This is a genomic window from Microbacterium sp. NPDC007973, assembly GCF_042958465.1.
GTDB lineage: Bacteria > Actinomycetota > Actinomycetes > Actinomycetales > Microbacteriaceae > Microbacterium > Microbacterium galbum.
In genome coordinates, this window is record NZ_JBIBJJ010000001.1 from 657084 (window position 1) to 771588 (window position 114505).

The window sequence follows — 114505 nt, forward strand, 5'->3', positions numbered from 1 at the left end:
TTCCTCGGTCGTGACGCCCGGTCAGGTCGTCGAGGTGCAGGTGGATGCCGGCTCCCTGACGACCGGCAGACTCCGCACGACGGTGGTCCAGGGCGACCAGCCCTTCGATCCCGCGATCGGATCCCTGCCGACGATCGACGAGACGCAGCGCATCGAGGCCTGGGGCTCGGCCGAAGCGGCCGCCACCGCTGCCTCGAGGACAGGCGATGTCACCGCAACAGGCGAGAACCCGACGGATGAGGCTGTTCCCGTCGCATCCCCTGTTCCGGTGACGGATGCCACGGCCCCGCGCCTCTCCCCCACGCTCCGCGACAAGCTCGAGCGCGTCCCGGTCGCCGCCCTCAGCGGTCAGCTCCGTAAGCGGGGCCTCAACGACGTCACGATCGACGGCGTCCACGCCCTCACCCCGGGCAGCCGTTTCGTCGGCACCGCCCGTACGCTGCGCTTCGTCCCCCACCGCGAAGACCTCTTCGCCTCCCACGGCGGCGGGCAGAACGCGCAGAAGCGGGCGTTCGACGCGGTCGGCGAGGGCGAGGTCATCGTCATCGAGGCCCGCGGCGAGACCGGTTCCGGCACGCTCGGCGACATCCTCGCCATCCGCGCCCACGCGCGGGGAGCCGCCGCGATCGTCACCGACGGCGGAGTGCGGGATGCCGAGGCCGTCGCCGCGGTCGGCATCCCCGTCTTCACCGCCGGCCCGCACCCGGCCGTCCTCGGGCGTCGCCACGTGCCGTGGGAGACCGACGTCGCCGTCGGCTGCGGCGGCACCACGGTCGAGCCGGGCGACATCCTCGTCGGCGACGGCGACGGCGTGATCGTGATCCCGCCCGCGATCGCCGAGGAGGTGGTCGACGCCGCGCTCGCGCAGGAGACCGAAGATGCGTGGATCGCCGAGCAGGTGGCATCCGGTCACCCGATCGAAGGACTGTTCCCGATGAACGCCGAATGGCGCGCCCGCTACGAGAGCGAGAGGAACGCGTGATGGCCCTTCGACAGGCTCAGGGACCTGACACCGAGCCCACGAAGAGCAAGTCGCAGCAGGCCTACCACTGGATCAAGCAGCGCATCGCCTCGCAGGAGTTCACGCCGGGCTACCGGCTCGTGCTCGGCACGATCGCGGGCGAACTCGACATGAGCGTGGTCCCGGTGCGCGAGGCGATCCGCCAGCTCGAGGCCGAGGGTCTGGTGATGTTCGAGCGCAACGTCGGCGCGCGCGTGTCGATGGTCGACGACACCGCCTACCGGTTCAGCATGCAGGCGCTCAGCCTGCTCGAGGGAGCCGCGACAGCCCTGTCGGCGCGCGCACTCACCGCCGACGACGTGCGGCGCGCGCGTTCGGTCAACGACCTCATGGTCGAGACGCTCGAGCACTTCGACCCGCGCGCGTTCACCGCGCTGAACCAGGAGTTCCACGCGATCCTCTTCGAGAAGTGCGCCAACCCCCGCATGCTCGAACTGGTCCAGGCCGAATGGGCCCGCCTCGGGCACCTGCGCGACTCGACGTTCAGCTTCGTCCCCGGCCGCGCCGCCGAGTCGGTGCGCGAGCACGAGAACATCCTCGTCCTCATCGAGAACGGCGCCCCGCTCGCCGAGATCGAGAAGGTCTCGCGCCGCCACCGCTCGGCCACCCTCGATGCCTACATGATCCACGAGCACCCCGACGAGGCGCTCGGCCTTCCCGCATTCTGACGATCCCGGATGCCGACACCCCGCGCCTCGAACGACGCCGACGTCGTGGATCGCGAGGTCCCCGGCATCCACCCCTCTTCACCGAAGGAGCCCGCATGACCACCCCGCTCACCACCTCCCGCCGGACCCCGGCCGACCTGCCCGAGCACATCCAGCACTACATCGGCGGATCGTTCGTCGACTCCGTCGACGGCGACACGTTCGACGTGCTCGACCCGGTGACGAACCAGACCTACCTGCGGGCGGCCGCGGGCAAGAAGGCCGATATCGACCTCGCGGTCGCCGCCGCCCGGAAGGCGTTCACCGAGGGCCCCTGGCCCCGGATGCTGCCGCGCGAGCGCTCGCGGGTGCTCCACCGCATCGCCGACATCGTCGAGTCGCGCGACGAGCGCCTCGCGGAGCTGGAGTCGTTCGACTCGGGGCTCCCGATCACGCAAGCCCTCGGTCAGGCCCGCCGCGCGGCCGAGAACTTCCGCTTCTTCGCCGACCTGATCGTGGCGCAGACCGACGACGCCTTCAAGGTGCCCGGACGTCAGCTCAACTACGTCAACCGCAAGCCGATCGGCGTCGCCGGCCTCATCACGCCGTGGAACACGCCGTTCATGCTCGAGTCCTGGAAGCTGGGACCGGCGCTCGCCACCGGCAACACGGTGGTGCTCAAGCCCGCGGAGTTCACGCCCCTCTCGGCATCCCTGTGGGCGGGCATCTTCGAGGAGGCGGGCCTGCCCGAGGGCGTGTTCAACCTCGTCAACGGCCTCGGCGAAGACGCCGGTGACGCGCTGGTGAAGCACCCCGACGTCCCGCTCATCTCCTTCACGGGCGAGAGCAGCACCGGGCAGCTCATCTTCGCCAATGCCGCCCCCTTCCTTAAGGGCCTGTCGATGGAGTTGGGCGGCAAGAGCCCCGCGATCGTCTTCGCGGATGCCGACCTGGACGCCGCGATCGACGCGACCATCTTCGGGGTGTTCTCCCTCAACGGCGAGCGCTGCACCGCGGGCAGCCGCATCCTCGTGCAGCGCGACGTGTACGACGCCTTCGTCGAGCGGTACGCGGCCCAGGCCGATCGCGTGAAGGTCGGGCCCCCCGACGACCCCGCGACCGAGGTCGGTGCGCTCGTGCACCCCGAGCACTACGCCAAGGTCATGTCGTACGTCGAGCTCGGCAAGACCGAAGGGCGCCTGGTCGCCGGTGGAGGCCGCCCCGAGGAGTTCCCGGAGGGGAACTTCGTGCGCCCGACCGTGTTCGCCGACGTCGCCCCCGATGCGCGGCTCTTCCAGGAGGAGATCTTCGGCCCCGTCGTGGCGATCACGCCGTTCGACACCGACGAAGAGGCCCTCGCGCTGGCCAACGACACCAAGTACGGCCTCGCCGCCTACGTGTGGACGAGCGATCTCAAGCGCGCCCATAACTTCGCGCAGAACGTCGAGGCGGGCATGGTGTGGCTCAACTCCAACAACGTCCGCGACCTGCGCACCCCCTTCGGCGGCGTGAAGGCTTCGGGCCTGGGGCACGAGGGCGGTTACCGCTCGATCGACTTCTACACCGACCAGCAGGCCGTGCACATCACGCTCGGCGGCGCCCACAACCCGACGTTCGGCAAGGCGCCGGCGCATTGATTCCGTGCCCGGGCGCCCCGCCGTCGCGCCGACCGGCGAGGTCACGCGATCCGCGCGAGACCACGCGATCCGCGCCCCTCACAGCGAGTCGCCTCGTCACGATCGCGTGATCTCACGGCGAGACCCGCCCTCCCGGCATCCGACACCCACCCCACGCAAGGACGCGACCCCATGACGAAGCACACCGAAGAACAGAAGACCTCCTCCGGGTTCTGGGTGACCCAGGAGGCCCCGATCGTCTCCGACGACCCGATCCCCACCCCGACGGCCCCCGCGCCCGACATCCTGCGCTGCGCGTACATGGAGCTCGTGGTCACCGACCTCGCGGCATCCCGTGTCTTCTACGTCGACATCCTCGGCCTGCACGTCACCGAAGAGGATGACGAGGCGATCTACCTCCGCTCGACCGAGGAGTTCATCCACCACAACCTGGTGCTCCGGAAGGGACCGGTCGCGGCCGTCGCGGCGTTCTCGTACCGCGTGCGCTCTGCGGAGGATCTCGACAAGGCCGTCGCTTTCTACACCGAGCTCGGCTGCGACGTCCGCCGCGAGCCGAACGGCTTCACGAAGGGCATCGGCGATTCGGTACGCGTGGTCGACCCCCTCGGCTTCCCGTACGAGTTCTTCTTCGACACCGAGCACCAGGAGCGTCTGTCGTGGCGCTACGACCTGCACTCCCCCGGCGAGTTGGTGCGCCTCGACCACTTCAACCAGATCACGCCCGACGTGCCGCGCGCGGTGAACTTCATGCAGGCGCTCGGCTTCCGCGTCACCGAGGACATCCAGGACGAAGAAGGCACCGTCTACGCCGCGTGGATGCGCCGCAAGCCCACCGTGCACGACACCGCCATGACCGGCGGCGACGGCCCCCGCATGCATCACGTGTGCTTCGCGACGCACGAGAAGCACAACATCCTCGCGATCTGCGACAAGCTCGGCGCCCTCCGCCGATCGGATGCCATCGAGCGCGGCCCCGGCCGCCACGGCGTCTCGAACGCGTTCTACCTGTACCTGCGCGACCCTGACGGGCACCGCGTCGAGGTGTACACGCAGGACTACTACACGGGCGACCCCGACAACCCCGTCATCACCTGGGACGTGCACGACAACCAGCGCCGCGACTGGTGGGGCAACCCGGTCGTGCCGTCCTGGTACACCGACGGCTCGCTCGTGCTCGACCTCGACGGCAACCCGCAGCCGGTGCGCTCCCGCACCGACGCGAGCGAGATGGCCGTGACCATCGGCGCCGACGGCTTCAGCTACACGCGCGCTCCCGAGGAGCGCGACGGGGAGTTCAAGCTGGGCAACCAGCTCTGAGCCGCAGCCGCAGCCGCAGCCGCGACCGCGCCCCAGCCCGCGCAACCGCCCCCATGTCCCAGTCGTGGCTGGTTAGGCACTCCTCAACCAGCTACATCCGGGACACGCTCCGCCAAAAGTGGGACATGCGCACAGCCGCAAGCCGTCCACCCACCCATGTCCCACTTATGGCGGGTTTGGCACCTCTCAATCAGCCATAAGTGGGACACGCTCCACCAGAAGTGGGACGAGGCTCGTGAAACCGACCAAGGAGACCCCATGCTCACCGACGCACAGATCGACGCCATCGCGGCCGAGCTCGCCGAGGCCGACCGCACCCACGCGGTGATCCCGCGGATCACGGCCCGGTATCCGGATGCCGTGGTGGAGGACTCCTACGCCATCCAGGGCCGCTGGCGCGATACGCAGATCGCCGCGGGCCGCACCCTCGTCGGGCGCAAGATCGGGCTGACGTCCAAGGCGATGCAGCAGGCGACGGGGATCACCGAGCCGGACTACGGCGTGATGTTCGACGACACCGTGTACCACTCGGGCGACGAGATCCCCGTCGCCCTGTTCTCGAACGTGCGCATCGAAGTGGAGCTCGCCTTCGTACTCAAGACCCCCCTCGAAGGCCCCGACTGCACGCTCGACGACGCCCTCGCCGCGATCAACTACGCCGTCCCGGCGCTCGAGGTGCTGAACTCGCACATCGAGCTCGAGGGCCGCACGATCGTCGACACGATCAGCGACAACGCCGCCTACGGCGCCATGGTGCTGGGTGACGTTCACAAGCGTCCCGAGGAGATCGACCTGCGGTGGGTCCCCGGGGTGCTGAGCCGCAACGGCGAGATCGAGGAGACCGGGGTCGCCGCGGGAGTCCTCGGCCACCCCGCGACCGGCGTTGCCTGGCTCGCCAACAAGTTCCACCAGCACGGCGCGCGCCTGGAGGCCGGCGAGATCATCCTGGCAGGATCGTTCACGCGCCCGATGTGGGTGTCGCAGGGCGACGACGTGCTGTGCGACTACGGACCGATGGGAACGATCTCGTGCCGCTTCGTCTGAGCCCCACCTTCCGGGCCGCCCTCGCGGCATCCGATCGTCCGCTCGCCGGCATGTGGGTGTGCTCCGGCAACGCCACCGTGACCGAGATCGCCGCGGGCTCGGGCCTCGATTGGTTGCTGCTCGACATGGAGCACTCCGCGATCTCGCTCGAGACCGTGCTCGTGCAGCTGCAGGTGGCCGCGGCCTACCCCGTGACCCCGGTGGTGCGCGTGCCGTGGAACGACCCCGTGCTCATCAAGCAGGTGCTCGACGCGGGCGCGCAGAACCTCATCGTGCCGATGATCTCGTCGGCCGACGAGGCCCGCGCCGCGGTCGCGGCCACGCGCTACCCGCCGCAGGGGATCCGCGGGGTCGGCAGCGCCCTCGCCCGCAGCGCCCGCTGGAACCGCGTCGACGGCTACCTCGCCACCGCCGCGCAGCACGTGTCGCTGACGGTGCAGATCGAGACGACCGCCGGTGTCGCCGCCGCGGCCGAGATCGCCGCCGTCGAGGGGGTGGATGCCGTCTTCGTCGGCCCCTCCGACCTGTCGGCCTCGATGGGACTCCTCGGGCAGCAGTCGCACCCCGACGTGGTCGCGGCGGTGCACGCGGTGTTCGCCGCCTGCCGGGATGCCGGAACCCCCGTCGGCGTCAACGCCTTCGACCCCGTCGTGGCCGAGGCGTATCTGGACGCGGGCGCGGATTTCGTCGCGGTCGGCGCCGACGTCGCCCTCCTCGCGCGGGCGTCGGAGGCGCTCGCGGCGCGGTTCGTCACCGAGCGGTCGACGCCGGGCCCGACGGGGCTGCGCGAGAGCTACTGAGGCGCGACCGGTCGCGCGCCGGAAACGTCAACGGGCCGGGCGATCGCTCGCCCGGCCCGTCGGAGTGTCGAGGGTCAGTCCTCGTCGTCGTCTTCCTCGTCGTCGTCATCGCCGATGATCTCGATGTCTTCCACCTCGAGGTCGGGCGTCAGCTGCACGTGCACCAGGGCATCGGGGAACGACGTCTGCCCGGCGAACACGACGATGATGGCATCGGCGAACACGCCTACGCCGATCGCCTCGAGATCGGTGCGGAGGTCGACGTCGGCGTCGAGCTCGCCGTCATCGAGCGCGTCTTCGATGTCGCTCGAGACCTCTTCGACGATCGCGCGCCAGCGCTCTTCGCCGACCGAGAGGATGTCCTTCAGACCGGTCATGATCGCGTCGAGGTCGGGCTCATCGTCCTCATCGAGCTCGGGATCGAGGTCGACCTCGACCTCGACGCCCGCGGCGTCGAGGTGACCCGCGCCGATGACGCTGTCTTCGTCGATCTGGGCGTCGTCGAGGAGGCCGCTCTCGGTGACGCGGCGGAGGAGGTCGTTCAGCACGGACTCAGTCATGTACAAACTCTGACACGTCCGGAGAGCTCTCGCCTCCCCCATTGCGGGCGCTGCTCCGTGTGTTCAACCGGCGGCAGGTCGTGGTTCACCGTTCGGCGGTGGTGAGGGGACGCCGGCGACACCGCCCGGGAGCACGTCGGGCGAGACCGTCAGGCCGACGCGCGCTCCGCCGCCTCGACGACGTTCGTCATGAGCAGGGCGACCGTCATCGGACCGACGCCCCCGGGGTTCGGCGAGACGAACCCGGCGACCTCGCTCACGTCGGGGTGCACGTCGCCGTAGACGCGGGACTTCCCCGTCTCGGGGTCGGTCTCGCGCGTGACGCCCACGTCGAGGACGGCAGCTCCCGGCTTGACGTCCTCCGCGCGCACGATGTGTTTCACGCCCGCCGCGGCGACGATTACGTCGGCCTGACGCAGGTGCGTGGCGAGGTCGGCGGTGCCGGTGTGCGTGAGGGTGACGGTCGCGTTGATCTCGCGCCGGGTCAGCAGCAGCCCGATCGAGCGGCCGATGGTCACGCCGCGGCCGACGACGACGACCTCCTTGCCCTTCAGGTCGTAGCCGCCTCGCAGCAGCAGCTCGATGACCCCGCGCGGCGTGCACGGCAGGGGCGTGTGGATCGGCGCGTTGACGTTGAGCACCAGACGACCGAGGTTCGTGGGGTGCAGGCCGTCGGCATCCTTCGCCGGATCGATGCGCTCGAGGATCGCGTCGGTGTCGATGTGCTTCGGCAACGGCAGCTGCACGATGTAGCCGTGGCAGGCGGGGTCGGCGTTGAGCCGGTCGATGACGGCCTCGACTTCCTCCTGCGTGGCCTCGGCGGGCAGCTCGACCTGGATCGAGTTCATGCCGATCGCCTCGGACTGCTTGTGCTTCATGCCGACGTACAGCTGCGAGGCCGGGTCGGCGCCCACGAGCACGGTCGCGATTCCCGGCACGATGCCCCGCTCGCGCAGAGCCGCGACGCGCTCGGTGAGCTCCGCCTTGATCGCCGCCGAGGCGGCCTTTCCGTCGAGAATCGTCGCCGTCATGGCATCCCTCGTTCTGTTCGTGTCGTTCGTGTGTGACGTGTCGCGGCGTTGTCGTCGTCCCGGGCCGCGCGCCTGTTTCCTGAGTGCCCGCCTCGCCCGCGATAAACGCGTGCAGCACCGGCAAACGCTCGCAGCGAGCGTTTCCGGGTGCAGCGGGCGTTTATCGGGGTGGCCGAGAGCGGACCGACGTGTCCGGGCCCGGGAGAACGCGTGCAGCGGGCTCCGCGCGCCGCACGCGACGGCGAGGGGCCGGATGCCGGGACGGGACCGCCGCGAAACGATCCCGCCCCGGCTGGGGCTCACTGCTGCAGGTCGGGGTACAGCGGGAAGGCCTCGGTCAGCGTCGCCACGCGCGCGCGGAGAGCCTCGACGTCGGCACCGGGGATCAGCGCGAGCGCAATGATGTCGGCCACCTCGGTGAACTCCGCGTCGCCGAAACCGCGGGTCGCGAGCGCCGGGGTGCCGATGCGCAGGCCCGAGGTCACCATCGGCGGACGCGGGTCGTTCGGCACGGCGTTACGGTTCACGGTGATGTGGATGTCGTGCAGGAGGTCTTCGGCCTGCTTGCCGTCGATCTCGGCCTCGCGGAGGTCCACGAGCACGAGGTGCACGTCGGTGCCGCCCGAGCGCACGGCGATGCCGGCGTTCTTGACGTCGTCCTGCGTGAGGCGGTCGGCAAGGATCGCCGCTCCGCGGAGCGTGCGCTCCTGACGTTCCTTGAACTCGGGCGTCATCGCGAGCTTGAAGGCCGTCGCCTTCGCCGCGATGACGTGCATGAGCGGGCCGCCCTGCTGCCCGGGGAAGACCGCGGTGTTGATCTTCTTCGCGATGTCGGCGTCGTTGGTGAGGATCAGGCCCGAGCGGGGGCCGCCGATCGTCTTGTGCACGGTGGTGGAGACGACGTGCGCGTGCGGGATCGGGCTCGGGTGCACGCCCGCGGCCACGAGACCGGCGAAGTGCGCCATGTCGACCCAGAGGAGGGCGCCCACCTCGTCGGCGATCGCGCGGAACGCTTCGAAATCGAGCTGACGCGGGTAGGCCGACCAGCCGGCGATGATGACCTTCGGCTTGTGCTCGACGGCGAGACGGCGCACCTCGTCCATGTCGATGACGCTGGTCTCGGGGTCGACGCCGTACGCGACGATGTCGTAGAGACGGCCCGAGAAGTTGATCTTCATGCCGTGCGTCAGGTGGCCGCCCTGGTCGAGGGCGAGACCGAGCAGCGTGTCGCCGGGGCGCGCGATCGCGTGCAGCACCGCAGCGTTGGCGGAGGCGCCGGAGTGCGGCTGGACGTTGGCGAACTCGGCGCCGAACAGCTGCTTGGCGCGCTCGATCGCGAGCGACTCGGCGACGTCGACCTCTTCGCAGCCGCCGTAGTAGCGGCGTCCGGGGTAGCCCTCGGCGTACTTGTTGGTCAGCACCGAGCCCTGCGACTGCAGCACCGAGACGGGCACGAAGTTCTCTGACGCGATCATCTCGAGGAACCCGCGCTGGCGGTTCAGCTCGCGCTCGAGGACCTCGGCGATCTCGGGGTCGACCTCCGAGAGAGGGGCGTTGAAGTACGGATCGGTCATGCGATCTCCTTGACGATGGTTCCGGATGCCGCGGGCTCGGGCGAGTCCGCGTGAATACCGCATCGACCCAGGCGTGCGGTCGAATACCGTCAAGCGGTCGCTCCCCGGTGGTGTCCCACCTCAACGCCAGTCGCGACGGTGCCACTGTATCGCGTATCACGTGCGCGTCCTCGCGTGACCCGGCATCCACCGTTGCTCCACAGGTTCCTCTCGACGCGGAGGGGGCTGAGCTCGTCGAAGCCGCCACGGCCCGCGTCAGCCCGATCCGCCGCAGAGGTGGCTGAGCTCGTCGGAGCCACCGGGGCCTCTACGGGTCCCGGTCACTTCGACAGGCTCAGGGACCTCGGTTGCGGCGCGATCGGCTCGACGGTGAGCGATCCCGGATGCCGAGCCCGCGGGCCCGCGTAAAATGGCGGGGTGACCGACTCCCCCAACGTCCGCGCGCAGGCGCCCCTCGCTCCCGGTATGCGCCCGCGGCCGACGGCGGTCGAGATCGGCAGCGTCGTCTGCGGCCTCTTCGCCTTCGTGACGCTCGCCATCTGGGGCTTCACCGCGTGGCCGCTGCCGTGGAACATCGTGGCCGGCATCGGCGCCCCGGCCCTGGCCGTGATCGTCTGGGCCCTGTTCGTCTCACCCCGCGCGGTGCTCGCCGTGCACCCCTTCGTGCGCGCCATCGTCGAGCTGTTCGTCTACGCCGCGGCCACTGTGGCCTGGTGGAGCATGGGCCAGGCCTGGATCGGCCTCGGTTTCGCCATCGTCGCCGTCGTCTTCGGCGCCCTGAACGGCCGCCGGCGCCTGGCATGACCGACGAGACGGCGCACCTCACGCCGTCGCAGCGCGCGGGTGACGACGTCCTCGCGCTGCTCCGGGCCGAACTCGGCGCGCGCGTCGACACCGCCCCCGCCGCCCTCGAGGCGGCTCGCGCCGACAAATCGGGCCACGCGGCCGAGGGCCTCCCCCTCGCGGTGGTGCACGCGGCATCCGTCGCCGACGTCCAGGCCGTCATGCGCATCGCCACCGCCACGCGCACGCCCGTCGTGCCGCGCGGAGCGGGGACGGGACTCGCGGGCGGCGCCAACACCGGCGGCGGTGAGATCAGCCTGTCGGTGCGCGCGATGGACCGCGTGCTCGAGGTGCGCCCCGACGATCTGCTGGCCGTCGTCGAACCCGGCATCCTGAACGCCGACCTCAACACCCACCTCGAATCTCACGGAGTCTGGTGGGCCCCCGACCCCGCGAGCCGGGCCATCTCCACCGTCGGCGGCAACATCGCCACCGGTGCCGGCGGCCTGCTGTGCGCGAAGTACGGCGTGGTGCGCGACGCGGTGCTCGGCGTCGACCTCGTGCTCGCCGACGGCCGCCTCCTCCACCTCGGCCACCGCAGCGTGAAGGGGGTGACCGGCCTCGACCTCACCTCGCTCGTGATCGGATCCGAGGGCACGCTCGGCGTGGTGGTGGGCGCGACCCTCAAGCTCCGCCGCCTCGTCGAGGGCGAGCGCGTGACCCTGACGGCCCTGTTCGACGGCGTGCGCCCCGCCGCCGTCGCCTGCGCCTCGGTAACGGCATCCGGGGTGCAGCCCGCGATCATGGAGCTGATGGATGCCACGAGCCTCGCCGCCGTGCACCGCCTGCTCTCACTGCCCACCCCTCCCGCGGGCGCGGCGCAGGTGACGATCCAGACCGACGGCCCCGTCGCGGTCGATGAAGCACGGGCCATCGCCGCGGTGCTGGAGGCCGCGGGAGGACGTGTGTCGGTCGCGGCCGACGCGGCCGAGGGCGAGGAGCTGCTCGCGGTGCGGCGGGCCATGCACCCGGCGATGGAGACGCTCGGCACCCCCCTCATCGAGGACGTGTCGGTCCCCCGCAGCGCGCTTCCCGACATGTTCGACGAGATCGCCCGCATCGAACGGCAGTACGGCCTCGTCATCCCCGCCGTCGCCCACGCGGGCGACGGCAACCTGCATCCGAATTTCGTCTTCGAGGGGCCCGAGGTCCCCCCGGTGGTGTGGGAGGCGGCGGAGGAGCTGTTCCGCGCGGCGCTCGCGCTCGGCGGCACGCTCACCGGTGAGCACGGCATCGGCGTGCTCAAGCGACGCTGGCTCGCCGAGGAGTTGGGCGACGATCAGTGGGCCCTGCAACGAGACATCGCCCGCGTCTTCGACCCCCTCGGCATCCTGAACCCCGGCAAGGTGTTCGCTCCCTGAGTCGCGCTTCCCGGCCGGCACGGCCGCGTCGCGCCACGGGCGTGATCAGACCGTGATATTGCTCAGGGCAGACGCGCAGTGTGCGCCTCTACCATGGGAAGACTGACTTCCGGGGGGTTTGACTATGACCGACGGCGCACCTGGCACCGACGGCGCGACGTACGCCTGGGCTCCCGCCGAGCCCCAGCCGCGCAAGAACCGCTCCGGCCTGTGGATCGGCATCCCCGCCGGTGCCACGGCCGTGGCCCTCATCGCCGCGTCGCTCGTGCTGATCGCCCCCGGGGCCTCGGTCGCCGGCGTGCAGATCGGCGGTCTCACGGCCGGCGCTGCGGCGCAGGCCATCGAGTCGCGCCTGGCGCAGACGGCCGTCACGGTCGAGAGCCCCGCGGGTGAGGTCGTCGTGACCGGTGCCGACCTCGGCGCGACCGTCGACGCGGCAGCCCTCGCCGACAAGGCCTTCGCCGACAACCCGATGTGGAAGCCCTCGTCGTGGTTCCCGCAGGGGACGGGCGTGTCCGTCCAGATCGACGAGGCCGAGGCCGCCGCAGCTCTCCGCGACAAGGCCCCCGGCGCGTACCGCGCTCCCGTCGACGCGACCGTCGCGTACGACGCCGGGTCGCAGGCCTACGTGACCACCCCCGCCGAGGCCGGCGAGGGCATCGATGTCACCGCCGTCACCGCGGCGCTGCAGTCGGCATTCGACGCCGGCACCGCCGCGACCACCGTCGAGGCCTCGCTCGTGCCCGTCGACGCCCCCGTCTCCACCGACGAGGCCGCAGCCGCGGTCGGCACGCTCAACGGCATCCTCGATTCGGCCGGCTTCTACGTCGGCGACGAGCGCACCGTCACCGTCGACCGCGCCACCGCCGCCTCGTGGCTCACCGTCACCCCCGACGGCAAGGGCGCGTTCGCGATCTCGGCCGACGAGGCCGCGATACAGGATGCGGTCGCCGGGCTCCCCGCCGCGGTCGATCGCGGGGCGATCAACGCCGACGTGATCGTCGACACCGGCGGCGAGGTCATCCACACCAACACCGAGGGCCAGACCGGACGCTCGCTCGGCGACACCGCCGGCATCGCCGCGGCCTTCGCCACGCAGCTCGCCGAGGGCAACGGGCGGTACGCCCTGACCGTGGCCGAGACGCCTTTCGAGACGACGAAGACCGAGCGCCGTATCGACGTCAACCTCAGCACGCAGACCACGACGCTCTGGCAGAACGGGCAGGTGTACCGCACTTACACGATCTCGTCGGGCGCGGGCGACCACGCCACCCACACCGGCGAGTTCCGCATCGGCTGGAAGACGGCCATGCAGGACATGGGCTGCGTCCCCGGCTACGACTACTGCACGAAGGACGTCCCCTGGGTCGCCTACTTCAACGGCGACGAGGGCTTCCACGGCACCTACTGGCACAACAACTTCGGTACGCCGATGAGCCACGGCTGCATCAACATGACCATCCCGCAGGCCAAGGAGCTCTACGACTGGGCCTACCGCGGCACCGAGGTGTCGGTCCACTACTGAGCCCGGATCCCGTTTCGAGGGGCGGGTGCCGGATGGCATCCGCCCCTCGTCCCGTTTCGGAGCCCCTCCCTCGAGTGGGCGTGCGACACCCCGTCCGCGCACGCGGGCGTGACATCGCGCGGGCCGTCCCCGTGGGCGCGACGCACCGCGGGAGTTCCCCTCCTCGGCCGGCCCTTCCGCCCCGGGATCGGGTCCCTCTCGCGCACAACTCCTGCGCTACGGCTCGGCCGAGTGTTCATCGACAGCGGAAGCGGCGGCTCTGCAGGAGCTGTGCACGCCGACCCGGACCGACGGATCGGCCCAGCGGACGATCTCGGGGCGGGGCGACGACGAAAGAGGGGCGGATGCCGATGGCATCCGCCCCTCTCGGGATCAGGCGATCAACGCAGCGCGTCGATGACCGCGTTCAGCGTGGCCGAGGGGCGCATGACCTTCTCGACGAGCGCGGTGTCGGGGCGGTAGTAGCCGCCGATCTCGGCGTGGTGGCCCTGGACCGCGTTGAGCTCGGACACGATGGTCTGCTCCTCCGCCTCCAGCTTCTCGGCGACCGGAGCGAAGACGGCGGCCAGGTCGGCATCCGTGGTCTGCTTCGCCAGCTCCTGCGCCCAGTACAGCGCGAGGTAGAAGTGGCTGCCGCGGTTGTCGATCGTGCCGAGCGCACGGCCCGGCGACTTGTCGTTCTCGAGGAACGTGCCGGTCGCGGCATCCAGCGTCTGTGCGAGCACGCGGGCGCGGTCGTTGCCCGTCGTGTCGGCGAGGTGCTCGAGCGAGGCCGCGAGGGCGAAGAACTCACCCAGCGAGTCCCATCGGAGGTAGTCCTCCTCGACGAGCTGCTGCACGTGCTTGGGGGCGGAGCCACCGGCACCGGTCTCGAACAGGCCACCGCCCGCGAGCAGCGGCACGATCGAGAGCATCTTGGCGCTCGTGCCCACCTCGAGGATCGGGAACAGGTCGGTGAGGTAGTCGCGCAGCACGTTGCCCGTGACCGAGATCGTGTCCTCACCGCGACGGATGCGCTCGAGCGAATACCGCGTGGCCTCGGCCGGAGCCAGGATCTCGATGGTGAGGCCCTCGGTGTCGTGGTCGGCGAGGTACTCGTGCACCTTGACGATGAGGTTGCGATCGTGCGCGCGGGTCTCGTCGAGCCAGAACACGGCCGGAACGCCGGTCGCGCGGGCGCGCGTGACGGCGAGCTTCACCCAGTCGCGGACGGCCACGTCTTTGGTCTGCGTCGCGCGCCAGATGTCGCCCGTGCTCACCTCGTGCTCGAGCAGCACGTCGCCGTTCGAGGCGACGACCTGCACGCGGCCCGGGGCCGGGATCTCGAAGGTCTTGTCGTGGCTGCCGTACTCCTCGGCGGCCTGCGCCATGAGACCGACGTTCGGTACCGAGCCGATGGTCGCCGGGTCGAGCGGACCGTTGGCGATGACGTCCTCGATGGTCGCCTGGTAGACACCGGCGTACGAGGAGTCCGGGATGACGGCGAGGGTGTCGTCTTCTCCCCCGTCGGCGCCCCACAGCTTGCCGCCGTTGCGGATGAGCGCGGGCATCGAGGCGTCGACGATGACGTCGGAGGGCACGTGCAGGTTGGTGATGCCCTTGTCGCTGTTCACGTAAGAGAGACGGGGGCCGTTCTCGAGACCGGCGCGGATCTCGGCCGTGATGGCCTCGCCGCCCTCGACGTTCGCCAGACCCGCGAGGATCGAGCCGAGGCCGTCGTTCGGGGTGAGCCCGGCGGCCGCGAGGGCGTCGCCGTGACGGTCGAAGACGCCGGCGAAGAAGGCCTTGACGACGTGACCGAAGATGATCGGGTCGCTGACCTTCATCATCGTGGCCTTGAGGTGCACCGAGTAGAGCACGTCGTCGGCCTTGGCCTCGGCCAGCGTGTCGGCGAGGAACGCGTCGAGGGCCGCGGCCGAGAGGAACGTGGCATCCACGATCTCGCCCTGGAGGACCTTGAGGCCGTCCTTGAGGGTCTTCGTGGTGCCGTCGGCCGAGACGTGCTGGATGGTGAGCACGTCGTCGTCGGCGATGACGACCGACTTCTCGTTCGAGCGGAAGTCGTCGTGGCCGAGGGTCGCGACGCGGGTCTTCGAGCCCTCGCCGAACGCCTTGTTGCGGTGCGGGTGCTTCTTGGCGTAGTTCTTCACCGCCAGGGGCGCGCGGCGGTCGCTGTTGCCCTCGCGCAGCACGGGGTTCACGGCCGAGCCCTTGATGCGGTCGTACCGGGCGCGGACGTCCTTCTCCTCGACGCTCGACGCCTCGTCGGGATAGTCGGGGATGTCGTAGCCCTGCGCCTGCAGCTCGGCGATCGCCGCCTTGAGCTGCGGGATGGATGCCGAGATGTTCGGCAGCTTGATGATGTTCGCCTCGGGCAGCGTGGCGAGACCGCCGAGCTCGGCGAGGGCGTCGCCCACCTGCTGCTCGGGGGTGAGGCGCTGCGGGAAGGCCGCGAGGATGCGGCCGGCGAGCGAGATGTCGCGGGTCTCGACGTCGACGCCCGCCTGCTTCGTGACGGCCTGCACGATGGGCAGGAACGACGCGGTGGCGAGAGCCGGCGCCTCGTCGGTGTACGTGTAGATGATGGTGGAATCGGGCACGTCAGATCTCTCCGTAGAGGCGGCCAGGGTTGCGAACCAGCCTATCGCACCAGGGCAAAGTCTCTTGATGTCGAGATAGTTCCGCTCGGCGCCCCTCCGTCTTGTCGACCCCGTTCAGGCGCGGATGCCGTGCTCCCGGGCCGTCTTCGGATGCGCCAGGGTGTCGCGAGGAAGGTCGGCGACGCGCATCCACCCCGGCCCCTCGATCCGGGTGCCGTTCGCGACGAGACCGTCGATCGCGGCATCCACCTCACGGGAGATCTCGTCGGCGAGCTGACTGCCGACCACCATCGACACGATGACACGGCACGTCTCCCCCTCGACACGCGCCGTCACGACGACCACGGCCTTCAGGGAGAACGGCCCGATGCGTGTCGTGAACAGCGACAACCCCGTGTTGTCGAGCAGCGCCTCGCTGACGATGTCGCCGCGTTCCCACACCCAGAGGCTCTCGCCCGTCGCCCCCGGATCGGCGGAGCTCGTGCGTTCCGGCGCCGGGCGCAGGTGCGTCCGCGCCAGAGCGGCCGACACCGCGTCGACCGTGGCGCCCTGCGCCTCTCGCGCCACCTGGAGGACGCACGCGCGGGCGATCCTCCACCGACCTGCCGGTCCGTCTTCGGCGCGGGGAGGGCGCGCGGGCGGCGGGGTGGCGGCATCCATCCATCCACCCTACGGCGGGTGTCCCGGGCGGGCCGGCGGGCGGGCGGGGGCGCGAAAGCCGTGACAGCGAACGCATGCGGTGGCATGCGATCTTTGGGCCGGGACGACGGTGCCGCTAGCCTGGGCGCATGGCTGACCTGCGTCTCGTCGAACTGTCCGCCGCCACGATCGTGGCCGTGAACAACCTCTCGCTCAAGCCCGGCCAAGAGCAGTTCCTGGCACCGGTCAGCTACGGCATCGCCGCGACCGTGATGAACCCGTCCACCTCATGGCAGCGCGTGGTGCTCGACGGCGACGAGGTCGTCGGATTCGTCAGCGCCAACTTCGACGGCGAGGCGCACGAGGAGCACTTCCGTTCCGTCCTATGGCGCATCAACGTCGACGCCGACGACCAGGGCCGCGGTGTGGGCAGCTACGCCCTCGGGCAGCTCCTCGAAGAGGCGCGCCGTCGCGGCATGGACCACGTCGACGTCATCTACGAACCCGGCGTCGGCGGCCCCGAGGCCTTCTTCCAGCGGGTGGGTTTCGAGCCCGTCGACGAGACGGAGTACGGCGAGGTCATCGCGCGCGTTCGCGTGTGAGGCGAACCACCTCTGCTTTCCGGGTGAGGTTCTAGCCTCCGGGCGCACGGAGGACCCGCTTCCTCATACCGTGTCCCCGTGTCGGAACCGTGGTTCTCCATCCCCTTCCGGGTCGCGCTCGCGGTCTACAGCCTCGTTCAGCTGGGCTCGACTCCGCACTGGTGGAAAATCGCCACAACGGCCATTCTGCTTTCCGCTACCGTGACGTCCGTCTCGCGGGGCGTCCTCGACACACGGGCTCGCCGCCGCGGGACGTCTGACTGACGACGGATGCCACGCGCCCCGCGTCAGGCGGGGGCGTGGCATCCGATGTTCTCGGCGCCCGGGGTCAGACGAGCGACTCCCGCCAGGCCGCGTGCAGCTGCGCGAACTTGCCCGTCCCGGCGATGAGGGCGGCGGGGGTGTCGTCCTCGATGATGCGACCGTGCTCCATCACCAGCACGCGGTCGGCGATCGCGACCGTCGACAGGCGGTGCGCGATGATGATCGCTGTGCGGTCGGCCAGCAACGTCTGCAGCGCATCCTGGATGAGACGCTCGCTCGGGATGTCGAGCGACGCCGTCGCCTCGTCGAGGATCAGCACCGCGGGGTCGGCGAGGAAGGCGCGCGCGAAGGAGATCAGCTGACGCTGGCCCGCAGAGACCCGACCGCCGCGCTTGTTCACGTCGGTGTCGTAGCCGTCGGGCAGCTTCGAGATGAAGCCGTCCGCGCCCACCGCACGGGCGGCGGCGCGGATCTCGTCCATCGTGGCGTCGGGCTTGCCGAGCGCGATGTTGTCGGCGACCGTTCCGCTGAAGAGGTACGCCTCCTGGGTGACCATGACGATCGCGCGGCGGAGATCCTTCGGGTGCAGGCGACGCAGATCGACCTCGTCGAGGGTGACGGCACCCTGCGTCGGATCGTAGAAGCGCGAGATGAGCTTCGCGAGCGTCGTCTTGCCGGCGCCGGTGGTGCCGACGAGGGCGATCGTCTGCCCCGCGGGGATGTCGAGCGTGAAGTTCGGCAGGATGACCCGGCCCTCGCTGTAGCCGAAGGTGACCTCGTCGAAGCGGACGTGCCCGCGGGCACTCCACAGGTCGACGGGGTCGGTCGGGTCGGGAACCGTCGGCTCCTCCTCGAGGACGCCCGACACCTTCTCCAGGGCCGCGGTGGCGGACTGGTAGGAGTTCAGGAAGAACGCGACCTCCTGCAGGGGGGAGAAGAAGTTGCGCACGTACAGCACGGCGGCCGTCAGTACGCCGATCTCGAGCGGACCGGCGATGACGCGACCGCCGCCCCACAACAGCACGACGGCCACCGAGACGGCGGCGACCGCCATGATCCCCGGCTCGAACGTTCCGAACAGGCGGATCGAGCGCATGTTGACGTCGCGGTAGTCCGCGGCGAGCGCGCCGAACTCGGCGTCGTTGCGAGGTTCCTTGCGGAACGCCTTCACGGCGCGGATACCCGTCATGGTCTCGACGAACTTGACGATGACCTGCGCACTGATGACGCGCGACTCGCGGTAGATGACCTGCGAGCGCGTGTAGAACCAGCGCATGAGCAGGTACATCGGGATGCCCATGACGGTGAGGATCAGCCCCGACTGCCAGTCGATGAGGAAGAGCGCGGCGAGGGTGAACAGGCCGTAGAGCACCCCTGACACGAGCTCGTTCAGGCCACCGTCGAGCAGCTCGCGGATGGTGTCGAGGTCGCTCGTCTGACGCGAGATGATGCGGCCGGAGGTGTACGACTCGTGGAACTCGAGGCTGAGCTTCTGCGTGTGCAGGAAGATGCGCTTGCGCAGGTCGAGCATGATCGCCTGCGTCAGACGCGCGGCGACGACCACGTACCAGCCGATCAGCACGGCACCGCCGATGCCCGCGAGCAGGTACACGCCGACCACGCCGTAGGTCGGCATCCAATCGCTGCGTTCGATGACGGCGGGCAGGGCATTGTCGATGCCGTAGGCGATCAGCGCGGGGCCCGCCACGCGCAGTGCCGTCGAGACGACGAGCACGGCCGCAGCCAGGACGAGCTGCCACCGCAACGGCGAGACGAGCGATCCGAGCAGGCGGAGGGAGCGCTGCCGGATGGCCTTGCTCTCGGCGCGCGTGTAGTCGGAGCGGTCTTCGCCGCTGGTCCCGGACACGGTCGCGGTGCTCATCGGGTCGTCTCCTTCTCGGTGAGGGCGTCGTCGGTGGGGGTGTCTCCGGATCCCGTGGCCCGGTGCCCGTCCGTGTGCGCGAAGTCGTCGGGGGCGAGGATCGAGATGGCTCCCGTCCGCGCCTCGCGCTCGGCTTCCTCGAGGCTCGAGATGACGTAGCGGTAGTGCTCGCTCTCGCGCAGCAGCTCGGAGTGGGTGCCGACCGCCGTGACGCGCCCGTTTTCGAGCAGCGCGACGCGGTCGGCCAGGGTGACCGTCGAGGGCCGGTGGGCGACGACCAGGGCCGTCGTCTCGCTGAGGACCTCGCGCAGGGCGTCTTCGACGAGGGCCTCTGTGTCGACGTCGAGCGCCGACAGCGGATCGTCGAGCACGAGGACGGCGGGGCGGGCGGCGACCGCTCGCGCAAGGGCGAGACGCTGACGCTGGCCGCCCGAGAGGCTGAGCCCCTCCTCGCCGATGACGGTGTCGACACCGTCGGGCAGGTCGTGCACGAACTGGGCCTGAGCCACCTGCAGGGCTTCGCGCAAGATCTCCTCCGCCTCGGGCGAGCCCGGGACGAGGTCTTCGCGCCCGAGGAGGACGTTATCGCGCACCGTCTGCGAGAACAGGGTCGCGTCTTCGAAGGCCATGCCGACATGGCGACGCAGCTCGGCGAGCGACAGCTCGCGCACGTCGACGCCGTCGAGCAGCACGCGTCCGCCCGTGACGTCGTAGAGCCGGCCCGGCAGGGTCGTGAGCGTGGTCTTGCCGGAGCCGGTCAGGCCCACGAGGGCCATCGTCTCGCCCGGGCGCAGCGTCAGATCGATCCCGTCGAGCAGATCGGGCTCGGTGCCGGCGGCATCCTGATAGCGGAAGTGGGCGCCCTCGAAGGTGAGCTCGCCGCGCGGTGCGGCGATCGAACGCGGGTTCTCGGGGTCGACGATCGTGTTCTGCTCGTCGAACACCTCGAAGATGCGGTCGGTCGCGGTGCGCGCGTCGAGCAGGAACGAGAAGAGGAAGCCGATCGACTCCATCGGCCAGCGCAGCACGGTCGCCATCGCGAAGAAGGCCACCAGCTCGGCGACCTGCAACTGCCCGAGCTGCGTCAGGACGATCCCCGCTCCGAGGCACACGGCGAAGGCGATGTCGGGCAGCAGCACGAGCCAGAACCAGATCCAGCCGACCGCGCGGGCCTTGTCGATCTCGGTCTCGCGCAGCGACTCGGCCTGCCGGGTGAACTTCTGCAGTGCGTGCTTTCCGCGGCCGAAGGCCTTGAGCACGCGGATGCCGTGGACGCTCTCTTCGACGGAGGTCGCGAGATCGCCCGCCTGATCCTGGCTCTGACGGGTGAGGGCGCCGTACCGCTTCTCGAAGCGGAAGCCGACGTAGATCACCGGGGCCGAGGTGACGAGGAACAGTGCTCCGAGCAGCCAGTGCCAGCGGAAGAGCAGGATCGCGCCGATCGCGATCGTGAGCATGTTGACGACGAGCAGGATGACACCGAAGGCGAGCCACCGGCGCAGCATGCTGATGTCCTGCATCATGCGCGAGAGGAGCTGCCCCGACTGCCACCGATCGTGGAAGGCGACGGGCAGGCGTTGCAGGCGCGAATAGAACGACTGGCGCAGGTCGTATTCGACCTTGGTCGCCGGCGCGAGCACGAACCACCGACGCAGCCACACCATCGCCGCCTCGGCGAGGCCGAGCGCGAGCACGGCGAGCGAGCCCCACACGAGCGCGGCGGGGTCGAGGGAGGCGATGGGGCCCGCGACGATCTGCTCGAGGACGAGCGGGATCGCGAGGGCGAGCAGGCTCGCGATGAGCGCCGTGACGGCGCCCGCGATGAGGCGCGGCAGCACCGGCCGCGCGATGGGCAGCAATCGCGCGAGCGCGCGCGGAGTGGAGAGACGTTTCGGAGTCGTCGAGGTGGTCATGATCCTCATGAGGTCGAAGCGGGCGCCGGGATCGGGCGCGGACAGGGGAGCCGAGGGCGCGACGGGTTTCGTCGAGCGGGGCGGAGCGCGAGCGCCGGAGCGCGGACGCGGGCCCTAGGAGCGTCGGCCGGGACGCGCGGCGACGGAGAACGCGGCGGCCGGGGCGACGGGGGCGTCGATCTGGTCCATGGCATCCTCCTTGATCTGGTGAAGCCATCGCCGGGGGAACGACAGCCCTCCAGAGTATCCCTGTGAGAACGCTGAAGGCAAGGGTGTCTTCGCCGCTCAGGCCGCCGCTTCGCGCGCGAGGAGGCTCTGCTTGACCGCGGTACCCCACGCGAACCCGCCCATCGTCCCGTCTCCCCGCAGAACGCGGTGGCACGGGACGAACAGGGCGACCGCATTGCGGGCGCAGACGGATGCCGCGGCCCGCACCGCGGTGGGCGAGCCCAGCGCCGCGGCGAACCCGGTGTAGGTCAACGGGGAACCGGGCGCGATCCGGCGCAGGCCCTGCCACCCGGCGAGCTGGAGGGCCGTACCGTGCTGCGCGACCTCGACGTCGTCGATCGCCGCGACATCGCCCGCGTAGTAGGCGCGGACCGCCTCGGCCGCGGCGGTCTCGCCCGGGGACACGAGGTCGGGACGACGGTCGGGCCGCAGGCGGGCGAGGACGGCGTCGCGGTCGTCGGTCCATCCCGACACGATCACGCGATCGGCGGTGTCGGCGAGGATCGCGAAGGGGCCGTCGGGGGTGTCGACGAACTGCAGGGTGGCCGTGGTCATGCGGGGGTCTCGCTTTCTGCGTCGGGGGCGGGGATCGGTGCGGGGCGGGATGCCGGGGTGGGCCCTGCCGCGGCCGAGGGGGCGGGTGCCGCTGGGGCGGCGGGTGCCGCGGGGGCGGCGTCGTCGACCGCCACGGCGAGACCGTTCGCGACGACGTCGACCCCCGCGCCGCGGCGCCGCGGCCGGTCGACCGCCGCCGCAGCCGCCGTCTCGGCCGGCGAGCGCCAGGCCTGGGTCACCGGGGCGGCGTACCAGTAGTGCGCCATCGCGTAGCTGCGCCACGGAGCCAGGCGCTGCGACCAGGCGGTGAACCCGGCGGGATCGGACGGCAGACCGAGCTGCGCGGCACCGGCGCGCGCTGCGACGTCTCCGGGGAGCAGCACGTCGGGGTCGCCGAGGACACGCATGCGCACGTAGTCGGCGGTCCACGGGCCGATCCCCCGCCGGGCGAGGAGCCGCTCCCGCTGCTCGGCGCCGTCGTCGCCGGGTCCGATCTCGAGCGAGCCGTCGGCCAAAGCTGCGGCGGCCTCGACGATCGCGCGCATGCGCGCGGCCGGCCCCCGCAGCACCTCGAGTCCGCGTTCGGCGATCACGGCCGGCGGGGGGAACAGCGTCATCGGCTCGGGCGCCACGCTCGCGGACTCACCCAGCTCGGCGGCGAGTCGCCCCTGCATGGTGCGGGCCGAGGCGACGCTGATCTGCTGGCCGATCATGGCGCGTAACAGCATCTCGTCGGCATCCATCGCCCCCGGCACCCGGACACCGGGGATCGCGGCGACGGCGGGAGCGAGTTCGGGATGCCGCGCGAGGGCGTCGTCGATCGCGCGCGGGTCGGCATCGAGATCGAACAGTCGCCTGACCCGTGCGATGAGGGTGCCGAGATCGGCGAGCGCGCTCAGCCGCGCGCGCAGGCGCAGCTTGTCGTCGGCGCGGCGCACCTCGAACCACGCGGGGCCACCGGGAAGGCGCACCACCCGTGCGAACGAGCGGTCGTCGCCGACCTCGACGCCCGGGATCGCGTGCGCCCGCATCCATCCGAAGAGCCCGACCGTGTCGATCGGCCCGCGCACCGGAAGCGCCAGATCGATCTCGCCCGCCGCCGCCTCGGCGCGCGCGGTCGCCGAGCGGCGCGCGCGCAGGGCGCTGGGCGTCATCCCGAACACCTCGCCGATGGTCTCGGTGAACTGACGGACGCTCGAGAATCCGGCCGAGAAGGCCACGTCGGCCGACGACAGGTCGGTGCCCACGAGGAGGGCCCGCGCGGTGTGGGCGCGATGGGCTCGCGCGAGGGCGAGCGGACCCGCACCGAGCTCGGCGGCAAGGAGTCGCGTGAGGTGACGCGACGAATACCCCAGGCGGCGGGCGAGGCCCGGGACGCCCTCGCGGTCGACCACTCCGTCGGCGATGAGGCGCATGGCGCGGGCCACGACGTCTCCGCGTACGTCCCACAGGGGCGAACCCGGGGCGGCTTCGGGCAGACACCTCTTGCACGCGCGATAGCCCGCCTCGTGCGCTGCAGCGGAGGTGGCGTAGAAGGTGACGTTCTCTTCGTTCGGGGTGCGCGCCGGACAGCTCGGGCGGCAGTAGATGCCCGTCGACCGCACGGCCGTGACGAACTGCCCGTCGAAGCGTCGGTCGCGCGACTGAATCACGCGGTAGCGCTCGGCGAAGCCCGGTGCGTCGGCGGTGGTGGGGGTCATGGCATCCACCTTGCCATCGACCTCCGACATCGGCTGGCGGAAATCGGACACGGCCGTGGGCGGCTACGAAAGCGCGGGCGGAGACGGAGTGGCGACAGGGGCGCAGGTGGCCCCGGGGCGACGGAGGTGGCCCCGGGGCCACCCTGCGCCCCGACTCGGCGCACCCGACTCCCCCGGGGCGACGGAAGTGGCCCCGGGGCCACCTCGCCGGCCCCGGGGCCATCCAGCGACGAGGCCATCGCCGCAACCCCTCCCCGATGTCGGTGCCCGTCGCTAGCGTGAGGGCATGAGCGAACGCGAATACGACCTGATCGTCATCGGCGCGGGCCCCGTGGGCGAGAACGTGGCCGACCGCGCCGTGCAGGCCGGTCTCACCGCCGCCATCGTGGAATCGGAGCTCGTCGGTGGCGAGTGCTCCTACTGGGCATGCATGCCGTCGAAGGCACTCCTGCGCAGCGGCGCGGCCCTCCGCGCCGCACGTGACGTCGACGGCGCGAAGCAGGCGGTCACGGGCGAGCTCGACGTGGCCGCTGTTCTGCGACGCCGCGACACGATGACGAGCAACTGGGACGACTCGGGTCAGGTGCAGTGGCTGCAGGGCGCCGGCATCGACCTCGTCCGCGGACACGGGCGGCTCACGGGCGAGAAGACGGTGCGCGTCACCGCCGCCGACGGCACCACGACCGATCTCGTCGCTCGGCACGCGGTCGCCGTGTGCACGGGTTCCGCCGCACTCCTCCCCGACATCCCGGGCCTCGCCGACGTGTCGCCCTGGACCAGCCGCGAGGCGACCGCCGTCGAACAGATCCCCGGCTCGCTCGCCATCATCGGCGGCGGCGTCGTCGGTGCCGAGATGGCCACCGCGTTCCAGAGCCTCGGCGCACAGGTCACCATCATCGCGCGCTCCGGACTGCTGGGCGGAAACGAGCCGTTCGCCGGCGAGCTCGTCGCATCCTCCCTCCGCGACCGCGGTGCGACCGTGAAGACGGGGGCGGATGCCGCGTCGGCGCGCCGCGATGACGACGGCCGCGTCGTGCTCGAGCTATCCGACGGCGCGACCGTCACCGCCGACGAGGTGCTCGTGGCGACCGGACGCGTCCCCCGCACCGACGACCTGGGGGTGGAGGCCGTCGGACTCGTCCCGGGCGAGTGGCTCGACGTCGACGACACGCTCCGCGTGCGGGGCTCGGACTGGCTGTACGCGGTCGGAGACGTCAACCACCGGGCGCTCCTCACCCACCAGGGCAAGTACCAGGCGCGGGCCGCGGGCGACGTCATCGCGGCTCGTGCGAAGGGCGACGAGGTCGACGACGCCCCGTGGGGCGCTCACGTCGCCACCGCTGATCACGACGCCGTGCCCCAGGTCACGTTCACCGATCCCGAGGTGGCATCCGTCGGTCTCACCGCCGCGAAGGCGGAGGACAAGGGCCTGAACGTCACGGTGCTGGACTACGACCTGGCCAGCGTCGCGGGCTCGAGCGAGCAGTCCGACGCCTACGTCGGCAAGGCCCGCGCGATCGTCGACACCGATCGCGGCGTGCTCGTGGGGGCGACCTTCGTCGGCCCCGACATCGCCGAGCTGCTGCACTCCGCGACGATCGCCGTGGTGGGCGAGGTCCCCGTGAAGCGCCTCTGGCACGCGGTGCCGTCGTACCCGACGGTGAGCGAGGTCTGGCTGCGCCTGCTCGAGACGTTGGGGCGCGACTCGGCGTGAGACACGGCGCGATGCTGTCGTCGGCCCTCTTCGAACCGACCGCTCGACGGAGGAGGGCCGCGCCATGTCGCGCGTCGTGGCGCTGATCCGCGGGGTCGGTGGCCCCACGGCTCTGAAGATGCCCGCTCTGCGGGAGGCGCTGGCATCCGCCGGCCTCGGAGAGGTCGACACGCTGCAGGTCGCCGGCAACATCGTGCTCGACGACGACGGCCGCGCCGCCGACGATCTCGCGGCGGTGATCCGCGCCACCGTCCGAGACGTCTTCGGCTTCGATCTGCCCGTCCTCGTGCGCACGCACCGCGAACTCGCCGACGCCCGGGCGCGCAACCCCTGGGCCGACGCGGCCGAGGGGCGGTGGGTTCAGACGGTGTTCCTCGACGGGGAGCCGACAACGCCGCTCGAGCTGCCGCCGGGCGTTCCCGAAGAGGCGGTGCTCGACGGCCGTGAGGTCTTCGTGCGCTACCCGCAGGGGATCGGCGGATCGAAGCTGCAGGCCGGGTGGTTCGAGAAACGTCTCGACGTCGTCGGCACCGCGCGCAACAACAACACCGTCGCGAAGCTCATCGAGATGAGCGGGTGAGCTCGGCGGCATCCGTCGCCCCCCGAGCCGGCGCGCTCGCGCGCGCCGTCGATCGCTGGCGGACCGTCACGGCGATCGCCGCGCACGCGATCACCGCGAGTCCCCCCACGACGGTGGGGGCGGTCAGCTGCTCCCCGAGCAGCAGAGCCGCCCACGCGAGGGAGAGCACCGGTTGAGCGAGCTGGAGTTGGCTGACGCGGGCCATCGGTCCGATGGCGAGCCCGCGGTACCAGGCGACGAATCCGAGGAACATGCTCACCACGGCGAGATAGGCGAACGAGCCCCACGCGGCCGGGTCCGCCGTGATCGGCGTGCGCATCGCGGAGACGGCGGTGAGGGCCACCATGACCGGGCTCGACAGCACCAGAGCCCACGAGATCGTCTGCCAGGCGCCGAGCTCGCGAGAGAGCACCCCACCCTCGGCGTAGCCGATGGCGGTGGCGACGACCGCTCCGAGCAGCAGCAGGTCGGAGGCGTGCACACCACCGGCGTCCCCGGCCAGGGCGAAGGTCACGGCGACGACGGCCCCGACCACCGCCGCGATCCAGAACGCCCGCCCCGGCGACTCCCGCGTGCGGATCACCGCGGCCACCGCGGTGGCGGCGGGGAGCACGGCGATCACGACGGCGCCGTGGCTCGCCGGTGCCGTGGTCAAGGCGAACGAGGTCAGCAGCGGAAACCCCAGCACCACTCCCCCGCCCACGATCGCGAGGCGCGCAGCCTGGCGGGGTGACGGGAGCCGCGACCGCGTCGCGACGAGCGCGATCCCCGCGACCGCCGCGGCCACCACGGCCCGCCCCGCGCCCACGAAGAGCGGATCGAGCTGCGCGACCGCGATGCGGGTGAAGATGACCGTGAACGAGAAGGCGAGCACGCCGAGGCCACCCCACACGAGCCCACCCCACACGAGCCCACCCCGCATGAGGCCACCCGTCACGGGGCCCCCGCGCACCACGGAACCAGACGCTCTCTGCATCCGCCCACTCTGCTGGCCGGGTGCCGCGCATCGCGCGGTCCACTCGCCGTCGCGTGGCATTCATCGCCTCCCGCCCCGACCTCGTGCCGCGCCCCGCCGAAGGCGACCGAGCCGGTTCGCGGCGCATACGCGCGTCCGCGGCGCACACGCCCCGCCGAGGGCGACCGGGCCGGTCCGACGCGCGCGCGGGCGTCCGGGGCGCATGCGCCGCGAAGGGCGGCCGAGCCGGTTCGGGGCGTCATCGCGCGTTCGGGGCGGGTACCTTCCGCTCCGAACGAAAGAACACGCCCCCCACCCAGCCCACACCCGCACCACCGCCGCCCGACGCTCACCGCCCGCCGCCACGCTGCCCGCATGCGCGCGCGGCCCCCGCCGGGCGTCCCGCGCGCGGTGCCGCGGTCCGCCCCGCACACGCGACGACGCCGCCGCAACCGGAGCTGCGACGGCGTCGGACGAGGCGCGGGTCAGTGGAAGAAGTGACGCTCCCCCGTGAAGAACATCGTCACGCCCGCGGCGCGCGCGGCGTCGATGACCTCGGCATCCCGCACCGATCCACCGGGCTGGATGATCGCCGAGATGCCCGCGTCGATCAGCACCTGCGGGCCGTCGGCGAAGGGGAAGAACGCATCGGATGCCGCGATCGAGCCGTGGGCGCGGTCACCGGCGCGCTCCACCGCCAGGCGGCACGAGTCGACGCGGTTGACCTGGCCCATGCCGATGCCGACCGTGGCCGAGGCCTGGGCGAGCACGATCGCGTTGGACTTCACCGCGCGGCACGACTTCCACGCGAAGATCAGGCTCTCCATGTCGGCCTCGGCGGGACGCTCGCCCGAGACGAGTTCCCAGTTCTTCGCGACCGACTCGATGTCGTCGGGGAAGCGGTCGGCATCCTGCAGCAGCAGTCCACCCGAGACCAGGCGCACATCCATGCGCTCCTGCTGCCAGTCGGTGGGCAGCTGCAGAACGCGCAGGTTCTTCTTCAGCTTGAACACCTCGAGCGCTTCGGGCTCGAAGTCGGGCGCGATGATGACCTCGGTGAAGATGTCGCGGAGATTCTCGGCCATCTTCAGCGTCACCGTGCGGTTCGCGGCGATCACGCCGCCGAACGCCGACACGGGGTCGCACTCGTGCGCGCGCAGGTGCGCCGACGCGATCGGGTCGAGGGCATTGGGCGCGGCGACCGCGATACCGCAGGGGTTGGCGTGCTTGATGATCGCGACCGCGGGCTTGACCATGTCGAAGGCCGCGCGAAGGGCCGCGTCGGCGTCGACGTAGTTGTTGTACGACATCTCCTTGCCCTGCAGCTGCGTGGCCTGGGCGATGCCGTGCCCGCCGACGCGCGTGTAGATCGCGGCGCGCTGGTGCGAGTTCTCGCCGTACCGCAGGGTCGACAGGCGCTCGGCCTGGATCGTGAGGTGCGCGGGCAGGTCGATGTCGTCGCCGAGGGTGCCCTCGGCGAACCAGGTCGACACCGCGGTGTCGTACGCGGCGGTGTGCGAGAAGGCCCGCGCGGCGAGCTCGCGGCGCTGCACGAGAGTGGTTCCGCCCTGCGCCTGCAGCGCGTCGATGATCGCGGGGTACGACTCGGGCGAGACGACGATGGCGACGTTGGCGTGGTTCTTCGCCGAGGCGCGCACCATGGCGGGGCCGCCGATGTCGATCTGCTCCACGACGTCGTCGCCCTCGGCACCGGATGCCACGGTCTCGACGAACGGGTAGAGGTTGACCACGACGAGCTCGAAGGGACGAATGCCGAGGTCCTCGAGCTGCGCCTCGTGCGACGCGAGACGCAGGTCGGCGAGCAGGCCTGCGTGGACGTTCGGGTGCAGCGTCTTCACCCGCCCGTCGAGCGACTCCGGGAAGCCGGTGACGGCCGACACGTCGGTGACGTCGTATCCGGCCTCGCGCAGCAGCGTGGCTGAGCCGCCGGTGGAGACGATCTCGACGCCGGCGGCGGCGAGGGCCTCGCCGAGGGCGAGCAGGCCGGTCTTGTCGCTCACCGACACCAGCGCGCGGCGGATCGGGACGACGTCGCGGGGACGGTAGTCGGCGGGGTCGTGTCGGGGTCCGGCCATGGCGTTCGGCTCCTGTGTCTCGAGTCGGGTTCGATCGCGGCGGGCGAGCACCCGCCGCACGGTCAGGCGGTTCGGGATGCCGAGTCGGCGAGGTCGAGCTCGCCCTCGGCGATGCGCCGCACCACGTCGATCAGCAGACGTCGTTCGACGGGCTTGATGCGCTCGTGCAGGGCGTGCTCGTCGTCGCCGGGGAGGACGGGGATGCGCTCCTGGGCGAGGATCGGACCGGTGTCGACACCCGAGTCGACGACGATGACGCTCGCCCCCGTCTGGTCGACGCCCGCGGCGAGCGCGTCGCGCACACCGTGCGCGCCCGGGAACTCGGGCAGATACGCGGGGTGGGTGTTGATGATGCGCGGCTCCCACGCGGCGACGAGATCGGCCGGCAGCAGGCGCATCATGCCGCTGAGCACGACGAGGTCGGGGTTCCACACCGACAGCTGCTCCCCGAGCTCCGCGCCCCACTGCTCGCGCGTGGCGAACGAGCGGAAGGGCACGAGGAAGGTGGGGATGCCGAAGTGGTCGGCGTGCGCGAAGCCCTCGGCCTCGCGATCGGCACCGACCGCGACCACGCGCGCCGGGAAGTCGGGGGCGGAGGCCGCCTCGAGCAGGGCGCGGAGGTTGGAGCCGGTGCCGGAGATGAGGACGGCGACCGTGAGCACGGAGGTCAGTCTACGCAGGTGCGCCGGAGCGCGCCGAGCGGGGCGGCGGGAGGCTCAGGAGCGCGGGCTGCGCTCCGGAAGCGGAGCCCACGCTCCTCCCCCGGAGCCGGATCGGCGCGCTCGCGCGCGGGGTCCGGCTCAGCGCCGGGGCTCGTCGTCGTTCGACTCGGCCCAGGCGGCACGGATGCGTGCCCGCACCTCGTCGTCGCCGGCGGTGGACGGGCCGGCGGCGGACGGGTCGGAGTCGTCGGGTCCGCGGTAGGAGCTCGGCCACACGTCGTGCGCGATGCCCGTCCCGGGAGCGGACACGGCCGGGGCGGGACCGGTGGCGTGCTCGTCGCGGTCGAAGGGCGTTCGATCGCGCGGCGCGAACGAGAACGCGGGGGCCTCGTCGCGGTGCGGGGCGAAGACTTCGGCGTCGTCGGGGCGGGCACCGAAGCGCGGGCTCAGCAGCAGGATGGCGAGGCCCACCAGCACCTCGATCCCGAGGGCGAGGGCGAGCGGCCCCGGCTGCGGTCCCGTGTCGGCGAGCCGACCGGGTCCGATGGCCCCGGCGGAGGCCAGAGCGGCGAGGGCACCGACCCCGCCGGTCAACGCGGCGACGGCGAGAGCGACGACGAGACGCGGCGCCAGCGGTTCGGGCTCGACGCTCGACGGCATCCGCGATCGCAGAATCCACCCGGTCAGCGCGCCGACCCCCACCGGCAGCAGCACGAGCAGCAGCAGCCACGACGACGTGGAGTCGGGCACCGCGCCCAGCACCGGGATGCCGGGGAGCGCGCCGACCTGCGTCGCGGCGGGCGTGACGGCGGTGTCGGTGCCCAGGGCGAACCCCGGTCCGGCGGTGAAGGCGACCGCCCACAGCAGGAGGGTCGGCAGGTACACGAGCTGGCCGAGCGCGATGACGGTCGCGCCGATGCCGTCGGCGTTGCTGGCCTGGTAGAGCCCGATCACCTGGGTCGAGCGCGCGATGAGACCCGCGACCACGACGACGCCGCCGACGGCGACAAGACCCAGCGTGGTGAGGGCGAGTCCGCGCAGCACGAGCCCGGGCACGGGCGCCCACGCGGCCGGCATCCGTTCGATCCGGTCGCGGACGGCGTCGACCGGACCGTCGTCGCCCACGCGCCACGCACCGACGACCGCGCCGATGAACGACGGGACGAGGAAGAGCAGCGCCGGCAGCAGGATCGCCAGCCACGTCTCGGATGCCACGAGGGCGGCGTTCGAGGTGAGGGCGACGAGGCTCGCCAGCCCGGCGAACACCAGGGAGCCCGACAACCAACCGGTGACGGCGGCGCCCGCCTCACCGGCGCGCACGCCCGAGCGGGCGGCGAAGAGGGCGGTGAAGGCGGCGAACGCCAACGGGGCGAGGGAGAGGGTGAAGGTCGCGAACGACGGATCGATGCCGGTGGCGGCCAGATACGCGTCGGGCAGCGTCACCGTCACCGGGACGAGGTGCCCGAGATGCCATACGGCCGCCGACGCCGGCCACAGCGCGCCCCAGTCGGGGGCGCCCAGTCCGAAGACCCACAGCAGGGTGAGCGGGGCGAGCACCACGGCGATGCCGCCCGCGGCGGCGAGGACGGCGTCGAGAGCGGCCAGGAGGGCGACGAGGAGGCGATGCATGGGCGAGTGGAACCCTACCCGCGCTGCCCTGGAGCGCCGCTCAGGCGCGGCGGCGAGCGCGCGAGAACAGCGCGAGCAGGCGTGCGCGCGCGCCGCGGGGCGTGCCAGCGGAGGACCCGACGCCCACCGAGGACCCTGAGCCCATCGAAGGGTCCGGGCCCACCGCACGATCGGAGGCTTCGACAGGCTCAGCCGCCTCCGCCCGTGACGCCACCGCACGACCGGCGGCTTCGACAGGCTGAGCCGCCTCCCCCACCGAGGACCCCGAGCCCGTCGAAGGGTCCGGACCCACCGCACCCCCGGCGGCGTCGGGCTCGCCCACCGCGCCGCGCGCGGCCGCCCACCGCTCCCACACGACCGTGGCCAGGCGCGGATCCGCGCCGATCGGCGCCGAGGTCAGGTCGGCCTCGGCCTTCTCGATCACGCGTGAGAAGTGCCCGGGCGCCAGCACGTAGCTCGCGGCCACCGTGCGCCGTCCTTCCGCGCGCGCCGCGTGCACGGCATCCGTGATCCGGGGCTCCGAGGCGGCGGCGTAGGCCGTCACGACGGGGCCGGCGATGCCGGCTGCGCTCATCAACCCGGCCATGCGCTCGACGTCGACGACCGCTCCGGGGCGCGTAGACCCCGCAGCGGCGAGCACGACGGTGTCGTCCGGTCCCGCGCCCGTCGCCTGGACGCGATCGACGAGGATCTCGGCCAGCACGGGGTGCGGCCCCAGCGCGGGAGCGACGGGGAGGCCGTCGGCGGCTTCCACGAGGTCGACCTCGGTGTGATACCCCGTCGACAGCAGCAGCGGCACGATGACGATGTCGTCGGTCCGCTCGCGCGCGGCGGCCACCACGTCCGTGACGTACGGTCCGTGTACATCGACGTAGGCCTCGTGCACCTCGACGCCGGCGGGGGCGGTCGCCTGCAGCACCTCGAGCAGTTCGCGCACGACGACGCGTCCCTCTTCGAACCTCGTGCCGTGTGCGCAGGCGATGAGCACCGCGGTCATGCGTCCTCCTCGTCGACGATGTCGAGCCGGTATCCGCGCTTGTACACGGTGCGGATGAGGTCGAGCCCCCCGAGCGCCTCGCGGGTGCGCGCCACGGCGACCTCGACGGCGTGTCCGCTCGCGTCGGCGGTCGGCAGCGCGGCGATCAGGTCGGCGCGCGAGACCACCGCTCCGGGGTGTCGGGCGAGCGCCCGCAGGATCTCGACGCCGGTCCGCGGCAGGGCGGTGAAGACGCCCTCGAGCACGATGCCCGTCGAGCGGATGCCGAGCCGCCCGGCGCTCGTGCGCAGCACGGCCGCGTCGGGGCCGCCGTAGTGCGTCACGACGGCCCGGACGAGAGCGCCCAGGCGCCCGCGATCGGGGACGAGGGGGGCGATGCCGACGTCGCGCAGCGGTCCGGCGGTGATCGGGCCGACCGCGGCGACGAGCACGCGACCGTCGGCGGCGCGGGCGGCGACCCCCGCCAGGGCGTCGGCGCGATCGGCGGCCAGGACCCACTCGCGGGCCGCGGGCGCCGAGGTGAACAGCACGGCGTCGATCTCGCCGCGGGCGACCTGACGGGTGGAGGCGGCGACGACCTCGGGGTCGGGGGGCGGCCCCCACCGGTAGATCGTCAGGCTCGTGACGCGGGCGCCGGCCGCCTCGAACGCCTCGTCGAGGCCGTCGGCTCCCGAGCCGTGGTGCTGCACGGCGACGTGCAGACCCTGTACGCCCTCGGCGACGAGGAAGTCCCGCAGCTCCGCCGAGGTCTCGCTCTCGGCGACCCAGTCGGCGTCGAAGCCCGCCTGCTGGATCGCCCCGCGTGCCTTCGGACCGCGGGCGACGATGCGCGCCCGGTCCATCACGGCGCTGAGCTCGTCGTGCAGGCCCGCTTCGTCGGCCGTCTCCATCCATCCGCGGAACCCGACCCCGGTCGTGGCGACGACCACGTCGGGCGGGTCGGTGACCAGGCGCCGCGTCTGGGCGATGAGGTGCTCGTCGTCGACGTGCGGCACGATCGTCAACGCCGGCGCGACGCGGACGCGCGCGCCGTGGCGCTCGAGCGCGGCCGACAGCTCCCCCGACCGGCGATCGACGGGAAGCAGCACGGTGCAGCCCTGGAGCACCGTGCTGATCGTACGCGCGGGTGTCGTCACCCGATGCCTTCCCCGCGCGCCCCGGCCGAAGCCGCAGCCGCAGCGGGCTCCACGGCCGGGAGCAGCAGGTCGGGCCGAGCGACCTCGCCGAACACGAGGATCGCGGGATTCGCGAGGCGGTGGGTCTCGGCATCCTGGATCGCCGTTGCGAGCGTCGTGCGGATCGTCCGCTGTGCGGGCGTGTGTCCGTTCTCGACGAAGGCGACGGGGCGGCTCTCGGGAGCCCCCGCGGCCCGGGCCGCCGCGACGAAGCGCGGCAGGGCGCTCACGCCCATCAGCGCGACGACCGTGGCCGAGTCGTCGCGGAGGGCCGCGAGGGTGGCCTCGCTCGGCGTCTCCTGACCGTTCACGACGTGCAGCGTACCGGCCACGCCGCGGTGCGTCACGGGGATCCCCGCGGCCGACGGCACCGCGATCGAGCTCGAGATGCCGGGGACGACCTCGACCGGGATGCCGGCCGCCCGGCACGCGATGACCTCTTCGCCGCCGCGTCCGTAGACGAACGGGTCGCCGCCCTTGAGGCGCACGACCCGCAGCCCCCGGGCGGCGCGGTCGACGAGGATCGCGTTGATCTCGTCCTGCGGCACGGGGTGGTGCTGCGGACGCTTGCCCACGTCGACGAGTTCGACGTCGTCGCCGAGCTCGGCGAGCACGCCGGTGGGGCCGAGGCGGTCGTGCACGACGACGTCGGCCTCGGCGAGCAGAGCGCGGGCGCGGACGGTCATCAGGTCGATCGGGCCGGGGCCGCCGCCGACGAGCGCCACGCTCCCCACGAGCGGGCGACGTCGACGGCGGAGCGGAAGGGCGCCTTCGGCGAGGCGCTGGGCGATGGCGTCGCGGACCGCGACGGTGCGGCGCGGGTCGGCGCCCGCGGTCGAGACGACGCCGACCATGACGTCGCCGCTCGTGGTCTCGGCGGCGAGGCGCGCGGTGCCCTTGCCCCCGTGCCCGGCGTTGACGCACCACACGCGGCGGGCCTCGGCGGCGGCGACGACGGACGCGTCGACGGATGCCGAGCCGGTGGCGGTGTGGCAGAACCAGGCGTCGTCGAGGTCGCGGGGTTCGAAGGGGCGCTCGTGCCACTCGATGGCGCCGGCGACGGCGAGCGCCGTGAGCTCCGCGGTCGCGACCGGGGCGATCAGGCGCACGCGGGCACCGGCGGCGCGGAGCCGCGCGATGCGCTTCTCGGCGACGGAGCCTGCGCCGACGCACACGACGAGACGGTCGGTGAGGTCGAGTCCGGCGAGAGCGATCATCGGGGGTCTCCTTGGATTCGGACGAACACGACGCCGTCGGTCACCGCGACCGGGTGGACCCGGACGCTCAGCGGCTCCTTGCCCTGCGTGTCGAGGCACTGGCCGGTGCGCAGGTCGAACACCTGCTTGTACATCGGGGATGCCACGGTGGGCACGCCCGCGCGATCGCCGACGATCCCCCGCGAGAGCACCGCCGCCCCGCTGAACGGGTCCATCTGGTCGGTCGCGTAGATGCGGCCGTCGTAGGTGCGGAACAGGGCGATCTGGCGCCCGTCGACGAGAGCGGCCGCCCCGCGCTCGACGAGGAGGTCGTCGACGCGGCAGATGCGGGACCACCCGTGCGGGGTGTCGGCCGCGGGCGTCGCGCTCGCGTCGTCGCCGGGCCCTGCGGTCGTTGCCGACGCGGCGGCGGGGGCCGTCACACCGGGGGCGACGGGCGCGGAGCTCGGCGTCGCGGCCGGGGTCTCGGCATCCATCGTCATCGCCTGCGACGTCGCCATGACCGCACCGCCAGCGTCGTTCCGCCGATGAACACGGCGCCGGACGTGCGCTCCTCGTCGGTGGCGGGGCGGGCCTGGCCGCGCTCGGCGACGTAGGCGAGCGAGGGGTCGGCGACCTCGGGCGCGTTCACGAAGCTCTGGAACCGCTTGAGCTTCTCGGGGTCGGCGAGGGTCGCAGCCCACTCGTCTTCGTAGGCGTCGATGTGGGAGGCCATGGCGCGGTCGAGATCCTCGGCGATGCCGAGGGAGTCGTCGAAGACGACGGCCTTGAGCGCGTCGAGGCCGCCCTCGTACTCCGCGGCCCAGGGCGCGGTGCGCTGCAGCCGGTCGGCGGTGCGGATGTAGAACATGAGGAACCGGTCGATCGCGCGCAGCAGTCCCTCGTCGTCGAGACCTTCGGCGAAGAGGACCGCGTGTCGGGGCGTGAAGCCGCCGTTGCCGCCGACGTACATGTTCCAGCCGGCCTCGGTCGCGATCACCCCGATGTCTTTGCCGCGGGCCTCGGCGCACTCGCGCGCGCAGCCCGAGACGCCGAACTTGAGCTTGTGCGGCGAGCGCAGGCCCCGGTAGCGCAGCTCGAGCTGCACGGCCATGCCGACCGAGTCTTGCACGCCGTAGCGGCACCAGGTCGAGCCGACGCACGACTTCACCGTGCGCAGCGACTTGCCGTAGGCGTGGCCCGACTCGAAACCGGCGTCGACGAGGCGCTTCCAGATGTCGGGCAACTGATCGAGGCGGGCGCCGAACAGGTCGATGCGCTGGCCGCCGGTGATCTTCGTGTAGAGCCCGAAGTCGCGCGCGACCTCGCCGATGACGACGAGACCCTCCGGCGTGATCTCGCCTCCCGGGATGCGCGGCACGACGCTGTAGCTGCCGTCGCGCTGGATGTTCGCCATGACGTGGTCGTTGGTGTCCTGCATCGTCGCGAGCTCGCCGGCGAGCACGTGTTCCGAGTAGAGGCTGGCGAGGATGCTCGCGAGCGCCGGCTTGCAGATGTCGCAGCCGCGACCGGTGCCGAAGCGCTCGACGATCGCGGTGAAGGTCTTCAGCCCCGAGACGCGGACGGCGTCGAAGAGCTGCGCCCGCGTGAACGAGAAGTGCTCGCACAGGCCGCTCGAGACCTCTTTTCCGGATGCCGCGAGCTCGGTCGCCACGAGCTTCTTCACCAGCGTGAAGCACGAACCGCACGCCGCCCCGGCCTTGGTGCAGGCCTTGACCTCGGCGGCATCCGCGCACTGGTGTTCGGTCACCGCGCCGCGGACGGTGCCGGCCGTGACGCCGTTACACGAGCAGACGATCGCGTCGTCGGGGAGATCGCCCTGCGGGGCCGGCGCGAGGTCGCTGGGCATGAGGTACGCGGCCGGGTCACCGCCCAGCGTGCGACCGACGAGCGGACGCAGCGAGGTGTAGGCCGAGGCGTCGCCGACGAGGATGCCACCGAGCAGCGTGTGCGCGTCGTCGCTCAGCACGAGCTTCTTGTACACGCCCGACACCGGGTCGGCGTAGGTGACGTCGAGGGCGTTCGGCGTCTCGGCGAACGCGTCGCCGAAGCTGGCGACCTCGACGCCCGAGAGCTTGAGCTTGGCGGAGGTGTCGAAGCCGTCGAACGCGGCCTCTCCCCCGAGCAGGCGGGTCGCGGCGACCTCGGCCATCGCGTAGCCCGGAGCGACGAGACCGATGCACTGGCCGTCGAAGCTCGCGACCTCGCCGATGGCCATGATCGCCGGGTCGGACGTGTCGCAGCCCGCGTCGATCACGACACCGCCGCGCGCGTCGACGGCGAGGTCCGCGGCGCGGGCGAGTTCGTCGCGGGGACGGACACCGACGGTGAAGACGACGATGTCGACGGCCTCCCACGTACCGTCGCGCAGCTCCAGGCCGCACACGGCGCCGGACCTGTCGGCATCCACCCGGGTCGTCACCGCCTGCGTGCGCACCTCGATACCGCGCGCCTCGATCAGTCGCTGCAGCGCCTTGGCGCCGCCGAGGTCGAGCTGTGCCGACATGAGCCGCTCGTTCGACTGGAGCACGAACGGCGAGACGCCCTCGGCCTGAAGCGCTCCCGCGGCCTCGAGTCCGAGGAGTCCCCCACCGACGACGGCGCCGCGCAGGGGCCGGCCGAGCTGCGCCGCGCGCTGAGCGACCCACGCGCGCATCCCGGCGACATCGTCGAGGGTGCGGTAGACGAAGCAGCCCCGGTGGTCGAAGCCGTCGAGCGCGAGACGCGCGGCGAAGGAGCCGGTGGCCAGCACGAGCCGGTCGTAGGCGTGGGTGGAGCCGCCCGCGGTGGTGACGGTGCGCGCCGCGCGGTCGATCCTGGTGACGCGGGCGTCGGTCTCGACGCGCACCCGCTCGTGAGCGAGCACCGCGGGATCGAGCGCGAGGTCATCGGGGGTCTTGCCGCTGAAGATGCCGGTCAGTCCGACCCGGTCGTAGGGCCCGCGGGCTTCGTCGCCGAGCACCGTGATCGACCAGCGGCCGTCGGTGTCGCGGCTGGTCAGGCTCTCGACGAAGCGGTGCGCCACCATCCCCGCACCCACGACCACGACGGATCCGGATGGAGCGGGGTGGAGCATGCCGTCACGGTACGCGGCGGACTTTGCCGACGCGTCAGCGCCGTGTTTCGTTCCGGTTGCGGGGTTCGAGCGGGCCATGCCCCGACGCTAAGCAGCCGAGATTTCCCCCGCCCTCGCCCGGGCGTTACCCCGGGCGAACGTTTCGCTCACGCGGCGGTGGCGCTCGTGTGAGGTTTGGCCGCCGGCATCCGTCCCGCTCTTCCGTGCCCGGCGCGCTCTCGCGCTTCCCACCCGTTGAGGGACACCGCGTCAGTCGACCGGCTCCAGCACGAACAGCTCGATGCGCCGCTCCGTCTTCTTCTGGTACTCGTCGTAGTCGGGCCAGACCTCCGTCGCGTAGCCCCACCACTCCTCGCGCTCGGCACCCTCGGCCTGGTGCGCGTCGTACTCCTTCTTCACGTCGCCGTCCTGGAGGGCGACGCGCGGGTTCTTCACGAGGTTGTAGAACCACGCGGGATGCTCGGGTGCCCCACCCTTGGACGCCACGACCGCGTACTTTCCGTCGTGCTCGACGCGCATGAGGGCGGTCTTGCGCAGGCCGCCCGTTTTGGCGCCGACGGTGGTGAGGACGATGATGGGTACGCCCCGCAGTTCGGCGGATTCCTGGCCTCCCGAGGCCTCGAACGTCTCGGCCTGCTGGCGGGCCCATTCGCTGGTGCTGGGCAGATACTCTCCTGAGAGCGACATGTCTCCCACGATACGTCGGCGTCTTCCCCTCCGGTCCTCACCCTCCCCTGTTTCTCTCCCGTTTCCTGGAGCCTTCATGAGCGCTTCCGCTCCCGAGACCACGGCCACCCCCGCACCGAAGAACGGCCTCGACCGCTTCTTCGAGATCACCGCCCGCGGCTCGACCGTGAGCGCGGAGGTGCGCGGTGGCGTCGTCACGTTCGTGACGATGGCGTACATCGTCATCCTGAACCCGATCATCCTGTCGGGCACCCCCGACGTCTCCGGCAACGCCCTCGGCTTCCCGCAGGTCGCCGCGGTCACCGCCCTCACCGCGGGCGTGATGACCATGCTCTTCGGGCTCGTCACCCGTCTGCCCTTCGCCTTCGCCGCGGGCCTCGGCATCAACTCGTTCCTCGCCGTCGGCATCGTCGGCGAGGTCACCTGGCCCGAGGCGATGGGCCTGGTCGTCATCAACGGCCTGATCATCGTGCTGCTGGCGGTCACGGGCCTCCGCCGCATGATCTTCGAGGCCGTCCCGCTGGCGCTGAAGACCGCGATCACCGTCGGCATCGGCCTCTTCATCGCCTTCATCGGCTTCGTCGACAGCGGCCTCGTCACCTCGACCGGGCTCGATTCTCCCCCGGTCGGCCTGGGCGTGGGCGGCTCGATCGCCACGATCCCGACGGCCCTGTTCGTGCTGACCCTCGTCATCACCGCCGTGCTGCTGGTGCGCAAGGTCAAGGCCGCGCTGCTGATCGGCCTGCTCTCGGGCACCGTCATCGCGGTGATCGTCGAGGCCGTCATGGGCCTCGGCGCGAAGGCCGACGGCAACCCCGGCGGCTGGGGTCTGAGCGTGCCGACGCTGCCCTCGCAGTGGGTGAGCCTGCCCGACCTGTCGCTCGTGGGACAGGTCGACCTCGCCGGATCCTTCGGCCGCATCGGCGCCCTCGCGGCCCTGATGCTCGTCTTCACCCTCGTTTTCACCAACTTCTTCGACGCCATGGGCACGATGACCGGCCTCTCGCGCGAGGCGGGCCTCGCGGCCCCCGACGGCACCTTCCCGCGCCTGCGCTCCGCGCTGGTGATCGAGGGCATCGGTGCCGTGGCGGGCGGGGCGACCTCCTCGTCGTCGAACACCGTCTTCATCGAGTCGGGCTCCGGCATCGGCGAGGGCGCCCGCACGGGCCTCGCCAACGTCGTCACGGGCGGGCTCTTCCTGCTCGCGATGTTCTTCACTCCGCTGACGAGCATCGTCCCCACCGAGATCGCCGCCGCAGCGCTGGTGATCGTCGGCGCGCTGATGATGGCGCAGATCCGCCACGTCGACCTCAGCGACATGTCGGTGCTCATCCCGGTCTTCCTGACCGTGACGGTCATGCCCCTGACCTACTCGATCGCCAACGGCATCGGTGCGGGCTTCGTCAGCTGGGTCCTCATCCAGGCACTTTCGGGCCGCGCCCGCCGCGTCAGCCCGCTGCTCTGGATCGTCGCCGCCGGCTTCGTGATCTTCTTCGCGCGCGGTCCGGTCGAGGCGCTCCTCGGCTGAGCGTGGTGGTTCGCAGGGGCCCGGATGCGACGGCATCCGGGCCCCTTTCCCGTGGCCGCCGCGACAGGCGCCTCCGCGGCGCCGAAACCGCACACGTTTCCCGAGGCCGCACCAGTTGGGCGTCAGTCCGATGCGCTTTCGGCAATCGGATGCGTTCTCGTGCCGCGGCGGCCGCCCCCGCGGCGGTTACGCCGCGTGGGCGGTGGGCAGGGTCGCGGCCGGTCGCGGCGGGGCTTCGTCGCCGAGGCCGCTCTCGTTCGCCGAAGACGTATCCGTTCGGCACGCATCCGATGCGTCCTCGGCAATCGGGTGCGGTCTCGCGCCGCGCCGCCGCCAGCCCCCGGGAACGCGAAGGGGCCCGGATGCCATGGCTTCCGGGCCCCAAAACCGAAACGTCAGAGCGCTTCGATGATCTCGCGCATCAGCGACGCGGTCTCGGACGGCGTCTTGCCGACCTTGACGCCGGCGGCCTCGAGGGCCTCCTTCTTCGCTTGAGCGGTGCCGGCCGAGCCGGAGACGATGGCGCCGGCGTGGCCCATGGTCTTGCCCTCGGGAGCAGTGAAGCCGGCGACGTAGCCGACGACCGGCTTGGTGACGTTGGCCTTGATGAAGTCGGCGGCGCGCTCTTCGGCGTCTCCACCGATCTCACCGATCATGACGATGGCCTTGGTCTCGGGGTCGGCCTCGAACGCCGCGAGGGCGTCGATGTGCGTCGTGCCGATGACCGGGTCGCCGCCGATGCCGATGGCGGTCGAGAAGCCGAGGTCGCGCAGCTCGAACATCATCTGGTAGGTCAGGGTGCCCGACTTCGACACGAGGCCGATGGGGCCCTTGCCGGTGATGTTCGCGGGCGTGATGCCCACGAGCGCCTCACCGGGGGTGATGATGCCGGGGCAGTTCGGGCCGATGATGCGGGTCTTCTCGCCCTTCGACTTCGCGTACGCCCAGGCCTCGGCGGTGTCGCCGACGGGCACGCCCTCGGTGATCACGACGAGGAGGGGCATCTCGGCGTCGATGGCCTCGACCATCGCATCCTTCGTGAAGGCCGGGGGCACGAACGCGATCGACACGTCGGCGCCGGTCTCGCGCATGGCCTCTTCGACCGAGGCGAAGACGGGGAGCTCGACGTCGTTGCCGGAGGCGTCCTTGTGCGAGACCGTGGTGCCGGCCTTGCGGGCGTTCACGCCACCGACGACCTGGGTGCCGGCCTTGAGCATGAGGGCGGTGTGCTTGGTGCCCTCACCGCCGGTGATGCCCTGGACGATGACCTTGGAGTCCTTGTTGAGGTAGATCGACATGTTTCTGTCCCTATCCCTTACGCGTTGGCCAGTTCGGCGGCCTTGTCGGCGCCCTCGTCCATACCGGCGGCGAGGGTGACGAGCGGGTGGTTGGCGGCGGCGAGGATCTCGCGGCCCTCTTCGACCTGGTTGCCGTCGAGACGGACGACGAGCGGCTTGGTCGCGGTGTCACCGAGGATCTCGAGGGCCTTCACGATGCCCTCGGCCACGGCGACGCACGAGGTGATGCCACCGAAGACGTTGACGAAGACGCTCTTGACCTGCTCGTCGCCGAGGATGACGTCGAGACCGGCGGCCATGACGGTCGCCGAGGCGCCGCCACCGATGTCGAGGAAGTTGGCGGGCTTGACGCCGCCGTGCTTCTCGCCGGCGTAGGCGACGACGTCGAGGGTCGACATGACCAGACCCGCGCCGTTGCCGATGATGCCGACCTGACCGTCGAGCTTGACGTAGTTGAGGTCGTGCTGCTTGGCCTTGGCCTCGAGCGGGTCAGCGGCGTCCTTGTCTTCGAGCTCTTCGTGCTCGGGGTGGCGGAAACCGGCGTTCTCGTCGAGCGAGACCTTGCCGTCGAGGGCGATGATGTCGCCGTCCTCGCTCTGGATGAGCGGGTTCACCTCGACGAGGGTGGCGTCCTCGCCCTTGTAGACGTTGAAGAGCTTGACGAAGACGTCGGCCACCTTGGGGGCCAGCTCGTCGTCGAACTTCGCGGCCTTCGCGATCTCGAGGGCCTTCTCGGGGGTGATGCCCTCGAGCGGGTCGACCTCGATGCGGGCGAGCGCCTCGGGACGCTCGACGGCGAGCTCCTCGATCTCCATGCCGCCCTCGACGCTGGACAGCGAGAGGTAGGAGCGGTTGGCGCGGTCGAGCAGCACCGAGAAGTAGAACTCCTTGGCGATGCGGGCGCCGGCGGCGACCATGACGCGCTTGACGACGTGACCCTTGATGTCGAGGCCGAGGATGGCCTGCGCCGCCTCGAACGCCTCATCGGGGTTCTTCGCGACCTTCACGCCGCCGGCCTTGCCGCGGCCTCCGGTCTTGACCTGAGCCTTGACGACGACGACACCGCCGAGCTTCTCCGCGGCCGCCTTCGCCTCCTCAGGGGTGTCGGCGATGATGCCGGCGAGTACCGGCACCTCGTACTTTTCGAACAGATCACGTGCCTGGTACTCGTAGAGATCCACGGACAATCCTTCGCTGGGCGATCGGTGGTGGGAGGAGGCGAGATCTCTTGATATCAAGAGATCTTCACCAGGGGTCAACCCTACTAGACGGGGCTGAATCGCCTCGACGCTCACCCCTTCGATCGGAGGGATGCCCTCGTCCCGGGGTCTCCGCACGATCGTCGGACGTGCGAGGCGCGCGATCCGCCGTCGTTCGATCGCGGTCGCGATGAGTGATCATCGAGGCCGGCGCACAGTCGGGCGCGAACGGTCGATGATGGGTCGGTGAACCGAACCGATCGTCTCTACGGCCTGGTCGAAGAGCTCCGGGCCGTCTCCCCTCGACCGCTGAGCGCCCGCCGCCTCGCAGAACGATTCGAGGTGTCGGTGCGGACGATCGAGCGCGACCTCGCTGCCCTTCAGCAGTCGGGGCTGCCGATCTGGGCGGAGCCCGGCCGGACCGGGGGGTACGTGATCGATGCGTCCGCGACGCTGGGCCCGGCCGGGTTCACCCTCGACGAGGCCCTCGCTGTGCTCATCGGGCTCGGTGCGCTCAGGCGCAGTCCGTTCCGTCATTCCGCCCGCACCGCGGCCCGGAAGGTGCTCGCGGTCATGCCGGACGACGAAGCGGCACGAGCCCGTGTGCTCGCGTCGCGAGTGCATCTCCTCGAGGGCGAGGATGACGGCGATGCTCCCGCGGCATTCGCAGCCGCCCTTCGCGCGGATCGCGTCGTGCGCCTCCGCTACCGCGATGCCGGCGGTGCGGAGTCCACCCGCGACGTCGAACCGCTGGGATCGATCGGCAAGGACGGGCACTGGTACCTCATCGCGTGGTGTCGGCAGCGCGACGGGGTCCGGGCGTTCCGGGGCGATCGGATGCTGTCGCTCGACGTGACGGACGAGCGGCCCCCGCACCGCGCTCTCCGCGCTGCCGACCTCACGATTCCGTACGGACGCCTGCGGTCCGTCATCGACGACTGATCCCCGACCGGGATTCCGTAAACGCCGACAGGACGGTGTCGCCACCGTCGGCGAGGGTGAAACCGTCCGCTATCCCGTCCCCGAAGGAATCCCATGTCATTCACCTCCATCCGAATCGTCACCGACGACGTCGACCGCCTCGTCGCGTTCTATGAGCGGGTCACCGGTCGGCGGGCCGAGCGTCCCTCTCCGGTCTTCGCGCAGTTCAGCGGCCCCGGCGCGAATCTCGCGATCGCGAGCGTCGAAACGGTCGCGATGCTCGACGGAGCCTTGACCGCCGCGGCGAATCGCTCCGTGATCGTCGAGTTCGACGTCGCCGACGTCGACGGTGCGTTCGCCGCGCTCGCACCCATCGGCGAGGATGTCGTCCTCGCACCGACCACCATGCCGTGGGGCAACCGGTCGGCACTGGTGCGCGACCCCGACGGCAACGTCGTCAACCTGTTCAGCACGCCCACCGCCCATTCGGCATGACCGACGCGCACCCCCGGTGACGCGCACGTCGCCGACGCGGACAGCGGCCGGAGCGATGACCCCGGCCGCTGCCCGGCTGCGACGTCGGAGGCGGGCGGGCCCCCGGTCAGCGCCGAGGAGCGGTGCGACCGCTCCGGCGGTTGATCGCGTAGATGATCGGGGTGAGCACGGCCAGGATGGCGAGGGCCCCGATCAGGATGAACGAGGTGTCGTGCTGCGTGATCAGCTCCGCGATGATGTAGCCGATCGCGGCGGCCAAAGCGCTGTAGAACGCCTTCAGCCACTGACGAGCGGGGGACGGGGCGGCGAGGTTGTCGGTCATCACGGACTCCTTCGGTAGGTGCTGCGAACCCTATGGGGGATCGGATCGATCGCACATAGTGCTTGCATAACTGTTCTTGGCTGAGGATAGGGACCGCCCCAGGCGCGGTGAGGGCGCGGCGCCTTGTCTGGAGCCATGCACCCCGCGAACCGCTCCCCCGAGACCGACCCGGCCGGCCCGGCACCCGAGGCCGGCGCGACGACCGCCCCGCCCGCTCGTCGTGTGGCCCGCCGCACGTTCCTCACGGCAGGGCTCGTCGTCGTCCTCGGTGCGGGCGGCGCCGCGTGGTGGGCCGCCGATCGCTTCCTCATCCCCCATGTCGAGGTGACCGACGTCGCGGCCTACGAGGCCGAGCACTCGAGCGTCACCACCACCGACGCGGCCGCCGGAAGCGCGGCCTCCCCCACCGTGACCGACTCCACCTTCGACGACGGATCCACCTCCGTGACGCTCGCCACGATGACGACGGGAACGGGTGCGAGCTCCGTCACGTCCTACGTGGCCGACGTCATCCTGAGCGATGCAACCGCCCTGCGCTCCGCGTTCGCGAACAACCAGTTCGGTGAGAACATCACGCAGACCACGAGCGAGATCGCCGCGGCCAATGACGCGATCTTCGCGATCAACGGCGACTACTACGGCTTCCGCTCCACGGGCATCGAGATCCGCAACGGCGTCGCGTATCGCGACGAGGGCGCACGCGAGGGTCTCGCCTTCTACACCGACGGGCACGTCGAGGTGTACGACGAGACCCAGACCTCGGCGGCCGAACTCGTGGCATCCGGGGTTTGGAACACCCTCAGCTTCGGCCCTGCGATCGTCGCGGACGGGCAGGTCGTCGACGGAATCGACGGCGTCGAGGTCGACACGAACGTCGGCAACCACTCCATCCAGGGCGATCAGCCCCGCACCGCGGTCGGCGTGATCGACGACAACCATCTCGTCTTCGTCGTCGTCGACGGCCGGCAGGAGGGGTACAGCGAGGGTGTGACGCTTCCCGAGCTCGCCGACATCATGTTGTCGCTGGGAGCGACCACCGCCTACAACCTCGACGGCGGCGGCTCCTCGACCATGTACTTCAACGGCCGGGTCGTGAACTCGCCCTCGAACGGCGGCGAGCGCGGCACGAGCGACATCCTCTACGTGGCGGGCTGAACGGTGTACGTGCTCATCCCGGCGTTCGAACCCGGACCCCGCCTCCCCGCCCTGGTGGCCGCGCTGCGACGTGCCGACCCCGATCTCGAGATCGTCGTGGTGGATGACGGCAGCGGCCCGGTCTTCGCCCCCGTCTTCGACGCGAGCGGCGACGCGGGCGCGCGCGTGGTGACCCACTCCGCGAACCGGGGCAAGGGGGCGGCGCTGAAGACCGGCCTCGCGCACATCCACACGCGGGACCCGGATGCCGACGTCGTCACCGCCGACGCCGACGGTCAGCACACGCCGAGCGACGTGGTCCGTATCGCCCATGCCCTCCGCACGGATGCCGCCTCCGCGCGCAGCGCGCTCGTCCTCGGGGTGCGCGCCTTCGACGGCACCGTCCCCCTGCGCAGCCGCCTGGGCAATGCGGCCGCTCGCGGCCTGTTCCGCCTCGCCACCGGACGACGACTCAGCGATACGCAGACGGGTCTGCGCGGCATCCCGTCGGACCGCATCCCGTGGGCGCTGCGCATCCCGGGCGAGGGCTTCGAGTACGAGCAGCGGATGCTGCTGCGCCTCGCTCCTGACCTCGTCGCGACGCACGAGGTGCCGATCGACACCGTCTACCTCGATCGCAACGCGTCGAGCCACTTCCGTCCCGTGCGCGACTCGCTGCGGGTGCTGCTGCCGGTGCTGCTGTTCGCGGCGTCGTCGCTCGCGGCGTTCGCGGTCGACACCGTGGCGCTGCTCGTGCTGCAGGCGCTCACCGGGTGGCTCGTACCCTCGATCATCGCCGCGCGCGTGCTGTCGGCGACGGCGAACTTCGTCGTCAACCGCCGCGTGGTCTTCCGCGCACGGGGCGGGCCGATGCGCGGGCAGGCCGTGCGCTACGGCGTGCTGGCGCTGGCGCTGCTGGCCTCCAACATTGCGTGGATGTCGTTCCTCACCGACAACGGCCTGGCTCTGCTGCCGGCGAAGGTCGTCACCGAGGCAGTGCTGTTCATCCTCAGCTACGGCGTGCAGCGTTCGCTCGTCTTCCCCCGGCCGGATGCCGGTTCCCCGGCCCCGCCGCCGCGGTCCGGAGGCGTCGACGAGCTCAGCCTCCTCCGCCCCGGGTCCCCCGGTTCCTCCCCCGTCACCCCCACAAGGAGTTCCTCATGACCGCCACCGCCCTGATCCTCGCCGCGGCAGATCTGTTCGCCGCCGTGCTGTTGAGCGCCGTGTACTTCCGGCGGCACCGGCGCCGCGACCTCGTCGTCGCCTTCCTCGGTGTGAACGTCGGCGTGCTGGCCGTCGCCTCGGTGCTCGGCACCGCCGAGGTGGCCCTGGGCCTCGGGCTCGGCCTGTTCGGCGTGTTGTCGATCATCCGCCTGCGCTCGAGCGAGATCACGCAGCGCGAGGTGGCGTACTACTTCGCGGCTCTCGCGATCGGCCTCATCTGCGGCCTGCCGCACACCGACCTCGCAACTCCGCTTCTGCTGGTCGGGCTGATCGTGGCCGTACTCGCCGTCGCCGATCACCCGCGCCTGCTCGCCCGCGCCCGGCACCAGACCGTGCACCTCGACCGAGCCATCGCCGACGAGAGCGAGCTGCGCGCCGAGCTCGAGCGTCTTCTGGGCGGCGAGGTCACCGCGCTCACCGTTCAGCAGCTGGATCTCGTCGATGACACCACGCTGGTCGATGTGCGCTACCGCGTCGGTGCCGTCACGCCTCGCGCGTCCCTCGACTCCGGCCTCGGCACGCGGCTCGAGGCGACGCCCGCCGCCGACCGCGACGCCACCTTCGCCGACCTCCTCGGGGGCACCCGATGACCCCCCGCGATCGCGCCGGCGCGGCCATCGCGGCCCTCCCCGCGATCGGGCTCGATGCGCTCACGGCCGACGCCGCCCTGCTCACCCGCGTCGACCGCAAGTACGTCGTTCCGATCGAGGCCACGGCATCCCTTCTGCACGATCTGCAGCGTTCCGCCGACGCCCCGGCCGCCCTCGAGATCGACGGCGAGCGCGAACTGGCGTACCGCTCGGTGTACTTCGACACCCCCGACCTGCTGAGCTTCCGTCTGGCCGCGCACGGGCGACGACGACGGTTCAAACTCCGCACGCGCACCTACGTCGACACCGGGGTGGCGTTCCTCGAGATGAAGACGCGCGGGGCGCGCGGTCTCACCCGCAAGGAGCGCGACGCCTACGCCCTCGACGCGGCCGACCGCCTCACGGTCCAGGCCCGCGGCGAGGTCGCCGAGGCCCTCGGAGCGATCGGCGTCGCACCGGCCCGCGCCGACGATCTCGACGCGCGGCTGCAGACGCTGTACCGCCGCACCACGCTGCTGCTCCCCGGCGCGACACCCTCTCGCGCCACGATCGACCTCGACCTGCGCTGGGTCGGCGCGGACGGCGCAGGCTTCACCCTTCCGCGCTTCGCGATCGTGGAGACCAAGTCGCCGGGCCGGGCGGGGGCTTTCGACCGCGCCCTTTGGCGCGCCGGACACCGTCCGCAGCGCGTGAGCAAGTACGCCACGGGCCTAGCCGCCCTCCGCTCCGATCTCCCCCGCAACCGCTGGACCCGCGTGCTGTCGGGTCCCTTCGCCTCCGCCCATCCGTCTCGAAAGGACACCTCATGCGCCGCCGTCTGATCCCCCTCGCCCTTCCCCTCGCCTTCGCCGGAGTCGTCCTCGCCGGCTGCGCCGTCACCGCGCAGCCCGCCGGAACCGCGCAGAGCGCGATCACCTCGAGCGTCGAGACCATCGGCGACGTCGATGCGACGATCCCCGCGGCTGCCGCCGAGCTGCTCGCGGCGAATGCCGACGGGACCGTCGTGCGCGACGACGAGTGGAGCCTGGCGGATGCCGCGACGGTGACGCTCGAAGGATCCACCGCCACCAGCGACTCGGCAGGGGTGAACGTCGACGGGTCGACCGTGACGATCACCGCGGCCGGCGTGTACCGCCTCACCGGCACCCTCGAGGGGCAGGTGGTGGTCGAGGCCCCCGACGATGCGCAGGTCGTCCTCGTGCTCGACGGCGCCGAGATCGAGAACGTCTCGGGCTCGGCGATCCAGGTGGTCACCGCCGACGACGTCGCGGTCGACCTGGCAGCGGGTTCCACCAACACCGTCACCGCGACCAGCTCGGCGGATGCCGACGCGAGCGCCGCGATCTACGCCGACAGCGACCTGACGGTGTCGGGCTCCGGATCGCTCACCGTGACCGACTCCGGCAATGACGGCATCTCCGCGACGGATGATCTCGCGATCATCGGCGGCACGATCACGGTGGATGCCGCCGACGACGCCCTACGCGGGAAGGACTCCCTCGTCGTGGAGGACGGAACGCTCACCCTCACCGCCGGAGGCGATGCCCTCAAGAGCGACCAGGAGGAGGATGCCGCGCAGGGCTACGTCTGGATCGCCGGCGGCACGATCGACGCCACCGCGGGCGATGACGGCATCGACGCGTGGACCGACGCCCTCGTCACGGGAGGCACGGTCTCCCTCGCGACCGACGACGACGGCATCCACTCCGAGACCTCCCTCGCGATCGCGGGAGGCGAGGTGACGATCAGCCGGTCGTACGAGGCGATCGAGTCAGCCGACATCCGCATCGCGGGCGGGGTGACCCGCCTGACCTCGTCCGACGATGGAGTGAACGCCTCCGGCAACGCGACCTCCGACGGCGGCATGGGCGGGGGCGGCATGCAGGACTCCGGCGAGACGCTGACCATCTCCGGCGGCACCCTCGTCGTCGACGCCGGCGGCGACGGTCTCGACTCCAACGGCACGATCGAGATGACCGGCGGGGAGGTCACCGTCTACGGCCCGACCGCGCAGAACAACGGCGCGCTCGACTCCAACGGCGGCATCACGGTGACGGGCGGCACCCTCGTCGCGATCGGCAGCACCGGTATGGCCGAGTCCCCCGAGGAGTCGTCGGCGCAGGGCTGGCTCGCCGCGACCGCGAGCGGTTCCGCCGGTTCGACGGTGCAGATCCAGGATGCCGACGGCACCGTCATCGCGCAGTACACCGCCACGAAGACCTTCGGATCGGTCGTGTTCTCGTCGTCGGCGATCACCGACGGCCAGTCGTACACGGTGACCGTCGACGGAACCTCGACCTCGGTGACCGCCGGGGTGGCGACCGCGGGCGGGATGGGAGGTGGCATGGGCGGACGACGCTGAGACATCACGGTCGACGGCCGCGCCCCGGGGTCTCCTCCCCTCGGGTCGCGGCCGTCGCGCGGGCGGCGAACGTCCGCTCATGAGTCGTCCCCTCTGCCGACGCCCTCGAAAGGGGACGACGGCGTCGACCGGACGGCTTCTCGCCGCGCAGCGGGTGGGGTGTTCGGGTCACGGAGCGGATGCGCACCAGAACCCGCGGTGCGGCTCCGCCGCCTCATCCTGGAGGTGAGGACCCGACACCGCGATCGCACGCCCGCCGTGCGCGAACACCTCGCGCGCGGGCAGGTCGAGGACGGCCCCGTCGTCCTCCCCTCCCGCGATCTCGATGAGACTCGTCCCCGACAGGGCATACACGACCCGCCCGATGCCGGCCCAGAAGATCGCCCCGCAGCACATCGCGCAGGGCTCGCAGGAGGTGAACAGAGTGGATGCCGGCAACTCCGCGGCATCCATCTGGTTCCACGCGCGGCGCACGAGGTTCGTCTCGGCGTGGGCGGTCACGTCGCGGTCGGTGAGCACGGTGTTCTCCGCCTCGACCACTCGGCCGTCACCGGTGACGAGCACGGCGCCGAAGGGGTGGTTGCCGTGCGCGCGCGCCGACGCCGAGAGATCGATCGCGCGGTGGAGATGAGCGAGGTCGGCGGCATCGAGGGTGTCATCCATGGTGTCGATGATCGCGGATGCCGCGCACGACATGGGAGGTCCGTGGCGGCGCGGCCGGCGCCCTGTCACCGACGGACGCGATCGTCAGCTCGAAGTGTCGGCCGACCCGTCGGTGCTCGTGCCGTCGTCGGTGCTCGAGCCACCCGGGCCGCCCTGGCCCATCTGGGGAGGCGTGCCGTCGCCGAAGTCGGGGCGTTCGCCGCCCATCTGCGGAGGGGTGCCCGTGCCGAAGCCGGGCATCTCCCCCGAGGTCGCGGCGCTCGCGCCGGAGGCGTTGCCGATCGCGAAACCCGCGCCCCCGCCGACGGCGAGGCCGACGACGAGCGCACCGGCACCGATGCCGGCGACGACACGACGAGTGAGCGGGAGGCGGCGCCTCTCCGGGGCGGGCGTCGAGGTGTGCGTCGGCGGCGGCGTCGATGCTCCACCGGTGGGCGGGGTGGTGGGGACGGGGTCGGTGGTGGTCATGCGGCCGAGTGTGGAGAGCGCACCCTCACGCCGCCCTATGCGCGGCTATCCGTTCGCTATGCCCGCGGATCGGGGCGACGGCAGCGCCCGGGCGGGGCCGGGCACGGACGCCTCACCGTCGTGCATTCGACGATCGCTCCCACCGCGAGACCGGCGAGGATGGGAGCGTGCCCTCCCGCTTCACGCTCGAAACGCACGTCGCCGCGAGACCCGACGCGGTGTTCGATCTCGCGCGCGACATCGGTGCACACGTCGCATCGATGCGAGACAGCGGGGAGCGAGCCATCGCCGGGACCACCGAGGGGCCGATGCGCCTCGGCGACACGGTGACGTTCCGCGCCCGCCATCTGGGCGTCTGGTTCACACTGACCGCCCGGATCTCGGAGATGCACGCGCCCTCACGGTTCGTCGACGAGCAGGTCCGGGGCCCCTTCCGCTCCTTCCGTCATGAGCACCGTTTCGAGGAGACGACGGGCGGGGAAACGAAGATGACCGACACCATCGAGCTCGCCTCGCCCGTCTTCGGGGTCATCGTCGAACGCCTGATCCTCGTGCCGTACCTGCGTCGCCTCATCGCGCGCCGGAACGCGCACCTGGCGGCATCCTTCCCGGAGGCGGGAACGCGGTAGGGCGGTGCGCGTCGACGGCGCCCGTCACCGAAACGGTGCGCGGAAGCGGGCGGCCGGTCGCGGGCTGACAACCGCGGCGGTCGGGGCGTCATCCCGCGAGGGGGCCTCGCGGGGTGAGACGCCTCTCGCGGCCCCCGAGTAGCCTGACTACCCAGGGAGGGCCACTTAGCGCTCTCGATTGACCCGATTTCCTTTCTCGGACTCAGATTCTGTAGTACAACTACCTCTATCGACCCTCAATGGAGATGGAGCCTTGATGAGACCCTCCCCCCGGCTGCGCCGATGCACAGCCCTCATGACCATCGGCGGGGTGATCGCCGCACTGGCCGTCGCCGGGTCGGCGGGCCCCGCCACGGCGGCGGACGCCGCGACCGTCTCGGTCGACACCGGCACCGTGGTGCAGGACGACTTCCTCGGCATCGGCGTGAACGTCATCCCCTCGGCCCTCATGGAGCGCTCACGGGATTTCGGGTACTCCGACGCCGACTGGGCGGTCGATGCGAAGCGCATCGCGACCATCCGACCGAAGGTCGCCCGCGTGTGGTTCCAGATCGACTGGATGGAGCCCGACAAGGGGGTCTACACGTGGGACAGCGATCGGATGAAGGCGTTCTACCGCTACCTCGACGCCTTCCAGGCCGCCGGCACCGACATCGAGCTGAACTTCGGGTGGAAGGTCGGCTCGACCGTGCACGACTGGTTCTCGATCCCCGGGGTCGACCCGTGGACCAGCGCGCCGGCCGACAACGCCGCGTACGCGGCATCCGCGTCCGCTCTGATCGACCAGCTCAAGAACGTGCGCGGCTACGACAACGTCAAGTACCTGACGTATTACAACGAGCCCAACGGCAGCTGGGACTTCGAGGCGCCGGGCGATCAGCAGGCCGCGTACGTGCAGATGGCCCAGGCCGTGCACCAGCGCCTGGTCGCCGACGGCCTGCGCGACGAGGTCGAGATCTGGGGCCCGGAGGAGACCGGCGCCCCCGCGTGGACCACCTACATGGCGCAGAACGGCGGTGATGCGTTCGACCAGTACAGCTTCCACACCTACGGCGACTCGTACGGCTCCGTGCCGGGGAGCATCAACGCCCGCAAGAACGTCGCGGGCGGCAAGCCCGTCAACATGTCGGAGTTCGGCTGGTCGGACGACAATGCGAGCGGGTGGAACTCCGGCTACGCGAACTACGTGATCGCCGGAGCGAACCTGGGCCTGCACTCGATGCTCGTCTGGCAGCTCAACGGCACCTGGACCGTCGACCCCGACGGCGACACCAACGGCACCTACAACATGTGGGACGCCCTCCCCCTCGGGCTCGAACCGCGAAAGACGTTCCTGTCGGCGGGTCTGCTGAACCGGTACATCCCGGCGCACAGCCAGGTGCTGGCATCCACGTCGTCGTCCTCCGACGTGCGGTCCGCGGCCTTCCGCGACGCGGCGGGCGACTACACCGTGCTGGTGGAGTCGAAGGGGGCGGCCCCGACCGATCTGACCGTCGACTTCGGCGGGACGACGGTGGACGCCGACTTCCACCGGGTCGTGTACTCCGATGATCTCGTTCCGGATGCCAATGCGCTCCTGCCCGCGGTCTCGGCCACCCTCCCCGCCGGTTCGAGCTTCTCGGACGACCTCGGGACCGGCTACTCGTTCGCGGTGTACACCACCGCCGACCCCGCGGTGCAGGTGCGGATGGGAGACGTCGAGCCGACCGTGGCGTCGGGCTCGACGGTGCAGCTGACGGCCGACGTGATCGACGGCGCTCCCGGCGTGACGTGGTCCGTCGAGGGTTCGGGCAACGGTTCCGTGTCGAGCTCGGGCGTCTACACGCCGCCCGCGGTCGATTCCGAGCGCAAGATCGCCGTGCGTGCGACCAGCACCGCCGACCCCACGTCGTCGGGCATCGCGCTCGTGACCGTCACGCCCCAGCTGACGTCTGCGCGGGTCGACCCCGTGCAGTTCGACCTCGACAGCGGGGTGTACGCCGGGTCCGAGGTGCTCACGCTCTCGACGGCGACCTCCGGCGCGCAGATCCGGTACACCACCGACGGTTCGGCACCGACCGCGAGCTCCACGCTGTACGAGCGACCGGTGATCCTGGCCGAGAGCTCCACGAAGCTGTACCGCGCGGCAGCCTTCGCGGCGAACAGGCAACCGTCCGGCGTCACGAGCCGGCTGTTCAAGGTCGGCGGGGTCTCGCAAGGCCCCGACGGCTACACCCTCTGCGCGAACGAGGGCGGGCAGTGCTTCTTCTCGGGACAGCAGAGCGTCGCGTTCGGCGGCGACGGGCTCTTCAGCTACCAGGCGAAGACGGGGCCGGTGTCGTGCGACGCCGCGACCCTCGGCGACCCGAACCCCTCGGGCACGCAGCGGTGCTACGTCAGCCCCGAACTGCCGTCGTCGTACCCGCTGGTCACCCTCACCAACGCCGGGTTCGAGAAGCCCGGTGGCACGAAGTCCAAGACCGGGCCGTTCACCAACGGCTGGACGTTCGACAGCCGCTCGGGCATCCAGAACGGTCAGGGGCCCCTCGGCCCGCCGACGCCGCCGGAGGGCCAGCAGGTGGCCTACCTCAAGACCGACGGCGGGGTGCAGGGCACCATCTCGCAGCAGGTGGCCTTCCCCGCGGGGGGCTACCAGGTCGTGTTCGCCCTGTCGGGCCGCTCGGGCTACCCCGCGCAGAGCTTCGACGTGCTCTACGACGACACGGTCATCGGGTCGTTCGCCGTGGGCTCGACGAGCTCGTACACGACGCAGCGCTCGAACGCGTTCACCTCGACCGGCGGGCGCCACACGATCACCTTCCGGGCCACCGCGCCCTCGGGCGATCGCACGGCGTTCCTCGACGCGGTGCGCATCGAGGCCCCCGTCGCCCCGGAGCCCGCGACGCTGTCGAACACGGGCTTCGAGGCGCCGTCCACGACGGGCGTCAAGTCGGCGCCGTTCACCGAGGGGTGGTCGTTCGTGGGCCGCTCGGGCATTCAGCGCAACGGCAGCGCCTTCGGCGCACCGACGGCCCCGGAGGGCACGCAGACCGCCCTGCTGCAGTCGCGCAACGGTGAGCACGGGTCGTTCACGCAGACCCTGAAGATGGATGCCGGTACCTACACGCTGAGCTATCAGGCGTCACGTCGACCCGGGTACAGCGCGGTGCAGACGATCCAGGTGGTGGTCGACGGGACGGTGGTCGACATCTTCGCCCCGCCGACGAACACGTTCACGGCGCACACCTCGCCGACGTTCACGGTGGCGGCGGGCGATCGGCAGATCACGTTCCGCGGCTCGGCCGCGACGGGAGACGCGACGGCGTTCGTCGACGCGGTCGTGCTGACGCCCGTCCCCTGAGGGACGACGAAGGCCCGGGCCTCTCGGTCCGGGCCTTCGTCGTGCAGGCGGCGCCGACACGAGTCGCGATCGCGGGCGGGATGCCGCGGGCGCACCGGCTCCGACGGGTCGGGTCGCTGCGTCGGCGACGCACGGACATCGGTTCAGAGGAGGCGGGTGGGCACCGGTTCGTCGGGCACGTGCGCATCGACGCGGTGCACGCGCCCGCCCGCGCGCTCGGTGACGAAGTCGACGGCCCGGTCTCCCTCGTACAGCACCGCGGTGCCCTCGTCGAGACCGAAGCCACCGGGAAGGATGCCCGCGTCGACCGCCCGCCGCAGGGCCGGCCGCCGCTCGGCCTGCGAGTCGTAGTGCACCCCGAGCGAGCCGGGGATGAACCCGAGGCCGTCGTCGATCGTCCGCACCTCGCCGAATCCGGAGGTGGGGCCGCCCTCGTGCCAGCACAGCGCGCCCGCGGACGTTCCCGCCAGCAGCACGCCGCTGCGCCACGCATCGCGCAGGGCGGTGTCGAGGCCATGCGCCCGCCAGAGCGCCAGGAGGTTGACGACGCTCCCCCCGCCCGTCCAGACGAGGTCGGCCGACTGCAGGACCTCGCGGAAGTCGACGACCGTGCGGCCGTAGAGCCGCAGGTGCACGGCATCCACCCCCGCCGCCATCGCCGCGGCGAGCTCGCGCCCCTCGTCGATCCGCTGGTCGCCGCCGGCCGTGTTGACGAAGACAACGCGGGGCCTGCCCTCGACGCCGGTGAGGTCGAGAGCGTGGTGCAGGAGGGGACCGAAGGCCACGTCACCCCACGACGTGTCGGCCCACCCGCCGCACGTGGCCAGAATCCGGGGGGTGCTCACGCGCTCACCTCCACGGCATCCGCGTTCCACGCGCGCACGCGCGCATCGGGCCAGGTGGCGCCGGCGAGGGCGAACGCGATCGCGCGCTCCTCCCCCGCCTCGAGCCCGAAGGCGTTGTCGTCGAGCCAGGCGCCGGACGCGGTGGGGAACCCGTCGACGAGGACGAGGGGCGCGGGCACGTCGCCGACGTTGCGCACGCGCAGAACGCCGTCTCCCCAGCGGGCCTCGAGCCGCGTGCGCGGCTGCTCCTTCAGCGGCGCCGGGCCGGTGGCGTAGGGCGCGAGGAGCTCCTCGATCGGCCGGTCGGCCAGCTCGTCGAGCGGCAGCGCCTCGATCGCGCTCGCCTCGGCGCTCTTCGGCTGCGCGTTCAGCGCGTACCAGGCCGACGAGATGCGGGCGCCGTCCGAGTCGTAGAGGTACACCGCCAGCACGAGGGGACCGTCGTCGGGAGCCTCGGCGTCGAGGGTGAACGCGCGCGCGTGGGCGTCGGCATCCAGATCCACGGATGCCGACCGCTCGGCGATCACGCCGAAGCGGGCGTCGTAGAGGCGGGCGCTCACCGTCGCCGTCAGGGGGTGAGGCGTGTCGTTGGACGCGTGCACCTCGGCCGAGAGCACCTCGCCCGCGGCGAGCGCGGTGCGGTCGTACACCGCGAACGCCGACTGCGCGGCCCCGAATTGGCGCGCGCGGTAGTACGACAGCTTCGCGCGGCCGTAGTAGTCGACGATCGCCCAGGATGCACCGGGGAAGACCTCGCCGACCTTGTAGAACCAGTACGCCGACGTGCGGGTACCCGCGTGCGCCCGCAGGCGCTCCGAGGCGAACCGCAGCGCGTCGCCCTGGGCGAGCTGGGAGTACTCCACGAACGTCGCCCAATCGGTGAGCGGTCCGTAATGGGCGTAGCGCGCCTGTTTGAACAGGTCGAACAGCGAGAACTGCGCCTGGTGCTGCAGGATCGCGCCGTGCGCGGGCGGCGGCCACTGTTCCAGCAGCGCCGGATCGAGGAAGCGCGCCATGCTGTCGAGGTCGCACTGGCTCGACAGCCCGTACTCTCCGAACACCGGCGGGACGTGCGTCGCGTACGCCTCGACGGGCTGACCCTCGTGGTAGACGCCGTAGTAGTGCTCGCTGCCGCCCCACGGATCGGTGCGGTGGAACGGGCGCGTCGGATCGTACTGCCGCACGCGGGTGCCGATGACGGTGAGCAGGTCATCGCCCGACACGGTGTCGGGGTTCTCGTTGCCTCCACCCCACATCACCAGCGACGGGTGCGAGCGCAGGCGGCGGACGATGCGCGACGCCTGCTCGTCGACGGTGGCGAGCGTGGCGCCCGTGGCATCCAGTCCGAAACTGAGGGGGAACTCCTGCAGGACCAGGATGCCGCGACGGTCGCACTCGTCGTAAAAGGCGTCGCTCTCGACGGTGCCGCCGCCCCACGCGCGGAGCATCTGCAGGTTCGCCCGCACGCACAGGTCGAGGATGTGCCGGTCGATCTCGAACCCCCGACGCGCCATCGGATCGGTGAAGCACCAGTTGGCGCCCTTGAGGAACATCGCGCGGCCGTTGACGACGAACCGCCAGTCGTACACGTCGTCGCCCGACACCTCGGGCAGCGCGCGCATCTCGACGGTGCGGATGCCGACCGTCGCCGCGCGCGAAGACCCGGCGACGCTCGCCTCGACGCGATACAACGGCTGCGCCCCGTACCCGAACGGCCACCACAGTCGCGCGTCCGGGACGTCGATCTCGACCGCGTGCCGGGACGTGCCGCGGGAGGCGACGACCTGCGCCGTGACGTCGGAGACCACCGTCCCGTCGGGGTCGAGCACGCGGATGCGGGTCGGGGCGGCACCGCCGTCGGTGTGAGCGGTCAGGTCCCACTGCACGCGGATCCGCGCCGCCCCCTCGGCGGCGTGCACGGTCGAGACGAACAGATCCTCGAGCTCGAGGTCGGGCACGCGCTCCAGGCGCACCCCGCGCCAGATCCCCATCGAGATGAGGTGTCCGTAGTGCCATCCCCACCCGGGTGAGGGCGTGAGCACCCCGTGCCAGTCGCGCGGGGGCGGGTCGACGCGCACGACGATCTCGTCGGTACCGTCCCCGCGCAGCAGGGCCGTCACGTCGATGTCGGGACCGCCGTACATGCCGGAGTGGCGGGCGATCGGTTCGCCGTTGAGCCAGAAGGATGCCGCGTCGTCGACGCCGTCGAACGACAGGCGCACGCGCTGCCCGAGCCACGACGCCGGCACGTCGAATCGGCGGGCGTACCACCACTGCTGCTCCTCGACGCGGGTGCGCCGGAAGTGCCACGGCCATTCGGCGGGCACGCCGTGCGCGACGAGCTCCGCGTGGGTGTGGTCGTGCAGCAGCGGGTCGGGGATCTCGCCCGCGGCGGTCAGGGCCGCCTGCACCGTTCCCGGGACGGCGGCAGGGATCCAGTCCGAGCGGTCGGTGTCGGGTCGGTGCCAGCCCACCGGCGCCGGCGGCCGCGGACCGGCGAACCACCGCTCGATCGCGAACTCCCGACCCGCGGGGGCTCCGGCAAGCAGCCACTCGCCGTCGAGCGAGACCGCCTCGCGGTCGACGGCGAGCGCACCGCCGCCCTGCGCCGAGACGACCGGCGAGGAGACGGGCAGGGTCGCGTGCTCCTGCACCCAGCGGTCGCCGTACAGCGGCGAGGCCAGCGACCGCGCCCTCTCCCGGTCGTCGAGCGAGGTCATGCCCTCACTTCACCGCCCCGGCGTACAGTCCGCTGACGAAGAAGCGCTGCGCGAAGACGAACAGCAGCAAGATCGGCAGGCTCATGATGAGCACGGCCGCCATGATGTTGCCCCAGTCGGCGAGGTACTGCGCCTTGAAGTAGAGCACGCCCGTCGTCAGGGTGCGCTTCGACGGGTCGGTGAGCAGCAGCTGCGGGACGAGGTAGTCGTTCCACACGCCCACGCCCTGCAGGACCCAGAACGTCGCGATCGCCGGGCGGGCGAGCGGGAGGAAGATCCGGCGGAAAAGGGTGAAGTAGCCCGCGCCGTCGATGACCGCGGCTTCGACGATCTCCTTGGGCACCTGGCGCATGAAGGCCGCCATGAGGAAGACGCCGAAAGGCAGCGCACCGGCGATGTAGATGAGGATGACGCCGGCGTAGTTGTTGATGAGGCCGAGGTCACGGACCACGCGAAACTGCGGCACGAGCGCGAGCTGCATCGGCAGGAAGATGCCCGCCGCGAGCAGCAGGTACACGCCCGAGCCGATGCGGGTCGCCTGGCGCACGATCGCATACGACGCCAGCGCCGCGACGAAGGTGGCGACGGTCATGCTGACGACCGTCAGCAGCACCGAGTTGAAGAAGAGGTTCGCGAACCCGGCATCCTGCCAGGAGGTGACGAAGTTGTCGAAGGTCGGCGCCTGGGGAAGGCCGGTCGGGTTCGTCAGCACCTCGAGGTTCGGCTTGAACGCCGTGATGACGATGATGACGATCGGGTAGATCATCGCGATGCTGAGCACGATCAGCAGCAGGTTGATCGGGAGGCGGCGGGCGAGGCGGAGCATCGACCGGGAATCGAAGCGTGAGCGCGTGGGCGCGTGCGTGGTCATCGGTTGCCCTCCTCGGCGGCGACGCGGTTGTTGAGTCTGTTCTGCACGGCGGCGATCGCGATCAGCACGATCAGCACGAGCACGGCCATCGCCGAGGCGTAGCCGAAGTTGTTGTTGACCAGGCCCTCCTGGAACACCTGCGTCATGAAAAGCTGCGTCGAGTTGCCCGGTCCCCCTCTCGTCATCAGGTAGACGGTGTCGAAGGCTCGCAGCGCGCCGTTGATCGAGAGGACGAGCACGAGGCCGATCGAGGGGATCATGAGCGGGATCGTGATGAAGCGCATCGCCTTCCAGCCCCGCGCGCCGTCGACCTTGGCCGCCTCGAGGATCTCGCCGGGGATGGTCGAGAGCCCCGCGAGGAAGATGACGACGTTGAAGCCCAGTCCGCTCCAGAGGTCGACGAGGATGACGCTGTACAGCGCCAGGTCGTAGTTGCCGAGCCAGTCCTGGGCGAGCCCGCCGAGCCCGATGCTGCGCAGCAGCGTGTTGAACGTGCCCGAGGTGGGGTCGTACATGAAGCTCCACGTGAACACGATCGCCACCGGGGAGATGACCATCGGCGCGAAGAAGATCGCGCGGTAGATGTTGCCGAGCCGGAGCTGGCGGTGCAGGAGCACCGCGATGAGGAACGCCAGGATCGTCTGCACGATGATCTTGAAGAACCCGTAGATCGCGGTGTTGCCGATCGCCTCCATGAGCACGGGGTCGCCCGAGAAGATGCGCACGAAGTTGTCCGCTCCTACGAACTCCCACGCGCGGTTGAACCCGCGGGCGTCGGTGAAGCTCGCGACGATGACCTGTCCCATCGGATACACCGTGAAGACGGTGTAGAGCACCAGCGCGGGGGCGACGGCGATCCAGAACTTGCCCGCGGTGGAACGCCCGGTCCACAGGCGCGTCTTCAGCGAGCGCGTGGTCACCGCCTGCGTCGCGGTGGGGTCGTCCAGGGCGAGGACCCGCGGGTCCTCGACGCGTGTGCTGCTCATAGCGTTCCAATCGAGTCGGAAGAAGGGATGACGACGGTCACGCCCCGGGCGGGCACATAGACGCGCCCGTCCGAGACCGGGGCGCGGCGCCCGTCGAGGTCGTCGGTCTCGGCCGCGCCGAGACCCGTCAGGTGGAGCGACAGGGGTTCGTCGTCGTAGGTGGCCACGACGACGGCGCGGGTGCCGCCGGCCCCTTCCCACACGGTGAGGAGGTCGTGGACCGTGCCGTCGGGGCGGTGGGCGACGACGTCGTGGTCGACGACGAGGCGCCCGTTCCAGAGCAGGTCGCGGTGGCGCTCGCGCAGCGCGTCGGCCGCGCGGGCGAGCGCCACGGTCGCGGGCATGTCGCCCGGTCGACCCTTGAAGTTGTACGGCTCGAGGCTCATCGCGTACCCGTAGAGAAGGCACTGCGCGACCATCGAGCGGTCGTCGAACCCGGTGAGCGCGGTCACGATGCGGGCATCGGGGCGCAGCTGACGGCCGAGCGGGCGGTGCGTCGGCGAGGCGCTGCGGAAGTACGACACGTCGTAGTGTGCGAACTGGTCGTCGTACGCGCCCTCGGCGGCGATGACGAAGGTGTCGGCGCGGTCGCCGAGCGCGGCGCGGATGTCCTCGACGAACTCGGCATCCCACGTGAACGCGCTCGCGCCCACCGGGTGCCCGTGGTCGTCGGCGAAGCACAGCAGCGCACGACCGTGATAGAGCGACTCATCCGCCAGAATGCCGTCGGCCCCCCACGCGGCCATCTCGGCCACCTCGTCGGCGAAGCGGCGGCGCAGCGCCTCGACGCCGAAGCACAGCGGCACGTACCAGGGGGTCGCGATGCCGTAGCGCTTGCGTGACGAGTGGTACACCGGACCGGGCTGCGCGTAGGGCTGCCCGTTGACGTCGCGCGAGACGAAGGGCTCGAGCTCGTCCCACAGCGGGCCGGGCTTCTCGACCCACACGTACTTCACGTACAGCACGGTGGCGACGTCGAGCTCGCGCGCGCGGTCGAGGGCGCGGCGCAGACCTTCCTCGCCGCCGAGCTTCGCGGCGGGCCGGTGCTGGGGCACGAGACCGTCCTGACCGCCTTCGTTCCAGCCGACGATCTGGATCGCGCCGATGCCCTCGCGCGCGCACTCCTCGATGATGTCGAGGAGTGCGTCGAAGTCGTAGCGGGGTTCGCCCTCGGTCGACATGAGCTGCACCTGCAGCCACGAGCGCGGCTCTCGGAGCCAGGATGCCGCGCTCTTCCGCGTCGGGTCTTGCGTGGGCAGGTAGGCCGCGAGGCCGTCCTGCCACTCCCCCGCGTACGGCGCGAGAGCCATTTCGGGAAGCGCGGCCTCGGCGCCATCACCCGCGGGGAAGTGGATGGCGTCGAGGGTCACGGCCGCGTCGTCGGCCGCGGTGCGGCGCAGGCTGTCGGCGAAGCCCGGGACGAGACTCGCCCGCCAGCCGATGAAGTCCAGGGTGCGGGCAGCGGGTTGCACCGTGAGCCCGCCCGTCTCGCTCGCGAGCACGACGAAGGGCGACGTCGGCGTCCCCACCAGCTCGGGGCGCAGGTTGCCACTGGCGTAGTCGGGGTACAGCGTTCCCCAGTAGGGGGCGTTGGAGTCGAACACCGGCAGCAGCGAGACGCGCGTCCCCGTGGAGTAGTCGACGCCGCGGAGTTCGAGTGCGCCCTCGACCGGACGGATGCCGCCGAGCGAGGGGAAGCGGACGGCCTCGACGCCGCCGGAGTCGAGGTGGAACGACAGCGACAGCCGCAGCACCCCGTCGCGCACGCGCGCCCCGACGACGATCTCACCCGTCAGCCGCTCGCCGGCGGAGGTCACGGGATCCCGCCACCTCAGGCGCAGCGCCGTGCCACCCTCCCGCTCGACGTGCGTCAGCGTCTGCGCGGCCGTCTCGACGACGACCGTGCGGTCGCCTCCCCGCGGGATCTCGATCACGAACAGCGACGGACGCCCGCCCGCGAGGGGCGCGAGACCGGTGTTCAGGCCGTCGAGAGCGCGCAATCCGCCCGTCTCGGGGTCGAACGTCGCGGTGATGCGATCGTCGGCGATCGTCAGCAGGGAGGTCACAAGCACATCCTCGTTCTCGTTGTGTAGCCATACTACATCTTCTGGTCGATACTGCCGCAGTGGATGCAAAATCCGTCGCCGACTTCGCTGTTTCGCGTAGCTGCGCTACCGCCCGAGCGGGTGGCATCCCCTCCCGCGCGGGTTTGGGGCGCGTTCTCCCGTTTGGGGCGGAGAATCACGCGCCCCGAACGGAGAAACACGCCCCAAACCCGGGAAGACGGGGAGGGATGCCACGGGGACCGGGGATCCGTCGCGTCTCAGTCGGCGTTCGCGCGGACCTCGACGAGCGCCGCATCGAGCTCGGCGATCACGGTGTCGACGTCCGCGCGGCCCGCGATGAGGTTCTGCATGCCCACGAGGAGCGTCTCCTGCAGCTGCGGGTGCGCGGGGATCACGACGGGGCGGAAGGTCTTCCCCTCCCACGCCGCCGTCATCGCGGGGAAGAGGGGGTCGTTCGCCGAGACGTCGATGCCCTCGGTCGTGGGGAACGCCTTCACCGAGGTGAGGAAGTCGGTGTACACGTCGTCCTGGAAGAAGAAGTCGATGAAGCTTTCGGCCGCCTCGACGCGATCGTTTTCGGGGTTGATCCCCCACGCGACGAGGTAGCTCCCCCACATGTCGGCGACATCGGCATCCAGCGTGGGGAAGTTCATGTAGCCGGGCTCCACCCCCGCCGCTCGCGCATCGGAGAGGATCCAGGTCGCGGGGAACATCGCCGCCTGACCGGTGAGGAAGGCGGACTTCGCCGCCGACTGGTTCGTCCCGAGCGGATCGGGCATGTACGCCGGGACGAGGTCCTTCACGACCTCGAGCGACGCGGCGTAGCCGGGGATGTCCGCGAAGGTCTTCTCCCCGGCGAGCAGCTCCTCGATCGCGCCGGGATCGTCGGGGAAGACGTGCTGCGCCATCGCGTAGTAGGCGACGAACTGCGGCCACCAGCTGTCCTGCGCGCTCATCGCGAGCGGCGTGATCCCCGCCGCCGAGAGCTTCTCGGCCGCGGCCTTCAGCTCCGTGTAGGTCTGCGGCACCTCGGTGATGCCCGCCTTCTCGAACAGGGCGGCGTTGTAGATGATGCCGTTGCCCGACTGCGAGATGGGCACGGAGTAGGCGGCATCCCCGTCCGCTCCCCGACGGGCTTCCTGCGCCGCCGCGTCGTCGAGCCGCGAGAAGAAGTCGGCGCCCGAGAGGTCGGCGGCGAAGCCGTCGCGCACGAAATCGGTGAGGTTCTTCGGGTCGAAGCCGTAGACGTCGGGGCCGGCACCGCCGGAGAGGCGCGTCTTGAGCACGTTGTCGTAGTCGTTCGTGTTGACGAACTCCGCGTTCACGGTGATGCCGGGGTTCGCGGCCTCGAACGCGTCGATGACCGTCTCGTACGCCTTCTGGGTGTCGCCCCCGTCGCCCCACATGAGGAAGCTCAGGGTGGTCTCGTCGCTCGAGGCGGACTGGCATCCGGCGAGGGATGCCACGGCGAGTCCGGCCAGGGCGGTGGCGGCCGCGGCGGTCAAGGGAAGGGAACGGGGCATGAGAGCGCCTTTCGAAAAGGGAACCGCCTCGCCCGGGATCTCCCGAGCGAGGCGGTTCGGATGTTCAGCGGTTGTTGGCGCGGTACTGCTCGAGCGCGAGGTCGAGGTCGCCCAGCACCTGTTCGGTGCTCTTCTGCCCACTGATGATGTTCTGCAGGCCCACCAGCAACGCGTCCTGGATGCTCGGATCGGTCGGCGAGAACGCCGCCACGAAGGTCTTGCCCTCCCACGCGGCCTGCATGTCGGGGAAGAGCGGGTCGACGTCGGCGCCGATCTCCACGCCCTCGGTGGTCGGGAAGAGCTTCACCTTGTCGAGGAACGTCTTGTAGGTGTCGTCCTGGAGGAAGAAGTCGAGGAACTTCTGCGACGCGGCGAGCTTGTCGTCGCCGTTGTTCGGGTTGAGGCCGAAGCGCACCTGGTAGGTGCCCCATAGGTCGTCGGAGGGCTGATCCACCGTCGGGAAGTTCATGTAGCCGAGGTCCAGGCCGGCCTCACGGGCGTCGGAGAGGATCCAGGTGGCGGGGAACATGGCCGCCTGCCCGCCCAGGAACGCCGATTGCGCGGCGGTCTGGCTCGTGCCGACCGGGTTGGGCATGTAGTAGGGCGTCAGGTCGCGCACCACGTCGAGCGACTCGGCCCAGGCGTCGCTCTGCGAGAACGTCGTCTCCCCCGCGGCCATCTGCTCGCCGAGCTCCTCGTTCGCCCCGTGCTCCGCGAGCGCGTAGTAGACGATGAACTGCGGCCACCAGTTGTCCTGCGCGCTCATCGCGAAGGGGATCACGCCGGCGTCGGAGAGCTTCTTCGAGTCGGCGAGGAGCTCGGAGTAGGTCGTGGGCGTCTCGGTGATGCCGGCCTGCGCGAAGAGCGCCTTGTTGTAGATGATGCCGTTGCCCGAGAGCGAGATCGGCAGGTTGTACGTGCCGCCCTCGCGCTGGCTGTCCTTCGCCGCCTCCGGGGTGAGCTTGGAGAGGTAGCTCTCTCCGCCGTCGGAGAGGTCGGCGGCGAAACCGTCGTCGACGAACGTCTTGATGTTGCCGAGATCGAAGCCGTAGATGTCGGGCCCCGCACCGCCGGAGAGGCGGGTCTTGAGGATGTTGTCGTAGTCGTTCGTGTTGAAGAACTCGGCGTTCACCGTGATGTCGGGGTTGGCCTCCTCGAACTTCGAGATGACGTCCTCGTAGGCGGTCTGGGTATCGCCCCCGTCGCCCCACATCAGGAAGCTGAGCTCGGTCGGGCCTCCGCTCGAACCCCCGGCGCACCCGCTGAGCGCGCCCACCGCCGTCAACGTCACGGCTGCGATCGCCGTGTGCTTCAGCCACTTCGTCATGGCTCGTCCCCTCATCTTCAGTGATCGCCGGTCACGCCACTGCGACCGGAGTACGTCGGTAGCGATACTACACAAAAGGGGAACGAATGCCACCTGATTCGAGAGAAATGGGTCGGATTATCGATCTATCGCTAGTCTGACTACGCAGACGACGCCTCTGACTAATAGGGTGTCGCCTCATGGACTTCCCCTCGACGCCGATCGGCCGCCGACTGACCATCAACACCATCGTGCGGCGACACCAGATCGAAGCGACGCGCGACCGCTCCCTGTGGGAGGACGAGACGCCCTTGCACTCCGCCGCCCTCGTCGAGCGCTTCTCCGACGCCGTGCGCAGCGCCGTGCCCGACGCGCGACTCACCTGGGCCCTGTCGTGGGGAGCGCTGACCGACGACTCCCCGCGCTACCGCGACATCCGGCGCACCCTCGCGCGGATCGCGACGGACCACGGCGACGACGTCACCTTCGTCCCGGGCGGCTTCTTCGCCAATCTCTACGGCTCGCGCGACGAGGTGGCCCGCGACATCTCGGATGCCGTGGACCTTCTGCACGCGTCCTTCGACCGGGCCACCACCTCTCTCGTCGCCGGGTTCCTCGCCGCCGAGAACATCTCCCGCGCCCGGGATCTCGGCATCCGCACCGTGCAGGGCAACATCTGGAGCCAGTTCGACATCGACCTCCAGGACGGCGACGGCTCGCTCGCCTACCCCTACTACCCCTCCCGGAACCACTTCCTCGTACCCGGCCGCGGCGATGACCGCATCGACGCGGTGCAGCTCGACGGCTGGACGGTCGACCTCGTCGCCGCCCGTACCGCGGGCATGTCGTCCGAGTACAACTCGCGGCTGGGGCTCGGCCCCATCGAGACGCTGCACCGCCTGCCGCGCGCGGACGCGCTGAGAGAACTGGATGCCACGAGCGAGGCGCACCTGAACGAGCGCAACGTCGCGCGCAACGGCCTCGGATGGCTGACGGTCAACTACGAAATCAGCGAGGTCGCGCGCGGGCTCGAGCACGATCCCACGACGCTCGACGCCTGGGCGGGCTGGCTCGGGGGCCTTCGGGAGCGGTGGAGCGACCTCGAGGTGACGACGATCGCCCGGTTCGGCGACGAGTGGCGCGCCCGGCACGCCGACAACGAGGACCTCGCCTACCTCCTGCAGCAGAGCGGCAGCGGCGTCCAGGCGTCGCGCGCGGGAGAGACGGTGACGTGGTTCATGTGCGCCGACTTCCGCCTCGGCGTCGTCCAGGTCGGCGACGTGGTCGAGGTGTTCGACTTCACCTCCTACGCCGGCGCTTTCGCCGAGCCCGCGGAGCGCGGGGACCGTCGGTGGAGCCTGCTGGGCGAGATCAACCAGAAGCAGACGCGTCCGCAGGACCGCCCCGTGGCTCTGGCCGCCTTCCTCGCGCAGCACCCCGACGTCGACGCCGCCCTCGACCGGCGGTGGGGCGATGCTCCCGAACTCCGCGCACTGCGGGAGGCCGCGTGATCGCCGTCACCGATCTCACCGTCGAGCACGCCGTCGACCCGGTCGGCGCGCCGGCCTCGCCGCGCTTCGGGTGGAGCCTGCGGTCCGACTCCGACGGCGTGCGGCAGCTCTCGTATCGCCTGAGCGTGCGGGCGGGCGGCAGAACGCTCTGGCAGAGCGGTCGCGTCGCGTCGGACCGCAGCGTCGACGTGGTCTACGACGGCCCGCCGCTGGCGTCGCTGCGTCGGTACGAGTGGAGCCTCGTGGTCACCACGACGATCGGCGACGCGGCCGCGACGGGGACCTTCGTCACCGCCGTCCTCGATGACCGGTGGCACGGTGCGTCCTTCATCGGCGCCGCCGACGAGGGCGCGGCCGCACCTCTGCTGCGCACCGAGTTCGAGGTGGATGCCGCCCCCGACGAGGCGTACCTCGTGGTCGGGGCCGGGGGCCTCGCCCACGTCGAGATCGACGGTGCGGTGCCCGACGCGAGCGTCCTCGGGCCCGGCTTCACCGACTACGAGGTGAGCGCGCAGTACACGGTGGTCGACGTGACCGCGCGGATGACCCCCGGTCGTCACGCGATCGGCGTCGAGCTCGGCCGCGGCTTCTTCGGCATGCGCGGGCGCAACACGTGGAATTGGGAGACCGCGCCCTGGCACGCCGATCCCTCCGCACGCCTGCTGCTCGTCCTGCGCGACGCCCGCGGCGAGCGCGTCATCGTGAGCGACGCCGCGTGGAGGACCGCCGCCGGCCCGACGCGCTTCGACGACCTCTACGCGGGTGAGGACTACGACGCCCGCCTCGAACAACCCGGGTGGAGCACCGCCGGGTTCGACGACGGCGCGTGGGCCGCGGCCCGCGAGGTCGAGGGGCCGCGCGGAGTCCCCATCCTCCAGCGGCAGCCGCCGATCGTCGAGGGCGAGCTGCTCGAGCCGACGCGGGTGACTCAGCTCGACGACGGACGCTGGGTCGTCCTCTTCCCCCGCGTGATCGCGGGGTGGGTCGAGGTGGACGCCGCCGCGGACCCCGGTGCCGAGATCGAGCTGCGGTTCGGCGAGAGCCTCCGCGCCGACGGGACGCCCAACTCCGACGACGAGAAGGGGTATTTCGACGGCCGTTTCCAGACCGATCGCGTGACGCTGGCGGATCGGCCGCTGCGGTGGCATCCGCGATTCACCTGGCACGGCTTCCAGCACGTCGAGGTGCGCGCGCGCCGCCTCCCGACCCTGCGCGCGCGCGTCGTGCACACGGAGGCCCCGCGTACGGGCCGCTTCGAGACGTCGTCGCCGATGCTGAACACCCTGCACGAGCTCACGGTGCGGACGATCCTCAACAACCTGCACGGCATCCCGACCGACACTCCGAAGTACGAGAAGAACGGGTGGACGGGCGACGGCATGGTCGGCGCCCGGATGATGCTGCTCAACCTCGACACGCACGAGCTGCTGGCGAAGTGGGTCGCCGACATCGCGGCATCCCGCCACGGCGAGGGTGCGCCCGAGGTGATCGCCCCCCACGGCGGCTGGAGCATGGACTGGACGCCCGCGCCGACGTGGCACTCGGCTCTGCTCCTCGTGCCGTGGGACATCTACGCGTTGCGGGGCGACGCGCGCGTGCTCGCGGACGTGTGGCCCGACGCGCGCGACTACCTGCGTTTCGAGCTCGCGCGCGGTGCCGACGGTCTCTTCGACACGACCCTCGGCGACTGGGTGAGCCCCGAGACCGATCCGGGCGGCGGGAACGCCCCCGAGGACACCCGGGTCGCGGCGACGGCGTTCGTCATCGCGATGTGCGACACCGCGGCCGCGATCGCGCGTGTGCTCGGCCACGATCCGGGCGAGTGGGAGCGGGCCGCCGCGGCCTCTCGCGCCGCGTTCGTCGCGGAATTCTGGGATGCCGAGACCGCCGAGCTGCGCGGCCGAGGAGACGCCGGATACCGCCAGGCGCACACCGCGTTGGCCCTGGCCTTCGACATCCTCCCCGCGGCCGACCGTCAGCGCGCAGCCGACCGGCTCGCCGCCGACGTGGTCGCGCGCGGACATCATCTGTCGACCGGGGCTCTCGCGACGAAGCACCTCCTCCCGCAGCTGACGCGTTTCGGTCACGCCGACGTCGCCGTGGCCCTGGCGCTGCAGACGACGTTCCCGAGTTGGGGTTTCTGGGTCGAGCGGGGCGCGACCTCGCTCTGGGAGCACTGGAAGGAGGAGTCGCGCTCGCGCGGGCACTACTTCCTCGGCACGATCGAGGACTGGTTCTTCGCGGACGTGGCCGGGCTGCAGGCGGTCTCACCGGGGTGGCGCGACGCGCGGATCGCCCCTCGGGTGATCGGCACCGCGCTGTCGTCGGCGTCGGCTGCCGTGCGGACCCCGTACGGCGAGCTGTCCGTGCGGTGGCGCGTCGAGGGCGGCGAGGTGACGCTGTCGTGCGAGGTGCCGATCGGCATCCGCGCCGAGATCGAGCTGCCGGGGTTCCACGGCCGGGTCGAGGCCGGGAGGCACGAGGTGCGGGTGGCGCTGGGCTGAGGGCGGGGCCAACCGGCAGACGAGGAGGTCCCGGCTCGGCCGCGAACGCGATCCGCGCGCAGGAACACGCGGTCGGGCGGCTGATCGCCGGCTCCGGTCCGCCGGTCGCCGCGCTTCCGGCGGCGGTCTGGAGTGCGGCGGCGGCGTCACCCACGCCGAACAACGCCGTCCACCACAGCGATAAACGCTCCCCGTGCTGAGAAACGGTCTCTCCGAGCGTTTCTCGACACGGGAAGCGTTTATCGGCAGCGGGCGGGTGGGCGCGCGGGCGGGGCGGGGCGGCGGCGCCTCACCAGGCGGAGTAACCGCCGTCGATCATCACCACCGAACCGGTCATGTACGACGCGGCATCGGATGCCAGGAACGCCACCAACGATCCGATCTCCTCGGGGGCCCCGAGCCGACCCATCGGCGTGCGCCGCACCCAGTCATCCCACCACTCGTCGGGGACGCCCTGCTTGGTCAGGTCGGTGCCGACATAGCCGGGGGCGACCGCGTTGACGCGGATGTTCTGCTCGGCGAACTCGATGGCCAGCGACTTCACCGCCAGGTGCACGGCGCCCTTCGACGCGTTGTACGCGGCCTGGCGCTGAGGCGCGTTCGCGAGCTCGCCCGACATCGAGCCGATCGCGACGATCGATCCGCCGCGATCCTGCATGTGGCGGGCGGCCTCGCGGGCGCACCAGAAGGTTCCCGTCGCGTTGACGGCGAGCACGCGGTCCCAGGTCTCGCGCTCCAGCTCGAGGGAGGGCTGATGGTTGGCGATCCCCGCCGAGGTCACCAGCACGTCGACGGACCCGAGGCGCTGCGCGACGTCCGCGAAGGCGGCCTCGACGGCGGCGGGGTCGGTCACATCGAGGTGCACGTACGACACCCGACCGTCGGGGAAGGAGGATGCCGCTTCCGTCCCGGCCTCGTCGAGGACGTCGGCGATCACGACGCGCGCACCGAACTCCACGAGGGCGGTCACGACCGCGAGGCCGATCCCCCGCGATCCTCCCGTGACCACCGCGACGCGATCCGTCAGCTCCAGCCGTTCCCGGTACATCATCGTCCCCCTTCGGCACTCCACCATGGAGCGCGAGTCCGCTAAGATGTAGCCATACTACATGGAAGGAGCTCGCGATGACCCTCGACGTCGAGCAGGCCAGCGAAGAGTCCACCGACACTCTCCTCGAGCGCATCACCCGGCAGGTGCCCCACCTGCGCCGTTCCGAGCAGCGGGTCGCCGCCATCGTCCTCGACGACCCCGTCAGCGCCGCGCAGTTCACGATGGCGGGCCTGGCCGAGGCCGCCGAAGTGAGCGAGCCCACGGTCATGCGCTTCTGCAGCTCCGTGGGGTGCGAAGGGTTCCAGGACTTCAAGATCCAGCTCGCGCAGACCCTCGCCCTCGGTCTCCCGGTGACGCACTCGTCGATCACCGCCGACGACTCCCCGGGCGATGTGGCGGAGAAGATCTTCGACCACACCATCTCGAGCCTCGACCGTGCCCGTCGCACCCTCGCACCGGCGGCCGTCGAGAAGGCGATCGCCGCGATCCTGGATGCCAGCGACATCCTCTTCGTCGGCTTCGGCGCGAGCGGCGTGATCGCTCAGGACGCGCAGCAGAAGTTCCCCCTGTTCGGCGTGCCCTGCCAGGCGCCCGAGGACTTCCACCAGCAGTTCATCGCCGCCACCATGTCGGGCCCGCGCAGTGTCACCGTGGCGATCTCGAACACGGGCCACACCGAGCAGACCCTCACCGTCGCGCGCGCCGCGCACAAGGCCGGCGGAACCGTCATCTCGCTCACCGGGCGCACGAGCCCCCTGTCGGAGATGGCCGACGTCCCCCTGATCGTGCGCACGTTCGAGGACACCGACGTCTACACGCCGTCGACGAGCCGCCTCGCCGGTCTCGTCGTCATCGACATCCTCGCCACGGGCGTCGCCCTGCGCCGCTCCCCCGAGCACACCGCGGCCGTGCGGCGCATGAAGAGCGAGCTGGCGGCGATGCGCCAGTCCGACGACACCGGCGAGGACCCGTCGTGACCGCCACGGTCCTGGTGACCTCGCGCTCGTTCGGCTCGGGGTCGTTCGACGCCGCGGGGGCGCTCGCCGACGCCGGGTACCGGCTCGTCCGCGCCGGCTCCGCGCACCGGCTCGACGAGCTCGCCCCCCTGCTGGCCGAGGCGGACGGGTGGATCGCCGGAACCGGGCCGGTCACGGCCGCGCACCTCGACCTCGCGCCGCGGCTGCGCGGCATCGCGCGCTACGGCGTGGGCGTCGACAACGTCGATCTGGTCGCCGCCGCCGCGCGCGGCATCCCCGTCACGAACACGCCGGGTGCGAACTCCGCCGCCGTGGCCGAGCACACCCTCGCCCTGCTGCTCACCGCTCTGCGCGGCATCCCGGCCGCCGACCGCCGGGTGCGGGCGGGCGACTGGTCGGGCCGTTCCGCGCGCGAGCTGTCGGCACTCACGGTGGGGGTCGTGGGTCTCGGGCGCATCGGCCGCCTCGTCATCGAACGACTTCGGGCGTTCGGAGCCACCGTCCTCGGCGCCGATCCCTGGGTCGATCCGTCCGACCCCCTGTTCGAGAGCGTGCAGCGCACCGACGTGGCGGAACTCGCGAGCCGCTGCGATGTCGTGACACTACACGCGCCCGGCGGGCAGACGGTGATCGACGAGCGCTGGCTCGCGACCGACGAGCGCCCCGTGCTGCTGGTCAACACCGCGCGCGCCGACCTCGTCGACGAGGAGGCCGTGGCGCGCGCCGCGCGTCGCGGGCGCGTGATCGCGTACGCCGCCGACACCCTCGCGACCGAGAACGTGGGCGAGACGGGGTCGCCCCTGCTGGCCGACGATCTCGCCGACCGCGTCGTGCTGACCGCGCACCTCGGGGCCCAGACGCGCGAGGGCGTCGACGGGATGGGGCGCATGGCGGTCGCCGACATGCTGGCCCTGCTGCGCGGGGCGACCCCCGCGCACCCCGTGCCCGCATGACTCCCTTCGTCCGGACGGCGACGGGCGACGTCGCCCCCGAGACCCTGGGGCGCGTCGACTACCACGAGCACCTGTTCCAGGTGTCGCCGCTCCTGCCCGGCGACGACCTCGACGACGAGGACGCCGCCCTCGAGGAGACGCGCCAGTTCGCGGCATCCGGATTCGAGACGATGGTGGATGCCACCCCCCTCGGCCTCGGGCGCCGTCCGGCGGCCACGCGGCGCATCGCCCGGGCGGCCGGGGTGACCGTGGTGCTGACGACCGGCCTGCACCGCCGCGAGCACTACCGCGACAGCGATCCCCTCCTCGACGCGGGGGTCGACGACCTCGCCGCCGCGTTCGAAGCCGATCTCGTGTCGGGGGCGGCCGAGCCGGGCGGCGAGCGCGACCCGGCGGTGCGCGCCGGCGTGCTGAAGGCGGGCCTCGGCTATTGGCGCATCGACCTGCACTCCGCCCGCACGATCGAGGCCGTCGGTCGCGCCCACGCCGCGACCGGCGCTCCCGTCATGGTGCACCTCGAGCACGGGACGGCGGCGTTCGAGGCCCTCGCGGCCCTCGATGCCGTGGGGGTCGCGGCCGACCGCGTGGCCCTGGCCCACATCGACCGCAATCCCGACCCCGTGCTCCACGCCGAACTCGCGGCCACGGGCGCCTACCTCGGCTACGACGGTCCCGCGCGCGCCCGGGAGCACCCCGACGCGGTGATCCTCGACTGCCTCGTGCGGGCGGCGGAAGCAGGGGCCGCCCGCCGCATCCTCCTCGGCGGCGACGTCGCCCGCCGCACGCGGTACGCCGCATACGGCGGCATCCCGGGCCTGCGCTACCTCGGCGAGCGCTTCGTGCCGCGCCTGCGTCGCGAGGGCGGGGGCGACCTCGCCGACGCGGTGCTCCGGCGCAATCCCGCGGCCTGGCTCACCTGGCGCTGACGGCCATGCACCCGGGCCGCGCTCCGTTGGGGGGAGCACGGCCCGGGACCGGCGTCACCGCAGCGCGGGCCGCGCGACGGGCACGAGGTCGTTGGCCGAGCGCAGCACGGGCGCGCGGCCGAAGGCCTCCGCGTCGAGGCCCGCGGGGGCGTCGATGCGGAAGACGGCCGACTCCCCCGGGAGCAGGGTGACGAGGGCGCGATCCACGCGCGCCGCGGGGTGCACCCGGTCGACCAGCAGGGTGACGTCTTTCGCGACCGCGCGCGCAACGGCGGTCGCTTCGTAGCCGCCGTCGACGGCCTGCACCGATACGGACACCGGTTCCGGGTCGAGAGCGAGGGCGGGGTCCTCGGCGAAGAACCAGAACGCCCGTTCACCGCCCGGCAGCTCCGCAACGAGCACCTCCTGTGCGGCGTCCTCGGTGGTGCGGAGCTCCTCGGGCACCGCCAGGAGTGCCGCCGAGCGGGCAGCGACGTGCACGGGTCGTTCGACGCGTGCCCTCTCCACGCCGTCGAGGGTCAGGCGCCGCAGCGCGACGGTCCCGGTCCACTCGTCGTCGTGGTCGTCGTGGAGCGCGAGCGCGAGACCCTCCTCGTGCGGCTGGAACGACGCGAACCGGTCGGCGAACACGGCGCGCAGGGCGTGCCACAGCGGCTTCCGGTGGCCGTGGGAGTCGACCGCCGCCCACGAGATGACCGGCCAGCAGTCGTTGAGCTGCCAGACGATCGCCCCCTGATTGAGGGGGTGCAGCGACCGGAAGTGCGCGATGCCGAACGCCACCGCGCGGGCCTGGTTGAGCTGCGTCGCCCAGTGCCAATCGTCGATCGTGCGGGGTGCGGCGATGTGGGCCCCGAGCCCGCGTTCGAGCTTGCCGTTGCCGTCCACGGCCTTCTGATGCACGAGCATCAGGGGACCGTAGGGGTCGGCGGGCTCGTCGTGCACGACCGAGAACAGCGTCGACCACGCCGGCGGGCCCTGGAACCCGAACTCCGACACGAAGCGCGGGCGGTAGTCGCGGTAGACGTCGTAGTCGACCTGGTTCCACACGTCCCAGATGTGCGTGGTGCCGTGAGCGGGGTCGTTCGGGTGCACGTACCTGCTGAACCCGTAGGGGCTCCCCGGCGAGTAGGGGGTCGCGGGCGCGAGGTCGGCGACGATCTCGGGGAACAGATCCTGGTAGTACCCCTCGCCCCACGTGGCACCGCGCAACCGCGGCCGCCACTTCCAGTCCACCCAGCCCCAGATGTTCTCGTTGCCCCCGTTCCACACCACGAGGCTCGCGTGCGGGGCCAGGCGCGTGACGTTGTCGCGCGCCTCGGCGGCGAACTCGTCCCACAGCTCGGCGTCCTCGCTGTACGCCGCGCACGCGAGGAGGAAGTCCTGCCAGACGAGGATGCCGTTCTCATCGGCGAGGTCGTAGAAGTCGTCGGACTCGTAGATGCCGCCGCCCCAGACGCGTAGGAGGTTCATGCCGGCGTCGGTCGTGTCGCGGAACCGCTCGGCGAGCCGTTCGCGGGTGATGCGGGAGAAGAAGGTGTCCTCGGGGATCCAATTGGCCCCGCGCACGTAGACGTCGCGGCCGTTCAGCCGCACGACGAACGGGGCGCCGTCATCGTCGGGGGTCGTGTCGATCTCGACGGCACGGAAGCCGATGCGCTTCTCCCAGCGGTCCGGCCCGGCCGTGACGACGAGCGACGACAGCGCGGGCGCGCCGTATCCGCGCGGCCACCACAGCTCGGCATCCGGGATCACCGCCTCCAGCACGGCGCTCGTCGCCTCCGCTTCGACGACCGCCTCGAGGACGCTCCCCGCGACCTCGGCGCGCACGGCCACCTCGCCCGCGGCCTCGCGCTGCACTTCGACCTCGACGCGCAGGCGGCGCGGGTCGCCGCCGACGCCGGTCTGGGGGCGGACGGCGGCCAGACGGCATCCGCTCCACGCGTCGATGCCGATCAGGCGCCAGATCCCGCTCGTCACCAGCGCGGGGCCCCAGTCCCACCCGAAGTTGCACGCCGACTTGCGGATCGCGTTGAAGGGATGCACGTACGAGTGCGGACGTTCCCCGAGCACGGCCTCGCGCTCGCGGGCGTACGCGATCGGCGAGGCGAACTCCACGCGCAAGCGGTTCTCACCCTCGCGCAGGATGCCGTCGACCCGCCAGCGGTACGTGCGGTGCTGATTGCGGGTCCGGGCGATCTCCACACCGTTCAGGGTCACGTGGGCGACGGTGTCGAGGCCCTCCGCGACGAGGTCGTGCACCGTCTCCCCGTCCGGGCTCCAGGTGAAGGTCGTCTCGTACGCCCAGGCGTTGTGCCCGATCCACGCCAGCAGCGCCTCGTTGTCGTCGACGTACGGGTCGGGGATGAGACCGGCGGCGAGGAGGTCGGTGTGCACGACGCCGGGCACGGTCGCGGGGATCGGATGCGCGGGGATCGCCGCGAACGACGCCGGGACGTCGCCGCCGGCGTGGTGGAGCATCCACCCGTCGGTGATTGCGGAAAAGCTCATCCTCCAGAAGTAGCACAACTACCTGTAGCAGCCCCATGTTGGTATCTCGAGACGAGGAATTGCCCCCTCATGCACCTTTCTTGTAGTCTCACTACTCAGCGACCGTCGCGGTCGCGCGTGAAGGAGATCCACTGATGTGCGCCGCTGCACGACCGGCCGAACCCGCCCGACTGTCGGTGGATGCCGCCCGCGGGCTGCTCGACGGACGGTCCGAGAGATACGAGAAACGTCTCGGCGACCTCGTCGGGGTCTACCGCGACGGGGCCGCGTTCGTCGAAGCGCTCGGCCGCGACACCGGCGAGCCCGTGTACTGGGTCGAGAGCAGTACGCCCGAGACCGGGCGGGGCGCTCTGACGATCGGGCTGAGCGTGCTGCGTCCCGGCCGCATCGGCGACGAGTTCGCGATGACGCGCGGGCACCTGCACGCGCAGTCCGAGTTCGCCGAGCTGTACTACGGCCTGTCCGGATCGGGCGTCATGCTGCTCGAGTCCGTCGACGGCGAGTCGCGCGCGCTGCCGATCGGCCCCGGGGTCGTCGTGCACGTTCCCGGCGGATGGGTGCACCGCAGCGTCAATGTCGGCGACGACACCCTCGTCACCCTCTTCGCCTACGCCACCGAAGCGGGTCAGGACTACGGGCTCATCTCCGACGCCGGCGGGATGCAGCAGCTCGTCGTCGCCGACGGCTCCGGGTGGACCACCCGCGCCAACCCCGACCACGGAGGCTACCGTGCCTGAGACAGACGCCGTCCTGGCCGACCTCGCCCGCCACATCGACATCAGCTGCGTCCAGGCGCAGCACGATCGCGACGACGTCGACGAGCTCGCGCGGCGCGCGGTGGCGGGCGGCTTCGTCAGCGCCCACGTCCTGCCGAACTGGCTGCCCCACCTCCGCGACCGCCTCGAAGGGAGCTCCGTGCTCGCCGGCTCGCCGGTCGCCTTCCCCAGCGGCGGCGCGACCACCGCGACCAAGGTCGCCGAAGCGACCGAACTGCTCGAGCTCGGCGCACAGGAGCTCGACGTCGTCGTCGCGATCGGGCGGCTGCGCTCCGGCGACGGCGCGTACGTGGAGCGCGAGCTCGCCGCGGTCGCCGAGGTCGTCGACGGCCGGGTCCCGCTGCGCGCGATCCTCGAGGTCGGACGCCTCGACGACGACGACATCCGCCGCGGCGTCGACGCCGCCGTGGCGGCCGGCATCCCGTGGATCAAGACGGGAACCGGGTGGTCGGGCGTGCCCACCTCGCTCGCCCACATCCGCCTGATCGCCGAGCGCGCCGCCGGCCGCGCCGCGCTGAAGGCGGCCGGAGGCATCCGCGACATCGACACCGTCCGCGAGATGGCCCGGCTCGGGGTCACCCGCTTCGGCATGAACGCCGACGCCGCCCTCATCGCCGTCTCGGCCTCGAAGGAGAAGCCATGACCTTTCCCACCCTCACCGCCGACACGCTGCGTCCGGCGACCGCGCCGACGCTCTACTTCATCGGCGTCACCACGGGTCGCTCGTCCATCCAGCACGTCTTCCCGCTGTGGGCAGAGCACCTCGGACTGACGGATGCCGTGCTGCAGGGCATCGACCTGCCACTGCACGCGCCCGCCGAGGACTACCGCCGCGTCGTGCGCTTCATCGCCGAGGATCCGCTGAGCCTCGGCGCTCTGGTGACCACGCACAAGATCGACCTGTACGCCGCGTGCCGCGATCTGTTCGACGAGATCGACCCGTTCGCCTCGCTCATGGGCGAGACGAGCTGCCTGTCCAAGCGCAACGGCCGGCTCGTGTGCCACGCCAAGGACCCCATCTCCAGCGGACTCGCGCTCGACGCCTTCCTGCCCGACGGGTTCTGGGCCGGCGGCCCGGCCGACGCGTTGCTGCTCGGGGCGGGCGGCTCCACCATCGCCATCAGCTGGTACCTGTCGCAGCGCGAACGCGGGCTCGATCGCCCGGCCCGCATCGTCGTCACCAACCGCTCGGCCGGTCGCCTCGATCACCTGCGCGAGATCCACGCCTCGCTGCCGACCGACACCCGGTTCGAGTACCACCTGACCCCCACGCCCGCCGACAACGCCCGCGTGCTGGCCGACCTCGCACCGCGATCGCTCGTCGTGAACGCGACGGGCCTCGGCAAGGACGCCCCGGGCTCGCCTCTGCCCGATGACGCGGTCTTCCCGCAAAACGGCGTAGCGTGGGACCTCAACTACCGCGGGGACCTGGTGTTCCTCGACCAGGCTCGCGCGCAGTCCGACGCCCGCGCCCTGCGCGTGGAGGATGGGTGGATCTACTTCGTGCACGGATGGACGCAGGTCATCGCCGAGGTGTTCGACATCGACATCCCCACCTCCGGGCCCGCTTTCGAGCGGCTGAGCGACCTCGCCCTGGCCACGCGCTGACCGATGGGGCCGCTCGCTCTCGCCCTCGACCTCGGCACCGGGGGCTGCAAGGCCTCGCTGTGGTCGGCGGACGGCCGGTCGCTATCGGAGACGGTGGTGACCTACGCCACCTCCCACCCCGCGCCGGGTCGCGCCGAACAGCGACCCGAGGACTGGTGGGATGCCGTGACCGCGGCCACGCGCACCGTGCTGGCGGAGGTACCCGGCGCTCGTGACGCCGTGATCGGCATCGCACTGTCGGGGCAGAGCCTGGGTGTCGTTCAGGTCGACGCGCGCGGCGGACTCGTCTCGCAGACGACCCCGATCTGGTCGGACACCCGCGGCCGCAGCGCCGACGTCTTCGAGCGCATCGACGAGGACGCCTGGTACCTGCGCACCGGCAACGGCTTCGGCCCCGCGCTGTACCCCGTGTTCAAGGCGCGGACCATGCAGCGTGAGGAGCCCGAGAAGTGGTCGCGCACCCGGTGGCTGCTCGGCTCGAAGGATTGGATCACGCTCCGCCTCACGGGTGAGATCGCCACCGATCACTCCATGGCATCCGGCACCGGCGCCTACGACCTCACCACCGGTACGTACGACGACGAGGTCCTCGACGCGACGGGCATCGACCGCTCGCTGTTCGCTGCCCCGCGCGAGGCGGCCGAGGTCGTCGGCACGCTCCGCCCGCAGGCCGCCGAGGCGCTCGGCCTTCCCGCGGAGGTCGCCGTGCACGCCGGCGCGGTCGACAACGCGGCGATGGCGCTCGGTTCCCGCGGGACGCGGGAGGGTCGCCTCTACGCGGCGCTCGGATCGTCGAGCTGGATGACGGTGACCTCCCGCGCGCCGGTGGTCGACGTCGTCACCCGCCCCTACGTCTTCCGCCATGCCGTTCCCGGCCTGCACGTCAGCGCGCTGTCGACCTTCAGCAGCGGGACGACTCTGACGTGGCTGCGCGACCTGCTCTCGCCGGGCAGCGACATCGGCGAGCTCATCGACACCGCCGAGGGCAGCCCGCGCGGCGCGCGCGGGGCGGTCCTCGTGCCGACGCTCGCGGGCGGCACGCCGCTCGAGGGCGGCAGCGAGGTGCGCGGCGCGCTCACCGGTCTCGAGCTGGGCACCGGCACCGCCGACCTCGTACGCGCGTGCCTCGAGGGCGTGGCCTTCGCCCTCGATCGGAGCCTGCGCCACATCCGCGCGCTCAGCGGTCTGCCCGGCGACGCCGATCTGCTGGTGTCGGGCGGCGGCAGCCGGTCGCCCCTGTGGAACCGCATCTATGCCGACGTGCTCGGCACCCCGCTGCTGCGCACCTCCGTCGACCAGCAAGCCGCGACGCTCGGCGCTGCAGCGCTCGTCTTCGTCGGTTCCGGCACGTGGAACTCGTTCGACGCTGTCGACGACGCGCACGAGGAGCTCGAGCGCATCGTCCCCGACCCCGCCGGCGTCGCCGCCTACGACGCGCTCCGCGAGCGCTTCGCCGCCGCGTCCGACGCCGCCGCCCTGTTCGCCCGAACCCTCCCCGCGAAAGAGACCCCATGACCTCCCTCCCCCTCGTCGTCATCACCGGCGCCAGCTCCGGGATCGGCGCCGCGACCGCGCGCGCCTTCTCGGCCGCCGGCCACCCCCTGCTGCTCATCGCCCGCCGCCTCGCGCCGATGGCCGCCCTCGAGCTGCCGGATGCCGAGCTCGCCGAGGCCGACGTGACCGACACCGCCGCCGTGTCCGCCGCCCTCGCCCGCGCCGAGGAGCGCTTCGGCCCGGTCGACCTGCTCGTGAACAACGCCGGCCTGATGGCGCTGTCCGCGGTGGCGGAGCAGGACCCGGCGCTCGTGCAGGAGCAGTTCGACGTCAACTGCGTGGCCCTGGTGAAGAACTCGCAGCTCGTTCTCCCCGGTATGCAGCAGCGCAGCCGCGGGACCATCGTCAACATCGGCTCGATCGCGGGCAAGCAGCTCTACGACAACCACGTCGTCTACAACGGCACCAAGTACGCCGTCCACGCCATGACCGAGGGCCTGCGTCGCGAGAACGCCGCCCACGGTGTGCGCGTCCTGCTCGTGGCGCCGGGCATGGTCGACACCGGCCTGCTCGGCAACACCGGCGAGGGAGACGTGCTCGACGGCTACAACGCGTACAAGAAGAGCATCGGCGGGGGTCTCGTGCCCGACGACATCGCCGCGGCGATCCTCACCGCCTACCAGCAGCCGCAGCACGTGAGCTTCCGCGAGATCGTCGTGGCGCCCACCTCGCAGGACGCGTGAGGTGACGACCATGCTGAACGGCAGTCGCATCGTGCCCGTCGTCGTGCTCGACGACGCCTCCTTCGCCCCCGACCTCGCCGACGCCCTGGCCGCGGGCGGCATCCCGTGCGCCGAGATCACCCTGCGCACCCCCGCCGCCCTCGACGCGATCCGCGCGATCGCCGGCCGCTCGGACTTCGCGGTCGGAGCCGGCACCGTCACCACCGTCGCCCAGGTCGACGCGGCGGTCGACGCCGGGGCGACGTATCTCGTCTCGCCCGGCTTCGACGACGCCGTCGCCGAGCGCGCCGCCGCGCGCGGGGTACCGCTCGTGCCCGGTATCGCGACGGCCACCGAGATCCAGCGGGCCGTGGCCGCGGGCCTGGACCACCTCAAGGTCTTCCCGGCCGCGGCCGTGGGCGGCCCCGCGGCCCTGAGGGCCTTCGCGGGTCCGTTCCCCGACGTGCGGTTCCTCCCCTCCGGCGGGGTGTCGGCGGCCAACGCGGGCGAGTACCTCGCGCTGCCGTCGGTGTTCGCCGTCAGCGGGTCGTGGATGGTTCCCTCGGCGGCCCTGTCTGCCCGGGATGCCGAGACCGTGCGCGCGCTCTCGGCGGAGGCCACCGCAGCGATCGGCGTCCCCGCGGCCTGAACGCGGTTCCGCGCCCTCTCTCGCGCCGATGCCCCGGCGCGCGAGAGGGCGCGTCCGTGCGCCCACACGCCCGCCGCGTCCCGTCAAATACGTAGCTTCACTACCTTCACTACCTCACGCAACGCGGCCTCCTCCGCGTAATTCCGCCACTTGCGTCTCCTGCAAGGAACGCATAGCCTCGCTCTCGTCACCCCCGGCGTAGCAGGACTACATTCTCACGTGGCTCCTCGCGCCATCCCCGCATCAATGGCGATAGGAGATCCCATGAGTCGACGGCGCACAGCCCTCGCCCTCACGGCGGCGACCAGTGTCGTCGCCAGCGCCCTGCTCCTCCCGACCGCGGCGTCCGCGGCCGACGAGCAGCGCACCGTCACCGTCCACCTCGATCAGACGGTGCAGGAGGACTACCTCGGCGTCGGCGTCAACGTCATCCCGTGGAGCCTGCTCGAGGGCACGACGAAGTACGGCTATGACGACGCCGACTGGGAGGTCGACGTCGAGCGCATTCAGACGCTGCGGCCGAAGGTCGCGCGCGTGTGGTTCCAGATCGACTGGATGGAGCTCGAGAAGGGGCAGTACGACTTCGAGAGCCCCGAGATGCAGGCGTTCTATCGCTATCTCGACGCGTTCAAGAACGCGGGCACCGAGATCGAGCTGAACTTCGGATGGAAGGTCGGCGAGCGCGTCCACGATTGGTTCACGATCCCGGGCGCCCCCGACCCCTACATCTCCGCCCCGGCCGACCTGCCCGCCTACGGCGCCTCGGCGTCCGCGCTGCTGCAGAACCTCTTCGACCGCGGCTACGACAACGTCGACTACCTGACGTTCTACAACGAGCCCAACGGCAGCTGGGACTTCTGGGCGCCCGGCGACGAGAAGGCCTACTACGCCGATATGGCGCGCGCCGTGAGCGACCGGCTGACGGCCGACGGCCTGCGCGACGACGTGCAGATCTGGGGCCCGGAGGAGGTCAACGCGGTCGCGTGGACCCAGTACATGGCCGAGAACGCGGGAGACGTGTTCGATCAGTACTCGTTCCACCTGTACGGCGAGTCGTACGACGCGATGGGGGATGCCATCGCCCAGCGTCGCGCGGTGATCGGCGACGCCCCGCTGAACCTTTCGGAGATGGGGTGGACCAACCCCGGCACGAGCGTGTGGGAGACCGGGTACGCCAACTACATCGTCCGCAGCGCCAATGACGGCGTGCACTCGAACCTCATCTGGCAACTCAACGGCGTCATGACCGGCGACCCCGCCGGCGACACGAACGGCTCCTACAACCTGTGGGACTCGCTCATCCTCGGCCTCGCGCCCACGGCCGCGTTCTACGAGGCCGGACCGTTGATGCGCTACGTCCCGGCGCACAGCACCGTGCTCGCCACCGAGGTGTCGGATGACGACGTGCGTGCCACGGCGTTCCGCGCACCGGACGGCGAGCTGACGGTGCTCGTCGAGACGCAGGAGGGTGCCTCGAAAAACGTGCGCGTGCAGTTCGAGGGCGGCGACGCCACCGACGACTTCACCCGCATCCCGTACACCGATGCGATCGCGCAGCCCGAAGACAACGCGCTGCTGCCGGCGTCGACCGGCACGCTCACGCCCGCGGGCAACGCCTTCACCGACGACACGGTCGGCGCCGAGCACAGCTACGCCATCTACACCACGGCGCCGGCGGCGACGCAGGTCGCGATGACCCCCGTGCGCTCCGAGGTCGCCGGCGGCGGCCAGGTGCAGCTCGAGGCGAGCGTGATCGACGGCGCCGGCACGCCCACCTGGTCGGTCGTGGGCGACGACAACGGCAGCGTGGATGCGAACGGCGTCTTCACCGCCCCCGCGGTCGAAACCGAGCGCAGCGTCGCGGTGCGCGCCACCCTCCCCGACGGGGAATACGGCGTCGCCCTGGTCGAGGTGACTCCGGCGAGCACGGCGGGCGTCACCGACGCCCCGGTGTTCAGTCTGCCGGGCGGCATGTACCCGTCCATCGAGGCCGTGACGATCACCAGCGGCACCCCGGGCGCGCAGATCCACTACACGACCGACGGCAGCGAGCCCACGGCATCCTCTCCCGCGTACACCGGGCAGATCTTCCTCGAACCGCTCAAGACGACCTATTTGCGGGCCGTCGCGATCGCCCCGGGCGACAGCGCCTCGGGCGTGACGTCGCGGCTGTACAAGGTGCTCGACGTGCAGAACGCACCCGACGGGTACGCGTTCTGCCAGTACGCCGACGGCGGCACGTGCGTCTTCGACGGCGAGGCGAACGTGGCCTTCGGCTCCGCGGGACAGTTCGTGTTCGGCACCTTCACCGACGGCGTCGACTGCACCGTCGCGTCGTTCGGCTCCGACCCGAACCCGGGCGGCGACAACCGGTGCTTCGTCAACCCCGACGTGTCGGAGGAGCCGCCGCTGGTCAGCATCCTCAACGCCGGGTTCGAGCGTCCCGCGACCGGCGGGACGGCGAACGGTCCGATGGTCAACGGCTGGACGTTCAGCGCTCGCGCCGGCATCCAGCACAACAACAGCGTGTTCGTCCCCGCCTCGCCCGCCCCGCAGGGCGAGCGCACCGCGTACCTGAAGAGCGACTCGGGGCTGGCGAGTCGCATCGACCAGACCGTGGTGTTCCCGGCCGGCACCTACGCGATCACGTTCGCCGCGGCGAACCGCGTCGGCTTCGGCGGGCAACAGGAGTTCGACGTGCAGGTCGACGGGCAGACGCTCGGTCACTACGTCCCGGTGGGCGGCGACTACCAGTACTACGAGACGGAGCCGTTCACCGTGACGCAGGGGGAGCACACGATCTCATTCGTGGCGACGACCACCGAGGGCGACAACACCGGGTTCGTCGACGACATCCGCGTGGTCGCCGCCGACGACACCCCGTCCGACACCACGGCCCCCACCGTGACGGTCAAGCAGGGTGCCGAGTTCACGCAGGGCACGGCCGAGGCTTATGACAAGGTGAGCTTCAAGCTGTACGACGCCGGCAAGATCGATCGCGCCACCATCAACGGTGTCGTGAAAGACCTCGTCGACAACGAGTGGTCCGACGTGAACTTCGTCGCACCGGGCGTCTTCGGCGCCGTCGCGGGCGACAACACGATGGTCGTGCAGGATGCCGCGGGCAACACCACCACGGTGGAGTTCCGCCTGCGCTGACCTGCGCTCGCTCGGGAGCCCGCTCGCGCCTCGGCGCGGGCGGGCTCTTGCGCGACGGCCCCTCGCCGGGGAGACCCGGAGGAACGCCGTCCGCCCCGCCGCTGTCAACGCCCGCGCGCCGACCGCCGATGTCGACCTACCGTGCCGCCATGGCAGTGAACCGACTCTGGCTCGTCCGACACGGTGAGAGCGACGGGAACGTCGCCGCGTCCCAGGCAGAACGCGACGGCTCCCCGGTGATCGCGCTCGACACCCGCGACGCCGATGTGCAGCTCTCCCCGGTCGGACGCGAACAGGCCGAGGCGCTCGGCACGTGGCTCCGCGGGGTCGAGTCGAGCATCGACGAGTACTGGTCGTCGCCCTACCGCCGCGCCCTGCAGACGCTGTCGATCGCGAGCGGATCCTCTTCGCCGCGCGTGCTCGTGGACGAGCGACTGCGCGACCGCGAACTCGGCATCCTCGACCTGCTCACCGCGAAGGGCGTCGAGCAGCTGCATCCGGAGGAGGCCGCGCGCAGACGGCACCTCGGCAAGTTCTTCCACCGGCCCCCGGGCGGGGAGTCATGGGCCGACGTCGCTCTGCGGCTGCGGTCCTTCCTCGCGGAGGCCCTCGATCGGCCCGGGCCGACCGTGCTCGTCGTCGCGCACGACGCGGTCATCATGCTGATGCTCTACGTGCTGCTCCCCCTCGACGAGGCGAAGCTCCTCGCTTTCGCCTCCACGCATACGGTTCGCAACGCGTCCGTGACCGAACTCGTGCGGGGCGACGACGGGTGGGAGCTCGTCACCTTCTCGGCCGTCGACCACCTCGAGAGCGAGGGCGCCGACGTCACCGTGCACTCCGGAGAAGACGATGCCTGACAAGACCGTGCCCGAGAAGACCACGCCGGAGCCCGTCACCCTGGCGTTCCTCCGCGAGTGGGGCGTGCCCGACCCGGGCGGCTCGAAGAAGTCGCGCGGTCAGCTCGTCGTGGTCGGCGGGTCCCGCCGCTCCCCCGGCGGCGTGCTGCTGTCGGCCGAGGCGGCGCTTCGCGTGGGAGCGGGTCGCGTCGGCATCGCGGCGCCCGCCGCCGTCGCCGCCGGCCTCGGCTCCACGATGCCCGAAGCCGGCGTCTACGAGCTGCCCACCGGTTCGGATCCCGTCGACGACGCCCTCGGCTCAGCGCTGGAGTCCGCGGATGCCGTGCTCCTGGGCCCCGGATTCGACGACCCGGATGCCACCCGCGCGGCGCTGCACGCCGTGGCCGAGGCCGAGGTGGCCCGGCTCGTGCTCGACGCGTTCGCGCTCGGCATCCTGCCCTCCTTCGATCGCGCCCTACTGCCGCCCGACCTGCTCATCAACGCGAACGAGGAGGAGGCCGAGCTGCTGCTCGATCGCAACCTCGGCCGCGACCGCGCCGCCGACATCTCCGAGATCGCCGAGCGCTACGACGCCGTCGTGCACTGCTTCGGGACGGTCGCGCATCCCGACGGGCGCTGCTGGCAGGCCGAGCCCGGCGGGTCGGGACTCGGCACGGCGGGCAGCGGCGACGTGCTGTCGGGCGCGATCGTGGGCCTCGCCGCGCAGGGAATGGATGCCGAGCGGGCGGCCGTGTGGGGCGGATGGACGCACGCGCGCGCCGGAGACCGGCTGACCGAGCGCATCGGCATCGGCTTCCTCGCGCGCGACCTGCTGCCCGAGCTCACGGCCGTGCTGCACGAGAGCTGAGGGCGGGGACCCGGGAGGACGGGCCGTCGTCGTCAGTGTCGACCGCTGTTGCGGTCCCACTCGAGCGAACGGTACTGCAGGTAGGTGCAGAGGTTGGAGGCGACGACGATCTCCGCCCCGAGCGCGCCCATCTCATAGGGCGGTGCCGTCAGGTCCTCCGGCCGGGCGGTGAGAGTCATCTCCCACGCCGGGTCGTCGAACCCGCGCGGCTCCATGTAGATGCTGGCGCGCGCCTTGCGCAGTCGCATGATGACGAGGCCCGTGTCATTGGTGCGTTCGCCGTCCTGCTGCGCGACCACGATGTCGGCGCCATTGCTGTTGCCCGCCTCGAGGAAATCGTCGACCCATTCCTGCAGAACGGCGGCGTCGCGTCGGGGCGGAAAAGGGATCTCCTCGGTCACGCATTCATCCTCTCATTGAAACCACTTCGCTGGTATTCGCGCGGGTCGGACCGAGGACCGCCGAACAATCTGCGGGGTCGCACTCCGCGTGCCGGTCCTGCCTCGACCATTCCCGCGGCCCGCTTCGGCCCCTCGGTCGTTACATGTATCGCCGCGATCATCGTCGGCGTCGCCGCCCTCCCCTCACTCCTGCGGCTTCGCATCTCGCTCATACCCTGCAAGGCTGCGGGGATGCGAGGTTCAGTGTGGGGGCTGCTCACGGCGGCGATCGGAATGACCATCATCGTGCTGCTGATCATCGACGGCACCGCGTACGGCATCTGGATCGACGAGATCGGTCCCTCCCTCGACATCGCCGAGCAAGCCGCTGCCCCTACGATCGTGCTCCCCGGACTGATCGGGCTCTTGGCGATCACGCTCATCGTCGGAGGCCTGGCCGTCGGGCTGACGATTCCCCGCGGCCAGAGGGATGACAGGGCTCGCTGAGTCGAGTCGGACCGGCACCGCGCGGGGCTCGCGGCCCGGGGCGGATGCGGTCACCCCGCGGATATCGACCTGCTGCCCGTAAGCGCGGCGATGGGCCGCCGAGCCCCGCACGCGAACGACGCGCATACGGAGCCGGCGGCAGACGGGTCAGAAGAGAAGCAGAGGGGCGATCTTCGTTGCGGTGGGCGCCACATCCTTCACGGCCGGGTGCTCCGTCGACGTCTGCCCCGCGACCGGTGAGATCGTTCCCGCTTCGTCCGTGATGGAGACGGCCGCTACGCCGCCCGGCACTGCGGGCACCGCGGCGCTCATCAGGGCGATGGAGAAAGATGCTGCGGCGACAAGAAGGACCGCTCGGGAACGATTGACCATGTGTGACTCCTATCGGGAGAGCGCCGTCCGCGGCGCCCGGCTCAGTATGGAGCGCCGCGGAGCGCCGACGTCGGCGCACGGGTCCCGGTTCACCTGATGAGGCGGGGCAGCCCACCCGCCACGCGCTCCGCCCATCGAAGCAGCGTGTCTGGGCGGCACATTGGCGCTTACACGGTCGGCACCACCGAGATTGTGCACTCCTGGTTCGACTGCGAACACGAACATCAGGACGGCGGCGCCGCACTTCTCCCTCATGAATGCGTCCGCTCGCCGGAGGCTGCGACGATGGGGTTCCCCGATACCAAGGAGCGCGCGAGCCATGACCGTCGTCGAACCCGGCATCTACGAACATTTCAAAGGGCAGCGGTACGAGGTATTCGGAATCACCCGGCATTCCGAGACCGAGGAGATCTTCGTCTCCTATCGAAAGCTCTACGACGACTATTCGTACTGGGTGCGCCCGGTCGAGATGTTCACCGGATCCGTCGAACGCGACGGCTATTCCGGTCCGCGATTCCGGCGCATCGCATAACGCGTCTCGGCGATATCCCGTGCGAGAGTGACGACGTGAAACTGTATTCCGACTTCGCGGCGCAGCGGGTGCGTCAGGTGACGGTCGACGTCGTCGCCCTCGTTCTCATCGCGCTGAGCGTCGCGACGGGGATCACGGTCTTCTCCACCGTCAGCCGGCTCGCGCAATTCGGGCGCGACATGCAGACCGCCGGCGCGGATTTCCGATCGTCGATGACCGATGTCGGCGCCCGGTTGAGCGGCGTCCCCCTCATCGGGTCGGGCATCAGCGCCCCCTTCGACACGGCCGGCTCCGCGGGCGATACCCTCGCGTCGGCCGGTCAGACGCAGCAGGACCTCGTGCTGCAGGCGGCGACCGTGCTCGGGATCGGCGTCGCCGGCCTGCCGACCCTGATGGTGCTGCTCGTGTGGCTTCTGCCCCGCCTGCGCTTCGTCACGCGCGCGACGCGCACCCGCGCTCAGCTGCGCGCCGGTCTCGATTCCGACCTCCTCGCGCTCCGCGCCCTCACCCACCAGAAGGTGGCCGCCATCGCGAAGATCGACCCCGACGCCCTCGGCGCCTGGCGCCGCGGCGACCGCGAGGTCGTGCAGCGGCTCGCCGGAATGGAGCTGAGGTCGGTCGGCATCCGCGTTCGGTGAAGGTGGACGCTCATCGCCCGCGGCGGGCGCTCGACGTCGCCGGTAGATGGGCATTACACGACCTGATGAACCTGCCGCGGGCACTGTCGACCGTCGCCACCTCCGGCGTAGCATCGCCCGTACGCCGGAGTCCCTCCGCGGCATCCGGTCCCTCCGTCACAACGAGCACTCGGGAGAAGCAATGGACACGATGGCCATGATGAAGTCGATGGACATGGGCGAGATGACCATGGACATGGATGCCATGCAGGAATGCATGCAGTCCCTGAACGCCTGCGCGATGGCCGCGGCGATGTGCGCCGGCAGCGACATGATGCACGGCCCCGAGATGGCCACGTGCTGCGCCATGTGTTCAAACATGGTCGAGATGGCTCAGGCGACGATGCACATGATGATGCGTCCGGCCGGGATGAACATGGACGTGATGAGCGCCATGATGACCGCCTGCATGACCATGGGCAAGGCCTGCGCCGCCGAGTGCCGCGCTCACGCCGACATGGACGAGATGTGCCGCTACTGCGCCATGGCCTGCGACGACATGGTCATGAAGTGCGAGGCCATGATGGCCTCGATGAGCGCCTGAGTTCTCTTCTTCGCTGCGGCCGCTGACGCTTCGTCGGCGGCCGCTCGGCTATGCGGCGCGCGCGGTCGTGATGATCGCGGACGCGCTGAGCAGCTCGGCGACCGGGTGGTATGCCACCGGCTCCCCCACTGCGATGTCGACGGCAGGGCCGACGATCCGCAGCTGCACCGTCGTGCCGTTCAGCAGCGCGACCGTCGCGGTCGAGCCGTCAGCCTCGATGACGAGGCCGTCCCACCACGCCGAGGGGTTCGAGGCCGCCATGCAGCGCTGGATCGGGTGGACTGTCGACGAGATCGTGCGGGACATGGCTTCACCTGCCTTCGGAGGGGTTGGTGAGATGAAGCTACGGGATGCCGTGGGGTCGGGCGATCTGGGGCGTAGTGGGGCGTAACACCGGTGGCGCCCCGCGCTGCCTCAACCGTGGCCGGAGAAGTAGACGACGAGCCCCGGTAGCGACAAGCCCACCAGTGCGGCGATCAAAAGCCACGCACCGATCAATCGTCGGCGTTCGTGTCGGCGCGCAGCTTCCCGCCCTTCGCGCAACACCTGTGAAGCGGCCGCGACGTCTCGACGCGGGGCGTTCACCGGATCCGGGGCAGCAACATCCACGGGGTCTCCTTGACGTAGTCGACATGGCTCGCGCCGAACTCCGCACGAAGGATCTCTTCCTCGATTGCGATGCGGACGACGACGCCGCCCACCAGTGGCGCGATGAACAGCAGACCGAGCACCCCGCCGCCGACCAGCGCAAGACCGCTGAACGCAAGCAGAAGTGCCGCGTACCCGGGGTGTCGGATCACGGCGTACGGCCCGTGTGTAACGAGGCGGGGTGCTTCGCTCACCTCGCGGGGTGTGAGCTGAAATCGCTCACCGAGGACTCGCATCGCGACGACCCGCAAGGCGATCCCGCTCGTCGCGATCCCGACTCCGATCGCCAGGGCAGGCAAGCCCGGCGGAGAACGGCGGATCAGGGCGAGCAGGGGCGGTCCGACGATGGCGACGACTGTCAGCATCTGCACGAGTCGGTCGGTCGCCTCACCCCGCGGCGAGCGCGACCCACTTCGAGCCGGGGCGAACCCGACCTCTGTGAGGGCGAGGAGCAGGGCGAGCACCGTCCATGCGACGAGCTCACTCATGCGACACCTCACGCGCGAGGGCGATGAGGGAGAGCAGAATGCCCACCACTGCGGGGACGATGAGCATTACCAGCAATCCCCACTCGGGGCGCACGCCGAACCGCCCCTCGTTGTGGAAGCCCTCGAAAAGCGGCAGCCCGACGAAGCCCGCAGGGATGACCACGCCGTCAACCGCGGCCCGCGCCGATTCGGACACTCCGACGAAGATGGCTCCGGTGATGACGATCGCGACCCCCCAGAGGGCGATCGAGATCACTCCTGGCCAGATCATGGTGCGGCGGACGATTCGACGGGCGTTAGTCGTCTTCATATGGAGGGACCCCCTTCTTTTGAGAGGACCGGTCGCCAGCGCACGCATTCTGCGATGACGGCCAGCAGGACGGATGCCGCCAGAAGGACGACGCTCAGGGCGACGAGAAGCCCGGGGCGATCGGTACCAATCGGCTGGAGAGTGAGGGAGAGGGCCAGATAAGCGCCGATCGAGGCTCCCCCGCTCAGTCCCTGCCCGAGGACGTTTCGCGGGCCGACCGGCACGACTGCACCCAGGCCTGTCGCGACAGCTGCGCTGACGGCCCACGTCCCGATGAACCGGAGAGCCGACGCGGTCGGATCCGACGAGCCGAGGAAGAGCACAGCGGCGGGCGCGGCAACCAGCATCGCCACGATGACCACGACGAACGTCGTCGAGAGCGCCCAGGACGTCGGATCCATCGCCAGCAGCCGTTGTACGGGAAGCGAGCCGGGGTAGAGTCCGCGGATCGGTCGGGCTGCAGCGACAGCGAAGATGCCGACAAGGAGCAGAATAATGCCCTCGGTCTGCGCGCGCACCTCCGACGGGATCCAGAAGGAGACTGCCACGAGGAAGACGTTCATCAGGGCGGCCAAGGCGACGTTGGCCCGAAGTGACGAGTCGCGCAGGGCGTACAACAGTTCTCCCCAGGCCCGGTGGTGCCCCTTCCACCGCACCCGGAGAACGGGGGCTCGACGCGAGCCGGGCGAGAACAGGAAGAGCATTGCCACACCGACCACTGCCCCGGCGCCCCCGACGATGACCGTCACCGCCGTACCCGTGCTGAGAGTCCCGCGGAGCGTGTCCACCAGGGTCACGGTCAGGGGCAGAGGGACGAGCGGATCTCCGCCCGCCAAGGCACGAAGTGCATAGACCGTCTGCGCACAGAATGCGGCGCCCCACAGGAGGAGGACGGTCGGGAAGCGCACGGCATCCCATCGCGGCGATCCGAGCAGGACGCACACTCCGAGATACGGGATGCCGATGGTGATGAGGCCGGCCCCGAGCGACACGGCCACGAGAAGAAGCGCCTCGGCGATCGAGCGGCCGATGCTGAGTAGCGCTGCCAACGCAGGTGCCAGCGGGACTCCGAGGACGAGTGTGGCGATGGCGAGCGACGGAAAGTGCACGAGGAACGCCGCCTCGCGCTGCCGGACGGGCAAGCCTGCCAGAGCACGCTCGACGCTGCCCGAGCGGTCCCGGGTGGCCTCCATCGCCATGACGGCGGCACCTGCGAGGAGAGCGACAGCGACACCAGCTGCGGGCGGGTAGAGAGCGATCACCAGCGGGTCGTCGGGCGGATGAAACCGGATTACGACGGTACCGACGGCGAATGCGCCGATCGCCGCGAGAAGCAGAGGAAGGTAGAGACGCCACCGCGGCCACGTCACGTGCTGGGTGCGGGTGAGGCGACGTAGCGCGACGGCGCCTATTCCAGGCGCGAGGCGGGCGGTTGCCATCATCGCTCGCTCTCCGGCGCCCGGGCATCCGACAGGACAGCGGTTACGGCCGCTTCCACTCCCTCTCCGAACGACGACACGGGAGAATCGAGCACCATGCGGCCGCCCCGCAACACGATCACGCGGCTGGCCACGCGCGCCGCGAGATCGAGGTCGTGGCTCGAGGCCAGAACGGTGACGTGCTGCTCGCGCAAGCTCATGAGGAGGGCTTCGAATGAACGGGACGCCAGGAAGTCGAGGCCGATGAACGGCTCGTCGAGTACGACGAACTCCGGTGCCGGCAAGAGCGCCGCGATGATCTGCGCCTTGCGCGCCGTCCCCAGGCTCAGCGCGGAGAGCGGCCGCCGAGTTCGGGCGGGGAAGTCGAGCATTCGGGCGTACGCGTCGGCGCGCTCCTCCCACCCGTCGATGACGGTTCCGCGCGCGGACTCGAAGGCGAGGCGGCAGTAATCCCAATACTCCTCGGCAGTGAACTCTCCCAGAACGTCGCGCGGAGAATCCGTGACGTACGCGACCCGGGAGAAAACCGAGCGCGGCCGAGGGAACGCTGACTCTCCGAAGAGACGTACCGTTCCCGCGACTACCCGGGAGTTGAGGCCGAGCAGGGCCGTGATGAGCGTGCTCTTGCCGGAACCGTTCGGCCCGATGAGCGAGACGAAATCGCCCCTCTCGATGCTCACATCAATGGGGCCCAGCTCGAAGCTGCCGACGCGGGTGCGAAGACCCACGACATGGAGAATCGTCATCGTCGATCCACCCCGCCCGCGCGAAGTGCTCTGCCGTCCCCGAAGATCGGGAGAAGGCTGAAAAGGTGCCCCGCCGCTATGACGAGAGTGACGCACCCGATGCTGAGACGGACGTTGTCGATGGCGGCAAGCTGCCACCCTGGCTCGAACAGGCCGAGAAGGAGAGCGCCACAGAGCGCCGCGAAAGTCGCGCCCGCGAACGGGCCGGCGACGATCACGGCCTGCATGCGATCCTTCGGCCCGGGTGCGAGCAGGACGGAGGCCGCTCCACGCCGAACCTGTACCCCGACAACAGGCACACCGAGCAATCGGGCGACGAGCAGATGACCGAGTTCGTGGACGATGGCGCTCGCGAGAATGAGCAGGGCCACGACGGTGGTGATGAGCGCCAACAAAGCCGAGCGGTCAGCCGTGAACGCCGGTGTGAGCGGTATCGAGAAGTCCGTGGCAACCACCGCGACCAGGGCCATCACGACGGCTGACGCGGTCAGATAGGTGAGCCCCTCTACGACCGCGCGGACGACGTTGGCCGGCGCCGGCGCGTAGATGCGCCGCGACGCGAGGCGTGTGGGGGCGAGGGATCTTGTGGCGAGCATGACGATGGCGTCGAAAGGCCACATCGCGAGATCTCGAGCCCACTCCCGCGCGAAGGACTGATGGATCGACAGCAGACGAAGACCGTGCAATCTCAGAACGAAAGCGAACAGCGATTCTTCGACCTGTGCGACCGGCGCCGCAGAGAGATATGCCATCGCCTGGGCGAGTTCACGGGTGGTGACTCCTTCGCGACAGCTCTTCGCGACAATCTCCCCATAGGCATCGACGGGGTACTCGCGCCCTGCGGCATCACGCAAGTACCCCGCCTGGACAGTCACACCGGGAGCCAGAGCAACGGCTGCCCCGGTGTGAACTGCGTCGTTGTGCATGAGTGTCAGCAGCCCCGACCCCAGTAGGAGATCACGGCCGAGTAGCACGCGTTGAACGAGCGAGCCCCGCACACGCTGCAGATGTAGAAGACGACCCCGAGCGCGAGCCCCAAGATGGCGGCGACCGCACCCGCGACGGCCCAGTCAGCTTCAACCATGGCGTCGGAATCGGGCGATAGAACCGTGGGCTCGAACGAAGGAGCGGCGAACGCAGCCTCCAGATCAGAAACGCTCCAATCGACTTCGGCCTGCATGACGGACGTTGTGACAGACATCTGCTTCCTCCTTTGCCTTGAGGGGCTCTCCGCCCCGCGTGGGTTACGGGGACACGTAAGCATGTATACATACCCCCATGTGCACACTTCACCTCACCGAGCGGCGGAGTTAGCCCGACCGGATTCCAACGCACGTGCGCTCAGAAAACGTGAGCGCGCAAGGATGCTCGGACCGAGTGCCGACCTTCGCTCCACCCCGGCGAGCCCCTACCGCCACGCGCGCGACGCCCGACTGACCAACGGTCAGTGACATGGATCCTTCACGGCCGTCGTCTCCGCGTCGCCCGGTCGGATGGGCGCGTTCGGCGCCGACCACCACCTGCGGCAATCGCTGGTGTTCCTTGACATGCCCACCATGCAGCAGCCCGAGCTCTACATCGGCGGAAGCTACGACCTGTTCGGCCAAGACGGACGACTCCTCGACACCGAGATGACGCGACGATTCGCGTCGTACATGGAACGATTTGTCGCGTGGACGACGCGGAATACGAAGAACCCGACGTGACGACGGCGTCTCGTGGACGCCGCGCTCCCGACCAACGCCGCGCGGCCGTCGTCGCCGCGGCCCGCGATCTCTTCCTGGCACAGGGAGTGGACGCGACGAGCGTGGATGCCATCGCCCGCCGCGCAGGAGTCGCCAAAGGCACCGTCTACCTGTCGTTCCCCACCAAGCCGCACCTCGTCCGCGCCATCGAGGACGAGTTCGACGCGCTCATCCTCACCCGCCTCCGAACCGCGACCGCCACGGCCCCATCCGACGCTGCGACCGCCGCCGCCACGTGGTGCACCGCGCTCGTCGAGGCCTCCCTCGAGAACCTCGAGGTGCACGACTTCCTCTTCTACGGAAAGGGGGCGCGCGTGGCCGAGCGGACCGTGGACGCCACGCTGAGCGCCGTCCTTGCGGGCATGCTTCGCGATCGGGGTGTTGCGGATGCCGAGGAGGTTGCGGTGTTCCTGATCGGGGGCGTGACAGCGCTGACGGATCTTGCCATCCTGCGTCGGGATTACGGCCGTGCCGGGCTTCCGGGAATGGTCGAGCGATTCGTCACCGCGACGGTGGGCACCTGACAAGGCGGTCGTGCGGTTGTCGATCGCTAGCCCCTCGCCTCATCGCTGGGCACAGGCCCCATCGTCAACTCTGGTTCAACGCCGGTCGCGAGGGTGAACCACGCGAGGAACGTCACACCTTGCTCGGTAGCGTCAAAACGCGAGATGGTTTGGCCACCCGGGCCATAGAACGTGTCGCCCGCGCGAAGGATGGACTCCTCCCCGGACCCGACCTGGAAGATCACCGCACCTGTCTCGATGACCCCGAACACAGGGCCGTTGTGCGAATGAGCGCCCGGGTGCACGTTCGCGGCGATCGTGATGCGTCGCACTTCGACGGATCCAAAGCTCGGCGAGCCGGCCAGGGTCAGGGTGGCGAGGGTCATGCGCTGAACGGGCGACTCACTCAACCATCGATCCTGGCACTCAGCGCATACCGCAGGAGGTACGCCTACGTTGACGTATGGCCAACCCTTCGGGAGGGAGAGTCCGCGAGCGACCCGCTCCCGCGCTCCGCTCCTCGCGCTGCGGTAGAAGTCACACTGGCAGCCCCCGGCACCCAGCGCGGTCGCCATGACCCTCGCGTAAGCGAGGCGGTTCCGCTCGAAGACGCGGGTGTGCTCGCCCCACTGCCGTTCGGTGGCGTCGAGCACGCAGAGGCTGAGCCCGGACGGTGCGATCGGAGTCTTTGCATAGATACCGATGACGTGCGCCGCGAACCGGCCACCGAGCGCGACCGGCCGACCCAAATCACCCCCGCGAGCGAGGAAGTGGTCACACCCGAGTCGGCGCATGAGCTCGACCCACGCACCCGCGGCGCGCAGTGTCCCACCCCTCTTCGGCGGGCTTATCAGAGGAGGCGTATCCCGGCGGTGCCGCGTGGAACGCGGAGTCTTGGCATCCTGGGCTCGCAAGCTCGTCGAGACCTGACTGACGACGCGTGCCCGCCTGAAGACCTCGCCGCCGCTGTGGACTTACGCCAGACAATCCATATCGCGGCGGCGGTGCCAGTCGTCGGTCTGCCTCCCGCGCGACGCCGACGAGGTCGTTGGATGGCTCAGCGCGCGCGGCAGCGCTGTGGTAACGCTCGCCGAGAAGGTCACCGCCGATTGTGACCAACCTGTATTTGCTAACCGCGGCGCAAGAACGCGCATCACCCTCGGTAAACGACGTAAGTTCTGGTGCAGCGCCAACGAGCCTAACGGAGCCGCCACGAAGGTCCGCCACGGCCAGCGATCAGATCGTCGAGTGACTTCTGACGCGGAGTGGCTGTGTCTCGCCTTACGACGATCGGGGACGACTGATAGGCAGCCGATCGTTCCACAACGGGATAGAGGCCCAAATACTCCTGACCCAAGCTCTCGCCCTGGTAGACAACGAGCGGCATCACCGCGATCGCCTCAGCACCCTTGCGTCCATCAAAAAACCCCAGTTCCCACGGCATCCATTTAGACTGTGAGGCGGATTTAGTGGCGGCGTAGATGAGCGATGCGCACTGCACCATACGTTCTCGAAGTCGTGCCGCGGTCAAAGGGGACACCCGGCTCCGGTCGAGCTGAGGGTCGTCAATCCAATCGACGTAAACCCTTTTCCCCGCCCGCTGGAGCACAGAACGCACGCCTAAAACGAGCTCGGCATCCAGGTAGCTGTGGCTGAGGAAGATATCGAACGGGCCCACCAGACCAGCGGACTTGCGGAGCGCCTCCCGAGCTCCCCCGCGCTCCCACCTGGCTTCGGATTGTCCGAGAGCGCGAATTTCATTCAAGGTGTAATTACTCAATCAATGAACTCCAGAGTTTGATCAGTGAACACAACGGCATAAGGTAAATCAGGAGGAGAACACCAACGCCAATCATCGGCAAATAAAACGGAGCGATGGCCCACGACCACCAATCCTTCTTATCCGGCCAGTAATTCACCTTGACGACTCCGGCTGGGCCCGCCACCGTAGGATTCATAGAAAATGCAGGGACGGACTCCCCGCGTGAGACTCGATCGTAAAGTCCACGGAAGGCACGCTCTTGCTTGAGATAATTCGCGTCGAGCAACGCGAAGACAATCACGGCAACAATCCCCAACAGGGCAACAAAGAGACTTTTCTCCACAAACGCGTATCCGAACGCAGCGGTCACAATAGGCAGCAACCAGGTTTTCGCAGATGCCGACGCGGCCGCCATCCGGGAGATGACGCTCTGAATGAAACTCAAGTGTTGGCGCCTGTCGTCCGACGATACAAACTTCAGGTTCTTCGATATGACCGGACCGAGTTCAGATCTGATGGAGGCTGCGTAGTCCCGTCGCTCCAGTGCAGTCTGCTGAGATTTTCGCGGCCACCGTAGCACAAGCCGATCACCACGCCACCGAGGCACGATATGCACGTGCACGTGGTCTACTGTCTGTGTGGCCGCCGCTCCGTTCGATTGAATGAGGTTGAGACCCGCTGGCCGAAGCACTCTTTCCGTCGCACCACTTACTTTGACCACCGTCCGCATGACTGCGTCCGCATCGTCTTCAGTTAGATCCCAGACACGCGCGAAGTGCTTCTTGGGTACGACAAGCAGATGCCCTCGGGCGGCCGGCGCAAGTGGCGGGAACACGATCGTACGTTCATCCTCAAATACAACGATCGCGTTGGCGTCGTCCCCTCGAGCGATCCGGCAGAAGGGGCAGACAGCATCCTCGGTCAGGCTGTCGCTCCGTTCTGCGTCCATGTCTCAATGTTGTCAGCGAGATAGTTGTAGGTCGCTTTCGAGTCGATATCACCGCGCCAGTCTCGTCGGGTGGGGTCGAAGATGGGGATCGAGTCGGCGGGAACATCCGCGCTATCGAATGGGTTAGCGCCTTCTGTGTCAACAGAGCCCATGGAGGAAAGTCCGTGGATTCTGATGCCGAGAAGTGGACGACCTTCGGCCCACGCCTTCTCGATCTCGTACTTCACCCAGGGGCGCGTTGCGGTCTGGCTACCGATCAGCACCACGACCGTACGCTTGTGTTTCATTTGCTCGTCGATCCACTTACGGACAGCGTCGTCCCCTTGGCCCTGGATCTTCTCCCACTCTTGCGAGTTGAGGATCGGCTGCCCCTCAAGCGCACCCATTTTTTCCACGAGCTGCACGCGGTGGACGTCATTCTTGTAGTGAAAACTGTAAAAAACTGTCCTAGCCAAAACTTCCCCCAAACATCTATAGATGCCTGACTCTATGCGCTCGTTCGCAAAATGTCATCATCCCGGTCGATAGCAGCGCACTGCATCCGCCGACCGTTCTTCGCAGACATGTAACGCCCACGTAAATTCCCCCTCTCCCCCACCCCCTCGCCCGGTGAGACAACCGTTACCTCCCCGCCCCCGCTAACGCCCTCCCGGGAAACCCCTCCTCCCTACGCTGACGGCACGCCCCGCCCATGCGGAGCGCTGCACCTCCCCCGCATCGCCCACCGGAGGACCCCGTGACCGTCACCGACCCGCGCCCCGAAACCGCAACGCCGCCCGCGGCCGCAATCGAGACAGCGGAACTACAACACCGCCCCGGCCGCTGGATCGACAACTGGAACCCCGAGAACCCCACCCAGTGGGCCAAAGAAGGCAAAGCCATCGCCTCCCGCAACCTGCGGTGGTCGATCTTCGCGGAGTTCCTCGGGTTCGTCGTCTGGCAGCTGTGGTCGGTCGTCGTCGTGTCGCTGCCCGCGGCGGGCTTCCAGCTGTCGACGGGTGAGATCTTCTGGCTCATCTCGATGCCGAGCCTCGTTGGTGCGACGCTGCGCATCCCCTACACGTTCATGGTTCCGCGCTTCGGCGGCCGCAACTGGACCATCGTCTCCGCCGCTCTTCTGCTCATCCCGAGCATCGGCCTCGCCATCGCGGTGTCGAACCCCGCGACGCCTTTCGGCCTCCTGCTCCTGATCGCCGCGTTCGCCGGCTTCGGCGGCGGCAACTTCGCCAGCTCGATGTCGAACATCACGTTCTTCTACCCGGCCGCGCAGAAGGGATACGCCCTCGGACTCAACGCCGCCGGCGGCAACCTCGGCGCCTCGGTCGCGCAGTTCGTCGTCCCCATCGTCATCACCGTCGGCGCCGCGGCCACCCTCAACCTGCCGCTCGCGGGCCTCATCTGGGTGCCGCTGATCCTCGTCGCGATGGTCGGCGCGTACCTCCGCATGGACAACCTCTCCGCCGCGAAGGCCGACATCACGGCATCCCTCGCCGCTCTCAAAGAGCCGCACATGTGGGTGCTCTCGCTGCTCTACATCGGCACCTTCGGCTCGTTCATCGGCTTCGCGGGCGTCTTCCCGAAGCTCCTCGCCGACACGTTCCCCGACTTCAAGGGAATCGCCATCGGCACCGCGACCGTCACCCTCGCGTTCCTCGGCGCCCTCGTCGGCTCGCTCGCCCGCCCCTACGGCGGCAAGCTCGCCGACCGCTTCGGCGGCACCGTGATCACGATCGGCGCCTTCACGGTGATGGGGCTCGGCATCCTGAGTGTGATCCTCACCCTGCCGATGCAGAACTTCGCGATCTTCCTGCTGTGCTTCCTCGTGCTGTTCGCGGCGGCGGGCATCGGCAACGGCTCGACGTACCGCATGATCCCGACGATCTTCGCCCTCAAGGCCAACGGCGGCGTCGGCGCGCAGCGCAAGGCCGCTGCGGCCCTCGGCCTCATCTCGGCGATCGGCGCGTACGGCGGCTTCTTCATCCCGCAGCTGCTCGGCTTCTCGAAGACGACGTTCGGCTCCTACACCCCCGCGCTCGGCTGGTTCGCACTCGCGTACGTCGCGTTCCTCGCCCTCACCGCGGGCGTCTACCTGCGGATGTCGACCAAGACCGGAACGCGGATCTGACCCCATGAGCTCCGCCGACACCCACTGCCCCTACTGCGCATTGCAGTGCGCCATGACCGTCAGCCACGCGGGCGCCACGACGGTCACCGGCCGCGACTTCCCCACCAACCGGGGAGGGCTCTGCGCCAAGGGCTGGACGTCGGCGGAGCTCCTGGCATCCCCCCACCGACTCCGGATGCCGCTCATGCGGCGTCCCGACGGGACCCTCGCCGAGGTCACCTGGGAGGAGGCACTGGATGCCGTAGCCGCGGCGTTCCGCGACACGAAAGCCACGCACGGCCCCGACGCCAACGCGATCTTCGGCGGCGGCGGACTCACGAACGAGAAGGCCTACCAGCTCGGCAAATTCGCCCGCGTCGCGCTCGGCACCTCGCGCATCGACTACAACGGTCGCTTCTGCATGTCGTCGGCGGCCGCGGCGTCCAACCGGGCGTTCGGGATGGACCGGGGCCTGCCCTTCCCGGTCACCGACCTCGACGACGCGCGGACGATCCTGCTGCTCGGCTCCAACGTCGCCGCAACAATGCCGCCGTTCCTCGCGCACCTCGCCGGGGCTCGTGCCGCGGGCGGCCTGATCGTCGTCGACCCCCGCCGCTCCGCCACCGCGCGCCTCACCGAAGACGGCGCCGGCACCCACCTTCAGCCCGCTCCCGGCACCGACCTTCCACTGCTGCTCGGACTCACGCACATCGTCATCACCGAGAACCTCCTCGACCGCGCGTATATAGAAGAGCGCACGACGGGATTCGACGCGGTGCGGCGGTCGGTCGCCGCCTGGTGGCCCGAGCGGACGTCCTCGACGACCGGCGTCCCCGTGGCGCAGCTCCGCGAAACCGCACGGCGCCTCGCCACGGGCCGCGCGTACATCCTCACCGGACGCGGCGTCGAACAGCACGTCGACGGCACCGCCACCGCAACCGCCGCGATCAACCTCGCCCTCGTGCTCGGCCTCGTCGGCCGTGAGGGGTCGGGCTACGGCACGCTCACCGGCCAGGGAAACGGGCAGGGCGGTCGCGAGCACGGCCAGAAGGCCGACCAACTGCCCGGCTACCGCTCCATCCGCGACCCCGAGGCCCGCCGGCACGTCGCCGGGGTGTGGGGCATCGATCCCGACGAGATCCCGGATGCCGGCATCCCGGCCACCGCCCTCCTCGCCGAACTCGGCGGTCCAGTGAAGACGCTTCTCGTCGCCGGGTCCAACGTCGTCGTGTCGGCGCCCGATGTCGACGCCGTCCGCGCCCGACTTGAAGACCTCGACACCCTGATCGTCTGCGACTTCTTCCTCTCCGAGACCGCGGAGCTCGCCGACATCGTGCTTCCCGTGCTGCAGTGGGCCGAGGAGGAGGGCACGATGACCTCCCTCGAGGGCCGCGTGATCCGGCGCCGACAGGCGCTGCCCGGACCCGAGGGCGCACGCAGCGAGCTGTGGATCCTGGCCGAGATCGCGCGGCGTCTGAGCGCGGCATCCACCTGGTCGACCGATCCGTCGGTGGTGTTCGACGAGCTCGCCCGAGCCTCGGAGGGCGGCATCGCCGACTACTCGGGCCTCTCGCACGCGCTGCTCGACACGGGAATCGAGGCGTATTGGCCGTACCGCGCCGAGGGCACCCCGCGACCATTCACCCAGCGCTTCGCCCGCGCCGACGGCCGCGCGCGTCTGGTGCCGGTGGATGCCACTCCCCCGGCGCCCACCGACCGCGGCGACGAGCTGACCCTCGTCACCGGCCGCTACCTGCAGCAGTACCAGTCGGGCACGCAGACCCGCCGCGTCGCCGAGCTCAACGGCGCCCGCCCCGAGGCGCGGCTCGAGATCCATCCCGCGACGGCCTCGCGGCTCGGCATCCGCGAGAATGCCCTCGTCGCCGTGTCGAACGAGCGGGGCGTGGTGCGGGCGCGGGCGACGGTGACGACCGACATCCGCCACGACACCGTCTTCCTGCCGTTCCACTACGCCGGCGAGAAGTGCGCGAACCGGCTGACCGAGGCGATCGTCGACCCCACGTCGGCCATGCCGGAGTTCAAGCGCACGCGGGTGCGCGTGGCTTCGGAGGCCGCTGTGCCCGTGCCCGCGTTCCCGCGGGGGTCCGTGGTGGTCTCGGCGCATCCGGACCCTGTTCGCACCAAGGAGGGAACCCATGCCTGAACGCGTGGTGCTGGTCGGCTACGGCCCCGTCGGGGCACGGCTCGTCGAGGGGCTGCTGCCCGCCGTGCGCGACGGGCGCATCGACCTGACGGTCATCGGCGCCGAGCCGCACGACGCCTACAACCGCGTGCTGATCGCCGAATATGCCGTCGGACGCATGGATCGCGCCGGGCTCGACCTCGGCGACCGTCGCGTCGCTGAAGAGGCGGGAGTGCGGTTCCTCCTCGGGGTCGCGGTGGCCGGTATCGACCGCTCGCTCCGCTCGGTGCGGCTGGAAGACGGCATCCGTCTGCCCTACGACCGACTCGTGCTGGCGACGGGCGCCCGCGCGAACGTGCCGACGCTCGCCGGGGTGCGACGCTCCGCGGCCCTCGACGGAGACCTTCCGCGCGGTGTCGTGGTGTTGCGCGACCTCGCCGACGCCGAGGTGGTGCGCGCCGCGGTCTCGGCCAGGAGGCGGATCGTCGTGCTCGGCGCGGGGGTGCTCGGCATGGAGCTCGCCATCGCCGCGGCCGAGGCGGGCGCCGCCGTGACGGTGGCGTACCACTCCACCGCGCCGATGAACCGCACGCTCGACGAGAACGGCGGGCGCGTCCTCGCCGCCGCCGCGGTGGCCGCGGGGGTCGAGATGAGGCACCACGCGCGAGCCGAGAGCATCGTGCACCGCTACGACGACCACGGGCAGGCGTGGTTCGACGGCCTGGTCTGCGCCGACGGGCGCGTGCTCGCGGGAGACCTGCTCGTGCTGTCGTGCGGGGTGGGTGCGCGCACCGAGATCGCCGCACGGGCCGGACTCGCCGTGTCAGCCGGCGTGCTCGTCGATGGCTCCTCCCGCTCCTGGACCGACGAGAACGTCTTCGCCATCGGCGACTGCGCGCACGTCGCCGACCCCGCCGACGCGGAGCCCGACGGACGCGTCCCCGGCGGGCCGAGCGGACTGATCGGCCCCGGCTGGCGCCAGGCCGACCGCCTCGCGACGCTGCTCTCGTCCGGAGCCTCGACGCCCGCACCGGCCGAGCGCCCGGGCGTCGTCATGCTCAAGGCCGAGGGCATCGACGTGGTCGCCGGCGGCGCCGTCGACGCCGACCCCTTCGCGCACGCTCCCGGATGCCACGGCCCCCAGGTCACGATCTGGGCCGACCCCGCGCGCGGTGCGTACGTCAAGCTCGTCACCGTCGACGGTGTACTCACCGGCTTCGTCGCGGTCGGGATGCCGCGCACCGGCGCCGAACTCACCCTGCTGTTCGAGCGGGGCTCGGAGCTGCCCGCCGATCGGTCGTCGCTGCTGCGGCTCGACGCGCCCGACGCCGGCATGGCCGTGGTCGCCGATCCCTTCGCGGCCGATGCCACGGTGTGCTGGTGCAACGGCGTGAGCGCGGGCGCCATCCGCGACGCCGCCTCCGCCGGAGAGCCGACAGTGGCCTGCGTCAAGGCCGCCACCCGCGCCGGCACCGGCTGCGGCGGATGCGTCGGCCGGATCACCGAGCTGCTCGCGCGCGAGGCCGTGCCCGCCTAGCGCGCGCAGGCCCGCACCGCGCGTGAGGGGTCAGAATTCGTCGCCTGGCGGTCGCGGAAGCGACGATTTTCGACCCCTCACGCGAGGGGGGCGCCGCCCCGCCCGCCCCCTCACGTGAGCCCGCGTGAGGGGTCGGAAATGGTAGCCGGGCGACCGCGAAAGCGACGATTCTCGAGTCCTCACGCGCGCCTCGCGGGGCGCGGGCGCGGCGGGCGACACAGCCGCGAAACGCGAGGGCAGTACGCTGCGCGCATGCCTCCGATCGAGAACCTCGTCGCCTTCGTGGCCGCGTCGGTCGTCATCATCGTCATCCCGGGTCCGAGCGTGCTCTTCGTCATCGGTCGCTCCATCGCGCTGGGCCGCCGCGCCGGAGTGCTCAGCGTCGTGGGCAACGCCCTCGGCACGGTCCCCGCGGTGCTCGCCGTCGCCTTCGGGGTCGGTGCCATCGTGGCATCCTCGATCGTCGCCTTCACGGTGCTGAAGATCGTGGGCGCGATCTACCTCGTGTGGCTGGGGATCCAGGCCATCCGTCACCGCCACGCGCACGTCGCCGGCGCTTCCGCCGCACCCGCCTCGTCATGGACCCTGCTGCGCCAGGGCTTCATCGTGGGGATGACGAACCCCAAGACGATCGCGTTCTTCGTCGCCGTGCTGCCCCAGTTCGTCGATCCTCACGCGGGTGCCGTGTGGCTGCAGTTGCTGCTCCTGGGCCTGATCTTCCAGGTTCTCGCCCTCACCTGCGACAGCGCGTGGGCCGTCGCCGCCGGCACGGCGCGCGCATGGTTCGCGCGGTCGCCGAAGCGCATCTCAACGCTGTCGGCGACCGGCGGCGTCATGATGATCGGCCTCGGCGGCGCGCTCGCGCTCACCGGCGCGAAGAGCTGAGCGCCCGGCCGGCACAACTCCTGCAGACGGCGGCCGGAACGCGTCGATCCCGCGCGCGAACGCCCCATTCGCCGGACTCACGCTCGCCCCGCGGACGCAAACCGTCGCTCACCCGCGAACGGCGGTACCCAGATCCGCGGATGCCGCGCCCTCGACCCGCGTCCCGTCGGGCGCGTAGCGCGAGCCGTCGACGGGGCTGTCCCACGTGCGCTCGGCGTCGTTCCACGTCAGCGGCGCCGGCGCGGTGACCGCGCGCGTGCGTCCGTCGATCGTGGAGACGGCGGCCGTGCGCAGCCCCTGGCGGGCCACGAGTCCGGCGCCCTCCGCGGGTCTCTTCGTCGGCGCCGGAACCGCTTCGGCGAGCGCCATCGTGGCGACCCGGGCACGCCGCGCGGCCTCGCCGATACCCCGACCGAGATCGGCGGGCACGGTCAGGCGCGTGCCGATCGTCCGCATCCACTCGGGTCGTTCACTGCGCGAGACGCCGCGGATCTCCGCGGTCAGGCGCATCGCCGCCGCCGGGGCGTTGGTCATGCCCCACCCCGCGTATCCCGTGGCGAATCGCAGGCGGCCGAGACCGCGCGGCATCCCGCCCACGAACGGCACGAGGTTGTGCGACTGGTAGTCCTGCCCCGACCAGCGGGCGATCTCCGCGCCGACGGGGAGCGTCCGGCGAGCCCACGCGGCGAGCCCTTCAGCGAGCGCGACCTCCGACGACGCCGACCCGACCGGATGCCGTGCCCCGGTGACGATGAGAGCGGACCGCCCGAACGACGACGGGGCCGCCACGACGCTGCGCCCGTCGACGCCCACCTCGCTCCACACTCCGCCGGGGGCCTCGGCATCCCCGTCGAGCTCGAAAGCGATCGCCCACGAGCGCAGGGCCCGGGTCTTCAGGTCGTACAGGCCGCGGCGGGTGATGGGCGTGCCGGTCGCGAGGACGACCGTGTCGCCGAAGATCGGACCGTGCTCGGTCTCGACGCGGCCGGTGGGCAGCGCGTGCACGTCGGTCACGCGCACGCCGGTGTGCAGGGTCGCTCCGGCCTCCACTGCGGTGCGGGCGAGCGTCCGCGCGAGCAACGCGGGGTCGAGGGCCAGCTGATCGTCGAGGGCGAGAGCGCGCACGGGAGTGCGGCCACCGAGGTCGGCGGGAGCGTCTTCGCGCAGCGCGAGACCGGCCTCGCGGGCCGCGTCGCGCACGGCGTCGAGGGCGGCGTCGGCGGCGATCCCCCGCCCGAAAGTGAAAGCGGTGCGACGGTCGGCAGCACCGCCGGCGCGGTCGGCGAGCCACTCCAGGCCCGCGCGGTTCGCATCGACGTAGGCGCGCACCAGGCTCGCCGGGTGGTGCCTCCGCAGCGACGCGAGCGTGGTCCCCTGCAGCAGGGATGCCATGCCGACGGAGGCGCCGGTGGCCCCCTGCCCCACCCCGCCCGCGTCGACCACCGCGACGTCGAGGCCGGCCTCGGCGAGCATCACGGCGGTGGACAGGCCGGTGAGGCCTGCGCCGACGATCACGACGTCGTGCCGCGCGCCGGACTCGAACGGGGTGCCGTCGACGGGCGTCTGATCGCGGAGCCACAGGGGGGATGTCATGCGGTCCATCCCATCGCGGGGGCCGAGGTCTCGGCATCCACTTGCCCCCGGCGGTGGTTTCGGTTAGCCGCGGGTGGAGGATGCGCCGACGCCCTTGCCGTGACAGCGTGGACGGATGGACCCGCTCACCTCGCTCGTCTTCGTCGTGGTCATGGCCGCCGTCGCCCTCTCCGCGGTCTACGGCGTCGTCCGAAAAGCCGTCCGCGACGAGCTCACCGCCCGCGGTCGGGAATCGCGGGATTCTCCGGCCTCCGACGCCTAGGCTCATCACGTGAGCGAGACCCCTGCCCCGCCGAGCCGGACGGCCGTGGTCGCCGCCGCCATCGACCTCTTCGTCGCGAACGGCTACGACCAGACCTCGGTCGAGCAGATCGCGCAGGCCGCGGGAGTGTCACGCTCGACGTTCTTCCGGCAGTTCGGCGGGAAGGAAGACGTCGTCTTCGCCGACCACGAGGTGCTCCTCGCCGAGACGCGCGCCTACCTGGCGCAGCCGCACGACGACCCGTGGGCCGCAGTATGCGAGGCCTCGGTGCGGGTGTTCCGCCACTTCGCGGCCGACCCCGAGCTCGCCCGCCGTCGGTATGTGATCGTGCGCGAGATCTCCGATCTGCGCGACCGCGAGATCGTCACGGTGTTCCGCTACGAACGCCTCTTCGACGAGTACCTGCGCGAGGCCCTTCCCGGCCTCGACCCCCTGGATGCCGTCGGTTTCGCCGCCCTGGTCACGGCGGTGCACAACCACGTGCTGCGCCGGCTCATGCGGGGCGCCCGGGTGCCGGCATCCGTCCTGCGTCGCGCACTCGACGACGTGCTGCGTCGCTACGGCGTGCACGCCGACGGCGACGACGCGTCGGGCGACGACCTCATCGTGGCAGCGTTCCCGCGCCGCATGCCCGCCGCCGAGGTGACTCGCCGCCTGCGCGCCTCGCTCGGCGACTGACCCGGGGCCGCCTCCCTCGTCGCGGCGCGGCACTGCCCGAGCCCCGGGTCCACCCCACACCCCTGTCGAGTGTCCAAGACACGCCGTTCGCGGCGGCGCCACGCGGCGTGTCCTGGACACGCGAGGAGCGCGTCAGCGCGCACGCGGGGCGAGTCCGACGGGTTGCCGTGAGAAACCCCCACGGCGTGACACCGAGTATCAGCGTGAGCGATACTGGGAACCATGACCATCGACGCCGATGCCCGCGCCCTCCCCGGAGAGCGCGTCGCCCACTACGACCTGCTGGGCCGCCGCGACACCGACTACTACGCCGTCTTCGCCGACATCCCCGACGCCGACCGCGCCGCGTGGAATGCCGCGAAGACCTTCGCCGACGAGGTCGGCGAGCGCATGCAGGGCGAGTGGGATGCCGCCACCTACCCGATCGACCTCGTGCGGCGCATGGGCGAGCTCGAGTTGTTCACCGACGGCATCGAGCACCCCGACCTGCCGCGCACCTCTCCCCTGGCCGCGGGACTGGTCAACATGGAGATCTCGCGCCACGACGGCTCGCTCGCCACGGCCCTCGCCGTGCAGGGCGGCCTCGCGCTGCGCACGCTGGCGTTCTACGGATCACCCGAGCAGCAGCAGCGCTGGCTGAAGCCCCTCGCCGACGGCACCGTCCTCGGCGCCTTCGCGCTCACCGAGCCCGACCACGGCTCCGACTCCGTCTCGCTCGAGACGACCGCCACCCGCACTGACGACGGCTGGTCACTCAGCGGCACCAAGAAGTGGATCGGCAACGGCGCCTCCGGCGGCATCACCTTCGTCTGGGCCCGCGTCGACGACGAGGGCGGCGACGACCACGGCGACGTGCGCTGCTTCCTCGTCGAGCAGGACACACCGGGCTACACGGGCGCCGTCATCACCGGGAAGGTGTCGCTGCGCGGCATTCACCAGGCCCACATCGCGATGGACGACGTGCGTCTTCCCGCGGATGCCGTGCTCCCGGGCACCCGCACGTTCAAGGACGCGTCGGTCGTGCTCTTCGCCACCCGCTCGGGCGTCGCCTGGTCGGCCCTGGGCCACGCGACGGCCTGCTACGAGATCGCGCGGACGTATGCCACCGAGCGCATGCAGTTCGGCAAGCCCCTCGCGAAGTTCCAGATGGTCCAGGAGCGCCTCGCGCAGATGCTCGACGAACTCACCGCGATGCAGCTGTACTGCCGTCGCCTCGCCGACCTCGAGACCTCCGGCGGCCTTCGACCCACCCAGGCCTCCCTCGCCAAGTACCACAACACGCGCGCGGCCCGCCGGGTGGCGTCGATCGCGCGCGACCTGCTGGGCGGCAACGGCATCCTGCTCGAGAACGGCGTGATGCAGCACATGGCCGACATCGAGGCGATCCACACCTACGAGGGCACGGAGAGCGTGCAGGCCCTCCTTCTCGGCCGCGACATCACGGGCATGAGCGCCTTCGTCTGACCCCGGATGCCGAGACCCCGGCGCCGCGATCGCTCTCGGTCGTCCGCGCCGGGGTCTCACGGATCGCCGCCCTAACCGCCGACCCCCACCCGCGCAAGCCGCGCGGACGATGTCGGGACCTCCCGCTAACGTCGTCGCATGGGCCTCTTCTCTCGCCATCCCGCGCCGCGTCGCGCGGTCGAAGCCGTCGCCGAGACCGTGCAGACGCCGCCGAAGAGCCTGTGGGCCGATGGGTTCGGGCGTCTCGCCGTACGCGCGGTGCAGATCATCATCGTCGTCGTGCTGGTCGCGGGTGTCATCTGGGGCATCCGTCAGGTGACGCTCGTCATCATCCCCCTGATCCTCGCGCTCATCTTCGCGTCGGCGTTCGGGCCGGTCACGATGTGGATGCGACGCAAGGGCGTCCCGGCGGTCGTCGCGACCCTGCTCACGCTGCTCGCGGTCGTCGTCGTGCTCGCGGCCCTCGGGTGGCTCGTCGTCAACGCCGTGATCAATCAGTGGGACACCCTGAGCTCGCAGGCCGTCGAAGGATTCCAGAAGGCCCAGGACTGGTATCACACCCTGCCGTTCGCGATCTCGCCCGATCAGGTCGACCAGGCCGTCCAGGCGATCGGCGACTTCGTCACGAGCGCGCAGTTCGGCACCGGCGCCCTCGCGGGGGTAAGCGCCGTGGCCTCGTTCGTCACGGGCTTCGTGCTCATGGTCGTCATCCTGTTCTTCTTCCTCAAGGACGGTCCGCGCATGTGGGAGTTCGTCCTCCGCCCGTTCCACGGCAGCGACTACGAGCGCGCGCGTCGCATCGGCGACAAGACGGTCACCGTCCTCGGCTCGTACGTGCGCGGGACGGCGTCCGTCGCCGCCGTCGACGCCATCGGGATCGGCATCGGCCTGGCCGTCCTGGGTGTGCCGCTGGCGCTCCCCCTGGCCGTGCTCGTCTTCCTGCTCGCGTTCATCCCGATCGTCGGCGCCGTGACGGCCGGCATCCTGGCCGCGCTCGTCGCTCTCGTCACCAACGGGTGGGTGATCGCCCTGGTGGTCGTCGGCATCGTGGTCGTGGTCAACCAGCTCGAGGGCAACTTCCTCCAGCCCGTCCTCATGGGCCGGTCGATGAAGCTGCACTCGTTCGTCGTGCTGGTCGTGCTCGCCGGCGGCACCGCGATCGGCGGCATCCTGGGTACCCTGCTGGCCGTGCCCCTCACGGCCGTCGTCTGGGGCATCATCACCGTCTGGAACGGCTCCGACGAGCCGGCCGAGTGGGCCCGCCGCAAGAAGCGCAAGAATCCCGTGCCGCTTGCAGGCGACGAGAGCTGACGACCGTGTCCTACGACATCCCCGCACCGATGCTGGCGAAGTCGGTGCCCGAGGTTCCCGACCACGCCAAGGTCGACGGGGGCTTCAGCTACGAACCGAAGTGGGACGGCTTCCGTGCGTTGGTCTCGTGGGACGGCACCGACGTCGAGATCGGCAGCCGGGGCGCGAAGCCTCTCACCCGTTACTTCCCGGAATTGGTGGAGGCGTTCGCGCGACTGCTCCCCGAGCCGTGCCTCATCGACGGCGAGGTCGTGGTGGCGCGCGGCGAACCGGGCTCCCAACGGCTGGACTGGGAATCCCTCTCGCAGCGCATCCACCCTGCGGCATCCCGGGTGAACCTGCTCGCCGAGGACACCCCGGCGATGTTCATCGCGTTCGACCTCCTCGCCCGCGGCGAGCGCGACCTGCAGGGCGAGCCGTTCTCCGAGCGCCGCAGGCAGCTCGTCGATCTGCTCGGTGACGTGCCGCACCCGGTGCACGTCACCCGCACCACCGACGATCCCGACCTCGCGCGCCGGTGGCTGGCCGAGTTCGAGGGCGCCGGTCTCGACGGTGTGATCGCCAAGCCTCTCGCGCAGCCCTACGCGCCGAACAAGCGCACGATGTTCAAGATCAAGCACGCGCGCACGGCCGACGTCGTGCTGCTGGGCTACCGCATCCACAAGTCCGGCGAGGGCGTCGGCTCCCTGCTGCTGGGGCTCTACGACGACGACGGTCGACTGCACGGCGTCGGGGGTGCGTCGGCTTTCACCGACAAGCGCCGCCGCGAGCTGATCGACGAGCTCGAGCCGTACGTCGAGCGCGACGACGAGGGCGCCGCCGTCACCGGCGAGACCGACCGCTCGCGCTTCTCGGCGTCCAAAGACGTCTCGTTCGTGCGGCTGCGTCCCGAGCGCGTTCTCGAGGTGCGCTACGACCAGCTCGAGGGCATGCGCTTCCGGCACACGGTGCAGTTCGACCGGTGGCGCCCCGACCGCGATGCCCGCTCGTGCACCTTCACACAGCTCGACACCGTGAGCTCGTACGACCTGGGCGACGTTCTGGACTGACTCGCAGCGAGCCCGGGCGCGGTGCGGGCCGCTCAGCGCACCTCCACGGCATCCGCCCGTCGGGCGATCAGCACGACACCGGCTGCGGCGACAGCGAACATCGCCGCGAGGATCGCCCACCCGGCGGTGCCGAGGTCGATCGCCGTCATCGTCACGACGGCGGGGGCGATCATCGCCCCGACCGCATAGCCCGTGCCGTAGACACCCTGGTAGCTCCCCATGCGCTCCTGCGGCGCGAGGTCGAAACTCAAGCTCCACCCCGCGGCGCTCGAGGTGATCTCGGCGAGCGAGTGGGCGACGGCCGCGGCGAGCAGCACGACGATCACCGCCGTCGCGGGCACCCATCCCTCACCGCCGATCCATCCCGCCCCGGCCCACAGGGCGCACGCGGCGACCATGAGCCACCCGGCGCGGATCATCGCCCGCCCGGCTCCCGAGAACGTCCCGGTCCCGCGACTCATCCGCACCTGCAGCAGCACCACGACCACCGTGTTGACCAGGAGCAGCGGACTGACCAGGACGTCGGCGGCGATCGTGTGCGCGACGACCCACAGGGGCACGCCGATCTCGAACACCCCGAACTGGATGCCGAACACCCCCATGAGTGCGGTCAGCCACAGGAAGCGCGGGTCGCGGTAGGGGCTCCGCACGGCGGCGACCGGCGCGGAGGCCGGGGTCTCGACATCCGGGTCCTCCCGCCGGACGTCGACGCGCCGCGGGTCGAGACCGGCGACGAGCACGGCGGAGAGCAGGAAGAGCGAGCCCGCGATCGTCATCGTGAGGTGGAACGCGAACGGCGTGCCGAGCGCGAGGGGGACGGCGGCGACCGCGGTGCCGACTCCGATACCGACGTTCGTCACGGTGCGCATCGTCGCGCGGATGCGCACCCGGTCCTCCCCGCGGAACGCCCGCCCGACGACGGAGGAGCGCACGCTCCCCCCTCCCTGCTGCGCGAGCAGCACGAGCGAGGCGACGATCACGAGCGTCGGCAGATCGCGGACGAAGAGGTAGCCGATGAGCGCCGCCCCCTGCACGACGTGCAGGACGATGAGCATCTTCCGCGCGCTGACGCGGTCGGAGAGGTGTCCGAAGGTCAGTGAGCTCGCGACGCCCACCGCCCCGGCGATCGTGAGGCCGATACCGACCGAGACGGGCTCGAGCCCCACGATGAGGGTCAGGTACAGGGTCGTCAGCGTGAAGAACGCGCCGCGGCCGAGCGTGTCTACGAGGGTGACGGTGAGTAGGCGGCGCAGGGTGCGATCCGTCTGCACGAGGGTTCTCAGGGGGACGGTCGGGATCGTGCTGGTCACCATCTCATTGAGGCAGGCGCCGTCGGCGCCCTCAATCAATGTAGCGTAAGGCTTCATGATCCGGTACGAGTTGGAGGCCGCCGACATCTCGGCGATCCGGTTCGGCGTCTCACCGCTGTCGGAGCTCGGGCTGGGGCTGCGCGCCCTCTCCCAACCCGACGGCTTCCCCCTTCAGCGTCCGTGGCTGGAGCGCATCGCGTCGGTGCGCCCCCTGCTCGACCTCGAGGTGCTGCTCGGGCTCGTCAACGACCGCAAATGGACGGCGGACTTCGTGAACCCCCGCCCGTCGTCGCCGCTGACCTCGCTCGACGACGAGCTGGTCGCGCTCGGACGCATCCCCCGGGCGCGCTTCGTCGCCGACCTCGAGCGCCTCCATGGCGAGGTCCCGCCGGTGTTCCGCGGGCGGCACGACCTGGTCGTCGCTCGTCTGCAACGCGCTCTCGCCACCGCGTGGGACCTCTGCTTCGCCCCGCACTGGCCGCGCATGAGCGCCGTCCTGCGGGCCGACATCGCCTATCGAGGACGGATCGCCGCGCAGTCGGGTCTGGGCGCCGTGCTCAACGGACTCTCGGATGCCGCCCGCTACGACGGCCGCCACCTCGACGTGCGGCTGTGGAACCCCGACATCCGCCGTCGGCCCGTGCTCGGCGACGGCCTCACCCTCGTGCCCTCGATGTTCACCGTCCGCGTCTCGACCCCCATCGACGACGATCTCCCGCCGGCGGTCATGTATCCGGCGCGCGGTCAGGGCGCGATGTGGTCGCGCAGCACGCAGCCCGAGCCCGACGCCGTCTCCGACCTGCTCGGACGCACCCGCTCGACCCTTCTCGCGGCGCTGGGTGAGCCGGCATCCTCGACCGATCTCGCCCTGGGGCTCGGTGTCTCGACCTCCGCGGTCAACCAGCACCTGCGCGTGATGGAACGCGCCGGGCTGCTCAACCGCGCCCGGTACGGCCGGGCGGTGCTGTACTACCGCAGCGCAGCGGGCGACGCGCTGGCGGCCGGCGTCTGAGGCGCGGCAGGCGATCAGTCGAGAACCGGACGCCGATCTCTCTCGCCGTCCTGTCCCGGAATGATCTCCTGTTCTCCGCCCTCGTCCGCGCTGCGCCGCGTCACTCCGCGGGCGCCTTCGCCCGCGACGGCTGCACGCGCGGCGGCTCGCCGGGCATCTTGGGGAACTCGGGCGGGAACGGCAGTTCGCCGAGCCCGTTCTCGAGATCGCGCTGCCACCACTCCAGCAACGTGTCGATGCGTCCGGGCTTCTCGGCGAAGCCCTCCCACGGGTCCCCGACGGATGCCAACCGCTCGGGCATCGAGCGCACCGTGAACGCGAGCGGGTCGAGGCCGTCGAGCTCGTCCCAGGCCACCGGGGTGGACACCGTGGCGGTGGGCAGGGCCCTCGGGGAGTACGCGCCGGCCATGGTGCGGTCGCGGTTCGCCTGGTTGAAGTCCACGAAGATGCGCTCGCCCCGCTCCTCCTTCCACCAGCTGGTGGTCACGGCATCCGGCATCCGTCGTTCCAGTTCGCGCGCGGCGGCGATGACGGCGTGCCGCACGTCGAGGAACTCGTGCGTGGGCTCGATCGGGCAGAACACGTGCAGGCCGCGGTTGCCGCTCGTCTTGATCCAGGGCTCGAGGCCCGCCTCGCGCAGCACCACCCGCAGCTCATGCGCCGCCGTGACGGCCTCGGCGATCCCGGTGCCGGGCTGCGGGTCGAGGTCGATGCGCAGTTCGACGGGATGGTCGGGGTCGGTCGCGAGCGAGGCCCAGGGGTGGAACACGATCGTGTTCATCTGCGCGGCCCACACCGCCGAGGCGATCTCGCCGAGGAACAGCTGCGGATGCCGCCGCCCGCTGTTGTAGGTGACCGTCACGGCCTCGACGAACGCCGGCGCCCCCTTCGGCGGGTTCTTCGAGAAGAAGGCCCCGCCGCCCACGCCCTCGGGAAAACGTTCGAGCGACACGGGCCGGTGTCCGTTCGCCGCGATGAACGCGCCGCCCACCGCGATGAGGTACTCGGCCAGCTCGCGTTTGGTGATCCCGACCTCGGGCCAGAGCACCCGGTCGGGGTTCGAGATGCCGACCTCGCGGTCGCCGTCGGGGCCGGGGACGGTCAGGGTGATGCGAGGGGATGCCATGTGCCGACGCTAGTGCGCGGGCCCGCGCCGTGTCTGCCCGTTGCGCGACGGGCGGTCGGCCGCGCGCACGCGGGCGCCCCGCCGCGTCGCTGTCCACCCCGGGCCCCGGCATCCACCCCCGGCCTACGCTCATGTCATGACCACCGCCGCCGCCCGCACCGCCCTCGACATCGCCGACTGGCGCCGCCGCGTGTTCGCGCTCTACGACGCCGTGCGCGAGGCCGACGACCCCGAAGACGCCCACGAGCTCTGGCGCATCGAGCGCGACGCGCTCTTCGCCGATCACCCCGCGACGCCGCTTCTCCCGGAGCAGCGCGACGGGTTCGTGGGCCTTCCCCTCGCCCCCTACGACGCCGCCTGGCGGTTCGAGGTGCCGCTGCTCGACGCCGACGAGGCGTCGTTCGTCGCGACCACCGGCACCGACGGCGAGGTCGGCTTCGAGCGCATCGGTCGCGTGGAGCTCCCCGACACCGGATCACTCGACGTCTGGCGCCTCACGTCCTACGGCGGCGGACTGTTCGTGCCCGTGCGCGACGCGGCCGCCGGTCGGCCGGGCGGCACGTACGGAGGCGGACGCTACCTGCTCGACACCATCAAGGGCGCCGACCTCGGCCGCGGAGCCGCCCCCGACACCCTCGTCATCGACTTCAACTTCGCCTACAACCCCTCGTGTGCCTACGACCCGATGTGGGCGTGCCCGCTCGCTCCCGCCGGCAATGTGCTGCCGGTGGCGGTCCCCGTCGGCGAGCTGTACGGGGTGTGACGGCCGGGCCGCTCGGCATCCCCGCGAAACGAGAGCGGGCCGCTCCCCGGGTGGGGGCGGCCCGCTTCGATTGAGCGCTCAGGACTCCGCGGCGGCGGCG

101 protein-coding genes, 1 pseudogene and 1 riboswitch (2 of these 103 only partly in view) are annotated in these 114505 nt (G+C 70.9%); of the genes and pseudogenes, 53 read left to right on the forward strand and 49 right to left on the reverse strand.

The features are described 5' to 3' along the window. From ACFZA2_RS03265 to ACFZA2_RS03290, 6 genes are all read left to right on the forward strand, one after another. On the forward strand, positions 1-982 hold the 3' portion of the coding sequence (locus ACFZA2_RS03265; protein WP_391400552.1) for a fumarylacetoacetate hydrolase family protein. 566 nt of this gene lie to the left of the window's left edge; 982 of the gene's 1548 nt are visible here — the last part of the coding sequence; the start codon falls outside the window, past its left edge; the stop codon is at positions 980-982. Then, entirely contained in the window at positions 982-1689 is a 708-nt protein-coding gene (locus ACFZA2_RS03270; protein WP_391400555.1) for a GntR family transcriptional regulator, read from the forward strand. Before ACFZA2_RS03265 ends, ACFZA2_RS03270 begins: the two co-directional genes overlap by 1 nt. A gap of 95 nt (positions 1690-1784) precedes the next feature. Further along, positions 1785-3305, forward strand: coding sequence for a 5-carboxymethyl-2-hydroxymuconate semialdehyde dehydrogenase (hpaE, locus tag ACFZA2_RS03275; protein ID WP_391400558.1), 1521 nt, complete (start codon positions 1785-1787; stop codon positions 3303-3305). A 171-nt stretch (positions 3306-3476) separates the two neighbouring features. Further along, positions 3477-4622: a 3,4-dihydroxyphenylacetate 2,3-dioxygenase gene (gene hpaD / locus ACFZA2_RS03280; protein WP_391400561.1), complete on the forward strand. Its 1146-nt coding sequence runs from the start codon at positions 3477-3479 to the stop codon at positions 4620-4622. Between the two features lie 258 nt (positions 4623-4880). Further along, positions 4881-5666 (forward strand): fumarylacetoacetate hydrolase family protein, encoded by a 786-nt coding sequence (locus ACFZA2_RS03285; protein ID WP_391400563.1) that lies wholly within the window; start codon positions 4881-4883, stop codon positions 5664-5666. Continuing rightward, on the forward strand, positions 5651-6466 hold the full coding sequence (locus ACFZA2_RS03290; RefSeq protein ID WP_391400566.1) for an HpcH/HpaI aldolase/citrate lyase family protein: 816 nt from the start codon (positions 5651-5653) through the stop codon (positions 6464-6466). The genes ACFZA2_RS03285 and ACFZA2_RS03290 overlap by 16 nt, the downstream gene beginning before the upstream one ends. Before the next feature lie 74 nt (positions 6467-6540). Here ACFZA2_RS03290 and ACFZA2_RS03295 read toward each other — a convergent pair whose 3' ends face one another. The 3 genes from ACFZA2_RS03295 to glyA all read right to left on the reverse strand — a co-directional run bounded on the left by ACFZA2_RS03295 (position 6541) and on the right by glyA (position 9631). Then, positions 6541-7026: a cytochrome C5 gene (locus tag ACFZA2_RS03295; protein ID WP_391400569.1), complete on the reverse strand. Its 486-nt coding sequence runs from the start codon at positions 7024-7026 to the stop codon at positions 6541-6543. Positions 7027-7175: 149 nt separating this feature from the next. Further along, positions 7176-8057 carry a bifunctional methylenetetrahydrofolate dehydrogenase/methenyltetrahydrofolate cyclohydrolase gene (locus ACFZA2_RS03300; protein WP_391400572.1) on the reverse strand — a complete coding sequence of 294 codons (882 nt, stop codon included), beginning with the start codon at positions 8055-8057 and terminating at the stop codon, positions 7176-7178. A gap of 299 nt (positions 8058-8356) precedes the next feature. Then, positions 8357-9631: a serine hydroxymethyltransferase gene (gene glyA, locus ACFZA2_RS03305; RefSeq protein WP_391400575.1), complete on the reverse strand. Its 1275-nt coding sequence runs from the start codon at positions 9629-9631 to the stop codon at positions 8357-8359. A 58-nt stretch (positions 9632-9689) separates the two neighbouring features. Beyond that, positions 9690-9775: riboswitch (ZMP/ZTP riboswitch) on the reverse strand. Between the two features lie 273 nt (positions 9776-10048). Between glyA and ACFZA2_RS03310 the strand changes: the two genes are divergently transcribed. The 3 genes from ACFZA2_RS03310 (at position 10049) to ACFZA2_RS03320 (ending at position 13360) form a co-directional block, all read left to right on the forward strand. Then, entirely contained in the window at positions 10049-10435 is a 387-nt protein-coding gene (locus tag ACFZA2_RS03310) for a YrdB family protein (RefSeq protein ID WP_315993412.1), read from the forward strand. Further along, a complete protein-coding gene (locus tag ACFZA2_RS03315) occupies positions 10432-11835 on the forward strand; it encodes an FAD-binding oxidoreductase (protein ID WP_391400579.1) in 1404 nt (467 codons plus the stop codon). Before ACFZA2_RS03310 ends, ACFZA2_RS03315 begins: the two co-directional genes overlap by 4 nt. Before the next feature lie 124 nt (positions 11836-11959). Next, the gene (locus ACFZA2_RS03320; protein ID WP_315993414.1) at positions 11960-13360 is read left to right on the forward strand and encodes a L,D-transpeptidase family protein; all 1401 of its coding nucleotides are present in this window, start codon (positions 11960-11962) and stop codon (positions 13358-13360) included. Between the two features lie 380 nt (positions 13361-13740). Here the strand turns inward: ACFZA2_RS03320 and ACFZA2_RS03325 are convergent, their stop codons facing one another. Together ACFZA2_RS03325 and ACFZA2_RS03330 are read right to left on the reverse strand one after the other, a co-directional pair. Continuing rightward, a complete protein-coding gene (locus tag ACFZA2_RS03325) occupies positions 13741-15960 on the reverse strand; it encodes an NADP-dependent isocitrate dehydrogenase (RefSeq protein ID WP_391400583.1) in 2220 nt (739 codons plus the stop codon). Between the two features lie 114 nt (positions 15961-16074). Beyond that, positions 16075-16620 carry a hypothetical protein gene (locus ACFZA2_RS03330; protein ID WP_391400585.1) on the reverse strand — a complete coding sequence of 182 codons (546 nt, stop codon included), beginning with the start codon at positions 16618-16620 and terminating at the stop codon, positions 16075-16077. A gap of 128 nt (positions 16621-16748) precedes the next feature. Here ACFZA2_RS03330 and ACFZA2_RS03335 point away from each other — a divergent pair, with 128 nt between their 5' ends. Beyond that, entirely contained in the window at positions 16749-17201 is a 453-nt protein-coding gene (locus tag ACFZA2_RS03335) for a GNAT family N-acetyltransferase (RefSeq protein ID WP_391400588.1), read from the forward strand. Positions 17202-17529: 328 nt separating this feature from the next. Here ACFZA2_RS03335 and ACFZA2_RS03340 read toward each other — a convergent pair whose 3' ends face one another. From ACFZA2_RS03340 to ACFZA2_RS03355, 4 genes are all read right to left on the reverse strand, one after another. Beyond that, on the reverse strand, positions 17530-19347 hold the full coding sequence (locus ACFZA2_RS03340) for an ABC transporter ATP-binding protein (protein WP_391400591.1): 1818 nt from the start codon (positions 19345-19347) through the stop codon (positions 17530-17532). Further along, entirely contained in the window at positions 19344-21260 is a 1917-nt protein-coding gene (locus tag ACFZA2_RS03345; RefSeq protein WP_391400594.1) for an ABC transporter ATP-binding protein, read from the reverse strand. The genes ACFZA2_RS03340 and ACFZA2_RS03345 overlap by 4 nt, the downstream gene beginning before the upstream one ends. Before the next feature lie 285 nt (positions 21261-21545). Next, positions 21546-22043 carry a methylated-DNA--[protein]-cysteine S-methyltransferase gene (locus ACFZA2_RS03350; protein WP_391400597.1) on the reverse strand — a complete coding sequence of 166 codons (498 nt, stop codon included), beginning with the start codon at positions 22041-22043 and terminating at the stop codon, positions 21546-21548. Continuing rightward, a complete protein-coding gene (locus tag ACFZA2_RS03355) occupies positions 22040-23743 on the reverse strand; it encodes a DNA-3-methyladenine glycosylase 2 family protein (protein ID WP_391400600.1) in 1704 nt (567 codons plus the stop codon). Before ACFZA2_RS03355 ends, ACFZA2_RS03350 begins: the two co-directional genes overlap by 4 nt. A 286-nt stretch (positions 23744-24029) precedes the next feature. Between ACFZA2_RS03355 and ACFZA2_RS03360 the strand changes: the two genes are divergently transcribed. Both ACFZA2_RS03360 and ACFZA2_RS03365 read left to right on the forward strand, forming a co-directional pair. Next, a complete protein-coding gene (locus ACFZA2_RS03360) occupies positions 24030-25457 on the forward strand; it encodes a dihydrolipoyl dehydrogenase family protein (RefSeq protein WP_391400603.1) in 1428 nt (475 codons plus the stop codon). A 64-nt stretch (positions 25458-25521) separates the two neighbouring features. Beyond that, a complete protein-coding gene (locus ACFZA2_RS03365) occupies positions 25522-26037 on the forward strand; it encodes a DUF1697 domain-containing protein (protein ID WP_391400606.1) in 516 nt (171 codons plus the stop codon). Here the strand turns inward: ACFZA2_RS03365 and ACFZA2_RS03370 are convergent. The 10 genes from ACFZA2_RS03370 to ACFZA2_RS03415 all read right to left on the reverse strand — a co-directional run bounded on the left by ACFZA2_RS03370 (position 26018) and on the right by ACFZA2_RS03415 (position 38531). Beyond that, the gene (locus tag ACFZA2_RS03370) at positions 26018-26959 is read right to left on the reverse strand and encodes a DMT family transporter (protein WP_391401507.1); all 942 of its coding nucleotides are present in this window, start codon (positions 26957-26959) and stop codon (positions 26018-26020) included. The genes ACFZA2_RS03365 and ACFZA2_RS03370 overlap by 20 nt on opposite strands. 518 nt (positions 26960-27477) lie before the next feature. Beyond that, entirely contained in the window at positions 27478-29088 is a 1611-nt protein-coding gene (gene purH / locus ACFZA2_RS03375) for a bifunctional phosphoribosylaminoimidazolecarboxamide formyltransferase/IMP cyclohydrolase (RefSeq protein ID WP_391400609.1), read from the reverse strand. Between the two features lie 62 nt (positions 29089-29150). After that, the gene (gene purN / locus ACFZA2_RS03380) at positions 29151-29750 is read right to left on the reverse strand and encodes a phosphoribosylglycinamide formyltransferase (protein WP_391400612.1); all 600 of its coding nucleotides are present in this window, start codon (positions 29748-29750) and stop codon (positions 29151-29153) included. Between the two features lie 138 nt (positions 29751-29888). After that, entirely contained in the window at positions 29889-31379 is a 1491-nt protein-coding gene (locus ACFZA2_RS03385; RefSeq protein ID WP_391400615.1) for a DUF6350 family protein, read from the reverse strand. Between the two features lie 40 nt (positions 31380-31419). Continuing rightward, positions 31420-32376 (reverse strand): sirohydrochlorin chelatase, encoded by a 957-nt coding sequence (locus ACFZA2_RS03390; RefSeq protein ID WP_391400618.1) that lies wholly within the window; start codon positions 32374-32376, stop codon positions 31420-31422. Next, a complete protein-coding gene (locus tag ACFZA2_RS03395) occupies positions 32373-33512 on the reverse strand; it encodes a uroporphyrinogen-III synthase (protein WP_391400622.1) in 1140 nt (379 codons plus the stop codon). The genes ACFZA2_RS03390 and ACFZA2_RS03395 overlap by 4 nt, the downstream gene beginning before the upstream one ends. Continuing rightward, on the reverse strand, positions 33509-34768 hold the full coding sequence (gene cobA / locus ACFZA2_RS03400) for a uroporphyrinogen-III C-methyltransferase (RefSeq protein WP_391400625.1): 1260 nt from the start codon (positions 34766-34768) through the stop codon (positions 33509-33511). Before cobA ends, ACFZA2_RS03395 begins: the two co-directional genes overlap by 4 nt. Further along, the gene (gene nirD, locus ACFZA2_RS03405) at positions 34765-35268 is read right to left on the reverse strand and encodes a nitrite reductase small subunit NirD (RefSeq protein WP_391400628.1); all 504 of its coding nucleotides are present in this window, start codon (positions 35266-35268) and stop codon (positions 34765-34767) included. Before nirD ends, cobA begins: the two co-directional genes overlap by 4 nt. Continuing rightward, complete coding sequence (gene nirB, locus ACFZA2_RS03410) at positions 35247-37844, reverse strand: nitrite reductase large subunit NirB (protein ID WP_391400630.1); 2598 nt, start codon at positions 37842-37844, stop codon at positions 35247-35249. The genes nirD and nirB overlap by 22 nt, the downstream gene beginning before the upstream one ends. Positions 37845-38093: 249 nt before the next feature. Next, on the reverse strand, positions 38094-38531 hold the full coding sequence (locus ACFZA2_RS03415) for a nitroreductase family deazaflavin-dependent oxidoreductase (RefSeq protein WP_076674042.1): 438 nt from the start codon (positions 38529-38531) through the stop codon (positions 38094-38096). Between the two features lie 76 nt (positions 38532-38607). Here ACFZA2_RS03415 and ACFZA2_RS03420 point away from each other — a divergent pair, with 76 nt between their 5' ends. Beyond that, a complete protein-coding gene (locus ACFZA2_RS03420; RefSeq protein ID WP_391400633.1) occupies positions 38608-40059 on the forward strand; it encodes an NCS2 family permease in 1452 nt (483 codons plus the stop codon). A gap of 395 nt (positions 40060-40454) precedes the next feature. Here the strand turns inward: ACFZA2_RS03420 and sucD are convergent, their stop codons facing one another. Next, positions 40455-41357 (reverse strand): succinate--CoA ligase subunit alpha, encoded by a 903-nt coding sequence (gene sucD, locus ACFZA2_RS03425; protein WP_391400636.1) that lies wholly within the window; start codon positions 41355-41357, stop codon positions 40455-40457. Between the two features lie 17 nt (positions 41358-41374). Continuing rightward, a complete protein-coding gene (sucC, locus tag ACFZA2_RS03430) occupies positions 41375-42538 on the reverse strand; it encodes an ADP-forming succinate--CoA ligase subunit beta (RefSeq protein WP_363386639.1) in 1164 nt (387 codons plus the stop codon). Positions 42539-42802: 264 nt separating this feature from the next. On the opposite strand from sucC, the gene ACFZA2_RS03435 reads away from it, so the two are divergent. After that, positions 42803-43498, forward strand: a complete 696-nt coding sequence (locus tag ACFZA2_RS03435; RefSeq protein ID WP_391400640.1) for a helix-turn-helix transcriptional regulator — start codon at positions 42803-42805, stop codon at positions 43496-43498. Between the two features lie 93 nt (positions 43499-43591). Beyond that, complete coding sequence (locus tag ACFZA2_RS03440; protein ID WP_363386645.1) at positions 43592-43972, forward strand: VOC family protein; 381 nt, start codon at positions 43592-43594, stop codon at positions 43970-43972. Positions 43973-44078: 106 nt separating this feature from the next. Here ACFZA2_RS03440 and ACFZA2_RS03445 read toward each other — a convergent pair whose 3' ends face one another. After that, positions 44079-44294: a hypothetical protein gene (locus ACFZA2_RS03445; protein ID WP_391400643.1), complete on the reverse strand. Its 216-nt coding sequence runs from the start codon at positions 44292-44294 to the stop codon at positions 44079-44081. A gap of 135 nt (positions 44295-44429) precedes the next feature. Between ACFZA2_RS03445 and ACFZA2_RS03450 the strand changes: the two genes are divergently transcribed. Genes ACFZA2_RS03450 through ACFZA2_RS03470 form a run of 5 tightly spaced genes read left to right on the forward strand, consistent with a single transcriptional unit; the run spans position 44430 to position 49604 of the window. Then, on the forward strand, positions 44430-45449 hold the full coding sequence (locus tag ACFZA2_RS03450) for a phosphodiester glycosidase family protein (RefSeq protein WP_391400646.1): 1020 nt from the start codon (positions 44430-44432) through the stop codon (positions 45447-45449). A 3-nt stretch (positions 45450-45452) separates the two neighbouring features. Continuing rightward, positions 45453-46592: a glycosyltransferase gene (locus ACFZA2_RS03455; RefSeq protein WP_391400649.1), complete on the forward strand. Its 1140-nt coding sequence runs from the start codon at positions 45453-45455 to the stop codon at positions 46590-46592. Next, positions 46589-47242: a DUF4956 domain-containing protein gene (locus ACFZA2_RS03460; protein WP_391400652.1), complete on the forward strand. Its 654-nt coding sequence runs from the start codon at positions 46589-46591 to the stop codon at positions 47240-47242. Before ACFZA2_RS03455 ends, ACFZA2_RS03460 begins: the two co-directional genes overlap by 4 nt. Next, complete coding sequence (locus tag ACFZA2_RS03465; RefSeq protein ID WP_391400655.1) at positions 47239-48063, forward strand: polyphosphate polymerase domain-containing protein; 825 nt, start codon at positions 47239-47241, stop codon at positions 48061-48063. Before ACFZA2_RS03460 ends, ACFZA2_RS03465 begins: the two co-directional genes overlap by 4 nt. Then, the gene (locus tag ACFZA2_RS03470; RefSeq protein WP_391400658.1) at positions 48048-49604 is read left to right on the forward strand and encodes a carbohydrate-binding domain-containing protein; all 1557 of its coding nucleotides are present in this window, start codon (positions 48048-48050) and stop codon (positions 49602-49604) included. Before ACFZA2_RS03465 ends, ACFZA2_RS03470 begins: the two co-directional genes overlap by 16 nt. 168 nt (positions 49605-49772) lie before the next feature. Here ACFZA2_RS03470 and ACFZA2_RS03475 read toward each other — a convergent pair whose 3' ends face one another. Then, entirely contained in the window at positions 49773-50267 is a 495-nt protein-coding gene (locus ACFZA2_RS03475; protein WP_391400660.1) for a nucleoside deaminase, read from the reverse strand. 84 nt (positions 50268-50351) lie between these two features. Further along, positions 50352-50735 (reverse strand): hypothetical protein, encoded by a 384-nt coding sequence (locus tag ACFZA2_RS03480; RefSeq protein ID WP_391400663.1) that lies wholly within the window; start codon positions 50733-50735, stop codon positions 50352-50354. 167 nt (positions 50736-50902) lie between these two features. On the opposite strand from ACFZA2_RS03480, the gene ACFZA2_RS03485 reads away from it, so the two are divergent. After that, positions 50903-51364, forward strand: a complete 462-nt coding sequence (locus tag ACFZA2_RS03485) for an SRPBCC family protein (RefSeq protein WP_391400666.1) — start codon at positions 50903-50905, stop codon at positions 51362-51364. A gap of 256 nt (positions 51365-51620) precedes the next feature. Then, entirely contained in the window at positions 51621-54704 is a 3084-nt protein-coding gene (locus ACFZA2_RS03490) for a chitobiase/beta-hexosaminidase C-terminal domain-containing protein (RefSeq protein WP_391400669.1), read from the forward strand. A gap of 143 nt (positions 54705-54847) precedes the next feature. Here the strand turns inward: ACFZA2_RS03490 and ACFZA2_RS03495 are convergent, their stop codons facing one another. From ACFZA2_RS03495 to ACFZA2_RS03525, 7 genes are all read right to left on the reverse strand, one after another. Beyond that, complete coding sequence (locus tag ACFZA2_RS03495) at positions 54848-55549, reverse strand: Type 1 glutamine amidotransferase-like domain-containing protein (protein WP_391400672.1); 702 nt, start codon at positions 55547-55549, stop codon at positions 54848-54850. Beyond that, positions 55546-58269, reverse strand: coding sequence for a glycoside hydrolase family 2 protein (locus ACFZA2_RS03500; protein WP_391400675.1), 2724 nt, complete (start codon positions 58267-58269; stop codon positions 55546-55548). Before ACFZA2_RS03500 ends, ACFZA2_RS03495 begins: the two co-directional genes overlap by 4 nt. A gap of 4 nt (positions 58270-58273) precedes the next feature. Continuing rightward, positions 58274-59140 carry a carbohydrate ABC transporter permease gene (locus tag ACFZA2_RS03505; RefSeq protein ID WP_391400678.1) on the reverse strand — a complete coding sequence of 289 codons (867 nt, stop codon included), beginning with the start codon at positions 59138-59140 and terminating at the stop codon, positions 58274-58276. Further along, positions 59137-60126, reverse strand: coding sequence for a carbohydrate ABC transporter permease (locus ACFZA2_RS03510; protein WP_391400681.1), 990 nt, complete (start codon positions 60124-60126; stop codon positions 59137-59139). The genes ACFZA2_RS03505 and ACFZA2_RS03510 overlap by 4 nt, the downstream gene beginning before the upstream one ends. Further along, positions 60123-62192, reverse strand: coding sequence for a DUF6259 domain-containing protein (locus ACFZA2_RS03515; protein WP_391400685.1), 2070 nt, complete (start codon positions 62190-62192; stop codon positions 60123-60125). The genes ACFZA2_RS03510 and ACFZA2_RS03515 overlap by 4 nt, the downstream gene beginning before the upstream one ends. A 257-nt stretch (positions 62193-62449) precedes the next feature. Then, complete coding sequence (locus tag ACFZA2_RS03520) at positions 62450-63715, reverse strand: ABC transporter substrate-binding protein (RefSeq protein ID WP_391400688.1); 1266 nt, start codon at positions 63713-63715, stop codon at positions 62450-62452. Positions 63716-63779: 64 nt separating this feature from the next. Further along, on the reverse strand, positions 63780-65042 hold the full coding sequence (locus ACFZA2_RS03525; protein ID WP_315993452.1) for an extracellular solute-binding protein: 1263 nt from the start codon (positions 65040-65042) through the stop codon (positions 63780-63782). Positions 65043-65221: 179 nt separating this feature from the next. Here ACFZA2_RS03525 and ACFZA2_RS03530 point away from each other — a divergent pair, with 179 nt between their 5' ends. Both ACFZA2_RS03530 and ACFZA2_RS03535 read left to right on the forward strand, forming a co-directional pair. Next, complete coding sequence (locus ACFZA2_RS03530; RefSeq protein ID WP_391400692.1) at positions 65222-66532, forward strand: DUF3863 domain-containing protein; 1311 nt, start codon at positions 65222-65224, stop codon at positions 66530-66532. Then, positions 66529-69036: a family 78 glycoside hydrolase catalytic domain gene (locus ACFZA2_RS03535; RefSeq protein ID WP_391400695.1), complete on the forward strand. Its 2508-nt coding sequence runs from the start codon at positions 66529-66531 to the stop codon at positions 69034-69036. Before ACFZA2_RS03530 ends, ACFZA2_RS03535 begins: the two co-directional genes overlap by 4 nt. Before the next feature lie 289 nt (positions 69037-69325). Here the strand turns inward: ACFZA2_RS03535 and ACFZA2_RS03540 are convergent, their stop codons facing one another. Then, entirely contained in the window at positions 69326-70087 is a 762-nt protein-coding gene (locus ACFZA2_RS03540) for an SDR family oxidoreductase (protein ID WP_315993455.1), read from the reverse strand. A gap of 74 nt (positions 70088-70161) precedes the next feature. Here ACFZA2_RS03540 and ACFZA2_RS03545 point away from each other — a divergent pair, with 74 nt between their 5' ends. Genes ACFZA2_RS03545 through ACFZA2_RS03555 form a run of 3 tightly spaced genes read left to right on the forward strand, consistent with a single transcriptional unit; the run spans position 70162 to position 72943 of the window. Next, positions 70162-71064, forward strand: coding sequence for an SIS domain-containing protein (locus tag ACFZA2_RS03545; protein ID WP_315993456.1), 903 nt, complete (start codon positions 70162-70164; stop codon positions 71062-71064). Next, positions 71061-72017, forward strand: a complete 957-nt coding sequence (locus ACFZA2_RS03550) for an NAD(P)-dependent oxidoreductase (RefSeq protein ID WP_391400700.1) — start codon at positions 71061-71063, stop codon at positions 72015-72017. The genes ACFZA2_RS03545 and ACFZA2_RS03550 overlap by 4 nt, the downstream gene beginning before the upstream one ends. Then, on the forward strand, positions 72014-72943 hold the full coding sequence (locus ACFZA2_RS03555) for a phosphotriesterase (RefSeq protein WP_391400703.1): 930 nt from the start codon (positions 72014-72016) through the stop codon (positions 72941-72943). The genes ACFZA2_RS03550 and ACFZA2_RS03555 overlap by 4 nt, the downstream gene beginning before the upstream one ends. A gap of 54 nt (positions 72944-72997) precedes the next feature. On the opposite strand, the gene ACFZA2_RS03560 is transcribed toward ACFZA2_RS03555, so the two are convergent. Next, positions 72998-75451: a glycoside hydrolase family 2 protein gene (locus tag ACFZA2_RS03560; RefSeq protein WP_391400706.1), complete on the reverse strand. Its 2454-nt coding sequence runs from the start codon at positions 75449-75451 to the stop codon at positions 72998-73000. A gap of 134 nt (positions 75452-75585) precedes the next feature. Between ACFZA2_RS03560 and ACFZA2_RS03565 the strand changes: the two genes are divergently transcribed. From ACFZA2_RS03565 to ACFZA2_RS03605, 9 genes are all read left to right on the forward strand, one after another. Further along, positions 75586-76188: a glucose-6-phosphate isomerase family protein gene (locus ACFZA2_RS03565; RefSeq protein WP_391400708.1), complete on the forward strand. Its 603-nt coding sequence runs from the start codon at positions 75586-75588 to the stop codon at positions 76186-76188. Then, entirely contained in the window at positions 76181-76870 is a 690-nt protein-coding gene (gene deoC, locus ACFZA2_RS03570) for a deoxyribose-phosphate aldolase (protein WP_391400711.1), read from the forward strand. The genes ACFZA2_RS03565 and deoC overlap by 8 nt, the downstream gene beginning before the upstream one ends. After that, positions 76867-77835, forward strand: a complete 969-nt coding sequence (locus tag ACFZA2_RS03575; RefSeq protein ID WP_391400714.1) for a shikimate dehydrogenase family protein — start codon at positions 76867-76869, stop codon at positions 77833-77835. Before deoC ends, ACFZA2_RS03575 begins: the two co-directional genes overlap by 4 nt. A 3-nt stretch (positions 77836-77838) precedes the next feature. Further along, entirely contained in the window at positions 77839-79350 is a 1512-nt protein-coding gene (locus ACFZA2_RS03580; RefSeq protein ID WP_391400717.1) for an FGGY-family carbohydrate kinase, read from the forward strand. Then, positions 79347-80072, forward strand: coding sequence for an SDR family oxidoreductase (locus ACFZA2_RS03585; RefSeq protein ID WP_391400720.1), 726 nt, complete (start codon positions 79347-79349; stop codon positions 80070-80072). Before ACFZA2_RS03580 ends, ACFZA2_RS03585 begins: the two co-directional genes overlap by 4 nt. Before the next feature lie 10 nt (positions 80073-80082). Next, the gene (gene eda, locus ACFZA2_RS03590) at positions 80083-80700 is read left to right on the forward strand and encodes a bifunctional 4-hydroxy-2-oxoglutarate aldolase/2-dehydro-3-deoxy-phosphogluconate aldolase (protein ID WP_391400723.1); all 618 of its coding nucleotides are present in this window, start codon (positions 80083-80085) and stop codon (positions 80698-80700) included. 264 nt (positions 80701-80964) lie between these two features. Then, positions 80965-83859 (forward strand): chitobiase/beta-hexosaminidase C-terminal domain-containing protein, encoded by a 2895-nt coding sequence (locus ACFZA2_RS03595; protein WP_391400726.1) that lies wholly within the window; start codon positions 80965-80967, stop codon positions 83857-83859. 149 nt (positions 83860-84008) lie between these two features. Further along, on the forward strand, positions 84009-84719 hold the full coding sequence (locus ACFZA2_RS03600) for a histidine phosphatase family protein (protein WP_391400729.1): 711 nt from the start codon (positions 84009-84011) through the stop codon (positions 84717-84719). Continuing rightward, positions 84712-85566 carry an NAD(P)H-hydrate dehydratase gene (locus ACFZA2_RS03605; protein WP_391400732.1) on the forward strand — a complete coding sequence of 285 codons (855 nt, stop codon included), beginning with the start codon at positions 84712-84714 and terminating at the stop codon, positions 85564-85566. The genes ACFZA2_RS03600 and ACFZA2_RS03605 overlap by 8 nt, the downstream gene beginning before the upstream one ends. A gap of 32 nt (positions 85567-85598) precedes the next feature. Here ACFZA2_RS03605 and ACFZA2_RS03610 read toward each other — a convergent pair whose 3' ends face one another. Continuing rightward, positions 85599-85967 (reverse strand): hypothetical protein, encoded by a 369-nt coding sequence (locus tag ACFZA2_RS03610; protein WP_391400735.1) that lies wholly within the window; start codon positions 85965-85967, stop codon positions 85599-85601. Positions 85968-86198: 231 nt separating this feature from the next. On the opposite strand from ACFZA2_RS03610, the gene ACFZA2_RS03615 reads away from it, so the two are divergent. The 4 genes from ACFZA2_RS03615 to ACFZA2_RS03630 all read left to right on the forward strand — a co-directional run bounded on the left by ACFZA2_RS03615 (position 86199) and on the right by ACFZA2_RS03630 (position 88578). After that, positions 86199-86453 (forward strand): hypothetical protein, encoded by a 255-nt coding sequence (locus ACFZA2_RS03615; protein WP_391400738.1) that lies wholly within the window; start codon positions 86199-86201, stop codon positions 86451-86453. Between the two features lie 691 nt (positions 86454-87144). After that, a complete protein-coding gene (locus tag ACFZA2_RS03620) occupies positions 87145-87357 on the forward strand; it encodes a DUF1653 domain-containing protein (RefSeq protein ID WP_391400741.1) in 213 nt (70 codons plus the stop codon). Positions 87358-87392: 35 nt separating this feature from the next. Then, a complete protein-coding gene (locus ACFZA2_RS03625) occupies positions 87393-87995 on the forward strand; it encodes a hypothetical protein (protein ID WP_391400744.1) in 603 nt (200 codons plus the stop codon). 181 nt (positions 87996-88176) lie between these two features. Beyond that, positions 88177-88578: a hypothetical protein gene (locus ACFZA2_RS03630; RefSeq protein WP_058596385.1), complete on the forward strand. Its 402-nt coding sequence runs from the start codon at positions 88177-88179 to the stop codon at positions 88576-88578. A 48-nt stretch (positions 88579-88626) separates the two neighbouring features. On the opposite strand, the gene ACFZA2_RS03635 is transcribed toward ACFZA2_RS03630, so the two are convergent. The 8 genes from ACFZA2_RS03635 to ACFZA2_RS03670 form a co-directional block, all read right to left on the reverse strand. Beyond that, the gene (locus tag ACFZA2_RS03635; RefSeq protein WP_363386741.1) at positions 88627-88884 is read right to left on the reverse strand and encodes a nuclease; all 258 of its coding nucleotides are present in this window, start codon (positions 88882-88884) and stop codon (positions 88627-88629) included. 108 nt (positions 88885-88992) lie between these two features. Beyond that, the gene (locus ACFZA2_RS03640; RefSeq protein ID WP_391400747.1) at positions 88993-89187 is read right to left on the reverse strand and encodes a hypothetical protein; all 195 of its coding nucleotides are present in this window, start codon (positions 89185-89187) and stop codon (positions 88993-88995) included. Next, positions 89160-89714 (reverse strand): methyltransferase family protein, encoded by a 555-nt coding sequence (locus tag ACFZA2_RS03645; protein ID WP_391400750.1) that lies wholly within the window; start codon positions 89712-89714, stop codon positions 89160-89162. The genes ACFZA2_RS03640 and ACFZA2_RS03645 overlap by 28 nt, the downstream gene beginning before the upstream one ends. Then, positions 89707-90024, reverse strand: coding sequence for a transcriptional regulator (locus tag ACFZA2_RS03650; protein WP_391400753.1), 318 nt, complete (start codon positions 90022-90024; stop codon positions 89707-89709). The genes ACFZA2_RS03645 and ACFZA2_RS03650 overlap by 8 nt, the downstream gene beginning before the upstream one ends. After that, positions 90021-91463, reverse strand: coding sequence for a hypothetical protein (locus ACFZA2_RS03655; RefSeq protein WP_391400756.1), 1443 nt, complete (start codon positions 91461-91463; stop codon positions 90021-90023). The genes ACFZA2_RS03650 and ACFZA2_RS03655 overlap by 4 nt, the downstream gene beginning before the upstream one ends. Then, positions 91463-92209, reverse strand: a complete 747-nt coding sequence (locus ACFZA2_RS03660; RefSeq protein ID WP_391400759.1) for an ATP-binding cassette domain-containing protein — start codon at positions 92207-92209, stop codon at positions 91463-91465. Before ACFZA2_RS03660 ends, ACFZA2_RS03655 begins: the two co-directional genes overlap by 1 nt. Beyond that, entirely contained in the window at positions 92206-93063 is an 858-nt protein-coding gene (locus ACFZA2_RS03665) for a hypothetical protein (RefSeq protein ID WP_391400762.1), read from the reverse strand. The genes ACFZA2_RS03660 and ACFZA2_RS03665 overlap by 4 nt, the downstream gene beginning before the upstream one ends. Before the next feature lie 77 nt (positions 93064-93140). After that, entirely contained in the window at positions 93141-93410 is a 270-nt protein-coding gene (locus ACFZA2_RS03670; protein ID WP_391400765.1) for a hypothetical protein, read from the reverse strand. A 274-nt stretch (positions 93411-93684) separates the two neighbouring features. Here ACFZA2_RS03670 and ACFZA2_RS03675 point away from each other — a divergent pair. Then, positions 93685-93915 (forward strand): annotated as a pseudogene (locus tag ACFZA2_RS03675) (NADPH-dependent FMN reductase); the annotation flags it as partial. Next, on the forward strand, positions 93912-94478 hold the full coding sequence (locus ACFZA2_RS03680; RefSeq protein ID WP_391400767.1) for a helix-turn-helix domain-containing protein: 567 nt from the start codon (positions 93912-93914) through the stop codon (positions 94476-94478). The pseudogene ACFZA2_RS03675 and the gene ACFZA2_RS03680, both read left to right, overlap by 4 nt. Positions 94479-94504: 26 nt before the next feature. On the opposite strand, the gene ACFZA2_RS03685 is transcribed toward ACFZA2_RS03680, so the two are convergent. The 3 genes from ACFZA2_RS03685 to ACFZA2_RS03695 form a co-directional block, all read right to left on the reverse strand. Further along, a complete protein-coding gene (locus ACFZA2_RS03685; RefSeq protein WP_391400770.1) occupies positions 94505-94843 on the reverse strand; it encodes a hypothetical protein in 339 nt (112 codons plus the stop codon). 1386 nt (positions 94844-96229) lie between these two features. Beyond that, positions 96230-97168, reverse strand: a complete 939-nt coding sequence (locus tag ACFZA2_RS03690; protein ID WP_391400773.1) for an HIT family protein — start codon at positions 97166-97168, stop codon at positions 96230-96232. Continuing rightward, a complete protein-coding gene (locus ACFZA2_RS03695; RefSeq protein WP_391400776.1) occupies positions 97141-97635 on the reverse strand; it encodes a TIR domain-containing protein in 495 nt (164 codons plus the stop codon). Before ACFZA2_RS03695 ends, ACFZA2_RS03690 begins: the two co-directional genes overlap by 28 nt. A 269-nt stretch (positions 97636-97904) precedes the next feature. On the opposite strand from ACFZA2_RS03695, the gene ACFZA2_RS03700 reads away from it, so the two are divergent. The 4 genes from ACFZA2_RS03700 (at position 97905) to ACFZA2_RS03715 (ending at position 103837) form a co-directional block, all read left to right on the forward strand. Beyond that, the gene (locus ACFZA2_RS03700) at positions 97905-99293 is read left to right on the forward strand and encodes an MFS transporter (protein ID WP_391400779.1); all 1389 of its coding nucleotides are present in this window, start codon (positions 97905-97907) and stop codon (positions 99291-99293) included. Between the two features lie 4 nt (positions 99294-99297). After that, positions 99298-101436, forward strand: a complete 2139-nt coding sequence (locus ACFZA2_RS03705; RefSeq protein WP_391400781.1) for a molybdopterin oxidoreductase family protein — start codon at positions 99298-99300, stop codon at positions 101434-101436. After that, positions 101429-102952 carry an FAD-dependent oxidoreductase gene (locus ACFZA2_RS03710; protein WP_391400784.1) on the forward strand — a complete coding sequence of 508 codons (1524 nt, stop codon included), beginning with the start codon at positions 101429-101431 and terminating at the stop codon, positions 102950-102952. The genes ACFZA2_RS03705 and ACFZA2_RS03710 overlap by 8 nt, the downstream gene beginning before the upstream one ends. Before the next feature lie 252 nt (positions 102953-103204). Beyond that, positions 103205-103837, forward strand: a complete 633-nt coding sequence (locus tag ACFZA2_RS03715) for a LysE family translocator (RefSeq protein ID WP_363578088.1) — start codon at positions 103205-103207, stop codon at positions 103835-103837. A 108-nt stretch (positions 103838-103945) separates the two neighbouring features. Here ACFZA2_RS03715 and ACFZA2_RS03720 read toward each other — a convergent pair whose 3' ends face one another. Continuing rightward, positions 103946-105430 (reverse strand): FAD-dependent oxidoreductase, encoded by a 1485-nt coding sequence (locus ACFZA2_RS03720; protein WP_391400788.1) that lies wholly within the window; start codon positions 105428-105430, stop codon positions 103946-103948. Positions 105431-105545: 115 nt separating this feature from the next. On the opposite strand from ACFZA2_RS03720, the gene ACFZA2_RS03725 reads away from it, so the two are divergent. The 5 genes from ACFZA2_RS03725 (at position 105546) to ACFZA2_RS03745 (ending at position 110194) form a co-directional block, all read left to right on the forward strand. Beyond that, complete coding sequence (locus tag ACFZA2_RS03725; protein ID WP_391400791.1) at positions 105546-105692, forward strand: hypothetical protein; 147 nt, start codon at positions 105546-105548, stop codon at positions 105690-105692. A 9-nt stretch (positions 105693-105701) separates the two neighbouring features. Next, positions 105702-106370 carry a TetR/AcrR family transcriptional regulator gene (locus tag ACFZA2_RS03730; protein ID WP_391400794.1) on the forward strand — a complete coding sequence of 223 codons (669 nt, stop codon included), beginning with the start codon at positions 105702-105704 and terminating at the stop codon, positions 106368-106370. Between the two features lie 222 nt (positions 106371-106592). Continuing rightward, on the forward strand, positions 106593-107834 hold the full coding sequence (locus ACFZA2_RS03735) for an acyl-CoA dehydrogenase family protein (protein ID WP_391400797.1): 1242 nt from the start codon (positions 106593-106595) through the stop codon (positions 107832-107834). 138 nt (positions 107835-107972) lie between these two features. Then, a complete protein-coding gene (locus ACFZA2_RS03740; RefSeq protein ID WP_391400800.1) occupies positions 107973-109145 on the forward strand; it encodes an AI-2E family transporter in 1173 nt (390 codons plus the stop codon). Between the two features lie 5 nt (positions 109146-109150). Then, entirely contained in the window at positions 109151-110194 is a 1044-nt protein-coding gene (locus tag ACFZA2_RS03745) for an ATP-dependent DNA ligase (protein WP_391400803.1), read from the forward strand. Positions 110195-110226: 32 nt separating this feature from the next. On the opposite strand, the gene ACFZA2_RS03750 is transcribed toward ACFZA2_RS03745, so the two are convergent. Further along, positions 110227-111504, reverse strand: coding sequence for an MFS transporter (locus ACFZA2_RS03750; protein ID WP_391400806.1), 1278 nt, complete (start codon positions 111502-111504; stop codon positions 110227-110229). 55 nt (positions 111505-111559) lie between these two features. On the opposite strand from ACFZA2_RS03750, the gene ACFZA2_RS03755 reads away from it, so the two are divergent. Further along, positions 111560-112516, forward strand: coding sequence for a DUF5937 family protein (locus ACFZA2_RS03755; RefSeq protein WP_391400809.1), 957 nt, complete (start codon positions 111560-111562; stop codon positions 112514-112516). A gap of 100 nt (positions 112517-112616) precedes the next feature. Here ACFZA2_RS03755 and ligD read toward each other — a convergent pair whose 3' ends face one another. Then, positions 112617-113642: a non-homologous end-joining DNA ligase gene (gene ligD / locus ACFZA2_RS03760; RefSeq protein WP_391400812.1), complete on the reverse strand. Its 1026-nt coding sequence runs from the start codon at positions 113640-113642 to the stop codon at positions 112617-112619. A gap of 136 nt (positions 113643-113778) precedes the next feature. Here ligD and ACFZA2_RS03765 point away from each other — a divergent pair, with 136 nt between their 5' ends. Continuing rightward, positions 113779-114405: a DUF1684 domain-containing protein gene (locus tag ACFZA2_RS03765; protein WP_315993495.1), complete on the forward strand. Its 627-nt coding sequence runs from the start codon at positions 113779-113781 to the stop codon at positions 114403-114405. A 78-nt stretch (positions 114406-114483) separates the two neighbouring features. Here ACFZA2_RS03765 and ACFZA2_RS03770 read toward each other — a convergent pair whose 3' ends face one another. Continuing rightward, positions 114484-114505, reverse strand: partial view of an SseB family protein gene (locus tag ACFZA2_RS03770; protein WP_391400817.1) — the 3' end only. 1091 nt of this gene lie beyond the right edge of the window; the window shows 22 of its 1113 coding nt (coding positions 1092-1113); its start codon lies off the right edge, out of view — the gene reads right to left on this strand; its stop codon occupies positions 114484-114486.

What these genes read in the sequence shown, in the direction of transcription:
- ACFZA2_RS03365 (WP_391400606.1), top strand. Translation starts at nt 25,522, where the DNA reads ATGTCGCGCGTCGTGGCGCTGATCCGCGGGGTCGGTGGCCCCACGGCT.
- ACFZA2_RS03735 (WP_391400797.1), top strand. Translation starts at nt 106,593, where the DNA reads ATGACCATCGACGCCGATGCCCGCGCCCTCCCCGGAGAGCGCGTCGCC.
- ACFZA2_RS03720 (WP_391400788.1), bottom strand. Translation starts at nt 105,430, where the DNA reads ATGACATCCCCCCTGTGGCTCCGCGATCAGACGCCCGTCGACGGCACC.
- ACFZA2_RS03330 (WP_391400585.1), bottom strand. Translation starts at nt 16,620, where the DNA reads ATGGATGCCGCCACCCCGCCGCCCGCGCGCCCTCCCCGCGCCGAAGAC.
- ACFZA2_RS03315 (WP_391400579.1), top strand. Translation starts at nt 10,432, where the DNA reads ATGACCGACGAGACGGCGCACCTCACGCCGTCGCAGCGCGCGGGTGAC.
- ACFZA2_RS03560 (WP_391400706.1), bottom strand. Translation starts at nt 75,451, where the DNA reads ATGAGCTTTTCCGCAATCACCGACGGGTGGATGCTCCACCACGCCGGC.
- ACFZA2_RS03270 (WP_391400555.1), top strand. Translation starts at nt 982, where the DNA reads ATGGCCCTTCGACAGGCTCAGGGACCTGACACCGAGCCCACGAAGAGC.
- ACFZA2_RS03370 (WP_391401507.1), bottom strand. Translation starts at nt 26,959, where the DNA reads ATGCGGGGTGGGCTCGTGTGGGGTGGGCTCGTGTGGGGTGGCCTCGGC.
- ACFZA2_RS03295 (WP_391400569.1), bottom strand. Translation starts at nt 7,026, where the DNA reads ATGACTGAGTCCGTGCTGAACGACCTCCTCCGCCGCGTCACCGAGAGC.
- ACFZA2_RS03490 (WP_391400669.1), top strand. Translation starts at nt 51,621, where the DNA reads ATGAGACCCTCCCCCCGGCTGCGCCGATGCACAGCCCTCATGACCATC.
- ACFZA2_RS03385 (WP_391400615.1), bottom strand. Translation starts at nt 31,379, where the DNA reads ATGCATCGCCTCCTCGTCGCCCTCCTGGCCGCTCTCGACGCCGTCCTC.
- ACFZA2_RS03415 (WP_076674042.1), bottom strand. Translation starts at nt 38,531, where the DNA reads ATGTCGCTCTCAGGAGAGTATCTGCCCAGCACCAGCGAATGGGCCCGC.
- ACFZA2_RS03555 (WP_391400703.1), top strand. Translation starts at nt 72,014, where the DNA reads ATGACTCCCTTCGTCCGGACGGCGACGGGCGACGTCGCCCCCGAGACC.
- ACFZA2_RS03540 (WP_315993455.1), bottom strand. Translation starts at nt 70,087, where the DNA reads ATGATGTACCGGGAACGGCTGGAGCTGACGGATCGCGTCGCGGTGGTC.
- ACFZA2_RS03500 (WP_391400675.1), bottom strand. Translation starts at nt 58,269, where the DNA reads ATGACCTCGCTCGACGACCGGGAGAGGGCGCGGTCGCTGGCCTCGCCG.
- glyA (WP_391400575.1), bottom strand. Translation starts at nt 9,631, where the DNA reads ATGACCGATCCGTACTTCAACGCCCCTCTCTCGGAGGTCGACCCCGAG.
- ACFZA2_RS03755 (WP_391400809.1), top strand. Translation starts at nt 111,560, where the DNA reads ATGATCCGGTACGAGTTGGAGGCCGCCGACATCTCGGCGATCCGGTTC.
- cobA (WP_391400625.1), bottom strand. Translation starts at nt 34,768, where the DNA reads ATGATCGCTCTCGCCGGACTCGACCTCACCGACCGTCTCGTCGTGTGC.
- ACFZA2_RS03505 (WP_391400678.1), bottom strand. Translation starts at nt 59,140, where the DNA reads ATGACCACGCACGCGCCCACGCGCTCACGCTTCGATTCCCGGTCGATG.
- ACFZA2_RS03460 (WP_391400652.1), top strand. Translation starts at nt 46,589, where the DNA reads ATGACCGCCACCGCCCTGATCCTCGCCGCGGCAGATCTGTTCGCCGCC.
- ACFZA2_RS03565 (WP_391400708.1), top strand. Translation starts at nt 75,586, where the DNA reads ATGTGCGCCGCTGCACGACCGGCCGAACCCGCCCGACTGTCGGTGGAT.
- ACFZA2_RS03420 (WP_391400633.1), top strand. Translation starts at nt 38,608, where the DNA reads ATGAGCGCTTCCGCTCCCGAGACCACGGCCACCCCCGCACCGAAGAAC.
- ACFZA2_RS03670 (WP_391400765.1), bottom strand. Translation starts at nt 93,410, where the DNA reads ATGTCTGTCACAACGTCCGTCATGCAGGCCGAAGTCGATTGGAGCGTT.
- ACFZA2_RS03685 (WP_391400770.1), bottom strand. Translation starts at nt 94,843, where the DNA reads ATGACCCTCGCCACCCTGACCCTGGCCGGCTCGCCGAGCTTTGGATCC.
- ACFZA2_RS03715 (WP_363578088.1), top strand. Translation starts at nt 103,205, where the DNA reads ATGCCTCCGATCGAGAACCTCGTCGCCTTCGTGGCCGCGTCGGTCGTC.
- ACFZA2_RS03650 (WP_391400753.1), bottom strand. Translation starts at nt 90,024, where the DNA reads ATGAAGACGACTAACGCCCGTCGAATCGTCCGCCGCACCATGATCTGG.
- ACFZA2_RS03635 (WP_363386741.1), bottom strand. Translation starts at nt 88,884, where the DNA reads ATGTCCCGCACGATCTCGTCGACAGTCCACCCGATCCAGCGCTGCATG.
- ACFZA2_RS03690 (WP_391400773.1), bottom strand. Translation starts at nt 97,168, where the DNA reads ATGGACGCAGAACGGAGCGACAGCCTGACCGAGGATGCTGTCTGCCCC.
- sucD (WP_391400636.1), bottom strand. Translation starts at nt 41,357, where the DNA reads ATGTCGATCTACCTCAACAAGGACTCCAAGGTCATCGTCCAGGGCATC.
- eda (WP_391400723.1), top strand. Translation starts at nt 80,083, where the DNA reads ATGCTGAACGGCAGTCGCATCGTGCCCGTCGTCGTGCTCGACGACGCC.
- ACFZA2_RS03580 (WP_391400717.1), top strand. Translation starts at nt 77,839, where the DNA reads ATGGGGCCGCTCGCTCTCGCCCTCGACCTCGGCACCGGGGGCTGCAAG.
- ACFZA2_RS03710 (WP_391400784.1), top strand. Translation starts at nt 101,429, where the DNA reads ATGCCTGAACGCGTGGTGCTGGTCGGCTACGGCCCCGTCGGGGCACGG.
- ACFZA2_RS03520 (WP_391400688.1), bottom strand. Translation starts at nt 63,715, where the DNA reads ATGCCCCGTTCCCTTCCCTTGACCGCCGCGGCCGCCACCGCCCTGGCC.
- ACFZA2_RS03600 (WP_391400729.1), top strand. Translation starts at nt 84,009, where the DNA reads ATGGCAGTGAACCGACTCTGGCTCGTCCGACACGGTGAGAGCGACGGG.
- ACFZA2_RS03620 (WP_391400741.1), top strand. Translation starts at nt 87,145, where the DNA reads ATGACCGTCGTCGAACCCGGCATCTACGAACATTTCAAAGGGCAGCGG.
- ACFZA2_RS03445 (WP_391400643.1), bottom strand. Translation starts at nt 44,294, where the DNA reads ATGACCGACAACCTCGCCGCCCCGTCCCCCGCTCGTCAGTGGCTGAAG.
- ACFZA2_RS03480 (WP_391400663.1), bottom strand. Translation starts at nt 50,735, where the DNA reads ATGACCACCACCGACCCCGTCCCCACCACCCCGCCCACCGGTGGAGCA.
- ACFZA2_RS03390 (WP_391400618.1), bottom strand. Translation starts at nt 32,376, where the DNA reads ATGACCGCGGTGCTCATCGCCTGCGCACACGGCACGAGGTTCGAAGAG.
- hpaE (WP_391400558.1), top strand. Translation starts at nt 1,785, where the DNA reads ATGACCACCCCGCTCACCACCTCCCGCCGGACCCCGGCCGACCTGCCC.
- ACFZA2_RS03345 (WP_391400594.1), bottom strand. Translation starts at nt 21,260, where the DNA reads ATGACCACCTCGACGACTCCGAAACGTCTCTCCACTCCGCGCGCGCTC.
- ACFZA2_RS03645 (WP_391400750.1), bottom strand. Translation starts at nt 89,714, where the DNA reads ATGAGTGAGCTCGTCGCATGGACGGTGCTCGCCCTGCTCCTCGCCCTC.
- ACFZA2_RS03475 (WP_391400660.1), bottom strand. Translation starts at nt 50,267, where the DNA reads ATGGATGACACCCTCGATGCCGCCGACCTCGCTCATCTCCACCGCGCG.
- ACFZA2_RS03740 (WP_391400800.1), top strand. Translation starts at nt 107,973, where the DNA reads ATGGGCCTCTTCTCTCGCCATCCCGCGCCGCGTCGCGCGGTCGAAGCC.
- purH (WP_391400609.1), bottom strand. Translation starts at nt 29,088, where the DNA reads ATGGCCGGACCCCGACACGACCCCGCCGACTACCGTCCCCGCGACGTC.
- hpaD (WP_391400561.1), top strand. Translation starts at nt 3,477, where the DNA reads ATGACGAAGCACACCGAAGAACAGAAGACCTCCTCCGGGTTCTGGGTG.
- ACFZA2_RS03465 (WP_391400655.1), top strand. Translation starts at nt 47,239, where the DNA reads ATGACCCCCCGCGATCGCGCCGGCGCGGCCATCGCGGCCCTCCCCGCG.
- ACFZA2_RS03605 (WP_391400732.1), top strand. Translation starts at nt 84,712, where the DNA reads ATGCCTGACAAGACCGTGCCCGAGAAGACCACGCCGGAGCCCGTCACC.
- ACFZA2_RS03530 (WP_391400692.1), top strand. Translation starts at nt 65,222, where the DNA reads ATGGACTTCCCCTCGACGCCGATCGGCCGCCGACTGACCATCAACACC.
- ligD (WP_391400812.1), bottom strand. Translation starts at nt 113,642, where the DNA reads ATGGCATCCCCTCGCATCACCCTGACCGTCCCCGGCCCCGACGGCGAC.
- ACFZA2_RS03360 (WP_391400603.1), top strand. Translation starts at nt 24,030, where the DNA reads ATGAGCGAACGCGAATACGACCTGATCGTCATCGGCGCGGGCCCCGTG.
- ACFZA2_RS03510 (WP_391400681.1), bottom strand. Translation starts at nt 60,126, where the DNA reads ATGAGCAGCACACGCGTCGAGGACCCGCGGGTCCTCGCCCTGGACGAC.
- ACFZA2_RS03320 (WP_315993414.1), top strand. Translation starts at nt 11,960, where the DNA reads ATGACCGACGGCGCACCTGGCACCGACGGCGCGACGTACGCCTGGGCT.
- ACFZA2_RS03660 (WP_391400759.1), bottom strand. Translation starts at nt 92,209, where the DNA reads ATGACGATTCTCCATGTCGTGGGTCTTCGCACCCGCGTCGGCAGCTTC.
- ACFZA2_RS03285 (WP_391400563.1), top strand. Translation starts at nt 4,881, where the DNA reads ATGCTCACCGACGCACAGATCGACGCCATCGCGGCCGAGCTCGCCGAG.
- ACFZA2_RS03545 (WP_315993456.1), top strand. Translation starts at nt 70,162, where the DNA reads ATGACCCTCGACGTCGAGCAGGCCAGCGAAGAGTCCACCGACACTCTC.
- ACFZA2_RS03630 (WP_058596385.1), top strand. Translation starts at nt 88,177, where the DNA reads ATGGACACGATGGCCATGATGAAGTCGATGGACATGGGCGAGATGACC.
- ACFZA2_RS03575 (WP_391400714.1), top strand. Translation starts at nt 76,867, where the DNA reads ATGACCTTTCCCACCCTCACCGCCGACACGCTGCGTCCGGCGACCGCG.
- ACFZA2_RS03725 (WP_391400791.1), top strand. Translation starts at nt 105,546, where the DNA reads ATGGACCCGCTCACCTCGCTCGTCTTCGTCGTGGTCATGGCCGCCGTC.
- ACFZA2_RS03440 (WP_363386645.1), top strand. Translation starts at nt 43,592, where the DNA reads ATGTCATTCACCTCCATCCGAATCGTCACCGACGACGTCGACCGCCTC.
- ACFZA2_RS03705 (WP_391400781.1), top strand. Translation starts at nt 99,298, where the DNA reads ATGAGCTCCGCCGACACCCACTGCCCCTACTGCGCATTGCAGTGCGCC.
- ACFZA2_RS03525 (WP_315993452.1), bottom strand. Translation starts at nt 65,042, where the DNA reads ATGACGAAGTGGCTGAAGCACACGGCGATCGCAGCCGTGACGTTGACG.
- ACFZA2_RS03655 (WP_391400756.1), bottom strand. Translation starts at nt 91,463, where the DNA reads ATGGCAACCGCCCGCCTCGCGCCTGGAATAGGCGCCGTCGCGCTACGT.
- ACFZA2_RS03595 (WP_391400726.1), top strand. Translation starts at nt 80,965, where the DNA reads ATGAGTCGACGGCGCACAGCCCTCGCCCTCACGGCGGCGACCAGTGTC.
- ACFZA2_RS03300 (WP_391400572.1), bottom strand. Translation starts at nt 8,057, where the DNA reads ATGACGGCGACGATTCTCGACGGAAAGGCCGCCTCGGCGGCGATCAAG.
- ACFZA2_RS03470 (WP_391400658.1), top strand. Translation starts at nt 48,048, where the DNA reads ATGCGCCGCCGTCTGATCCCCCTCGCCCTTCCCCTCGCCTTCGCCGGA.
- ACFZA2_RS03355 (WP_391400600.1), bottom strand. Translation starts at nt 23,743, where the DNA reads ATGACCCCCACCACCGCCGACGCACCGGGCTTCGCCGAGCGCTACCGC.
- ACFZA2_RS03335 (WP_391400588.1), top strand. Translation starts at nt 16,749, where the DNA reads ATGGCTGACCTGCGTCTCGTCGAACTGTCCGCCGCCACGATCGTGGCC.
- ACFZA2_RS03615 (WP_391400738.1), top strand. Translation starts at nt 86,199, where the DNA reads ATGCGAGGTTCAGTGTGGGGGCTGCTCACGGCGGCGATCGGAATGACC.
- ACFZA2_RS03765 (WP_315993495.1), top strand. Translation starts at nt 113,779, where the DNA reads ATGACCACCGCCGCCGCCCGCACCGCCCTCGACATCGCCGACTGGCGC.
- ACFZA2_RS03585 (WP_391400720.1), top strand. Translation starts at nt 79,347, where the DNA reads ATGACCTCCCTCCCCCTCGTCGTCATCACCGGCGCCAGCTCCGGGATC.
- ACFZA2_RS03350 (WP_391400597.1), bottom strand. Translation starts at nt 22,043, where the DNA reads ATGACCACGGCCACCCTGCAGTTCGTCGACACCCCCGACGGCCCCTTC.
- ACFZA2_RS03340 (WP_391400591.1), bottom strand. Translation starts at nt 19,347, where the DNA reads ATGAGCACCGCGACCGTGTCCGGGACCAGCGGCGAAGACCGCTCCGAC.
- nirD (WP_391400628.1), bottom strand. Translation starts at nt 35,268, where the DNA reads ATGGCGACGTCGCAGGCGATGACGATGGATGCCGAGACCCCGGCCGCG.
- ACFZA2_RS03450 (WP_391400646.1), top strand. Translation starts at nt 44,430, where the DNA reads ATGCACCCCGCGAACCGCTCCCCCGAGACCGACCCGGCCGGCCCGGCA.
- nirB (WP_391400630.1), bottom strand. Translation starts at nt 37,844, where the DNA reads ATGCTCCACCCCGCTCCATCCGGATCCGTCGTGGTCGTGGGTGCGGGG.